The organism is Nitrincola alkalilacustris, assembly GCF_008973755.1.
In the GTDB taxonomy this organism is placed as follows: Bacteria; Pseudomonadota; Gammaproteobacteria; order Pseudomonadales; family Balneatricaceae; genus Nitrincola; species Nitrincola alkalilacustris.
Genome location: NZ_WBOM01000007.1, coordinates 115,343 through 209,628 on the forward strand (window position 1 = coordinate 115,343; position 94,286 = coordinate 209,628).

General features: G+C 54.9%; 82 protein-coding genes and 3 tRNA genes (1 of these 85 cut by a window edge). 39 read left to right on the forward strand and 46 right to left on the reverse strand.

Translation table 11 applies throughout. The features are described 5' to 3' along the window. Both recF and gyrB read left to right on the forward strand, forming a co-directional pair. Positions 1–974: the 3' portion of a DNA replication/repair protein RecF gene (gene recF / locus F7R27_RS13795; RefSeq protein WP_151704851.1), read on the forward strand. 124 nt of this gene lie to the left of the window's left edge; only the last 974 of its 1,098 coding nucleotides appear in the window; its start codon lies beyond the left edge, outside the window; it ends in the stop codon at positions 972–974. Positions 975–983: 9 nt separating this feature from the next. Then, positions 984–3,437: a DNA topoisomerase (ATP-hydrolyzing) subunit B gene (gene gyrB, locus F7R27_RS13800; protein WP_151704852.1), complete on the forward strand. Its 2,454-nt coding sequence runs from the start codon at positions 984–986 to the stop codon at positions 3,435–3,437. Positions 3,438–4,008: 571 nt separating this feature from the next. Here the strand turns inward: gyrB and glyS are convergent. Further along, positions 4,009–6,051: a glycine--tRNA ligase subunit beta gene (gene glyS / locus F7R27_RS13805; protein ID WP_151704853.1), complete on the reverse strand. Its 2,043-nt coding sequence runs from the start codon at positions 6,049–6,051 to the stop codon at positions 4,009–4,011. Next, entirely contained in the window at positions 6,051–7,004 is a 954-nt protein-coding gene (glyQ, locus tag F7R27_RS13810; RefSeq protein ID WP_151704854.1) for a glycine--tRNA ligase subunit alpha, read from the reverse strand. Before glyQ ends, glyS begins: the two co-directional genes overlap by 1 nt. Before the next feature lie 211 nt (positions 7,005–7,215). On the opposite strand from glyQ, the gene F7R27_RS13815 reads away from it, so the two are divergent. Beyond that, on the forward strand, positions 7,216–8,109 hold the full coding sequence (locus tag F7R27_RS13815) for a lysophospholipid acyltransferase family protein (RefSeq protein ID WP_151704855.1): 894 nt from the start codon (positions 7,216–7,218) through the stop codon (positions 8,107–8,109). A gap of 90 nt (positions 8,110–8,199) precedes the next feature. Here the strand turns inward: F7R27_RS13815 and F7R27_RS13820 are convergent, their stop codons facing one another. The 5 genes from F7R27_RS13820 to def form a co-directional block, all read right to left on the reverse strand. Further along, complete coding sequence (locus tag F7R27_RS13820) at positions 8,200–9,657, reverse strand: TrkH family potassium uptake protein (protein WP_151704856.1); 1,458 nt, start codon at positions 9,655–9,657, stop codon at positions 8,200–8,202. An 88-nt stretch (positions 9,658–9,745) separates the two neighbouring features. Then, positions 9,746–11,122 (reverse strand): Trk system potassium transporter TrkA, encoded by a 1,377-nt coding sequence (trkA, locus tag F7R27_RS13825; protein WP_151704857.1) that lies wholly within the window; start codon positions 11,120–11,122, stop codon positions 9,746–9,748. Then, positions 11,119–12,459: a 16S rRNA (cytosine(967)-C(5))-methyltransferase RsmB gene (gene rsmB / locus F7R27_RS13830; RefSeq protein WP_151704858.1), complete on the reverse strand. Its 1,341-nt coding sequence runs from the start codon at positions 12,457–12,459 to the stop codon at positions 11,119–11,121. The genes trkA and rsmB overlap by 4 nt, the downstream gene beginning before the upstream one ends. Next, complete coding sequence (gene fmt, locus F7R27_RS13835; protein WP_151704859.1) at positions 12,456–13,406, reverse strand: methionyl-tRNA formyltransferase; 951 nt, start codon at positions 13,404–13,406, stop codon at positions 12,456–12,458. The genes rsmB and fmt overlap by 4 nt, the downstream gene beginning before the upstream one ends. A 51-nt stretch (positions 13,407–13,457) precedes the next feature. Next, positions 13,458–13,976 (reverse strand): peptide deformylase, encoded by a 519-nt coding sequence (def, locus tag F7R27_RS13840; protein ID WP_151704860.1) that lies wholly within the window; start codon positions 13,974–13,976, stop codon positions 13,458–13,460. Positions 13,977–14,186: 210 nt separating this feature from the next. On the opposite strand from def, the gene F7R27_RS13845 reads away from it, so the two are divergent. The 8 genes from F7R27_RS13845 to F7R27_RS13880 all read left to right on the forward strand — a co-directional run bounded on the left by F7R27_RS13845 (position 14,187) and on the right by F7R27_RS13880 (position 23,074). After that, positions 14,187–15,233: a LysM peptidoglycan-binding domain-containing protein gene (locus F7R27_RS13845; RefSeq protein WP_151704861.1), complete on the forward strand. Its 1,047-nt coding sequence runs from the start codon at positions 14,187–14,189 to the stop codon at positions 15,231–15,233. Between the two features lie 58 nt (positions 15,234–15,291). Then, complete coding sequence (gene dprA, locus F7R27_RS13850) at positions 15,292–16,434, forward strand: DNA-processing protein DprA (protein ID WP_151704862.1); 1,143 nt, start codon at positions 15,292–15,294, stop codon at positions 16,432–16,434. A 109-nt stretch (positions 16,435–16,543) separates the two neighbouring features. Continuing rightward, positions 16,544–17,041 (forward strand): 5-(carboxyamino)imidazole ribonucleotide mutase, encoded by a 498-nt coding sequence (gene purE, locus F7R27_RS13855; protein ID WP_151704863.1) that lies wholly within the window; start codon positions 16,544–16,546, stop codon positions 17,039–17,041. 57 nt (positions 17,042–17,098) lie between these two features. Further along, positions 17,099–18,223, forward strand: coding sequence for a 5-(carboxyamino)imidazole ribonucleotide synthase (locus F7R27_RS13860; protein ID WP_151704864.1), 1,125 nt, complete (start codon positions 17,099–17,101; stop codon positions 18,221–18,223). A 54-nt stretch (positions 18,224–18,277) separates the two neighbouring features. After that, positions 18,278–18,835 carry an L-threonylcarbamoyladenylate synthase type 1 TsaC gene (gene tsaC / locus F7R27_RS13865; RefSeq protein ID WP_151704865.1) on the forward strand — a complete coding sequence of 186 codons (558 nt, stop codon included), beginning with the start codon at positions 18,278–18,280 and terminating at the stop codon, positions 18,833–18,835. 26 nt (positions 18,836–18,861) lie between these two features. Beyond that, a complete protein-coding gene (hemF, locus tag F7R27_RS13870; protein ID WP_151704866.1) occupies positions 18,862–19,779 on the forward strand; it encodes an oxygen-dependent coproporphyrinogen oxidase in 918 nt (305 codons plus the stop codon). Then, entirely contained in the window at positions 19,776–20,630 is an 855-nt protein-coding gene (gene aroE, locus F7R27_RS13875) for a shikimate dehydrogenase (protein WP_151704867.1), read from the forward strand. The genes hemF and aroE overlap by 4 nt, the downstream gene beginning before the upstream one ends. Before the next feature lie 71 nt (positions 20,631–20,701). Next, positions 20,702–23,074: a Lon protease family protein gene (locus F7R27_RS13880; RefSeq protein ID WP_151704868.1), complete on the forward strand. Its 2,373-nt coding sequence runs from the start codon at positions 20,702–20,704 to the stop codon at positions 23,072–23,074. A gap of 30 nt (positions 23,075–23,104) precedes the next feature. Here the strand turns inward: F7R27_RS13880 and F7R27_RS13885 are convergent, their stop codons facing one another. Continuing rightward, on the reverse strand, positions 23,105–23,647 hold the full coding sequence (locus F7R27_RS13885) for a gamma carbonic anhydrase family protein (protein ID WP_151704869.1): 543 nt from the start codon (positions 23,645–23,647) through the stop codon (positions 23,105–23,107). Positions 23,648–23,833: 186 nt separating this feature from the next. Here F7R27_RS13885 and prlC point away from each other — a divergent pair, with 186 nt between their 5' ends. From prlC to F7R27_RS13900, 3 genes are read left to right on the forward strand one after another with little or no spacing between them, the layout of a single operon-like run. Next, on the forward strand, positions 23,834–25,876 hold the full coding sequence (prlC, locus tag F7R27_RS13890) for an oligopeptidase A (protein ID WP_151704870.1): 2,043 nt from the start codon (positions 23,834–23,836) through the stop codon (positions 25,874–25,876). 4 nt (positions 25,877–25,880) lie between these two features. Then, positions 25,881–26,138, forward strand: a complete 258-nt coding sequence (locus tag F7R27_RS13895) for a YheV family putative zinc ribbon protein (protein ID WP_151704871.1) — start codon at positions 25,881–25,883, stop codon at positions 26,136–26,138. A gap of 1 nt (position 26,139) precedes the next feature. Further along, a complete protein-coding gene (locus F7R27_RS13900; RefSeq protein WP_151704872.1) occupies positions 26,140–26,745 on the forward strand; it encodes a DNA-3-methyladenine glycosylase I in 606 nt (201 codons plus the stop codon). 28 nt (positions 26,746–26,773) lie between these two features. Here F7R27_RS13900 and F7R27_RS13905 read toward each other — a convergent pair whose 3' ends face one another. Genes F7R27_RS13905 through F7R27_RS13920 form a run of 4 tightly spaced genes read right to left on the reverse strand, consistent with a single transcriptional unit; the run spans position 26,774 to position 30,243 of the window. Further along, positions 26,774–28,120 carry an MATE family efflux transporter gene (locus F7R27_RS13905; protein WP_240776379.1) on the reverse strand — a complete coding sequence of 449 codons (1,347 nt, stop codon included), beginning with the start codon at positions 28,118–28,120 and terminating at the stop codon, positions 26,774–26,776. Between the two features lie 10 nt (positions 28,121–28,130). Then, positions 28,131–28,925, reverse strand: coding sequence for a zinc ABC transporter permease subunit ZnuB (gene znuB, locus F7R27_RS13910; protein ID WP_151704873.1), 795 nt, complete (start codon positions 28,923–28,925; stop codon positions 28,131–28,133). Between the two features lie 15 nt (positions 28,926–28,940). After that, positions 28,941–29,753: a zinc ABC transporter ATP-binding protein ZnuC gene (gene znuC, locus F7R27_RS13915; RefSeq protein ID WP_151704874.1), complete on the reverse strand. Its 813-nt coding sequence runs from the start codon at positions 29,751–29,753 to the stop codon at positions 28,941–28,943. After that, the gene (locus F7R27_RS13920) at positions 29,746–30,243 is read right to left on the reverse strand and encodes a Fur family transcriptional regulator (RefSeq protein WP_151704875.1); all 498 of its coding nucleotides are present in this window, start codon (positions 30,241–30,243) and stop codon (positions 29,746–29,748) included. Before F7R27_RS13920 ends, znuC begins: the two co-directional genes overlap by 8 nt. A gap of 72 nt (positions 30,244–30,315) precedes the next feature. Here F7R27_RS13920 and F7R27_RS13925 point away from each other — a divergent pair, with 72 nt between their 5' ends. The 3 genes from F7R27_RS13925 (at position 30,316) to F7R27_RS13935 (ending at position 31,826) form a co-directional block, all read left to right on the forward strand. Next, complete coding sequence (locus F7R27_RS13925) at positions 30,316–31,464, forward strand: zinc ABC transporter substrate-binding protein (protein WP_151704876.1); 1,149 nt, start codon at positions 30,316–30,318, stop codon at positions 31,462–31,464. A gap of 111 nt (positions 31,465–31,575) precedes the next feature. Beyond that, positions 31,576–31,662 (forward strand) — tRNA-Leu (locus F7R27_RS13930). Positions 31,663–31,739: 77 nt separating this feature from the next. Then, positions 31,740–31,826, forward strand: a tRNA-Leu gene (locus F7R27_RS13935). A 189-nt stretch (positions 31,827–32,015) separates the two neighbouring features. On the opposite strand, the gene F7R27_RS13940 is transcribed toward F7R27_RS13935, so the two are convergent. Next, positions 32,016–33,692, reverse strand: a complete 1,677-nt coding sequence (locus tag F7R27_RS13940; protein WP_151704877.1) for a multicopper oxidase family protein — start codon at positions 33,690–33,692, stop codon at positions 32,016–32,018. A gap of 48 nt (positions 33,693–33,740) precedes the next feature. Then, on the reverse strand, positions 33,741–34,178 hold the full coding sequence (locus F7R27_RS13945) for a hypothetical protein (RefSeq protein ID WP_151704878.1): 438 nt from the start codon (positions 34,176–34,178) through the stop codon (positions 33,741–33,743). A gap of 180 nt (positions 34,179–34,358) precedes the next feature. Here F7R27_RS13945 and F7R27_RS13950 point away from each other — a divergent pair, with 180 nt between their 5' ends. Next, on the forward strand, positions 34,359–35,321 hold the full coding sequence (locus F7R27_RS13950) for a Bug family tripartite tricarboxylate transporter substrate binding protein (protein ID WP_151704879.1): 963 nt from the start codon (positions 34,359–34,361) through the stop codon (positions 35,319–35,321). 88 nt (positions 35,322–35,409) lie between these two features. Here F7R27_RS13950 and F7R27_RS13955 read toward each other — a convergent pair. The 5 genes from F7R27_RS13955 to F7R27_RS13975 all read right to left on the reverse strand — a co-directional run bounded on the left by F7R27_RS13955 (position 35,410) and on the right by F7R27_RS13975 (position 40,252). After that, positions 35,410–35,485, reverse strand: a tRNA-Phe gene (locus tag F7R27_RS13955). 104 nt (positions 35,486–35,589) lie between these two features. Then, positions 35,590–36,798, reverse strand: coding sequence for an iron-containing alcohol dehydrogenase (locus F7R27_RS13960; protein ID WP_151704880.1), 1,209 nt, complete (start codon positions 36,796–36,798; stop codon positions 35,590–35,592). Between the two features lie 131 nt (positions 36,799–36,929). Beyond that, positions 36,930–38,051, reverse strand: a complete 1,122-nt coding sequence (gene aguA / locus F7R27_RS13965; protein ID WP_151704881.1) for an agmatine deiminase — start codon at positions 38,049–38,051, stop codon at positions 36,930–36,932. Then, positions 38,048–38,926: an N-carbamoylputrescine amidase gene (aguB, locus tag F7R27_RS13970; protein WP_151704882.1), complete on the reverse strand. Its 879-nt coding sequence runs from the start codon at positions 38,924–38,926 to the stop codon at positions 38,048–38,050. The genes aguA and aguB overlap by 4 nt, the downstream gene beginning before the upstream one ends. Before the next feature lie 42 nt (positions 38,927–38,968). Beyond that, positions 38,969–40,252, reverse strand: a complete 1,284-nt coding sequence (locus F7R27_RS13975; protein ID WP_151704883.1) for an NAD(P)/FAD-dependent oxidoreductase — start codon at positions 40,250–40,252, stop codon at positions 38,969–38,971. A gap of 139 nt (positions 40,253–40,391) precedes the next feature. Between F7R27_RS13975 and F7R27_RS13980 the strand changes: the two genes are divergently transcribed. Both F7R27_RS13980 and F7R27_RS13985 read left to right on the forward strand, forming a co-directional pair. Beyond that, entirely contained in the window at positions 40,392–41,891 is a 1,500-nt protein-coding gene (locus tag F7R27_RS13980) for an aldehyde dehydrogenase (RefSeq protein ID WP_151704884.1), read from the forward strand. Positions 41,892–41,939: 48 nt separating this feature from the next. Further along, the gene (locus F7R27_RS13985; protein ID WP_151704885.1) at positions 41,940–42,236 is read left to right on the forward strand and encodes an MGMT family protein; all 297 of its coding nucleotides are present in this window, start codon (positions 41,940–41,942) and stop codon (positions 42,234–42,236) included. A gap of 73 nt (positions 42,237–42,309) precedes the next feature. On the opposite strand, the gene F7R27_RS13990 is transcribed toward F7R27_RS13985, so the two are convergent. From F7R27_RS13990 to hutI, 7 genes are all read right to left on the reverse strand, one after another. Further along, the gene (locus F7R27_RS13990; protein ID WP_168927514.1) at positions 42,310–42,789 is read right to left on the reverse strand and encodes a tripartite tricarboxylate transporter TctB family protein; all 480 of its coding nucleotides are present in this window, start codon (positions 42,787–42,789) and stop codon (positions 42,310–42,312) included. 26 nt (positions 42,790–42,815) lie between these two features. Further along, complete coding sequence (locus F7R27_RS13995) at positions 42,816–44,333, reverse strand: tripartite tricarboxylate transporter permease (RefSeq protein WP_151704887.1); 1,518 nt, start codon at positions 44,331–44,333, stop codon at positions 42,816–42,818. Positions 44,334–44,440: 107 nt separating this feature from the next. After that, entirely contained in the window at positions 44,441–45,415 is a 975-nt protein-coding gene (locus F7R27_RS14000) for a Bug family tripartite tricarboxylate transporter substrate binding protein (RefSeq protein ID WP_151704888.1), read from the reverse strand. 349 nt (positions 45,416–45,764) lie between these two features. Further along, entirely contained in the window at positions 45,765–47,303 is a 1,539-nt protein-coding gene (gene hutH, locus F7R27_RS14005) for a histidine ammonia-lyase (RefSeq protein ID WP_151704889.1), read from the reverse strand. Next, positions 47,300–49,006, reverse strand: a complete 1,707-nt coding sequence (gene hutU / locus F7R27_RS14010; protein WP_151704890.1) for a urocanate hydratase — start codon at positions 49,004–49,006, stop codon at positions 47,300–47,302. The genes hutH and hutU overlap by 4 nt, the downstream gene beginning before the upstream one ends. 100 nt (positions 49,007–49,106) lie before the next feature. Continuing rightward, positions 49,107–50,138, reverse strand: a complete 1,032-nt coding sequence (hutG, locus tag F7R27_RS14015; RefSeq protein ID WP_206060520.1) for a formimidoylglutamase — start codon at positions 50,136–50,138, stop codon at positions 49,107–49,109. Next, positions 50,138–51,349: an imidazolonepropionase gene (gene hutI / locus F7R27_RS14020; RefSeq protein ID WP_151704891.1), complete on the reverse strand. Its 1,212-nt coding sequence runs from the start codon at positions 51,347–51,349 to the stop codon at positions 50,138–50,140. Before hutI ends, hutG begins: the two co-directional genes overlap by 1 nt. A gap of 318 nt (positions 51,350–51,667) precedes the next feature. Between hutI and F7R27_RS14025 the strand changes: the two genes are divergently transcribed. Further along, entirely contained in the window at positions 51,668–53,005 is a 1,338-nt protein-coding gene (locus tag F7R27_RS14025; protein ID WP_151704892.1) for a YjiH family protein, read from the forward strand. 33 nt (positions 53,006–53,038) lie between these two features. Here F7R27_RS14025 and hutC read toward each other — a convergent pair whose 3' ends face one another. After that, positions 53,039–53,770 carry a histidine utilization repressor gene (gene hutC, locus F7R27_RS14030; protein ID WP_151704893.1) on the reverse strand — a complete coding sequence of 244 codons (732 nt, stop codon included), beginning with the start codon at positions 53,768–53,770 and terminating at the stop codon, positions 53,039–53,041. A 231-nt stretch (positions 53,771–54,001) separates the two neighbouring features. On the opposite strand from hutC, the gene F7R27_RS14035 reads away from it, so the two are divergent. After that, on the forward strand, positions 54,002–54,739 hold the full coding sequence (locus tag F7R27_RS14035; RefSeq protein WP_151704894.1) for a substrate-binding periplasmic protein: 738 nt from the start codon (positions 54,002–54,004) through the stop codon (positions 54,737–54,739). A gap of 14 nt (positions 54,740–54,753) precedes the next feature. On the opposite strand, the gene F7R27_RS14040 is transcribed toward F7R27_RS14035, so the two are convergent. Further along, positions 54,754–56,052: an NAD(P)/FAD-dependent oxidoreductase gene (locus tag F7R27_RS14040; protein ID WP_151704895.1), complete on the reverse strand. Its 1,299-nt coding sequence runs from the start codon at positions 56,050–56,052 to the stop codon at positions 54,754–54,756. Positions 56,053–56,072: 20 nt separating this feature from the next. Further along, positions 56,073–57,437 (reverse strand): glutamine synthetase family protein, encoded by a 1,365-nt coding sequence (locus F7R27_RS14045; RefSeq protein WP_151704896.1) that lies wholly within the window; start codon positions 57,435–57,437, stop codon positions 56,073–56,075. Between the two features lie 259 nt (positions 57,438–57,696). Here F7R27_RS14045 and F7R27_RS14050 point away from each other — a divergent pair, with 259 nt between their 5' ends. The 7 genes from F7R27_RS14050 to F7R27_RS14080 all read left to right on the forward strand — a co-directional run bounded on the left by F7R27_RS14050 (position 57,697) and on the right by F7R27_RS14080 (position 66,556). Continuing rightward, positions 57,697–58,506: a gamma-glutamyl-gamma-aminobutyrate hydrolase family protein gene (locus F7R27_RS14050; RefSeq protein ID WP_206060521.1), complete on the forward strand. Its 810-nt coding sequence runs from the start codon at positions 57,697–57,699 to the stop codon at positions 58,504–58,506. A 32-nt stretch (positions 58,507–58,538) separates the two neighbouring features. Then, the gene (locus tag F7R27_RS14055; protein WP_151704897.1) at positions 58,539–59,885 is read left to right on the forward strand and encodes a glutamine synthetase family protein; all 1,347 of its coding nucleotides are present in this window, start codon (positions 58,539–58,541) and stop codon (positions 59,883–59,885) included. A gap of 113 nt (positions 59,886–59,998) precedes the next feature. Further along, a complete protein-coding gene (locus F7R27_RS14060) occupies positions 59,999–61,102 on the forward strand; it encodes a polyamine ABC transporter substrate-binding protein (RefSeq protein WP_151704898.1) in 1,104 nt (367 codons plus the stop codon). A gap of 121 nt (positions 61,103–61,223) precedes the next feature. Continuing rightward, positions 61,224–62,363, forward strand: a complete 1,140-nt coding sequence (potA, locus tag F7R27_RS14065; protein ID WP_151704899.1) for a polyamine ABC transporter ATP-binding protein — start codon at positions 61,224–61,226, stop codon at positions 62,361–62,363. 16 nt (positions 62,364–62,379) lie between these two features. Then, the gene (locus tag F7R27_RS14070) at positions 62,380–63,294 is read left to right on the forward strand and encodes an ABC transporter permease subunit (RefSeq protein ID WP_151704900.1); all 915 of its coding nucleotides are present in this window, start codon (positions 62,380–62,382) and stop codon (positions 63,292–63,294) included. A gap of 1 nt (position 63,295) precedes the next feature. After that, a complete protein-coding gene (locus F7R27_RS14075) occupies positions 63,296–64,120 on the forward strand; it encodes an ABC transporter permease subunit (protein ID WP_151704901.1) in 825 nt (274 codons plus the stop codon). A gap of 261 nt (positions 64,121–64,381) precedes the next feature. Then, on the forward strand, positions 64,382–66,556 hold the full coding sequence (locus F7R27_RS14080; RefSeq protein ID WP_168927515.1) for a methyl-accepting chemotaxis protein: 2,175 nt from the start codon (positions 64,382–64,384) through the stop codon (positions 66,554–66,556). A gap of 6 nt (positions 66,557–66,562) precedes the next feature. Here F7R27_RS14080 and F7R27_RS14085 read toward each other — a convergent pair whose 3' ends face one another. The 15 genes from F7R27_RS14085 to paaF all read right to left on the reverse strand — a co-directional run bounded on the left by F7R27_RS14085 (position 66,563) and on the right by paaF (position 80,758). Next, positions 66,563–66,877, reverse strand: a complete 315-nt coding sequence (locus tag F7R27_RS14085) for an AzlD family protein (protein ID WP_338088404.1) — start codon at positions 66,875–66,877, stop codon at positions 66,563–66,565. Next, complete coding sequence (locus F7R27_RS14090; RefSeq protein WP_420846635.1) at positions 66,864–67,652, reverse strand: AzlC family ABC transporter permease; 789 nt, start codon at positions 67,650–67,652, stop codon at positions 66,864–66,866. Before F7R27_RS14090 ends, F7R27_RS14085 begins: the two co-directional genes overlap by 14 nt. A gap of 124 nt (positions 67,653–67,776) precedes the next feature. Next, positions 67,777–68,853, reverse strand: a complete 1,077-nt coding sequence (gene paaE / locus F7R27_RS14095) for a 1,2-phenylacetyl-CoA epoxidase subunit PaaE (protein WP_151704903.1) — start codon at positions 68,851–68,853, stop codon at positions 67,777–67,779. 73 nt (positions 68,854–68,926) lie between these two features. Continuing rightward, on the reverse strand, positions 68,927–69,481 hold the full coding sequence (gene paaD, locus F7R27_RS14100; RefSeq protein WP_151704904.1) for a 1,2-phenylacetyl-CoA epoxidase subunit PaaD: 555 nt from the start codon (positions 69,479–69,481) through the stop codon (positions 68,927–68,929). After that, positions 69,468–70,229 (reverse strand): 1,2-phenylacetyl-CoA epoxidase subunit PaaC, encoded by a 762-nt coding sequence (gene paaC / locus F7R27_RS14105; protein ID WP_151704905.1) that lies wholly within the window; start codon positions 70,227–70,229, stop codon positions 69,468–69,470. The genes paaD and paaC overlap by 14 nt, the downstream gene beginning before the upstream one ends. 11 nt (positions 70,230–70,240) lie before the next feature. Then, on the reverse strand, positions 70,241–70,522 hold the full coding sequence (paaB, locus tag F7R27_RS14110; RefSeq protein WP_151704906.1) for a 1,2-phenylacetyl-CoA epoxidase subunit PaaB: 282 nt from the start codon (positions 70,520–70,522) through the stop codon (positions 70,241–70,243). 18 nt (positions 70,523–70,540) lie between these two features. Continuing rightward, on the reverse strand, positions 70,541–71,533 hold the full coding sequence (paaA, locus tag F7R27_RS14115) for a 1,2-phenylacetyl-CoA epoxidase subunit PaaA (protein ID WP_151704907.1): 993 nt from the start codon (positions 71,531–71,533) through the stop codon (positions 70,541–70,543). A 484-nt stretch (positions 71,534–72,017) separates the two neighbouring features. Next, positions 72,018–73,064, reverse strand: coding sequence for a 2Fe-2S iron-sulfur cluster-binding protein (locus tag F7R27_RS14120; protein ID WP_151704908.1), 1,047 nt, complete (start codon positions 73,062–73,064; stop codon positions 72,018–72,020). A 93-nt stretch (positions 73,065–73,157) separates the two neighbouring features. Further along, positions 73,158–74,183 carry a hypothetical protein gene (locus F7R27_RS14125; RefSeq protein ID WP_151704909.1) on the reverse strand — a complete coding sequence of 342 codons (1,026 nt, stop codon included), beginning with the start codon at positions 74,181–74,183 and terminating at the stop codon, positions 73,158–73,160. 281 nt (positions 74,184–74,464) lie between these two features. Further along, entirely contained in the window at positions 74,465–75,781 is a 1,317-nt protein-coding gene (gene paaK, locus F7R27_RS14130; protein ID WP_151704910.1) for a phenylacetate--CoA ligase PaaK, read from the reverse strand. 78 nt (positions 75,782–75,859) lie between these two features. Next, positions 75,860–77,074 carry a 3-oxoadipyl-CoA thiolase gene (gene pcaF, locus F7R27_RS14135; protein WP_151704911.1) on the reverse strand — a complete coding sequence of 405 codons (1,215 nt, stop codon included), beginning with the start codon at positions 77,072–77,074 and terminating at the stop codon, positions 75,860–75,862. Then, on the reverse strand, positions 77,071–77,517 hold the full coding sequence (gene paaI, locus F7R27_RS14140) for a hydroxyphenylacetyl-CoA thioesterase PaaI (RefSeq protein ID WP_151704912.1): 447 nt from the start codon (positions 77,515–77,517) through the stop codon (positions 77,071–77,073). Before paaI ends, pcaF begins: the two co-directional genes overlap by 4 nt. 48 nt (positions 77,518–77,565) lie before the next feature. Beyond that, positions 77,566–79,086, reverse strand: a complete 1,521-nt coding sequence (paaH, locus tag F7R27_RS14145; protein WP_151704913.1) for a 3-hydroxyacyl-CoA dehydrogenase PaaH — start codon at positions 79,084–79,086, stop codon at positions 77,566–77,568. Position 79,087: 1 nt separating this feature from the next. Further along, complete coding sequence (gene paaG / locus F7R27_RS14150) at positions 79,088–79,879, reverse strand: 2-(1,2-epoxy-1,2-dihydrophenyl)acetyl-CoA isomerase PaaG (protein ID WP_151704914.1); 792 nt, start codon at positions 79,877–79,879, stop codon at positions 79,088–79,090. A gap of 105 nt (positions 79,880–79,984) precedes the next feature. Further along, positions 79,985–80,758 (reverse strand): 2,3-dehydroadipyl-CoA hydratase PaaF, encoded by a 774-nt coding sequence (paaF, locus tag F7R27_RS14155; RefSeq protein ID WP_151704915.1) that lies wholly within the window; start codon positions 80,756–80,758, stop codon positions 79,985–79,987. Between the two features lie 570 nt (positions 80,759–81,328). Between paaF and F7R27_RS14160 the strand changes: the two genes are divergently transcribed. The 6 genes from F7R27_RS14160 (at position 81,329) to F7R27_RS14185 (ending at position 87,007) form a co-directional block, all read left to right on the forward strand. Further along, a complete protein-coding gene (locus F7R27_RS14160; RefSeq protein WP_151704916.1) occupies positions 81,329–82,483 on the forward strand; it encodes an ABC transporter substrate-binding protein in 1,155 nt (384 codons plus the stop codon). A 79-nt stretch (positions 82,484–82,562) separates the two neighbouring features. Next, complete coding sequence (locus tag F7R27_RS14165; protein ID WP_151704917.1) at positions 82,563–83,438, forward strand: branched-chain amino acid ABC transporter permease; 876 nt, start codon at positions 82,563–82,565, stop codon at positions 83,436–83,438. Further along, positions 83,438–84,445, forward strand: a complete 1,008-nt coding sequence (locus F7R27_RS14170) for a branched-chain amino acid ABC transporter permease (RefSeq protein ID WP_151704918.1) — start codon at positions 83,438–83,440, stop codon at positions 84,443–84,445. Before F7R27_RS14165 ends, F7R27_RS14170 begins: the two co-directional genes overlap by 1 nt. Beyond that, a complete protein-coding gene (locus tag F7R27_RS14175) occupies positions 84,442–85,200 on the forward strand; it encodes an ABC transporter ATP-binding protein (RefSeq protein ID WP_151704919.1) in 759 nt (252 codons plus the stop codon). The genes F7R27_RS14170 and F7R27_RS14175 overlap by 4 nt, the downstream gene beginning before the upstream one ends. 15 nt (positions 85,201–85,215) lie before the next feature. Further along, positions 85,216–86,583 (forward strand): ATP-binding cassette domain-containing protein, encoded by a 1,368-nt coding sequence (locus F7R27_RS19035; RefSeq protein ID WP_151704920.1) that lies wholly within the window; start codon positions 85,216–85,218, stop codon positions 86,581–86,583. Between the two features lie 157 nt (positions 86,584–86,740). Then, complete coding sequence (locus tag F7R27_RS14185) at positions 86,741–87,007, forward strand: DksA/TraR family C4-type zinc finger protein (RefSeq protein WP_151704921.1); 267 nt, start codon at positions 86,741–86,743, stop codon at positions 87,005–87,007. Positions 87,008–87,894: 887 nt separating this feature from the next. Here the strand turns inward: F7R27_RS14185 and F7R27_RS14190 are convergent. After that, a complete protein-coding gene (locus F7R27_RS14190; RefSeq protein WP_151704922.1) occupies positions 87,895–89,469 on the reverse strand; it encodes a cryptochrome/photolyase family protein in 1,575 nt (524 codons plus the stop codon). A 230-nt stretch (positions 89,470–89,699) separates the two neighbouring features. On the opposite strand from F7R27_RS14190, the gene F7R27_RS14195 reads away from it, so the two are divergent. After that, positions 89,700–90,509: a phytanoyl-CoA dioxygenase family protein gene (locus F7R27_RS14195; protein ID WP_151704923.1), complete on the forward strand. Its 810-nt coding sequence runs from the start codon at positions 89,700–89,702 to the stop codon at positions 90,507–90,509. Positions 90,510–90,655: 146 nt separating this feature from the next. Here the strand turns inward: F7R27_RS14195 and F7R27_RS14200 are convergent, their stop codons facing one another. Beyond that, entirely contained in the window at positions 90,656–90,889 is a 234-nt protein-coding gene (locus tag F7R27_RS14200; RefSeq protein ID WP_151704924.1) for an addiction module protein, read from the reverse strand. A 330-nt stretch (positions 90,890–91,219) separates the two neighbouring features. On the opposite strand from F7R27_RS14200, the gene F7R27_RS14205 reads away from it, so the two are divergent. The 3 genes from F7R27_RS14205 (at position 91,220) to F7R27_RS14215 (ending at position 94,052) form a co-directional block, all read left to right on the forward strand. Beyond that, a complete protein-coding gene (locus F7R27_RS14205; protein ID WP_168927516.1) occupies positions 91,220–92,152 on the forward strand; it encodes a sensor domain-containing diguanylate cyclase in 933 nt (310 codons plus the stop codon). 78 nt (positions 92,153–92,230) lie between these two features. Next, entirely contained in the window at positions 92,231–92,686 is a 456-nt protein-coding gene (locus tag F7R27_RS14210; protein ID WP_151704926.1) for a CopD family protein, read from the forward strand. A 535-nt stretch (positions 92,687–93,221) separates the two neighbouring features. Then, positions 93,222–94,052: an abortive infection family protein gene (locus F7R27_RS14215; RefSeq protein WP_151704927.1), complete on the forward strand. Its 831-nt coding sequence runs from the start codon at positions 93,222–93,224 to the stop codon at positions 94,050–94,052. Positions 94,053–94,286 lie beyond the last annotated feature (234 nt).

Below are 94,286 nucleotides of genomic sequence, written 5' to 3' on the forward strand. Positions count from 1 at the left end.
CGATCCATTTTCTTGGGGTGACCCGTTCCTTCAGGACACTGCAGTTTCGCCACCTGCTGACACATGGGTGCGACTCTGCCCTCGTATTTGCCCGTCTGGCGCCTTTTGTTGATCACGAGCAGCTTTTCCCGCTGGGTGTGGAAAGGTCGCTTGAAGGGGCTGTAAAGGCCCGTTTCGACGGAAAGGATCTCGATTCCGCTGAGCTGGCTCAGTTATTGCCGTTGCAGGTGATACATGCCGATACTTTTCAACTGCTTGATGGCAGTCCATCTATCCGCCGTCAGTTTGTCGACTGGGGCTGCTTTCATGGTGAGCGCCAGTTTATCGGCCTTTGGCGTCGCTTTAGGCGTGCGCTCAAACAGAGAAATTCCCTGCTGAAATGTGGTAAAATCGACCCTGAACAGATACAGGTATGGAATCAGGAGTTCGTACAGTCGGGTGAGCTGCTGACGCAGCTGCGAAGCGACTATCTTGAGCAGCTGATTCCTGAGTTTGAACGCATCCTGTCCGGCCTGCTTGAGGGCTATGTTGTGTCGCTGCACTTCTCTTCAGGCTGGGACAGCAAGCGCTCACTTGAGCAGGTCCTGATTGAAAGCCTGGAGCGCGACAGTCGACTTGGCTTTACCCAGAGTGGACCGCAGCGTGCGGATATCCGCTTCAGGGTTGAGGGGCAGAATGCAGCAGACCTTCTGTCTCGCGGACAGAAAAAACTGGTTGTCAGCGCTTTGAAACTGGCTCAGGGAGCGCTGTTTCATCGTCTGACCAGTCGTCCCTGTATCTATCTGATCGATGATCTTCCGTCAGAACTTGATGAAAAGCATTGCAGGCTTTTCTGTCGCTTTCTTGAGGAGAGCAGCGATCAGTGCTTTATCACTTGTGTCGATCCAGACACCTTAATTACATGCTGGGCTCCGGATACAGATCTGGCGCTGTTTCAGATCGAATCAGGTACGTTATCGCACAGGATGCGCTAGGAGAAAAAAATGAGTGGTGAAACTCCGGTTAGTGAAACCCCGGTTGGTGAAGTTCCGGTTTATGATTCAACCAATATCAAGGTCCTCAAGGGCCTGGACGCTGTTCGCAAGCGTCCCGGTATGTATATCGGCGATACTGATGACGGCAGTGGTTTGCACCATATGGTGTTCGAGCTGGTCGATAACTGCGTGGATGAGGCGCTGGCCGGCTACTGCAGTGAGGTTGGCGTCATTATCCATCCTGATGAGAGCGTTACCGTATCTGATAACGGTCGTGGTATTCCCACCGATATACATAAGGAAGAGGGTGTTTCTGCTGCCGAAGTTATCATGACGGTACTGCATGCCGGTGGTAAATTCGATGACAACTCCTACAAGGTTTCTGGCGGCTTGCACGGTGTCGGTGTATCGGTTGTAAATGCGCTGTCTGCTGAGCTGTATCTGACCATTCGCCGTGAAGGCAAGGTGCATGAGCAGGTGTATCGTCATGGTGTGCCTCAGACACCGCTGACGGTAGTGGGTGAGACTCAGTCCACAGGCACCATTGTTCGCTTTAAAGCCTCTGAAGAGACTTTTTCCAATATCTCTTTCCAGTACGATATTCTGGCCAAGCGTCTGCGTGAGCTCTCCTTCCTCAACTCCGGTGTGCGTATTCGTCTTAAAGATGAGCGCAGCGGCCGTGAAGAGGTGTTTGAGTATGAGGGCGGTCTGGCATCATTTGTTGAGTATGTGAATCAGAAGAAGACCACCATCAACTCGATTTTTCACTTTACGGCAACGCATGAGAATGAAGTCACCGTAGAGGTGGCGATGCAGTGGAATGATGGTTATCAGGAAAGCATCCACTGCTTTACCAATAACATTCCACAGCGTGATGGCGGTACCCATCTGTCAGGGTTCCGTTCTGCCCTCACGCGCTGCCTGAATAACTATATCGATAACGAGCAGTTGAACAAGAATGGCAAGGTTGCCACCACCGGTGATGACAGTCGTGAAGGCTTGAATGCGATCATTTCCGTCAAGGTACCTGATCCCAAGTTCTCGTCTCAGACCAAGGATAAGCTCGTATCATCCGAAGTAAAAACTGCGGTTGAACAGCTTATGGCCCAGCATCTGCTGGACTATCTGCTTGAGCGTCCTCAGGATGCCAAAGCGATAGTGTCCAAGATGATTGATGCAGCACGTGCACGAGAAGCAGCGCGTAAGGCGCGCGAAATGACGCGCCGTAAAGGTGTGCTGGACGTTGCTGGTTTGCCGGGTAAACTTGCTGATTGCCAGGAGAAGGACCCTGCGCTGTCTGAACTCTACCTCGTCGAGGGTGATTCTGCGGGTGGCTCTGCCAAGCAGGGGCGTGATCGCAGAACTCAGGCAATACTGCCGTTGAAGGGTAAAATCCTTAACGTCGAGAAGGCGCGCTTTGACAAGATGCTGACCTCGGTTGAAGTTGGCACCCTGATTACCGCTCTGGGCTGTGGTATCGGCCGTGATGAGTTTAATCCGGATAAGCTGCGTTATCATCGCATCATCATCATGACGGATGCTGACGTCGACGGTTCGCATATTCGTACGCTGCTGTTGACCTTCTTCTTCCGCCAGATGCCGGTATTGATTGAGCGTGGTTATATCTACATTGCTCAGCCGCCTCTGTACAAGGTCAAGAAGGGTAAGCAGGAGCAGTATCTGAAGGATGAGGATGCACTGGAACAGTACCTGTTACAGGGTGCGCTGGACGGCACAAGTCTTTATCCTGGCCCAGATGCTCCCGCGATTTCGGGAGAGGCTCTGGAGGGCCTTATCGGGCGCTACAGACATGCTCAGGCTCTGATACAGCGTATCAGTCGTGTCTATCCTGCATCAGTCCTTTACCAGCTGTTCCATTTGCCGCAGCTGAGCCTGACTGATCTGAAATCACGCGAAACAGTGCAAGCCTGGACGACCCAGTTGTCTGAGTATCTGGCGCTGAATGTTGCGTCCAACTCTGCCTGGTATGAGTGTCTGCTGATCGAAGACCGCGAGCATAGTCAGTATCTGCCGCAGATCAAATTCACCCAGCATGGGATCGATACCTTCTATACCTTCGATCAGGAGTTTATTCGCTCTAAAGACTATGCGGCGATCTCGCTGCTTGGCGAAGAGTTGCAGTCACTGTTTGATGACGGTGCCTATCTGCAGCGGGGTGAGCGCAAATTCATGCTGACGAACCTTGGTGAAGGGATCGCCTGGTTGCTGGATCAGTCACGTCGGGGTAATACTGTTCAGCGCTACAAAGGGCTGGGTGAGATGAACCCGGATCAGTTGTGGGAAACTACGATGGACCCTGATGCGCGCCGCATGCTTCAGGTGACTATTGATGACGCCATTGCTGCCGATCAACTCTTCAGTACGCTGATGGGGGATGATGTCGAACCGCGTCGCGCCTTTATTGAGTTGAATGCGTTGAATGTGTCCAATCTCGATGTCTGATATCTGACAGCTCTCTCATAAAGCGCGATATCGTTAGCACGTATCGCGCTTTTTTTTGTCTCTCGGTTAGGATTTTGGTTTTCTGTTTTCAGTGTTGGCTGATAGCGCTATTTTGCTTGCATCTGCATTTGTATCCTACTTTTACATCCCCTCCATGCTACTGAAGTTATGTTCCACGTGGAACATCTTACCTTTCTGCTCGTATATTTTGATTTATAGACTGGATTTCTAGTCTCGAAATATAGCTTAGTGAATGTATAACACACACTGTGTTCTCAGGTTCTCAGGTTCTCAGGTTCTCAGGTTCTCAGGTTATCAGGTTCTCAGGTGTCAGCTTAGCTAGTTGGCTTGCAGTTAGGTCTTGGCAATTAGTAGTTAACACCTGGCTGAGTTGTCAGGTTGTATGTGTATCCGTTGTGACAGTGGTTTGGTGTGGAACTTATCTTGAGAAATGGAATTAGAGAAGTCAGGAAGGATGTTCCACGTGGAACATAAAAAACCCCGCCGAAGCGGGGTTGGAATGTCGATTGCTGAAGCTGCGTCAGTGGTACTAGACAGTCCAGGCTATGGATTAGAGAAGTGAGATGTCCGCAGTGCCCAGGAATAGCTGGCGCAGATTACCAAGAAGAGCAATGCGGTTGTTACGCACGGCTTCATCCTCAGCCATGACCATCACATCATCAAAGAATTGGTTGACTGGTGTTTCCAGCTCAGCCAGAAGAGTCAATGCCTGTTCATAGTCACCAGCCTCAAACAGAGGAGCCAGCTTGCTCTGCAGTGACAGAACCAGTGCAGCAAGCTCCTGCTCTGCAGCTTCAGTCAATAGTGCTGCATCGACATTACCTGCGCCAGAGACTTGTTTGGCCAGGATGTTGGATACACGCTTATTGGCAGCAGCCAGAGCAGATGCCTGAGGCAGTGACTGGAACTGAGACACTGCACGGATACGCTTGTCAAAATCGAGAGGATTGGTCGGGCGCAAAGCATGGACCGCCAGGTAGATTTCAGGGGATATGCCTTTCTCGTCATACCAGGCACGGAAGCGATCCAGCATGAAATCAACGACACGAACAACCACTTCATTCTGCGCTGGAAGCGAGCCGTAGTTGTTAGCGGCAATCTGTGTAAGCTCCTGCAGGTCGAGGTTGAGATTGCTCTCAATAATGATGCGCAGAATACCCAATGACTGACGACGCAATGCGAAGGGGTCCTTCGAGCCGGTTGGTGGCTGATTGATGCCGAAAAGACCAACCAGGGTGTCAAGCCTGTCTGCAATAGCCAGAGCTTTACCGGTGGCAGTAACAGGTAGCTCGTCACCTGAATAGCGTGGCATGTATTGCTCATTCAATGCCTGAGCAACTTCTTCAGCTTCTCCATCATGGCGGGCATAGTAAAGACCCATTAACCCCTGAAGTTCGGTAAACTCGAATACCATGTCTGTCATAAGGTCGCACTTTGACAGGTTGGCAGCACGCGCAGCAAACTCGGGGTTGCCATCAATGCGTCTGGCAATTTCTACTGTGAGGCGAGCGACACGCTCGGACTTGTCAAACAGGGTGCCCAGCTCATTCTGGAAAATGATATTCTTGAGGTTGTCGATGCGACTGGCGAGCGGGGTCTTGCGATCCTTTTCATAAAAGAAGGCGGCATCGGCAAGGCGTGGACGAATGACCTTTTCGTTACCGCTGATTACCTGTGCAGGATCTCGTGATTCTATGTTGGCAACCGTGATGAAGTAAGGAAGAAGCTTGCCCTGGCTGTCCAGCAGGTGGAAGTACTTCTGGTTGGCTTTCATGGATGAGATCAGGGCCTCAGGTGGGACTTCCAGGAAGCGTTCCTCAAAACGTCCGGTCAGCGCTACAGGCCACTCATTCAGTGCGGCAACTTCTTCGAGCAGTTCCTCATCTATTTCTACCTGGCCAGAAAGTTTGTCACTCTCTGCAAGAATCAGTTCGCGAATACGCTCGCAGCGCTTGCTGAAATCTGCGATTACCTTACCGGTATTCAGAAGCTGCAGCTCGTAATCACCTGGGCTGATTAACTCAATGTCATGGTTGTAGTGGTAGCGATGGCCACGTGTTTTACGACCCGCTTTGAGTCCCAGCAGGGAGCAATCAACCACCTCATCACCGAAGAGCATGACCAGCCAGTGGGCAGGACGAACAAATTCAGTTCGGCTCGCTCCCCAGCGCATGCGCTTGGGAATCGGCAGCTGGTGCAGCGACTGGCTGACAATCTCCGGCAGCAGTTCTGGTGTCTGCTTGCCCTGTTCTGTACCGCGATAAACGAAGTAGCTGCCCTTGTCTGTTTCTATCTGCTCAAGGTCAGAAAGCTCAACACCACAGGAGCGGGCAAATCCAGCGACCGCCTGTTCAGGTGCCTTCAGTGCAGGACCGCGCTTCTCGAAGCTGCGATCAGCCTGGCAAGAGTCAAGGCCGGTTACGGAAACGGCCAGGCGGCGTGGAGACGCAAAGTATCTGATCGATGAAAAGCCTAGGCCGGCATTCTGAAGCCCCTGTTCAATACCATCACGGAAAGATTCGGCAAGGGATTTCAGCGCGGTTGGTGGTAGCTCTTCTGTGCCAAGCTCTACCAGAAAATCATGTTTGGACATTATTTGACCTCTTCAGAAGCAGAGAGAACTTCGTTGCGCAGTGCCTCGGGTGCGAGGGGGAAGCCCAGGCTGCGGCGGGCATTGAAATAGGCGTGAGCAACATTGCGAGCGAGGGTGCGTACGCGCAGAATATAGCGCTGTCGTTCGGTCACAGAGATTGCCTTGCGGGCATCCAGCAGGTTGAAGGTATGGGATGCCTTGAGCACCATCTCATAGGCCGGCAGTGGCAAGGAGGCTTCCAGCAGCTTGCTGCACTCGGATTCGTAGTGATCAAAGTTGCTGAAGAGCGTGGGGATGTCTGCATGCTCGAAATTGTAGGCTGACATCTCTACTTCGTTCTGATGGTAAACATCGCCATAGGTGACAACGCTGCCGTCGGGTTGTCTGGCCCATACCAGGTCATAGACACTGTCGACGTTCTGGATATACATTGCCATGCGCTCCAGGCCGTAAGTCAGCTCTCCAGTGACTGGGTAGCACTCAAGTCCACCTGCCTGCTGGAAGTAGGTAAACTGAGTCACCTCCATGCCGTTCAACCATATCTCCCAGCCAAGACCCCAGGCACCGAGTGTCGGTGACTCCCAGTTGTCTTCAACAAAGCGGATATCATGGATCAGCGGGTCGAGTCCAATATGTGCAAGAGAACCCAGGAAAAGCTCCTGCAGGTTATCTGGCGACGGCTTGAGCACAACCTGGAACTGGTAGTAGTGCTGCAGGCGGTTGGGGTTTTCGCCGTAGCGGCCATCGGTTGGCCGTCTGCTGGGTTGAACATAGGCTGAACGCCAGTATTCAGGGCCTATAGCGCGCAGAAAAGTAGCGGGATGAAAGGTGCCGGCGCCTACTTCAAGATCAAGCGGTTGGACCAGAACGCAGCCCTGCTCAGCCCAGTACTGTTGTAATGCGAGGATCAGCCCCTGAAATGTGCTAACGTCTGGAGATGCCTTGTCAGTCACTTAAATCACCATAGCTGTTGAAATGTTCAAAATAAACGCTGGATTATACATGATCAGGCAGGATAATGATCAGGGTTGCGGCTAACTCCTGATAACAGAAGCCGGGATAAATGAGATAAGGTACGGATGTGTCACCATATTACCCTGAACAGCACATGGCGTTATAATAGCGAACCCTCATATAGCCTCTTCAAAGGATGGTAAGTTTCCAGTGAAAAAGTTCAAAGCGCTCCTGGTTATCATGCTGCTAGGCTTGTTGTCACTGCTTCCTCTTGATACTGCACGCAATCTCGGCCGCAAGTTGGGGCGTTATCTTTATCGGAGTGGTGATAAGCATAAGGTTTGCCGCACGACACGTCAGAATATCGAAGCCTGTTTTCCTGAGATGCCCGAGGCAGCCAGAGAGCGTCTGGTGGAAGCCAGCCTTGTGGAAACGGGTGCTGTAGGAGCAGAGATGGGTATGGCCTTGATGTGGTCGGCCAGGCGAACATTGTCCCGAGTTCAGTATATCGAAAATGAAGGGTTGCTGAAAAAGGGGTTGGAACGCGGTAAAGGTATTATCGTGCTGGGACCGCATCTGGGAAATTGGGAGGTGCTGGGGTTGTATCTGTCGGCACACTACCCGCTTACGGCAATGTATAAACCCCCAAGGCTTGAGTTGCTTGAACGGATGGTCAGGCGCAAAAGGGAGCGACTCGGGGCCAATCTGGTGCCAGCCAATCTCAAGGGTGTGCGTGCGTTATTGAAGGCCCTGAAGCGTGGCGAAGTGGTCGGTATCTTGCCTGATCAAGAGCCGGAACCTGAGGGTGGTGTGTTTGCTCCCTTCTTTGGTAAGCAGGCCCTTACCATGAAGTTACTGCCACAGCTTGCAGCACAATCCGGGGCGATGGTGGTGTGTGGTTTTGCACTGCGCTTGTCAAATGGAGATGGCTTTTCGATACACTTCTCGGAGGTGGGTGGCAATATCCACAGTCGGGATGTTGAACTGGCTGCAACAGAGATGAATCAGGCAATAGAGAGTTGTGTGGCGCTGGCGCCCGAGCAGTACCAATGGGAGTACAAGCGCTTTTATACCCGGCCTGAGGGCGAACCTCCAATATATTGAAGCTCCGATATTACTGATAGAGAGTCTTCTGATAGAGAGAATCCTGGTTAGAGAGTCTCCTGATGAGAGCCCGCCAAAGACAGACGCTCTTCATCGGCGCCAGAATACCGGTGTGAACAAGACCAGTAATGTGAACACCTCCAGGCGTCCCAGCAGCATCGCAAAGCACAGTACCCATTTGGCAGTGGAGTTGATATCGCCATAATGGCTGGCGACACCACCAAGCCCTGGACCCAGGTTGTTAAGTGTGGCAGCCACTGCAGACCAGGCCGTTACCTGGTCTAATCCTGTGCCGAGCAGAATCACCATCATGATGACAAACATCAGCAGGTACACCGAGAAAAACCCCCACACAGCTTCCATGACTCTGTCGGAGATAGGTCTGCGTCCCAGCTTGATCGGTATCACGGCATTGGGATGAACCAGTCGCTTGAGCTCACGATGCCCCTGTTTGAATATCAGCAGCAGCCTTACCACTTTCATACCGCCACCCGTTGATGCAGCACAACCACCGGCAAAGGACGCAACCATCAGCATGAATGGCAGCATGACCGGCCAGCTTGCGAAATCAGCCGTGGCAAAGCCTGCGGTAGTAGCGATGGATACGACCATGAAACTCGCTTTACGCAGGGCATCAACCGGTGCGTAGGTCTGGCTTATCAGCAGTGCGAACAGTGTGACCAGTACAGTGAGTGCAAGAATGCCGAAATAAAAGCGCACTTCGCTGTCGGTGAAGTAGTGAATGATTGAGCGTTGGCGCCAGGCAAAGAAATGCAGCGCAAAGCTGATGCCGGACAGGATCAAAAATACCATGCAGATCATCTCGATCACAGGGCTGTTGAAGTGGCCGATGCTGGCATCGTAGGTGGAAAAGCCGCCGATGGCGACGGTGGAAAAACTGTGCCCTATGGCATCAAACACGGACATGCCAGCGAGCCAGTATGCGGTTGCACAGGCGATGGTCAGGGACAGGTAGATATACCAGAGCGCTTTGGCCGTTTCGGTGATGCGCGGTGTGAGTTTGGCATCCTTTACCGGGCCGGGAGTTTCGGCACGGAACAGCTGCATACCCCCGATACCGAGCATTGGCAGTATGGCGACGGCCAGAACGATGATCCCCATGCCACCAAGCCACTGCAGCTGCTGACGGTAATAGAGAATCGACTTTGGCAGATGATCAAGCCCTGTAATGACTGTCGCCCCTGTCGTGGTCAACCCCGACATGGACTCAAAAACGGCATCAACAAGAGATAGATCCGGCTCGCTGGACAGCCATAAGGGAATGGCACCGAAAAGCCCCAGAATCGTCCAGAAGAGCACTGTAATCAGGAAGCCATCACGGGTACGCAGCTCCTCTTTGACCCGATAGACAGGCACCCAGATGATGAAGCCGGCAATAAGGGTGATGAAAAAGGCCGAGATGAACGCGACACTTGCGCCATCGTCATAGTAGTTGGAAATAAATACGGGAGGAAGCTGGGTCAGGCTGAATATCATCAGCAGTATGCCCAGTATGCCCAGTATGCGCAGAATCACCTTGAAGTGCATGTGCTGTCCTCAGTGCCTATGAAATCAGAGCCTATGAATCAGAACTTATTTAATTGCGCGTGTCAGGTTGAGCGTATTGAATCAGAGGTTAGAAGAATGCCAACCCCACCTGGAACAGCCGCTCTACCTCAACAATACGTTTCTTGTCGACCAGGAACAGAATGACATGGTCGTCATTCTCGATGACAGTGTCATCATGTGCGATCAGTACTTTATTGTTACGCACTATGGCACCGATGGTGGTGCCGGGTGGCAGATCTATCTCTTCAATGGTTCTGCCGACCACTTTGGATGATTTCTTGTCGCCATGTGCTATCGCCTCAAGCGCTTCTGCAGCCCCTCTTCTGAGAGAGTGAACGGCTACTATGTCGCCTCGGCGAACGTGTGTGAGAAGCGAGCTGATTGTGGTCTGCTGAGGTGAAATGGCGATATCTATCACGCCTCCCTGCACAAGATCGACATAAGCCGGGTTATTGATCAGGGTCATGACAGTTCTGGCACCGAGGCGCTTGGCCAGCATCGAGGCCATTATATTGGCTTCGTCATCGTTGGTCAGTGCACAGAAAACATCAGTATCTTCAATGTTTTCTTCCAGCAACAGGTCGCGATCGGAGGCGCTGCCATGCAGGACGATAGTCCTGTTCAGGCGTTGTGCAAGCAGATTGGCGCGGCGCAGATCGCGCTCAATGATCTTGACCTGAACCTCGTTTTCAAGGCTTTCGGCCAGGCGTGCACCGATATTACCACCGCCGGCGATGATGATTCGCTTATAAGGGTTATCCAGCCGGCGCAGTTCGCTCATTACAGAACGGATATCATGTTTGGCCGCGATGAAGAAGACCTCATCATCCGCCTCTATGATCGTATCCCCCTTGGGAATGATCGGGCGATCCTGTCTGAATATGGCAGCAACACGGGTATCCACGTTCGGCATATGGGAGCGCAGGAAGGATATTTCACGGCCAACCAGAGGACCGCCGTAGTAGGCACGTACAGCAACCAGCTGTGCTCTGCCTTCGGCAAAGTCCAGTACCTGGAGTGCTCCCGGGTGCTGGATCATTTTCCGGATATGCTTTGTCACCAGCTCTTCAGGGCTGATCAGAACGTCGACCGGCATGGATTTGTCGGCAAACAGCAGTTTGTCCTGATAGAGGTAGTCGTGCTCACGCACACGTGCAATCTTGGTGGGTATCTTGAACAGTGTATGTGCCACCTGGCAGGCGATCATGTTGACTTCATCGCTGTTGGTGACGGCAACCAGCATATCGGCATCCTTGGCACCGGCCTGAGCCAGCATGGAGGGGTGCGAGGCCGGGCCATCCAGCGTGCGAATGTCCAGCCTGTCCTGCAGCTCGCGCAGGCGGGCAGAGTTTGTGTCGATGACAGTGATATCATTGGCTTCATTGGCAAGGTTCTCTGCCAGTGTGCCACCTACCTGCCCTGCGCCGAGGATTATGATTTTCATGCTTCTGCACTTTCCTCTTGATCAGATTCTGACACTGGCAGGACAGCCTTGCTGAGGCATGCATAATAGAAACCATCATGACCATCAGGCTGTGGGAAGAGCTGTCTGCCATAAGGCCGCTCCATCCCCCAGGAGGCCTCTATGGGCTGATGCAGGGCGTCGGTTGTCATATTCAGGAAGCGTTCCATGACGCGCTCGTTCTCCTGAGTGAAGACTGAGCAGGTGGCGTACACCAGTCTGCCGCCAGGCTTCAGCATAGGCCATAAATTGTTCAGTATCCTCAGTTGCAGGTCTGCCAGCAGCTTAAGATCCTCATTGCGACGCAGCAGCTTGATATCGGGATGGCGGCGGATAACACCGGTGCCGCTGCAGGGCGCGTCAATCAGGATGCGGTCGTAGAGCTGGCCATTCCACCAGTCGGTGTCGCTGGCATCGGCTACGAGCAGGTTACAGGCATCTTCAAAACCCAGCCTATGCAGGTTGTCGTGGATGCGTTCAGCACGTGATTCGCTGATCTCTATCGCTGTAATGCTGGCCGGGTCCTCGGCCTGCTCAATCAGGTGGCAGAGCTTGCCGCCGGGAGCTGCGCAGGCATCAAGCAGATGCTGGCCGGGTTCGAGCTCAAGCAGCTCTGCTGCGAGCTGGGCCGCCTCATCCTGAACACTGAACCAGCCCTCGTCAAAACCGGGCAGTTCCTGAACATCCTGTGCTTGTTGCAGATAGATGGCTTGACTGCTGATCAGGCCAGGAGTCGCGTCAATATCAAATATACGAAATTCATTGATCAGCTCATCTCTTGTAAGTGAGCGCTTATTAACTCTGAGGCAGAGAGGGCCTTTTACATCATTGCCACTGAGTATCGACTGCCAATGATCGGGCCAGTTATTGCGCAGCTTTGCCAGCATCCAGTCTGGATGGTTCCAGAGATACTGCTCATCATCACTCAGGCTGGCATCTATCTCTTCTCGTTCGCGTTGATAACGCCGAAGCACGGCATTGATCAGGCCTTTTGCCCAGGGTTTAGACAGATCATCCGCCACTGCAACTGTTTCGCCGATGGCGGCATGGGCGGGAATACGGGTATCGCGCAGTTGATAGATGCCAAGCAGAATGACTGCCAGCAGATCCTGATCCTTATCCTGCATCGGGCGTTTCAATAGTGTGTTAGCAATCGTCTGCAGCCTGAAAAAATCTCGTGTGACGCCGTAGCAGAGCTGCATCAGCAAGCCTTTGTCGCGTGCTGACAGGCGGCTGGCGGCTGGCGGCACCAGTGTGCTCAGAGAGCCATGATGCGTCAGGAGTGATGTGAGGATGGAAACCGCGAGATAGCGTGTCAATGGAACCTCTGACCGACTGTGAAACGTTGTGGATTACCGTTGAGCAGTGACGCCAGAGGTTGTGCCTTGCCGCCCGGTAACTGCAGTTGTTCGAGTAGCAATGTGCCTGCACCGGTAGCGACCTCGAGGCCTTTTTTACTCACGGAGCAGATTGTTCCGGGCGGTTGCGTCTGTTGCTGGTCGGTTGTGCGGGCCTGCCATACGCGCAGAGTATCCTCACCGAGCCGGGTATAGGCGATAGGTCTGGGGTTGAGTCCGCGAATTCTGATGGCCAGTTCGGCAGCGCTCAGGTTCCAGTCAATAAGCCCCTCTTCCTTGGTCAGCTTGCTGGCATAGCAGGCCAGCGCGTCATCCTGAGGCTGAGGGTCTACCTTGCCATCGGCAAGTAAGGGCAGTATCTCAAGCAGAGCTGAAGCACCCAGACCGGCCAGGCGGTCATGCAGGGTGGCGCTGGTGTCATCTGCGAGAATCGGGCAGCGGCTGATACTCAGCATATCGCCGGTATCCAGTCCTTTATCCATCTGCATGATGGTGATACCGGTTTCGGTATCTCCGGCCAGCAGGGCTCTCTCGATCGGAGCAGCACCACGCCAGCGAGGCAGAATGGAAGCGTGAACATTGATGCAGCCAAGGCGCGGGATGTCGAGCACTTCCTGAGGCAGCAGCAGGCCGTAAGCAACAACGATCATCAGGTCGGGTCTGAGTGCCGCCAGTTCAGCCTGAGCCTCTGCCGTACGCAGGCTCAGTGGCTGGTAAACAGGCAGCTGATGCTGGATCGCCAACTGTTTGACCGGGCCAGGTACGAGTTTGCGGCCTCGTCCCGCCGGGCGGTCTGGCTGGGTATATACAGCGCTGATCGGATAGCCATGACTCAGCAGCTTGTCCAGACAGGTGGCGGCAAAATCGGGGGTGCCAGCGAAGACAATGCGAAGTGGAGCCGTGTTCATCACTCTATCCAGTCAGGTATTAAGGATTATAGTGCTCAATCGCGCCCTGCCTCAGACCGCGGACTGCTGCTCGAGCTTGTGCTTTTTTTCCAGCTTGCTTCTGATCCGGCTGCGCTTGAGGTTGGACAGATAATCCACAAACAGCTTGCCGTTCAGGTGATCCAGTTCGTGCTGAATGCATACCGCGAGCAGTCCTTCTGCTTCGAATTCGGTTGGCTCGCCTTCCCTGTTCAGGCACTTGACGCGAATCTTGCGTGGACGCTTTACACTCTCGTAGTAGCCCGGCACAGACAGGCAGCCTTCCTGACCCTCTTCCAGCTCAGGCTCAATCACCTCGAAGCTCGGATTGATCAGCACCAGAGGTTGATCGCCCTCATCCGAGACATCCATCACAACAACCTGCTTATGCACATTGACCTGCGTGGCAGCCAGGCCGATGCCAGAGGCGTCGTTCATGGTCTCGAACATGTCATCAACAAGGGTGCGAATAGAGTCATCGACAACATCCACCGGCTCTGCGATAGTACGCAGGCGAGGATCTGGAAATTCTAGAATAGTCAGTATAGCCATGGGTATAGGTCTTTCGGCAGTTAGATTTTGAACGCTTGAAGGCGACATCTCAGTTTCAGCCTATTATACTGAATATGATTTGCAATGCATTGTTAAGCCGGATGTTTCATGAATATGTGAGCAGTTCATGAAATGCGCGGGTTAAGAACATTATGAATGGCACAAGCAGGCCCCGCTGGCCTGAGGTGTCCGGATCACAGGGAACTGAATATGAAACATCTGCTTTGCGGACTGCTGGTGGCAGGCTTGTTGAGTGTTGGCGTTGCTACCGCGGATGTCAGACAGGATCAGATTAAACTGCGCGACGGACACCCTACCGAATATGTAGTGGTGTCGGGCGATACCCTCTGGGATATTTCGGCAAGGTTCCTTGACAGCCCATGGCTGTGGCCGGAGGTCTGGGGAGTCAATCCGCAGATAGATAATCCCCACCTGATCTATCCGGGCGATGTGGTATATCTGACCTGGGTGGACGGACGCCCCAGGCTGGGGTTACGTGGGGGTGACAGCGATGGCGTACGCAGGTTAAGCCCTCAGGTGCGAGTCCAGCCGCTGGAGCGGGCGGTTCCGGCGATTCCCCTGCGTGACATCATGAGTTTCCTCAATGATAACCGGGTACTTGAGTATGACGCGCTGCAAAATGCGCCCTATGTCGTAGGTGCTGAAAACAAGCGTATCATTTCCGGCGCAGGTGATCGTATCTATGCCCGTGGTGAGTTGCTGGGTCCTGATCGTCTGCAGGGTATTTACAGACCCGTACGGGAGTATGTACACCCCGAAACCGGCGAGTTTCTGGGTTATGAGCTGTTCAAGGTCGCCGATACGGCGATTGCAGCGCAGCAGGATGATATCGTAACGCTCGAGTTGCGCCGTACCCGCGAGGAGGTTCGATCCGAGTACCGAGTCCTGCCCGGTGGCGAGAGTCGCATTCAGTCCATGTTTTATCCCAAGCCGGCTCCCTATACCGAAGGTGGCCTGGTGATCGACATTCTAAAGGATGGTGTTGATAAAATCGGCCAGTATGACCCGGTTGTGCTGAGTGTCGGTAGACGTGATCGTGTCGAACCCGGTGACGTTTTTGCCATTTATTCTCAGGGTGAGGTGCTGCGGGACCCACTGACAGGCGAATCGATACAGTTACCGGCTGAAGAAGCCGGCGTGCTGATGGTGTTCCGTTCATTTGATCGTGTCAGCTATGGCCTGGTGATGCGTGCAACCAATGTGATTTCGATCGGGGATGAGATCAGAACTCCCTGAATACCTGATACCTGATACCTGATATCTGCGATACCTGATAGCGACAAGGAGTCTATCAATGCCGAGCGATCCAAGGGAATGGATCGCAGTCAGCCTGCTACCGGGCATGGGTCCGGTAACGCTTGGCAGACTGTTCCAGCAAAACTGTAAACCTTCCGATCTGTTCAGTCGTTCACCACCTTTGGGTGTCACGTTGCGAAGTGATACCCGAGCTGCACTGGCCTGCCTGGAAACCCGCCGCAGGTTGAGGCTGAAGGCCTGTGAGCTGTATGACTGGGCCGAGAGCGAAGGGATCACAATACTGACCCTGGATGCGGACGACTATCCTCCGCTGCTGGCGTCGATCTATGACCCGCCTCCACTGCTGTGGGTAAAGGGGGATGCTTCAGTACTTACGCAGCCTCAGATTGCGATGGTTGGCAGTCGGCATGCCTCAAGAGGTGGTCTGCGCAGTGCCTATGACTTTTCATCCTATCTGTCGCGCTGTGGCCTGGTTGTTACCAGCGGGCTGGCGCTGGGGATCGACAGCGAGGCGCACCGCGGGGCTGTTGAGCAGAAGCTTCCAACGATAGCCGTGATGGGGACCAGTATCGAGCATGTCTACCCCAGGCGTAACCGCGGACTGGCCGAGCAGATAGTGGCTCAGGGAGGGTGCCTGATATCGGAGCTGCCGCCCGGTTCTCCACCCCTTGCCGCACATTTTCCCCGCCGCAACAGAATCATCAGCGGCTTGTCGGTGGGGACGCTGGTGGTTGAGGCTGCGCTAAAGAGTGGCTCGCTGATTACTGCCAGAGAGGCGCTCGAGCAGGGCCGTGAAGTGTTCGCCATACCCGGCGCTATCGCCAATCCGTTAAGTAGAGGTTGTCATGCACTGATTCGCGAAGGTGCGGTGCTGGTTGAAAATGCCCGGCATATCATTGAGCAGTTGGGCGCCTTGCTGGGATCACTGTTGCCTCCGGAGGAAAGGGAGCGTGATGGTCTGATCTCCTCAGACTCGGCTTCTCAGGGTCTGGCTGCTTCTGACACACTCCCCTCCTCGCAGGCGAAACTGTTGCAGCAGATCCCCTATGAGCTGATAGATATGGATCAGTTGTCTGCTTTGGCAGGTGGCGATTTCAGCCAGTTGCAGCAGGGGGTGATGCAGCTTCAGCTATCCGGCTGGATAGAGGCTGTCGGCAGCGGTGTCAGGCGTTGCCGATAGTGCGCCGCTCTATTCGGTGCTTACTCTTTTCCCCGCTGGCGTTTAAGGGTATCCTGCACGGTTTTCTGTAAACTGTTGGTCATGATTTGCAGGCCTGAATCAAAATGGGATGTATACTATGCAACCAAAAGTAGGCGTTATAATGGGTTCCAAGTCGGACTGGCCGACCATGGAACATGCGGTGCAGATGCTTGAGCAACTCGGTGTCACTTACGAAACACGCGTAGTGTCTGCTCACCGCACTCCTGATCTGCTGGTTGAGTATGCCAAGACCGCAGTCGATCGTGGTCTGCAGGTGATCATTGCCGGGGCCGGTGGCGCCGCGCATCTGCCGGGTATGGTGGCCGCACAGACCACGCTGCCGGTACTGGGAGTTCCTGTGGAATCCAAGGCTCTCAGTGGAATGGACTCTCTGTTGTCAATCGTTCAGATGCCGGGTGGTATTCCTGTGGCGACACTGGCGATCGGCAAGGCCGGCGCAACCAATGCAGGCATCCTGGCAGCACAGATACTGGGGCTGCAGGATGCAGAGATCAGGCAGGCACTGGAAAGGTTCCGTGCTGAGCAGACGCAGAAAGTGCTGGATAATCCTGATCCGCGAGATTGAACGCTCGCATGGTCGGACGCTTGATGTACAAAGCTTAAGTAGAGGCAAGGTCGAAAGATGCGTATAGGCATACTTGGAGCGGGTCAGTTGGGGCAGATGATGGCGCTTGCCGGTTATCCGCTGGGCAACCGATTCGTCTTCCTGGATACCAGTGGCAGCCCCAGTGCTGATATTGGTACGGTTGTGATGGATCAGGCGGAGCAATCGCTGGATCAGTTTCTGCAGCAGGTTGATTGCGTCACCTATGAATTCGAGCACCTGCCCCTTGCGCTGGTAAAGGCTGTCGAGGAGCGTAAGCCCCTCTATCCGGGCAGTGAAGCGATACGCGTGTGTCAGAATCGTGCCGAGGAGAAGGCTCTCTTTACACGTCTTGGTATTCCGGTTGCTGACTATCGACTGGTGTCGTCAGCACAAGAGCTGGCGGCGGCAACAACTGAGCTCGGCGGAGTACAGAAGATTCCTGTTGTTGCCAAGTCTCTGACCGAAGGGTATGACGGCAAGGGGCAGGCGGTATTGCGCAACCCTGCCGAGGCAGGTGATGCCTGGCAGAAGATCGGACACCCGCAACTGATTGTAGAGTCCTTTGTCGACTTTGTACGAGAGGTGTCGATCATTGCAGTCCGCGGGCGCGATGCGCAGGTGGTTTTCTATCCAATCGCTGAGAATTATCACAGCGAAGGTATCCTGCGCTACTCGATGGCACCCCTGCCGGATGTATCTGAGCAGTTACAAGCACAGGCTGAGGGGTATATTCACCAGTTGCTGGATGCATTGGACTATGTCGGTGTGCTGACGCTGGAGCTGTTTCAGACGCGTGACGGCAGGCTGCTGGCCAATGAGATGGCCCCCAGAGTGCATAATTCCGGGCACTGGACGCAAAATGGCGCGATCACCAGCCAGTTTGAAAACCATCTGCGTGCGGTGCAGGGCGTTCCACTGGGATCGACAGTGGCGCGTGGTCTGACCTGCATGATCAATATCATCGGCGAACATGGTGATCTTTCAGGCTTACTTGAAATCGAAGGGGCGCATCTCCACCTCTATGGTAAAGAGGAGCGTGTCGGGCGAAAGCTTGGTCATGTCAATCTGGTGGCAGACAGTTATGAGGATCTGCTCAAGCTGGTGGATCGTGCCAGAGGCTTATTGCCTGGTGCTCCCGAAGCATGTTTTAGCTTTATCTAGTGTAATCAAGAGTTTTTCCTGGTATGTAACCACTGACTTTTGTGGAGAGCTGATGTGAGCGCCTGGCATTTGAATCGAGCAGTCAGAGTCCTGCGGCAGGGCGGCGTCATGGCCTATCCTACTGAAGCTGTCTGGGGATTGGGTTGTGACCCCTGGAATGAGGCTGCAGTGATGAAACTGTTGCGGCTGAAACGCAGACCCGTCGACAAGGGGCTTATATTGGTGGCCTCCTCGGTTGAGCAGGTGCAGCCACTGCTTGCGCCCTTGACGCCGGAACAGCGTCAGAGTGTTTCTGATACCTGGCCCGGGCCTGTCACCTGGCTGATCCCTGACCCGGCGAATTTGATCCCTGAATGGGTCAAGGGACGCCATGACAGTGTTGCCATCCGGGTCAGTGCCCATCCTCTGGTGAAGCAGTTATGTGAGGCCTGGGGAGGCCCGTTGGTATCGACATCTGCCAACCCATCTGCAGCTCCTCCTGCCAAAACCAATCTGCGAGTTAAGACTTACTTCGGCTCTGGACTCGATTTTATATTGGATGGAGCCTTGGGTGGTAGAGATCGTCCAAGTGAGATAAGGTCAATCACCGATTTTTCAATTATCAGAACGTAAGTAAGTATTTACTACTGGAGTTTTACATGTCTGTGCCTGATATCAACGCTGTTAAGAATTACCTGCTCGGACTTCAGGATAGTATTTGCGAAAAACTCCAACAGATTGATAATAAACAATTTATTGAAGATAGCTGGGTGCGTGAGGCAGGTGGTGGTGGCAGAACTCGCGTGTTGAGTCAGGGCTCTGTCATCGAAAAGGGAGGAGTTAATTTTTCACACGTGCATGGCGATAAACTTCCTGCATCTGCTACGGCTCACCGGCCGGAATTGGCGGGCCGTCATTTTCAGGCGATGGGCGTATCCCTGGTGATTCATCCTCATAATCCGCATGTTCCGACTTCTCATGCGAATGTCCGATGCTTCGTTGCCGAGAAGGAAAATGAAGCACCTGTCTGGTGGTTTGGTGGTGGTTTCGATCTGACACCCTATTACGGTGTGGATGAGGATTGCATCCATTGGCATCAGGTGGCGCATGATGCCTGTGAGCCCTTTGGTGAGGATATTTATCCGCGCTTCAAAAAGTGGTGTGATGATTACTTCTATCTTAAACACCGTAATGAGCCGCGCGGAATCGGCGGCCTATTCTTCGATGACCTGAACGAGCCGGACTTCGATACCAGTTTTGCACTGATGCGGGCGATCGGGGATGCCTATATCAAGGCATACCTCCCTATTGTACAGAAGCGTCGAGACGTGCCCTACGGTGAGCGTGAGCGAAACTTCCAGTTGCATCGCCGTGGCCGCTATGTCGAGTTTAACCTGGTGTACGACCGGGGCACTCTTTTTGGTCTGCAGTCGGGTGGACGCACCGAGTCGATTTTAATGTCCCTGCCGCCTGAAGTGCGCTGGAGTTATGACTGGCAGGTTGAGCCTGGCTCGGCAGAAGCGCGTCTATATGAGCATTATCTTCAGCCAAAAGACTGGTTGGGTGAAATTAAATGATTGATAAATATGCTGTCTTTGGTCATCCAATCAGCCATAGTAAATCTCCGCTGATACATGGCATGTTTGCCGCGCAATTGGATCAAAAACTGGAATACATGGCGGTTGATGTTGCCGAAGCAGAGTTTGAGCAGCAGGTTGATTCATTTCTGCAAGGTTCCGGCAAAGGGCTGAATATCACTGTTCCCTTCAAGGAGCGTGCCTGGGCATTGGCTGGGCTGCGAACAGAGCGTGCAGAACTTGCTGGGGCGGTTAACACCCTCTGGCGTGATGAGTCAGGTCTGATCTGTGGCGATAATACCGATGGTGCCGGGCTGGTTGTTGATCTTACCTGTAATCACCGGATTCGGCTCGTCAATTGTCGTGTTTTGCTTTTGGGTGCGGGAGGTGCTGCACGTGGTGTTATAAAACCACTTCTTGATGCGGGCATTTCGGAGTTAGTAATTGCTAACAGGACCCTGTCTAAAGCACAGTTGCTGGTATCAGTTTTCTCTTTCACTGATGAGTCCAGCCAGCAGGATACTCAGACAATCAGCGCTTGCGATTTTCAGGGACTCCCGAATGGCAGCTTTGATCTGATTATCAACGCAACCTCCGCAGGCCTGGGTGGCGAAACCCCGGATCTGCCGGCACACCTCATGGCTGAGCACACTATCTGCTATGACATGTTATATGGGGCAAGCGAAACCCCTTTCTGCCGCTGGGCTCGTCAGCATCAAGCCAGCAAGTCTCTTGACGGGCTGGGTATGCTGGTGGAGCAGGCAGCAGAGTCTTTCCTGATCTGGCGTGGTATCAAGCCGGATACGGCCCCTGTTATTGATGCTTTGCGCCAGAGCCTGGGTCAGCAATAAAGCCTCAAGGCTTGTCAAACGCATCAGTGAAACGCTATAACTGAATAGAACCCACCTTCTGGATCAATAACATGCCTGAACATGTTTCACTGAGCGCCGAGCAACTATACAAGCGTTGCGATCATCAGGATCTGCCTTTCCTGACAACTGAAACACTGGAGCCCTTCAACGGCTTCTTTGGCCAGGAGCGTGCGGTTGAGGCTATGAGCTTCGGCGTAGGCATGCAGCGTCCAGGCTATAATATGTTTGTTATGGGGAACCCCCATACCGGGCGCTTCTCCTTCTCCATGGAAAGCCTCAAAAGCGGGGCGAAGAAAGAAGCTAAACCCAGCGACTGGTGCTATCTGAACAACCTGTCAGACTCGCGATATCCCGTCGTACTTGAGCTGCCCTCCGGCAAGGCGGGGCCGCTCAAGCGTGATATCGGTGGGTTGCTTGAAAGCATCATGACGGAGCTGCCAGCCGCATTTGAAAGCCCTGGTTATCAGCGCATGAACAGCCGTATCGAGCGTGATTTCAACCGCCGTTATGACCAGGCGATTGATCAGGTTGAGCGCAAGGCGCGTGAATGCAGTATTGCCGTGTACCGCGATGCCGGCACGATTGGGTTCACACCGGTTGCAGCGGGTCAGGCGATGGATGAAGCGGTGTTCTCACAGCTGCCTGAAGAGGAGCGTGATGCGTTCCAGAAGAACATCTCAATGCTGGAAGAGCAGTTGAATGAGGCGCTGGCCGAGTTGCCGAAGTGGCGCCGTGAAGCGGCTCAGCAGATGAAAGCGCTGGATCGTGAAACCGCACAGCGTGCGCTGGCGCCACTGTTCAATGCATTGCGCGAGCGCTATATCAATCTGCCCAGCGTGGTCAGTTACCTGGCACATATAGAGCGTGATCTGATCAAGAATGCTGCAGAGATAGTGAATGACGACAGGCCGCTGGAAAGCAAGAGTGACCAGCAGCGCAGCAATTATCTGGAAGAGAACTACGGCATCAATTTGTTGGTGGATAACCATAAAACCAAGGGTGCCCCGGTGGTCTATGAGGCACATCCCAGTTATGAAAATCTATTTGGCAAGATAGAGTATCTCAGCGAAATGGGCTCGCTGCAGACCAACTATACGCTGATTCGCCCGGGTGCCCTGCATCGCGCCAACGGCGGTTATCTGGTGATGGAGGCCGAAAAACTGCTTGAGCAGCCTTTCGTTTACAACGCTCTGAAGCGTGCCCTCAAGGCTCACGAGATACGTATTGAAAACCCGGTCAATGAATATACCGGCATCAGTACCATCTCGCTTAATCCGCAGCCGGTAAAGCTGAAGGTCAAGGTGGTGCTGGTAGGTGAACGGGATACCTATTATCTGCTGCAGGAGCTGGATCACGACTTCGAAAAGATGTTCCGAGTCGTGGTGGACTTTGATGAGGATGTGAGCAGAGAGCCATCTTCTATCCGAAACTATGCCCGTCTGATGAAAACCCTTTCCGTTGAAGAGGGGTTGGCAGCACTCAAGCGCGAAGCGGTTGCTCGCCTTGTAGAGCACAGCTCACGCATGGCTGAGGATCAGGAGCTGCTGTCTGCCCACATAGGTGAGCTGGTGGATCTGCTGTGTGAAGCGGACTACCATCGCCGGCAGCGAGGGGAAACGCTGATCACCGCGGATCATGTCGAGCGCGCGCTGCAGGCAAAGGAAAAGCGCACGGGACGCCTGGCGCAGAAAATTCTGGATGGCATACTCAACCGCACAGTGCTCATTGATACCGAGGGTGAGGCCGTTGGTCGCTCAAATGGTCTTACGGTGTTGCAGGTCGGGGATGTCGCTTTTGGTACACCGGCCAGGATCACAGCCACGGTGAATCCGGGTAATCGCGGAATAGTGGATATCGAGCGTGAGGTGACTCTGGGACAGCCGATCCACTCCAAAGGCGTTCTGATCCTGACCGGCTATCTCGGGCATAAGTATGCGCGGGACTTCCCGCTTACCCTGTCGGCCAGTATTGCGCTGGAGCAATCCTATGGTTATATCGATGGCGACAGTGCCTCGCTGGCGGAGGTCTGTACGTTGGTATCAGCACTGACCGGTATCCCGATCAGTCAGCAATACGCGATCACCGGGTCAATCAACCAGTATGGTGAGGTGCAGGCGATCGGAGGCGTGAATGAAAAGATAGAAGGCTTCTTCAAACTCTGTAAAACACGCGGTCTGAGTGGGTCTCAGGGGGTTGTGATTCCGCGGGCCAATGTGCGTAACCTGATGCTCAAGCGTGAAGTGGTTGATGCGGTCAGCAATGGTCAGTTCAAGGTCTATGCAGTCAGTACGGTGGATGAGTGTATGGAGATCCTGATGGGGCGCAACGCTGGAGCGCTGAAGGCGGATGGCCACTTCACTCAGCGCAGTATCAATGCGGAAGTGGTGAAACGTTTGCGCGAAGTTGCCAAAGCCAAACCATGATCAGGCTGGATAAGCCGTATGACGGGCCTCTCAGGAGGCCCAGTCCTCTGCCAGATGCTTGTCCTTGAGGCGCGCATAGTTCTCTGCGGTATACACAAAAAATGAGCGCTCCTTGTCCGTCAGTTCTCGCATCTGCTTGACTGGCCTTCCTACATAGAGATACCCGCTCTTCAGCGTTTTGCCTGGCGGCACCAGACTTCCGGCACCGATAATCACCTCGTCCTCCACCACTGCACCATCCATCACCATGGCGCCCATGCCGACCAGAATACGACTGCCAAGTGTGCAGCCATGCAGCATCGCCTGATGTCCGACCGTGACATGATCACCGATAATCAGCGGAAAGCCATCCGGGTTGTAGGGCCCTGCATGTGTGATATGCAGCACCGAGCCATCCTGGATGCTGGTATACTGACCTATACGGATGCGGTGCATGTCGCCACGGATCACGACCAGCGGCCAGACTGAGCTATCATCGCCTATCTCGACATCACCCAGTACGATGGCGCTTGGGTCGATGAATACTTTTTTTCCCAGTCGAGGGGTCTGGCCCTGATACTGACGCAGCGTCATACTGATTATCCTGTAGTTTAGGTGTGACGTGGTTTGGCTGTTAGTTTGGCTGTTAGTTTGGCTGTTAGTTTGGCTGTTAGTTTGGCAGTTTATTTGAAAAACACACTCTCTGCCCACATTGTATAACAAAGCGCGGCCCTATCTGCAGGCCGCAGATCAGATTCCCGCATCATCGGAGGCTATATCATGACCAACCCGCTGCTAGAACAGCACCTTCTGCCAGAGTTCAGTCGTATCAAGGCAGAGCATATCGAGCCTGCGATCGATCAACTGCTGGCGCGTAATCGCAGCAGGATTGAGCAACTGACGGCGGACCCGTCTGTGCTGAGCTGGGAGACGCTGGTATTGCAACTGGATGAGTTGAATGATGAGCTCTCCAGGGCCTGGTCACCCGCTTCGCACCTGAATGCGGTGATGAATTCCGATGAGCTGCGCGAGGCTTATAATCGCTGTCTGCCTAAGCTGTCGGAGTACTGGACTGAGCTGGGGCAGAATCAGGCGCTGTTCAAGGCTTACCAGGCGCTCTCTGAAGGTGAAGGTTATCAGCGGATGTCGCCGGAGCAGCGCAAGGTTATCGATAATGCCCTGCGCGATTTCAAGCTGTCGGGCATCAATCTGCCGGTAGAGCAGCAACAGCGCTATGCCGAGCTGAGAAAGAAACTCTCGGCACTGACCACAGGCTTCTCTGAAAACGTCCTGGATGCCACACAGGGCTGGTTCCATCACACGCAGAATGAAGCCGATCTGCAGGGGATGCCGGAGCATGCGATCGCAGCTGCCGCTCAGGCAGCCAGCACTCGGGAGCTGCAGGGCTGGGTGATCACCCTGGATTTCCCCGCCTACTACGCGGTCCTGACCTACGCGGATAATCGTGGGCTGCGTGAACAGTTGTATCGTGCCTACAGTACACGGGCGTCTGATCAGGGACCGAATGCCGGTAAATGGGACAATAGTGGTGTGATGCAAGAGATTCTTGAATTACGCCATGAACTGGCTGCCCTGCTGGGTTTCAGCAGTTATGCCGACTACTCGCTGGCGACCAAAATGGCTGAATCGCCGGAACAGGTGCTGGGTTTCCTGCGTGATCTGGCCGAGAAGAGCAAGCCGGTGGCGCAGCAGGAACTGCAAGAGCTGAGTGATTTTGCCGCAGAGCTTGATGGCACTGCTGAGCTGATGCCCTGGGATGTCAGCTACTATGCCGAAAAACTGAAGCAGCAGCGCTATGAGGTGTCGCAGCAGATGTTGCGCCCCTATTTCCCTCTGCCTAAGGTACTGGATGGCCTTATTGCGCTGGTGGATAAGCTGTTCGGTGTGCAGATTCGTGAGATGGACAGCTTCGACAGCTGGCATGACGATGTGCGCATGTTTGAGCTGAGCAGAGACGGTGAAACACTGGCTTACTGCTACCTGGACCCCTTTGCGCGCAGTAACAAGCGTGGTGGCGCCTGGATGGATGGCTGTCGGGTGCGTCGTCGCTGTGTGGATGGCAAGCTGCAACTGCCGGTGGCTTATCTGGTGTGTAACTTCACGCCGCCACTGAATGGCAAACCGGCGCTGCTGACCCATGACGAAGTAACCACCCTGTTTCATGAATTCGGTCATGGTCTGCACCATATGCTGACGCGTATCGAGTATGCCGATATCAGCGGGATAAACGGTGTGGCGTGGGATGCGGTCGAATTGCCCAGTCAATTTCTGGAAAACTGGTGCTGGGAACCTGAGGGTCTGGCGTTGATGTCGGCCCATCATGAAACGGGTGAGCCACTGCCGCAGGCGCTGCTCGACAAAATGCTGGCCGCCAAGCACTTTCAGGCAGGCATGATGATGGTGCGACAGATAGAGTTTTCGTTGTTCGATTTTCGCCTGCACCATGAATTTCAGCCGGGTGTGACCGATATCCAGGCGCTGTTGAATCAGGTACGTGACGAGGTATCGGTTATCCAGCCTCCAGCCGAGAATCGCTTCCAGCACAGCTTCAGTCATATTTTTGCAGGTGGCTACGCCGCTGGCTACTACAGCTACAAATGGGCTGAGGTACTGTCGGCAGATGCTTTCTCGCGATTTGAGGAGGAGGGTGTGCTGAACCCGACAACTGGCCGTGATTTTCGCGAAAACATTCTGGAAAAAGGCGGCTCAGCGGAGCCGATGGAGTTGTTTGTTGCCTTCAGGGGGCGGGAGCCCAGTGTTGAGCCACTGCTGCGCCATTCAGGCATTACTGGAAGAGCATGAGAACATGACAGTCACAAAACGTTTTGTTGCCGGCGCGGTCTGTCCGCGCTGTGCCGCCATGGATGCGATACGCATGTATCGGGATGAGGTTCGGGAGTACCGCGAGTGCGTAAAATGCGGCTTCGAGGACTCCCTCAGGCTGGATGGCAGGCCTGAGCCTAAAGAGGTTGAAACCCGCGTGACACGGCCTGCCCAGCCAGTTGAGACAGAGCAGGCTCAGCCGATAAAATTTGTTATGCCAGCAAAGCGCAAGGATAAATAACATGCATCTGCCCGACTCCGTCAGCCAGCCCTGTGGCTGGGCCATGCACAGCCCGTTGGAACTTCATTACCATGATACCGAATGGGGCATGCCGCAGACGGATGATCAGGTGCTGTTTGAGTTTCTTGTGCTGGAGGCCGCGCAAGCGGGTCTGAGCTGGAATACCGTGCTGCAGAAGCGGGATGCCTACAGGGCTCATTATCGGAACTTTGACTTGCAGCAAGTCGCCGCGTTCGACGAGTCCGATATCAGTCGAATGCTGGCAGACCCCGGGTTGATCCGTCATCGCGGCAAGCTTGAGTCCTCAATTGGTACCGCCCGCATCGTACTGGATATGCAGGCTAAACATGGCAGCTTTGCGCGATGGCTCTGGCAGTTTGTTGATGGACGTCCTCTGGTCGGCAACTGGGAGCAGATGAAGGAAGTTCCGGCTGAAACCGAGCTTTCGATACAGCTATCCAAGGCTTTGAAGAAGGAGGGGGTGAAGTTCTTTGGTCCGACCATCGCATACGCATTCATGCAGGCTATCGGGTTAGTAAATGATCACGTGGTGACCTGTCCAAGGCATCAGATCTGTGTTGATGCAGGTGCTGGAATAGCGTTTTAGCCGTGTCGCTGTGTTACATCCACCCGCTTTACCACCATCTGTCGTGCTGGCATAGTCGCCAGTAAACGTATGCTCCTGTAGCACCGCGGGCAAAGAACAGTGAGCAGAACGCGAGCCAGAGGCCATGATTGCCCAGAGACTGGCTCAGCCACCAGGCAGGCAGAAAAACGGCAAATACCGAGAGCAGCATGGTGTTTTGCATCGCCTTGACCTGTGTCGTACCGATAAATATGCCATCCAGCAGAAAGCTCCACACGCCGATTAACGGCAGAGCAATCAGCCAGGGTAAGTAAGTGCTTGCTTCATATCTGATCTGTGGTATGTCAGTGAGCATGGAGATGATCAGATTGCCGCCGCTCCAGAAAAACAGCGTCATCAGCAGCGCGCTGACCAGTGACCAGATAGCGGCCGATGTAATCACCTGATAAAAATGCCGCCGATCCTTTTTACCCAGGCTGCGTCCGGTCAATGCCTCTATCGCGTGAGCAAACCCATCCAGCGCGTTTGAGATCAGCACCAGAAAGTTCAGCAGTACGGCATTGGCCGACAGTATATCTGTCCCCTGCCGTGCACCCTGTGCGGTGAAGAAAGCGAATGCCATCAACAGCACAACGGTGCGTACAAACAGATAACGATTCACCTGAAACAGCGCGGCATAGTCCTTAAAGCGCAGTAACTGGCGCATCATGAACTCGCCCGAGGTTTGCAGCAGTATGCGTCTGCAGAACCATATGCCGATCGCCAGGGAAAAATATTCGGCGCAGACGGTTCCCAGCGCTACACCATCGGCCCGCATGCCGAAGCCGAACACAAACAGAAGATTAAGCAGAATATTGACCAGATTGGTCACTGTCAGCAGCAGCAAAGGGATGCGGGTGTTCTGATTTCCGACAAACCAGCCCAGCAGCGCAAAGTTGCATAACACGGCTGGCGCGCTCCAGGCGCGGATTTCGGCATACAGGCGAGCCTGCGAGGTGACATCCTCTGCTGCACCGGCCAGATGCAGAGCTGCCTCCGTCAGTGGGCTGCGCAGGAGAATGATCATGCCGCCGATGACTAATCCAATCACCAGCGACTGCCCCAGGTAAGTGCGTATTGCGCTGCCATCATCACGGCCATGTGCCTGAGCCACCAGGCCGGTGGTGCCCATGCGCAGAAAACCGAAGGTCCAGTACAATATGGAAAAGAGCATGCCGCCGATAGCGATGGCGCCCAGGTAGTGAGGCTCTGGCAGGTGTCCCATTACCGCGGTATCCACCAGACCGAGCAGAGGGACCGTGATGTTCGATAGCATCATCGGCCAGGCCAGTGCCCAGACTCGTCGGTGTGTCTGCCGCTCGGGCCAGTAGGCGTATCGGGCGATCATGCCGGGCATACCGAGGGCCTCATGCCGCGCGTCGGCGCTGTGGCAGGCTGTAAAGCAGCAGGAACTCCATCAAGGCCACGACGACAACAGAGGGGCCGGCAGGTGTGTCAAAGGTCCAGGAAAGCCAGATGCCGCCGACTACCGCGAACATGCCGAGCAGAGAGGCAAAAACTGCCATCTGCTCCGGCGTGCTGGATAGCCTTCGAGCCGCAGCGGCAGGAATGATCAGTAACGAGGTGATCAGCAGTATACCAACCAGTTTCATCGCCACCGCAATAACGATGGCGATCATCACCATCAGTGCCAGCCGGACGCGCGTGACAGGCACACCTTCAACCTGCGCCAGCTCCTCGTTGATTGTGATGGCGAGCAGTGAGTCCCATAAGCGCCAAAGCAGTGCCAGCACCAGTAGTCCGCCGCCATAAACCCAGTAGAGGTCCTGTGGGGAGATGGCCAGCAGATCACCGAACAGATACTCCATCAGGTCGATACGAATATTATCGAGAAAGGAGACCGCAACCAGGCCGATCGACAGCGTACTATGGGCCATGATACCGAGCAGCGTATCGGTGGCGACAAACTTCTGCCGTTGCATTGCGACGAGCATGACAGCCAGCAGAATACAGCAGACAACAACCGCCAGATTGAGGTTGATACTGAACAGGAACCCCAGGGCCACGCCCATCAGCGCTGAGTGCGCCAGCGTGTCGCCAAAGTAGGCCATACGCCGCCAGACGACAAAGGCACCCAGAGGGCCTGCAATGGCAGCAACTCCGATACCTCCCAGCAAGGCAAATAACAGAAAATCCGGCACTGATAATCTCCCTGACTACTGGCTGACCTGATGAGGTTTGTGGTGGCTGCATGTATCCGCGTCGCCGGGTGGCTCGGGATGATCAATGATCACCTCACCATGAATATCATGATGGTGATCGTGCTGATGATTATACAGAGCAAAGGCATCAGCCTGCGATCGCCCGAACAGCTCGATGAAGGAGGGATCGTTGCTGACCAGCTCCGGATGGCCTGAACAGCAGATGTGCTGGTTTATGCAGATCACATGATCAGTGGCCGACATGACCAGATGCAGGTCATGTGAGATCATCAGGATACCGCATTTACGCTGTTCGCGAATGCTGGAGATGAGCTTGTACAGCTCCACCTGTCCGTTTACATCCACACCCTGGACCGGCTCGTCCAGTACCAGTAGCCTGGGATTACGCAGCAAGGCTCGGGCCAGCATGACGCGCTGTGACTCACCTCCTGACAGGTCATGAAAGCTGTGCTTGAGCAGATGGACTGCTCCGACATCATCCAGGGCTCTGGACAGGGCCGCAGGGTCAGATTTGATCCCTATTCTGAGAAAACGCTCGACACTGAGCGGCATGGTGCGGTCTATCTGGAGCTTTTGCGGCATATAGCCGAGCTGCAGCCCAGGTTGTCGCCAGACTGAACCGCTGGTGGGTGCGATCAGGCCCAGCACTACTCTGACCAGGGTTGTCTTGCCTGCCCCGTTAGGGCCTATCAGGGTGGTGATGCAGTTGTCATGCAGAGCAATGGATACTGACTTCAGCGCCTGTTGCCGCCCGAAATCGACATTAATCTGATCCAGTCGTACCAGATCCTGGTGTTGTTCATGCATGCTGGTCTGGATTCCGTTTGCAGCTGGGGCAGGTGCCAAGCACCTCAACCGTCTCCTGGTCGATACTGAAGCCCATATTGTTTGCCTGGCGGTTGAGGGCGCTGTGGACAGGGTCCGACTTGACCTCAAGTGTCTGATGGCACTCGCGGCAGATGAAAAAATAGCCGGTATGCTCGGCATCAGGCTGTGAGCAGCCGATAAAGGCGTTCAGTGATGCCAGGCGATGCACCAGCCCCTGCTCCTGCAGAAACTCCAGTGCGCGATATACAGTGGGGGGCGCAGAGTTGAAGCCGGCTTCTGCGAGCGCGGGCAGCAGATCATAGGCTCCCAGTGGCTTGTGGCTCTGCCAGATCAGGCGCAACACCAGCTCTCTGATCGGTGTGAAACGCAGCTGTTTCTTCCGGCACAGGGCTTTGGCACGTGCCAGAGCCTCGTCTATACAGGTCTGATGGTTGTGTTTTTCAGTGAAAACTGTGTCGTGTCTGAGCATGGTAACCGCACATCAAAACATTTATGTTATATTATAACTTACTATTTCAGAAATCGTCAGGATTAAACCGTGATGCCAAAGCTTGCTTCTCTTACCCGCGTACTGCCGCTTGCGGCCAGTGTTCTTTTTGCCGGCTCAGTCAACGCCACTCAGGTAGTGACCAGTATAAAGCCTCTGCAGTTGATAGCCAGTGCGATAGGTGATGGCGTGACGGAACCGGAGCTGTTATTGCCGGAAAACGCATCGCCTCACAGCTTTACTCTGCGTCCTTCCGATATGCAGAGATTGACCGAGGCTGAGTTGATCTTCTGGGTCGGTCCGGATCTGGAGCAGTCACTGTCACGGCCTTTGCAGCGCACCAATGCCCGAGTCGTGCAGCTCTATATGGCTGATGCAGGACATGACGACCATAAACACGAAAGTGAAGGTCATGGTCATAAGCATGATGAGCACAAGCACGATGACCATGACCACAAGCATGATGAGCACAAGCACGATGACCATGACCACAAGCACGATGATCATGGTCATAAGCATGATGAGCACAAGCATGATGATCATGGCCATAAGCATGACGAGCACAAGCACGATGATCATGGTCATAAGCATGATGAGCACAAGCACGATGATCATGGCCACAAGCATGATGAGCATAAGCACGATGATCATGGTCATAAGCATGATGGACACGAACACGACGGCCATGACCATGATGCCCATATCTGGCTCGATCCGATAAATGGGATTCGTATTGCCGAGACAATGGCCGCAGCGATGACTGAATTGAAGCCGGAGCATGCGGGTCGTATCGCTGAAAACCTGCAGCGGTTCAAGGAAGAAACTCAGAACCTGGACAGTACATTGAAAACTCAGCTGTCTGAACTCTCAGATAAAGGGTTTTTCGTATTTCATGATGCCTATGGTCACTTTGTTGAGCATTACGGACTGAATCAACTGGGATATTTCACTCTGGATCCATCACGCCAGCCAGGTGCGCGCCATCTTGCTGATATTCGCAGCGCCCTTGAGGCAGGAGAGGCGGTCTGTGTATTCAGTGAACCTCAGTTTACGCCTGCAGTAGTTGAGTCCGTGGTGCGTGGGATAGAGATCCGACATGGTGTGTTGGACCCCTTGGCCAGTGATATTGCTGTCGCTCCAGGCGCCTATCAGGTTTATCTGCAGCAGCTGGCAGATAGCTTCAGCGACTGCCTGGGTAGCTGAACAGGTTACCTGAACCAGGAAAAAAACAGTGATCCCCTGTATTCCTTGAAAAAAAGTGCAATCGGGGCTTCACAAGAGGTATAGGGGCCGATATAATGCGCCCCACTTTACGCAGATGTGGTGGAATTGGTAGACACGCTAGCTTCAGGTGCTAGTGCCTTCACGGGCGTGGGAGTTCGAGTCTCCCCATCTGCACCACTCTTCCTCAAGGAAGGTGATGCAGCTCAGCGGCGTAACAGTGAAAATCCGGCGCGGATCAAAAGCGCAACCCAAACGCAGATGTGGTGGAATTGGTAGACACGCTAGCTTCAGGTGCTAGTGCCTTCACGGGCGTGGGAGTTCGAGTCTCCCCATCTGCACCAACCTGAAAATCCTTCCAGATACCACAAAACGCCTTTCCCTCTTACAGGGTCATCGGCCGCTCATTACATGGTTTTTTCTCACTTTTTCTCTTACGTTTTTTACTGCAGGCGCCTTTTGCATGGTTTTCGGCTGCGTGCCAGCGACCGACCTCTGTCGGCCGCCAGAACTCCAGCCAATACCTGATATGATCAGGTGATCCTGATGCTTGCCATCATGCCCAGTTCTTCATGCTCAATAATATGGCAATGGAACATCCAGTCGCCCGGATTGTGAAATACCAGCTTAAGCTTCAGGCTCTGGTTAGGTGCAAGGTTAACGGTATCCTGCCAGGCGCGTCTGTGCACTGGCTGCCAGTCACCCTCCCCCTCGCGAGAGGCTTCAACCTGGAAATGTGTGCCATGCACATGAAAAGGGTGATCCATATGTGAGAGGTTATGCACGACCCACTCTTCCACCTCGCCTCGCTTGCCTTCAAACATCGGTGGCGAGTCCATGGAGAACTGCTGCCCATTGATCAGAAAGAGGATTGGAGGCTTCTCCATGGCTGTAGCCATGCCAGAGCTGTCAGTTGCATGCTGATCATGACCGGCGTGTCGATCATGACCCTGATGACCCTGATGACCCTGATGACCCTGATGACCCTGATGACCCTGGTGCCCCTGGTGCCCCTGGTGCTCCTGATGACCTTCATGTCCCATATGGCCCTGATGCTTCTCATTTGCACCATGAGCCATACCGGCCATGCCGGGCATCTCTTCGCTCAGCTCGATCAGTCGCACCACACTGGCTTCGCCCAGCACGGGCAGGCTTCGCAGGGTGGAAGGAAGCTGGATGGCCGGGCGCACGGCGCTCTGGCGGGTCTGCAGGCTCAGTAGCTGTCCCGGTTGTCGATAATGGGCGGGTTCGGGTCCCATCCAGTCACGATCATACGGCTGGCTGGTCAATTCAAAGCGGGTGCCGGGGTTTTCGCTGATGCGTACGATGAGGTCGCAGCGCTGACCCGGAACCAGTAGATAGTTATCCACAACCTCCGGTTGCTCAATCAGGCCGCCATCCGTGCCGATCAGCATCAACTGATGTCCCTCAAGGTTCAGCTTGAGATAGCGCCCGGAACAGGCGTTGATCAGACGCAGGCGCAGCGTGCTGCCCGGATCGACCTCCAGCACAGGCTGATACTGCCCGTTCACCAGCAGCAACTCGCCTTCGCGTCCGTTCATCCAGTCTGCCGGGGTATGCGGTGCCACCTGTGCCTGATCATCCAGACGCAGGTCGGTCACCATCAGGAGGTGTTCCTCAATCCCATCCGGCAGCTCCGGTGTTTTGGGTCTGACCATAAAAGCGCCCGCCAGGGAGTGGGCTATCTGTTCAGCGGTATGGTCATGCGGGTGCGGATGGAACCAGTGCATGCCGGCATTACCTTCGGGAACGGTAAAGCGATAGTGCAGCGTCGAGTCGGGAAGAATCGCGTGATGCGGTCCACCATCCTGATCACCCGGAACCATCAGGCCGTGCCAGTGAACGGTGGTGGGCTGGCGAAGCTGATTGCTGACCGGAATGCTGACCTCCTCGCCTTCGGTCACCTCAATCAGGGGTGTCAGCAGATTATTATATAGCCATAGCTCGGTCTGCTTGCCTGGAATCAGCTCAACACCGTGAGGAGCCGTTGTGAGGGCGTGATGGAAGCCTGCGCCGTTGGCCTGATTGATCAGTCGTGGCAAGGGGCGCAGTGGCTGGCCTATGGCTGGCATCAGTGTTGAAGCGCTTGCTGTGGCGGTGTTGACCCCCCGGCTGTGCAGCAGCCATCCGGCAACCGGGACTGTAAGCAGGCCAAGCGCACCCAGGCGCAAGAATTGACGACGTTGCATGATGTAATCCTTCTTCAGATAGATAGAGGCTGCAAAGCAGCGAACAGATCAGGTTATCTGAAACAGGTTCCGTGGCGGTCGCTCCAGGCGCTCCTTCATGCGTTCAGATACTACTCGAGTGATGGAGGCCGGAGTTGGCGGGTGTGCATGCAGGATCAGAGTGGCCTGTGTACTCAGCGCAGGCCAGATGCAGCAGGCGATGCAGCTGGCCTGAGGCCACTGTGGGCAATCATCGCTGTGGTTCTGTATGTCAGCAACCATGGCAGCAGTTGCCTGCTGATGGGTGTGTTCTGAATGAGCAGTGGTTGTCTGCAATGCTGAATGTGATCTGCTGTGATGTGACAGGCTCTGATGGGACTTGTGGTGTGCCTTATCCTGAAACGAGCTGATTTGATAGGTGTTGGCGAGCGCATGAGATGGCAACAGCATCAGCAGCAGACTGAATGTCAGCAGAAGGCTGGTCAAGCGGCGAAGCCTGTTTCTCATGGTGCTATCCAAGAATCTCATAAACACTATTGAGCCAGCTTGGGGCCGAAAGTTCAAGGCGCTGCCTGTCTGGAGGTGCTGGTTTTGGCTATGGCGCGCAATCTGGGTGAGTAGTCTAAGGTATATGGAAGATACCTAATAAAACTGAACCAGGGTGGTTTAACTGCACAGGAGTTCAATATGCTCTCTCGTCATTACACGTTTTTGCGCAGATTTTTCGTGTATGCACTTGTACTGTTCAGTCCGCTGCTGTCTGCTGCTCCTCTTCATCTGCTGATACCCAGTGGGCCGGGTGGTGGCTGGGATACAACCGCACGTGAAGTTGCACGGGTGCTGCAGGGTGAGGGTTTGGTCGAAGAGGTGGTGCTGACTAATCTGGCGGGTGCTGGTGGCGGGCAAGCGCTTCTCAGCCTTATAGAGGGTGAGCAACCGGAATCAACGCTGATGGTGCAATCTCTTCCTCTGCTGCTGCGAAATCTGACTGGTGTTTTTGATGTTGGCTTTCGAGATATTCAGCCGATTGCACTGATGATTGGTGCCCATCAGGTTGTGGTGGTCCGGGAAGAGGATGGTCATTCAACAACGGCTGAGTGGCTCGCAGCGGTGCAATCAGACCCTGTGGCTCATGCTGTGGTGGGCGGTTCAGCTCCGGGTAGCCTGGACCATATCACGGCGGTGCTGTTGCTCACCCAGGCAGGCTTGACGGCGGGAGATGTCCGCTATGCACCCAGTGATGCGGGTGCAGATGCCTTGCGCCGATTCAGGCAGGGGCTCGGCTCGGCACTCGTTACTGGTTATGATCAGGTTGCCAATGAGTTGGCCTCGGGAGAGTTGCGGGTGCTTGGTATTGCCAGCCCTGAGCCGGTGGCTGATATTCCGGTTCCGACGTTTCGTGAGCAGGGCTATGATGTGGTGCTGGTGAATTGGCGAGGCTTTTTTGCGCGGGCAGGTCATTCAGATGATGTGTATGCTGCCTATCGTGAGCTGCTGGGTCAGTTGGCCATGACGAATGCCTGGAAAGAGGTTCTGGCACGCTATGGCTGGAGTGATTTTGTGTTGATGGGTGATGATCTGGATAGTTTTCTTGAGGCGCAGGAAGAGATGCTCAGGGATGTTTTGCGGGCTCTGGAGATTATTCAGTGAGATGAGCGTTACGCCGATTACGCCAGGCAGCCATAACGCAAAAAGCCCTGCATCACTGCAAGGCTTTGAAATATCTTTCAAATATAAGTGGTGCCCGGAGGCGGAATCGAACCACCGACACGAGGATTTTCAATCCTCTGCTCTACCGACTGAGCTATCCGGGCAACCTGAGGCGCGTATTTAAAAGGAAAGCCTTGTTGATGTCAAACACTTTTTCAAAACTTCCGGAAAATTGCTTTTCAGTATCTCAAGTTTGGGCGTTCTCGTATCAGAGCCTTGCCGATAAAATTGCTTGCAGCTCTCTATCCGTAAGCAGGATAGGGTTTGTTTTCATACTGCCGCCTCGTGCATTGGCCACTACACGTGCGAAATCCCCTTCTGTCATTCCAAACGCGTGCAAACGAGGCAGGTTCAGCCGGTCAACCCAGTCTCTCAATTGAGTTACCAGTCCTTCAAGGGCCTGGTTGTCACTGAGGGTTTCGTTATCTGCCAGCAGCCTGCCGACCCGGGCGTATTTTGTCAGTGCAGCGCTGTCAGCTGTGCGTGCCTGCAGGGCGGCGATATTGATCGCCGTAGCTTCCGCCAGCAGTGTTCCACAAACCACGCCGTGTGGGATAGGAAAGAATGCACCAAGTGGAGAAGCCAGGCCATGAACAGAGCCCAGGCCCGCCTGAGCCAGAGTGATGCCCGACATCATTGAGGCATAGGCAAGCTGACTGAAGCCGCTCTCTGCCTGAGGGTGACCTGCCTGAGGGTGTTCTGTCTCCCATGCCGACCAGAAGCCCGCGCAGAACGCTTGCATACCGGACCATGCCAGTGCGTCGGTCAGTACGCTGGCATTGCTAGACACATAGGATTCCAGCAGTTGTGTGAAAGCATCCATACCATTCGCCGCGATCAGCGATTTGGGGCAATCGCGCAGCAGGTCAGGATCGACAATCGCTGTATGCGGCACGAGCGCATCATGGCGAAAGGATTTCTTGAAACCTTCGGCGCCCTGAATACTCAGGACGGCATTTTTGGTCGCCTCGCTGCCTGTGCCTGCGGTGGTCGGGACCGCAATCAGAGGTGTTGCCGGTCCTGTATATTCAAGCCCCTTGCCGACGCCTTCAAGATAATCCATCACCGAGTGACCGCTCGGCAGCAGCCCTGCCACGGCTTTGGCCGCATCCAGAGCACTGCCTCCACCAATACCCACGACTATATCTATCTGTGAGTCTCGATAGTCAGCGACTGCCTGATCCACCCACTGTGGTGACGGCTCACCGCTCACGTGCAGCAGATGCCATGTCATGCCTGCCGCTGCCCACTCCTGCTGCAGGGTTTGCCAGAGAGGAGTCTGAATAAATGACTGACGACCGGTGATCACCAGTGCTGTGCGACCATGCTGCAGCATGCATGGCGTCAGTCTGGACAGGCTGCCTGCACCGAAATGTATCTGTGGCAGACGGCTGAGTGAAAAAGGGGTGATCAGCATGCACAAGACTCCTTTTGAGCTAAGCGGCGGTTGTGGGCCTGCCGTGGACTGCAGCGGCCTGTAACGGACAGTAGTGAAATAGTTAGCATGAGATTCTGTGGTCAGGTCTGAAGCCTAATCAAAGCGATCACTCAGCGGCTAAGCGGCTGCTGCTGAGTGATGCAGTGAATATTGCCACCACCGAGCAGTATCTCCCGCCCCGGTACCTGAACCACTTCGTGGTCGGGCATCAGTCTGGCAATCATCTCGGCGGCAACGTTATCCATCGGGTCATCAAATGCCGGCATCACAATGCCACCGTTGCAGATCAGGAAGTTGATATAGCTGGCCGCCATGCGCTGACCGGCAAGACGTGGCTGTGCGCCCTCTGAGGGATCTACGGCCGCAGCCTCCTCTTCAGTGATATACATAGGTGCGGGCAGTGGCAGTTTGTGTATGGTCAGAGGCCGCCCACGGGCATCCGTCTGTTGGCTCAGATAATCAAAGGCAGCGCTGGATAACGCATACTGCGGGTCTTCGCGGTCATCGGTCCAGGCCAGCAACACTTCACCGGGACGAATAAAGCAGGCCACGTTATCGATATGCTCGTCGGTTTCATCTTCATGGATGCCTCGCGGCAGCCAGAGTACCTTGTCGATGCCCAGATACTCACCGAGGCGCGCCTCTATCTCCTGCCGCGACAGGTGCGGGTTTCGATTCGGGTTGAGCAGGCAGGCCTCGGTGGTAAGCAGGGTGCCTTCACCATCCACATGAATGGCGCCGCCCTCAAGGATGAAGTCGGCACGATAGCGGTCCTTGCGCTCAATCTGCAGCACTTTACGAGCCACCAGTTCATCCTGATCCCAAGGGAAGTAAAGACCGCCATTCAACCCACCCCAGGCGTTGAAGATCCAGTCGATACCACGCACTTCACCCAGACCATTGATGACAAAGGTCGGGCCGGTATCGCGCATCCAGGCATCATTGCTGGACAGCTCGATAACCCGTATATCGTGGCTTTTGCTGCCATCGCGGCTGTGGGCGAGTCGGGTAGCGGCGTGCTCATACTGGGCGGCAGAAACGCCGACGGTCACCGGTTCAAAGCGGGCGATGGCTCTGGCGACATCTACGAATGCCTGCTGTGCCGGTTTAGCCCCGAGTCGCCAGTTATCGCAGCGCTCAGGCCAGACCATCCATGTCTGTTGGTGCGTCAGCCACTCGGCAGGCATATGAAAGCCATCAGCACGTGGCGTGCTCTGCAGCAGGAGGCTCATGCGCCATACTCCTTGCCGTCTTTTGTCAGCAGTACATCATAGAGTTCGGTGCGACGGTCGCGGAACACCCCCCAGCTGTGGCGCTTGTTGGCCAGGGCATCGAGATCGAAGGTATGGACCAGAATGCCCTCTTCATCACGGCCCAGTTCTGCAACACGCTTGCCTGTTTCATCCGCAATAAAGGAGGAGCCATAGAAAGTGATGCTGGAATCTCCCTCGGTTTCAACCCCGGTGCGGTTGCTGGCAATCAAGGGCACCAGGTTGGCGGCTGCGTGGCCACATTGCGCATTGTGCCAGTGATCACGCGAGTCGAGTCCGCTATCCTGCGGCTCGCTGCCGATCGCAGTTGGATAAAAGAGCAACTCAGCCCCCATCAGTGCCATGGCACGGGCACACTCAGGGAACCACTGATCCCAGCAGATACCGACACCGATACGGCCATAGGCGGTATCCCAGACGCGAAAACCTGTATCCCCCGGAGTGAAGTAGAATTTCTCTGAATAACCCGGTCCATCAGGTATGTGGGCTTTTCGATACACCCCGAGCAGGCTGCCATCGGCATCGATGATCGCGATGCTGTTGTAGTAAGCGTTGTTGGCCCGCTCATAGAAACTCACAGGCAATACCACCTGCAGCTCTGCTGCCAGCGCACTGAAGTGAGCCACGGCCGGGTTCTCCTCCAGCGGTGTGGCGAAGGAGAGGTAGTCATAGCGCTGCTTCTGACAGAAGTAACAGCGCTCAAACAGCTCCTGGATCAGGATGATCTGAGCACCGGCTGCATGAGCTTCACGCACCTTCTGTTCTGCTTTTTGGATATTTTCATCAACATCCCAGCCACAGCTGATCTGGGTGGCAGCAACCGTTACCTGGCGCATCTTACAGTTTCCTCACGCTCGTTATGTTGTGTTGGCTCGGGACTAAACACCCAGCTTATCTCGCATATTATAGTACCAGGCCCCCATGGCCGTCAGCGGAACACGGAACAGACGTCCGCCCGGGAAGGGGTAGTGGCGCAGGCTGGCAAAGGCGTCGAAGCGCTCGGCCTGACCCTGGATTGCCATTGCGAGCGCCTTGCCGGCAACATGGGTAAAAGTGACACCATGGCCTGAACAACCCTGAGAGTAATAGACATTATCTTCCAGTCGGCCCATCTGTGGCAGTCGTGACAGGGTCAGCAGGAAGTTGCCGGTCCAGGCATAGTCGATCTTCACGCCGGCGAGCTGAGGAAAAGTCTTCAGCAGGTTGGGCTGGATCATGTTGATGATGTTGGCCGGGTCACGTGCTCCGTAGATCACTCCCCCACCATAGATCAGGCGCCGATCACCGGACAGGCGATAGTAATCGAGCAGGAAGTTGCAGTCTTCAACGCAATAGTCCTGTGGCAGTAGCTTTGCGGCCTGTTCTTCTGATAGAGGCTCGGTGGCAATAACCTGAGTCCCGCAGGGCATCGACTTGGCCGCCAGTTCCGGGATCAGAGTGCCCAGATAGGCGTTGCCTGCAATCACCACAAAGCGAGCCAGTACAGAGCCATCATCGGTGACCACCTCGGGCCGTGCGCCATGATGAATCGCGGTGACGGCTGAATTCTCATAGATGGTACCCCCCAGAGACTCCAGCGCCGCAGCTTCACCCAGAGCCAGGTTCAGGGGGTGAATATGTCCACCGGTCGGGTCCAGCATGCCGCCGATATAGCGTTTACTGTCGACGACGCCCTGTATGGCGTCTTTATCCAGCATCTCAAGGCCTGGGTGGCCATAGCGCTCCCAGAGCTGCTTCTGGCTCTCCAGATGCTCCATCTGCCCGGGTGCCAGCGCGGCAAAGACGCCGCCCTCTTTCAGATCGCAGGCTATATCGTATTCTTTCACGCGCTGGCGGATGATACGGCCACCCTCAAATGCCATCTCGCCCAGCAAGCGCGCATTGTCGGCACTGGTCTGCTTTTCGATCACATCCAGGTCACGGCTGTAGCTGTTGACGATCTGGCCGCCATTTCGGCCAGAAGCACCCCAGCCGACGGTAGCGGCTTCCAGCACAACGACCTTGAAGCCTGCTTCCGCGAGGAACAAGGCGGTGGAAAGGCCGGTATAGCCTGCCCCGACGACGCAGACATCCGCCTCGATCCTTTCTTTCAGAAAGGGCCGCGGGGGTGCCGGATTGGCTGATGCGGCGTAGTAGGAGGGTACAGGTGGATAATCGGTCATAAGCACCTCATTTCTTAGACGAAAGTATGTCTTGATGATGCATCAGTCTATGCCACAGAAAAGAAACTGCAAAGCAGGATTTTTTGCAGTGAGACCGATATGATTAACTGAACACACAATAACAGAACTTGAGGTTGTTATGTCTGCACCAGCCACATATGAAGATTGGGAAGCTCGGGCTGCGGGTCTGAGTATCAATGGTAAGGCTTTTATAAATGGCCAGTATGTCTCGGCGCACAAGGGCGAAACCTTTACCTGCATCAGCCCTGTGGATGGACGCCAGCTCGGCGAGGTGGCGAGCTGTGACGAAGATGATGCTGAAATCGCGGTTCAGGCGGCGCGTGAGTCTTTCGAATCTGGTGTCTGGTCCAGAATGGCACCTGCGAAGCGCAAACAGATTCTGCTGAAGTTTGCGGATCTGATCCGTGACAATCGCGAGGAGCTGGCGTTGCTGGAAACCCTGGATATGGGCAAACCGATACGTTTTGCGTTGCGCGGCGATATTCCGGCTGCCGAACGGGCGATTCGCTGGACCGCAGAAGCGATCGACAAGCACTATGATGAGCTGGCGCCAACTGCGCATAACGAGATCGGCATGATCACGCGTGAGCCGATCGGCGTGGTCGCCGCGATAGTGCCTTGGAACTTTCCGCTGATCATGGCTGCCTGGAAAATTGCACCGGCTCTGGCAACCGGCAACTCGGTTATTCTGAAGCCCTCCGAAAAATCACCTCTGACGGCCATCCGTATCGCCATTCTGGCAAAAGAGGCCGGAATACCGGACGGCGTATTCAATGTGCTGCCGGGTTACGGACATACAGTGGGTAAGGCGCTGGCCCTGCATATGGATGTTGATTGCCTGGTATTCACCGGCTCAACCGGCATTGCCAAGCAACTGATGATCTATGCCGGGCAGTCCAATATGAAACGCGTCTGGCTTGAAGCAGGTGGCAAGAGCCCAAATATCGTTTTTGCCGATGCGCCGGATCTCAAGGTTGCTGCAAAGGCCGCAGCATCAGCCCTGGCGTTCAATCAGGGTGAAGTGTGCACGGCGGGCACTCGCTTGTTGGTAGAGGCAGGTATCAAGGATCAGTTTGTAGAGCTGGTCAAGCAGGAGATGCTGGCCTGGGAGCCGGGCCATCCGCTGGACCCGAATACCGTAAGTGGCGCGATAGTCGATCAGCAGCAACTGGAGCGAGTGATCGGCTATATCGAAGCGGGACAGCAGGAGGGGGCTAAGCTGGTGCAGGGCGGCAAGCGTGTGATGCAGGAGACAGGTGGCATGTTTGTTGAGCCGACCATCTTCGATCAGGTGCAGAACCAGATGCGGATCGCCAGCGAAGAGATCTTCGGACCTGTTCTCTCTGTCATCACCTTCAATACACCTGAAGAGGCGATCGAAATCGCCAACGATACCATCTATGGTCTTGCTGCGGCTGTCTGGAGTGCGGATATCAACAAGGCGCACAAGGTGGCCAAGGCGCTGCGTGCCGGAAGTGTCTGGATCAACCACTATGACGGTGGTGATATGACAGCACCCTTTGGTGGCTTCAAGCAATCGGGCAATGGGCGTGACAAGTCACTGCATGCTTTCGACAAATATACCGAGTTAAAGGCCACCTGGCTGCTGCTTGAGTAAAGAAGTATCAGGTATGCAAGCGCTTACCATCTCTGGACGCCATGAAGCATGAGTGATGCATTAGTCGACTGGAAGGTACAATTGTACACCTTGTTGGCTGCCCTGCCGCGTGACAGGGTGGTCAGCTATGGTGGGCTGGCGAAGCAGTTGGATGGTGTGAGTGCCCGTATGGTGGCGCGTGCAATGTCCAATCTGCCTGCGGGTTCCGCTTTACCCTGGCACAGAGTGATTCGCAGTGATGGACAGCTTGCTGATCATGATGGAGCGGTTGAGCAGCGCAAACGTTTGTTAGCAGATGGCATACTGCTCAAGGGTAACCGCGTACCTGAGAACTATTTTCTCTAGACAGCTACTCAGGCAAAGATGGGGATCATTCAGGTTCAGCTGTGCCCATCACCCTGTGATGCATTAAATTGTGTCAGAATAAAAGCCCTTGTGGCAGGGGTATGTTGATAAAGTAGACAAATAACAGCCAGATTACCGCTGTGGTAATGATGGGCACTACAATCGTGCTGGGCCAGTGCCGCAACGGGTCTCGTGTCAGCAGGAAGCTTGCTCCGATGAGGGTGGTGGCTACCGTCACGGCGAGACCGAGCTTGCCGATCAGCCAGAACATACCTATGCCGATCACAACCAACCCGACCCCTGTGGTTAAAATCGCGCGCAGGCTCTGGGGGCGTTCGTCGGATTTGCCGCGAAGAACATCGACCCAGATCGCTAATCCCGCACAGATCAGCGTGATATATGCAATCTGGGGAAATGCATGCGGCCCCAGACCTGGCCCCGGTCGCCAGTTGCCGAAGGCTATGTCCAGCAGGCCGACAGTACCTAGCAGTATGGAGATCAGCCCAGTGTAGAAATCCTGACGGGTAAAGGCAGTTGAAAAGATGTTCCTCATATTCGGTACCTTTTGTGGACTGGTGGTCATTTGCGTTCACGCATGATGACGGTGAAGGTCAAGATCATGATCGCGGCGGTCGCGTATAGTCCGATGGCGATGGGGCTTGACAGTAAATGACTCCACTCACCGCGCCCGATCAGCAGTGACTGGCGCAGCGCCCGTTCTGCCCCGGGTGCAACGATGAAGCCAAGGATCAATGGAGCCAAGGGGAAGTGATAGATGCGCAGCACAACGCCCAACAGCCCTGCAAACAGCAGTACCCAGACATCAATCACAGAATTGCCGGCAGCAAAGGTGCCGAGAATTGCCAGCACACAGACGATGGGTAGCAATATGCGCGACTGGATCATTGCGATCTTGGAATAGAGAGGGAGCAGGAAATATGACAGTGCAAGGTTGATCACATTGGCATAGATCAGGATCAGAAACAGCGCATAGATGACCTCTGTATGGTCATATATCAGTCGCGGGCCGGGTGTCATGCCCATCAGGATGAAGGCTGCACCAAATAGCGCAGCAGTAGCGCTGCCTGGAATGCCAAAGGCAAAGAGCGGAATGAGTGTAGATCCTGAGGTCGCACTGTTACCTGCTTCTGCCGCAGCGACACCTTCAAGCGAGCCTTTGCCGAACGCATCGCGATTGCGTGAAAAGCGCTGTGCCAGACCATAGCTGATAAAGGCCGCCAGTGACGACCCTGCACCTGGCAAGGCGCCGATCAGTGTACCCATCGTTGTGCCGATCCAGGTGGCTTTCATCGTGGCGCGAAACTCTCTGAAGGTCAGCTTGTCCTGGCTGGCATCGTAATCACCTAGTAGTGACTGCGCCTGCATTCTGGCAGCATCCATGATGCGCTGCGTCCGCTCCATCCAGGCCTTGGCAAGCTGAATGATCAGCTCCGACACGGCAAAAATGCCTACCAGTACCGGGATCAGTGCCAAGCCGCCTGCCAGTTCGGGGATGCCGAATGTCAGCCGGATTGATCCACCGATCGGGTCGCGGCCGATCATCGCCAGCAGAATGCCAAGCGCGGCCATGGCGACCCCCTTGGCCACCCGCCCCTTGGTCAGAGCAGATATCAGCAGGAGTGAAAACGCATAGAGCGCAAAAAACTCGACCGGTCCGAATGTAAGCGCCAAAATAGCCAGTGGCAGTGCCAAAAAGATCAGGACAAAATCGCTTGAGGTATCGCCGATGACAGAAGAATACAGCGCCGTGTTCAGGGCTTTGTTGGGATAGCCCTTGAGCTTGGCCTGATAACCGTCGATCGCTGTTGCAGCGGAACCGGGTGTGCCCGGTACCCCGAATGAGATTGCCGATATCGAGCCGCCGAACATCCCTCCTTTGTAGATGCCCGTCAGTAGCCCGAGAGCCGCAGCAGGCTCAAGAAAGAAAACGATAGGCAGAAGTATGGCGATCGCCATGTCACCGCTCAGGCCGGGGATTGCACCGAGTGTGATCCCCATGAGAACACCGATGGCGACATACAGGATTACTTCGGGGCTGAAGGCGAGGTAGAGTGCGTTGATAAAGGCGTCCAGCATCTTGCAGGGCCTCCTGAGTGTTTAAATATGTGTTGATGGGGCTGGTTGCTGCTGCACAGATGAGTAAAGGCCCCTGCATCAGCACACGGCAGGGGCCTGAGTCGAGATCAGTTGATCTCACCGATACTGCGGAGGATCGTTCCGATTGACTCGACGGTTGCCTGATAGAGCACAGTGGAGTCGGCCGAATTCAGTGGCGTGATACCGGCATTGATACGGTTACTCATGGCGATTGCCGTGGGTGAGGCCAGCGCTTCCATGAAGCAGTCCTGCAGGTGCTCGATGGTCTCTTTAGGCACATCTCTGGTTGCGAAAACCATCAGCCAGGCAGGCAGGGATACCTCATATCCGGCTTCACGAAAGGTCGGTGTATCAGGCAGAACGGATGAACGCTCATCCGAGAAAACGCCGATGGCGGTCAGCTGGCCGGAAGCCACTTCAGCGGCGATGCTGGCCGGCAGTGTCATGCCGAGATCGAGGTGTCCGCCCATGATCAAGCTGCGGGTTTCACCGCCACCTGATGTCGGCACATGAATATTTTCTAGGCCGGTTTCAGCCTCAAACAGGATCAGCGGGAGGTGAACCAGTCCGAGCGGTGCAGCATGGCCAAAAGTGACGGTGCCAGGGTTGGCACGGGCTGCAGCCACCCAGTCCTCGATGCTCTGGATCGGATGATCGGGGCGCGTGTAGACAGTCGGCAGCCACTCAGTGAAGTTCATGACCGGTTGCCAGTCATCGTGGTTCCAGCTGACGCTGTCAACAAAACCAGATGTGACTACTGGACCGTAATCCGAGACCAGCAGAGTGTGACCATTGGCGGGTGCATTGCGGACGAAGTTGACTGCCTCAAGACCTGCCGCACCGGACATGCTGACGACGTCGATCCTTGGGCCGCAGAATTCAGGTGCGGTCGCTGACAGGACGCGGGCGGTGATATCGCTGCCGCCGCCCGGGCCGAAAGGAATGACCAGACGGATAGGATCATTGCCCAGTGGGCTGGCGCTGCCAATTGGTGACAGTGCCATCAGGGTCATTGCAATGGCGGCAGCCGGACCCTTGAGTTTGGATGTATTCAGTATCATGTTTGTCTCCCCTGTTATTGTTATTTTCTGCTGCCTGGCGGCAGTCTCGGCGAAAACGCAAGGTTGTAACCAAGATAGAGTATTCATCTTTCATACAATCAATGTATATTGTATAAAATATACAAAACAAAATAGTGCGTCAAGAAGATGGTGCAGAATGTCCTGAATGCATGATTGATGTGACTGCAGAATCCCAACTACATGGGTGCGGGAGGAGCGCTTGCTGGCAGCGGAGACTGGCTTGGGTGATAGTAGGAAGACATATGCAGACTGACATCTGCATATGCGCAGATATCAGTCGTGACAGAATGTAATCGCTGATCAGCTGTTCCGGATCAGCGGCATGGGATCAACTGTTGATGCTCGGCAACAGCGGCTTTTGCACCAGCTCGCTGAGGCGGCGGCTTTCCAGCAGTTCTATCGCGGCCTGGATATCCGGTGCGAAGAAGCGATCCTTATCGTAGTAGTCCACCTTCTCACGCAGCCACTGGCGCGCCTGTTCCAGCGGGGCTGTGGTTTTCATTCCATTGCGGAAGTCCAGACCCTGGCAGGCGGCGAGCCATTCGATCGCCAGCACGGCGCGCGTATTGTCGGCCATCTCCCACAGGCGCTTGCCCGCGGCAGGGGCCATGGAAACATGGTCTTCCTGGTTGGCAGACGTGGGCAGACTGTCGACGCTGTGCGGATGCGCGAGTGCCTTGTTTTCGCTGGCAAGGGCGGCTGCCGTGACCTGCGCGATCATGAAGCCGGAGTTGACCCCGCCATTTTCGACCAGAAAAGGTGGCAACTGCGACATGTGCTTGTCCATCATCAGCGAAATGCGACGCTCGGTCAGCGAGCCTATCTCGGCGATCGCCAGAGCGAGGTTATCCGCAGCCATGGCAACCGGTTCGGCATGGAAGTTACCGCCGGAGATGATGTCTCCCTCTTCCGCAAACACCAGTGGGTTGTCGGACACTGCGTTGGATTCCACCAGCAGCACCTCGGCAGCCTGGCGTATCTGCGTCAGACAGGCGCCCATCACCTGAGGCTGGCAGCGCAGTGAGTAGGGGTCCTGTACCTTGTCGCAGTGACTGTGTGAGTCGCTGATCTCGCTGCGCTCCTGTAGCAGGTGGCGATAGCCTGCAGCGGCATCTATCTGGCCCTGCTGTCCACGGATAGCGTGGATACGGGCATCAAAGGGGCTGCGCGAGCTGAGTGTGGCTTCGACGGTCAGTGAGCCGCACACGGTTGCTGCGGCGTACAGATCTTCAGCCTCAAACAGGCCACGCAGGGCATAGGCGGTGGACACCTGGGTGCCGTTCAGCAGTGCCAGACCCTCTTTCGGAGCCAGAGCCAGCGGCTCCAGACCTGCCACCAGCAGCGCTTCGCTGGCGCTGAGCCACTCACCACGATAGCGAGCCTTGCCTTCGCCGAGCAGTACGGCGCTCATATGTGCGAGCGGCGCCAGGTCGCCGGATGCACCGACAGAACCCTTCACCGGAATGCAGGGGTAGATCTCGGCATTGATCAGGGTGATCAGTGCATCGATCACCTTACGGCGAATGCCAGAGAAGCCACGTGCCAGGCTGTTGACCTTGAGCACCATGATCAGGCGCACCAGATCATCGGAGATGGCTGCACCGATACCGGTCGCGTGTGACAGCACCAGTGAGCGCTGCAGGCTTTCCAGATCCTCATGCTTGATCCGGGTCTGTGCCAGCAGGCCAAAGCCCGTGTTGATGCCGTATACGGTGCGATCTTCAGCAACCACCTGATTCACGCAGCTTACCGATGCCTCGATAGCCGTATTGGCGCTCGTTGGTATTTCAATGCTGACAGGGCTGCTGTACACCTGGCGCAGCTGCGCCAGGGTCATCTGTCCTGGTTGGATAACCAGCTTACTCATTTTGTTTCTCCTGTAGCGATCATCGGCAGATCCAGTCCATTCTCTCTGGCACAATCGATCGCGATATCATAACCCGCGTCGGCATGACGCATCACTCCTGTGCCGGGGTCATTGCGCAGTACGCGTCCCAGACGCGCATGAGCAGCATCGGTACCATCAGCCACGATCACGACACCTGAGTGCTGTGAGAAGCCCATGCCGACACCGCCGCCATGGTGCAGCGAAACCCAGGTGGCGCCGCCTGCAGTGTTCAGCAGGGCGTTCAGCAGCGGCCAGTCGGAGACAGCATCGGAGCCATCACGCATGCTTTCGGTTTCACGGTTGGGGCTGGCGACGGAGCCAGAATCCAGATGGTCACGACCGATTACAACCGGCGCTTTCAGCTCGCCGTTCTTCACCATCTCGTTGAACGCCTGACCCAGACGCACGCGATCCTTCAGACCGACCCAGCAGATACGCGCCGGCAGTCCCTGAAAGCTGATGCGCTCACGTGCCATATCCAGCCAGTTGTGCAGGTGTGGGTTGTCGGGGATCAGCTCCTTGACCTTGGCATCTGTCTTGTAGATATCTTCCGGATCACCCGACAGCGCCGCCCAGCGGAAGGGACCGATCCCCTGGCAGAAGAGCGGACGGATATAGGCCGGTACAAAGCCGGGGAAATCGAAGGCATTGCTGACACCCTCCTCCTTGGCCATCTGACGGATGTTGTTGCCATAGTCGAAGGTAGGAATGCCCTGCTGCTGGAACGCCAGCATCGCCTGCACATGCACAGCCATGGACTGTTTGGCCGCTTTGACCACGACTTCTGGCTCGGTTTTGCCGCGCGCCACATATTCGTCCCAGGTCCAGCCGGATGGCAGGTAGCCGTGCAGCGGATCGTGTGCGCTGGTCTGGTCGGTCACCATATCCGGGCGAATACCGCGGCGGACCAGCTCCGGCAGGATATCGGCAGCGTTACCGCACAGACCGATCGACACAGCCTTACACTCTTCGGTGTAACGCTTGATGCGTGCCAGGGCATCGTCGAGATCAGTGGCCTGCTCGTCCAGATAGCGGGTACGCAGGCGGAAATCGATGCTGGTCTGCTGGCATTCGATATTCAGTGAACAGGCACCGGCCAGTGTGGCGGCCAGAGGCTGTGCGCCGCCCATGCCACCCAAGCCAGCGGTCAGAATCCAGCGGCCTTTCAGGCTGCCGTCATAGTGCTGACGACCCGCTTCAACGAAGGTTTCGTAGGTACCCTGCACGATGCCCTGTGAGCCGATATAGATCCAGGAACCGGCCGTCATCTGGCCGTACATCATCAGACCCTTGCGATCCAGCTCGTTGAAATGCTCCCAGTTGGCCCAGTGCGGGACCAGGTTGGAGTTGGCGATCAGTACGCGTGGTGAGTCTGGATGGGTCTTGAACACGCCGACCGGCTTACCGGACTGCACCAGCAGGGTTTCATCGTTTTCCAGACGCTTGAGCACCTCAACGATCTTGTCAAAACACTGCCAGTCACGTGCGGCACGGCCGATACCACCATAGACCACGAGATCTTCCGGGCGCTCGGCGACATCCGGGTGCAGGTTGTTCATCAGCATGCGCATGGCCGCTTCTGTCAGCCAGTTCTTGCAGCTCAGCTCGCTGCCAGTGGGCGCTTTGATGACACGGCTTGGATCGTGGCGGTTACCGGTATGGATGGGGCTTGTTGCGGTCATGTCGTTATCCTCGTCTTTCTTATGTTCAGTCTTGTCCGGCAAGGGTTGTGGCCGGATAGGCAGTTGTTGCCAGAATAGCTAATGCCAGATAGTTGGCTGTTCAGGTTGCGTTTGAGTGGTGCTGTAGTCCGTTGAGCGAGTAGCCCTGGGTGATCTGATGAATCAGACGGGCACCCAGTCGGGCTGTATGTGAATCGGTATCGTAGGCCGGGTTGAGCTCGGCGAGATCGACCAGGCGCAGCTTGCCGCTGTTACGGATCATGATCAGCAGCGGCTCGATCACTTCAAGCGATACGCCTCGCGCGGCCGGAGCGCTGACACCGGGGGCTGTGGCCGCCGGGAATACATCCATATCGATCGTCAGATAGATCAGATCGCAGCTGCTGATAAAGTCATGCAGTGCCTGACGCAGGTCCGGCAGGTCGTTCTGTGTCATCTGCAGATCTTCACGCACCATCACTCGCAGCGATTCGGCACGCTGAAATAGCGCAGGCGTGTTGCTCATGCGGCTGACGCCCAGGCAGGCATAGATGAACGGCCATCCCAGGTCTTGGCTGCGTTGTGCAATCTGGCTGAAAGGCGTGCCGGAAGACGGGCGTTGGCTGTTATGGTCGCGCAGATCAAAATGGGCATCGAAATTGATGATGCCGACGCGCGGAGCATGTGCCATGGGCTGTCTGGCAAGATGCAGGGCCAGCCCGGACCAGCTACCGAACGCGATCTCATGACCACCTCCCAGTACCACCGGCAGGTGGCCCTGATCCAGCAGCTTGCCGACCGTTTCAGCCAGCTGTTGCTGCGCTGCTTCCAGCGCATCATCCAGGCAGACCACGGTACCGCACTCATACAGCGGTGCATCATGATGTACCGGCAGACTGGCCAGTGCACGACGCAGTGCAAGAGGGCCTTCGGCAGCTCCGGTGCGACCCTGATTGCGCCGCACGCCGGCATCGCTGGCAAATCCGAGCAGGGCAATGCCGGGAGAGTTGTCATGAGAGCTGTTGGAAGGAGCGCCGAGAGAGATCGGCTGAATCAGCTGATGCCAGCGCCGACTGTTGGCTTCGGGATCGACCCGACCGGTCCAGCTTGCCATCTGGGATTCTGCTCCCAGCCAATTGATCTGATCGGTCATCAGCTGATCTCCCCTTGAAATATACGTTGCTTGAGGCGGCCTGGCTGAATCGCATAGGCCAGTTCAGACGGGCTGTGGATATCCCAGACGCAGAAGTCAGCCTGGCGTCCGATGGCTAGTGTCCCGGCCTGTCCAGACAATCCAAGGGCGCGTGCCGCATGGCTGGTGACACCCTGAAGGGCCTCGGTAGGAGTCAGGCGAAACAGTGTGCAGGCCATATTCAACATCAGGCTGAGCTGAAAAATTGGCGACGAGCCAGGGTTGCCATCAGTGGCAAGCGCCATGGGCACCTGATATTGGCGCAGCAGATCGATCGGCGGCACACGCGTATCGCGCAGCGTATAAAAAGCGCCGGGAAGTAATGTGGCAACGGTACCGGAAGCGGCCATCGCCTTGATGCCGTCCTCATCCAGCCATTCGATATGATCCGCCGAAAGCGCCTGATAGCGCGCTGCCAGTGCAGAGCCGCCCAGATTGGAGAGCTGCTCGGCATGGGCTTTCACGCGCAGATCATGCTCCTGAGCTGCCTGAAAGACGCGTTCACACTGCGCGACACTGAAGCCGATCCCTTCGCAGAAGACATCCACCGCATCGGCCAGTTTTTCTGCTGCTGCCGCCGGGATGATCTCGTTGCAGATCAGATCGATATAGCCGTCTGCGTTGTCCTTGAACTCGGGCGGCAGCGCATGTGCCGCGAGCAGGGTTGTGACCACGTTGACAGGCTGCTCATCGCCCAGACGGCGGGCTACGCGCAGCATTTTCAACTCATCCTTAAGAGTCAGGCCATAGCCGGATTTGATCTCAACAGTTGTCACGCCATCCTGGATCAGCGCCTGCAGTCGGGGCAGTGCGGCCTGGTACAGCTCCTCTTCGCTGGACGCGCGGGTTGCACGCACGGTGCTGATGATGCCACCGTCACGACGGGCGATCTCTTCGTAGCTGACCCCTTCGAGTCGCTGTTCGAACTCATCGGCACGTGAGCCACCGAATATCAGATGGGTATGGCAATCGATCAGGCCTGGCGTAATCACCCCGCCACTATGGGTCGTTTCTGCATTCTCTATCAGTTCATCAGACAGCTCACTCATTGGGCAGAGCTGGACTATCTCATTGCCGACGACAAGCAGTGCCATCTTCTCGTCACTGGTTTGCCGACCATCAAACAGGATGGCATCACGCCACAGGCGGGTGGTGTCTTGTCTGTTGATCATGGCGTGCTCCGTTATGTTTGTATTTGTATATACATTTAACAATTTCAGGATCAATGTCAAGCCCTGCCCTGAAAAAAATTCGACCACTCAACATGTGATATTGCTTTTGGTCATGTGGTCATGAAGCGTAATTATAGTCCTGATCCCTTATCTATGCTAAGACTCACCGAATTCTTCATCTGTAGCTTGTGTGTGTTTTTTGTACAGGAAAGGTTGACAGGATTTTGTCTGTTAATGTATATACATTTATGAAGCCTGTAATCCGAAGCCTTTACCTGAAAACCTTAGCCCAACAAAAACAAACATGAGGTAACCGCCATGTCCGATCAGAATCATCTTTCCGAATCTGCTGTACCCGCGTCAGGGTCAGACTGGAAGCTGATCATGAAAATGCTGCTTCCCAGCCTGCTGGGTATCTTTATCTTTTTCGTACCTCTGACCATTAACGGTCGAACCACGATTCCGCTGGATCATATGGTCACGGGGCTGCGAACTCTGCTGGGGTCGGGCACGGCCTGGTATGCACTGGCGATGATTGTGGCTGGCGCCCTCTATCCGCTGATCACCGGTAAATGGAAAGAGAGCCTGACAGAGAAGATCTTCACCCTGCTCAAGCTGTTCGGTGTGCTGGCGGCAATCCTGGCGATCAGTGGTTGGGGGCCTGCCGTATTGCAGGCACCGAACATGCTGCCCTTCCTGTTCAATACGCTGGTGGTGTCGGTCGGGTTGATCGTTCCGCTGGGGGCGATATTTCTCGCTCTTCTGATCAGTTATGGTTTGCTGGAATTTGTCGGTGTGATGTGTCAGCCCTTCATGCGCCCGCTGTTCAGAACACCTGGCCGCTCGGCTATCGATGCCGTGGCATCCTTTGTCGGCAGCTACTCGATCGGCCTGCTGATCACCAACCGCGTTTATACCGCTCGGCAGTACTCCGCCAAGGAGGCCGCCATCATCGCGACCGGTTTCTCGACCGTTTCCGCCACCTTCATGCTGGTGGTGGCGCGCACGCTGGATCTGATGAGTATGTGGAACCTCTACTTCTGGCTGACGCTGCTGATCACCTTTATCGTCACGGCTATCACGGTACGCCTGCCACCACTGCGAGGTATGGATGATCAGTGTGAACGGGTTGACGATACTATCCCGGCGCGTGAGCGTATTCCGGCTGCCTGGAAGGCAGGGCTTGAGGCAGCGTCACGTGCGCCCTCATTGGCGCAGGGAGTGTTGTTGAATGTGCGTGAGGGTCTGATCATGGCGATCAGCATACTGCCCTCCATCATGTCGGTCGGCCTGATCGGTCTGCTGGTGGCGAATCACACCCCCTTCTTCGACTGGCTGGGGTTGATCTTCTATCCCTTTGTTGCGGTATGGGGCCTGCCTGAGGCGCTGGAGCTGTCGCGTGCAGCGGCTGCAGGACTGGCCGAGATGTTCCTGCCGGCGTTGCTGATGCGTGAGGCTGAGCTGGTGGCGCGCTTTGCAGCAGCGATCGTATCGGTATCGTCGATCCTGTTTTTCTCTGCGTCGATTCCCTGCATTCTGTCTACCAGCATCCCCCTGTCGGTACCCAGAATCCTGGCTGTCTGGTTTATCCGTGTGGCGCTGAGCCTGTTTCTGGCAGTGCCGGCAGCCTGGTTTGCCGTCTGGATGGCTGGCTGAGTCTTTAAACCACCATTATCATGACCACCGGCGTCAGTTCTGATTCCGGTGGTTTTGCTGGCGCCTGACGGAGGAGCGAAGCTTGTAGCGGTTACCCGGATGCAGCAGGCGTGCGTAGCTGATCAGGTGATCGCCGGACCAGGTGCGCCGGATCATGCTCAGGCAGGGCTGATTGATCTCGGTTTCGAGCCAGGAGGCCGACTGTGCATCCGGCAGCATCGCTTCCACGACATGCTCAAGGTCGGTGATCGGGCAGGCGGCTACCAGCACTTCGTTAGGTGTCTGGCGTGAAAAGTCCGTGTCCAGATAGTTTGGCACCCAGCGTGGATTGACATAGCGGTTCTCGAGCTGGATCGCGATGTCATTTTCGCGGTGCACGATGATGCTGTGAAACACCTTGCTGCCGACCCGAACACCCAACCTCAGGGCTATCTCATCATCGGCATTGAGCTCTTCGCACAACAGCACACGATTGCTGTAGAGGTGTCCGCGACTGCGAACCTCCTCAGCGATGTTGTTGATCTCGGACAGTGGCGACTCCGATTTCTGGTCGGTGACAAAAGTACCGAGCCCGGGCTGTCGCACCAGATAGCCCTCCTGTACCAGATCGCGTATCGCCTTGTTGGCGGTCATGCGGCTGACACCGAAGTCTCGGGCCAGCTGCTCCTCCGGCGGGATCTTGTGATGCACGGCAAAACGACCGGAGTGTATCTCCTCAAGCAGATATTGCTTGATCTGCAGAAAGCGTGGTTTCGGATTGTTCACATCGAGTCCAGAAAGTCATGAATGCACTGGTTGGGAGCCTGTCTGGCTTTCCCGCAGTAGATCAGTGCCAAGTCAGGCAGGCTACTAGAGTAAAGCCTGATGCAGGGTTTGTCATCCTGCATTGCAAGGGCAGTAAATTCTGTCTGCGGGAGTTGACGTCAGCCAGCTGTGCTAAACTCATCTGAGGGTAACCAATGACGCTGGACTCAGGGTTCATCAAGAGACCTTAATATGCTCAAACCAGCCGTAAAATCGTTTCTGTACATTCTGTGGATGCTGCTGATCCCACTGCCGCTCGTTGCTGATCATGATGAAGCGCTGCGCTTCCATGTTCCCGCTGCCGACTACCCACCCTATGTGATTATCGAAGGTGACAGTATCACCGGTCTGATGGTGGACCCCTTGCGCATCGCTGCCGAGCGTCTGGGGCTTGAGCTGTTGCTGATACCCTTGCCGACCAAGCGTGCTGATCTGATGCTGCAACAGCATGAGATTGATGTTCGCTTCAAATCACCAGACTGGGTTGCCGATCCGGAAAACTATCTGTGGAGTGATCCAATTCTGATCGCCGACGATATTCTGATTTACCGCCGCGATGCGGGTTTACAGATCAAGAGGGTTGAAGATCTCAGGGGTATGGTGGTTCTGGTCGGGCTGGGCTACCACTACCCGACTCTGCACGAGCTGTTTGATCAGGAGCAGGCCAGGCGAGTGGATTTTGCCTTTACGCGTGATATCCTGCCAGCCCTGCTTCGAGAGGATACTGAGGAGCCGCGCGTTGCGGTGCTGAATGCCGAAGTGGTGCGCTGGCTGATCAATGAAGACCCGCAGCTGGCGGATAAAGTCGAGTTGTCAGACTGGGTGGTTCACTCTTCTCCCCTTAAGTATCAGTTTGTTCTCTCTGCCCGCATGCAGGAGCTGGTACCGAAACTGAATGCCGAGCTGGCCAGGGTGTTGGCCGGGCAGTAGGTGCACACCTTTTCTCAGAACAGATCCTTGAACTTGTACCAGAGCATACCGGTGGCCAGCAGTGGTGAGCGCAGTCTGTCGCCGCCCGGAAAGGTCATATGTGGAACACGGGCAAACAGATTGAAGCGATCACGTTCGCCGCTGATCGCTTCGCCCACAACCTTCGCCGCCAGGTGGCTTGCATTCAGGCCGTGTCCGGCATATGCCTGGGCAAAATAGATTGATGGGCAATCCGGCAACTGGCCTATCTGTGGCAGTCGGTTCGCACCTATGCCAAGCATGCCGCCCCATTGGTAATCGATGCGCACATCGCCGAGTTGCGGAAACACCTTGCGGATATTCGGCTGCAGAGCAGAGGCAATATTCTTCGGGTCCTTACCCGTGTAGGTGCACAGCCCGCCGAACAGTAAGCGCTTGTCGGCAGTGATACGATAATAATCCAACTCGATGCGCAGATCTGCCACAGCCATATTGCGTGGCATCAGATTACGGCATACCTCGTCACCCAGCGGTTCTGTAACCACTATATAGCTGCCTGCCGGCAGTATCTTGCCACCCAGCCAGGGCTCAAGGCGTGAAGGCAGGTATCCATTTGCGGCCATCACCAACTGGTCACAGGTCACGCGACCAGAGGCAGTCATTACCTGAGGCCGATCACCCTTGATAACCTGGGTGACAGCTGAGTTTTCATACAGACGCGCACCGAGTGACTGGGCAACTGCCGCTTCACCCAGTACCAGATTAAGGGGGTGCAGATGACCACTGCCCTCGTCAATCATGCCGCCGAGATAAAAGTCAGAGTTGACCACCTCCTCCTTCAGGCCCGCCTTATCCACAAACTTCAGCGCATGCGGATAGTGCAGAGATTGCAGTTCCTCAAAATCCTCCTCCAGCGCTTTCATATGCCGCGGTCGCGTAGCCAGATCACTGTAGCCCAGCGTGAGGTCACAGGCGATATCATGATCGGCAATCCGCTGCTTGACGATCTCAAGCGCTTCAATGCCCATCAGCTTCAGTTGGTGGACACCTTCGTCACCGATCTGATGGCGAAACTGGTCCAGACCATGACCGATACCGCGGATCAGCTCGCCACCGTTTCTGCCGGATGCCCCCCAGCCGATCCGGTTGGCTTCCAGCAGAATAACGGAGTAGCCGCGTTGCGACAGCTCGATGGCGGTGTTGACGCCGGTGAATCCGCCGCCCAGTACACAGATATCGGCCTGGTGCTCACCCTTCAGTTCAGGAAACTCAAGGGCGCTGTTGCAGGTGGCGGCATACCAGGAGGGGGCATGCCGGTTGTTTGAAGGTGACATAAAGACTCTGTGCTTGTCAGTTAAACCGTGTGCAGGTACCAGAGGTACTCCAGATCGGAGATGGTATGCTCAAACTCATGTAACTCATTCTCCTTACAGGCGACGAAGATATTCAGAAAGTTCTCGCCCAGATATTCACGCATGACTTCAGAGCTTTCCAGATTACGCAAGGCATCGCGCAGGTTATTGACCAGCGATGGCTCATGCTGCTCATGCGCATTGCCCTCAGTAATGGGAGGCGGCTCAATCTTATGCGTGATGCCATAATGGATACCGGCAAGCAGAGCGGCCATCAGCAGATAGGGGTTGGCATCGGCACCTGCCACGCGATGCTCGATACGGACCGCTTCCGGGTCGCCACCCGGGATGCGCAGCGCAGTGGTACGGTTATCCAGTCCCCAGGTGGGTGCGCTGGATACGTAAAAGTCCGGGCTGAAACGGCGGTAGGAGTTGATGTTCGGGCACAGCAGGGCCATCGCGTCATTCATCGTGGCCAGCAGGCCGCCGACTGCCCAGCGCAGCATATCATTCGGCTGTTCGGGATCACCGGCAAAGATATTGTGACCCTTTTCATCCACCAGACTGATATGCAGGTGCATACCGCTACCTGACTGGTCGTGATAGGGCTTGGCCATGAAGGTGGTGTCCATCTCATGGTCATAGGCCATGTTCTTGATCAGGCGCTTGAGCAGTGTGGCGTGATCACAGGAGTACATCGGGTTGTCGACATGGTGCAGGTTGACCTCGAACTGGCCCGGTGCCGATTCTGCCACCAGTGCATCGGCCGGCAGGGACTGCTCATGCGCGGCATCGAGCACATCAGCCAGAAACTCGGCATATTCATCCAGATCATCAATCGAGTAGACCTGCACGCTTGCCGGACGCTTGCCTGAAATGGGTGATTTCGGCGGTTGTGGTCGGCCGCTGAGGTTCTCCTGATCGATCAGGTAAAACTCCAGCTCAAAAGCGGTGACAGGCGTCAGCCCCAGCTCATCGAAGCGACTGATCACACGCTGCAATACCACGCGTGGGTCGGCAAAGAAGGGCGTCTCTCGGTCCAGCTCGAACATGGTCATCAGCAGTTGGGCGGTAGGCCGTTTCTGCCAGGGTTCCATGGACAGCGTATCGGGTACGGGCATGCAGATGCGGTCTGCCTCACCGATATCCAGACCCAGTCCTGTCTCCTCTACCGTAGTGCCCTGAATATTAAGGGCAAAGATGGAGGCCGGCAGGGCTATGCCCTTTTCAAATACCTTGGTGAGAGCGGAGGGATCGACGCGCTTGCCACGTACGATACCGTTCATATCGGCGATCAACAGATCAACAAACTGAAGTTCGGGGTGTTCGCGAAGGAAAGCCTCTGCTTGTGATAAACCAGAGCTCATAGGGTAACCTTTTCGTTGTTTATATCAGGATGAGTAGATTCTATTACTCGTTAGCTGTCAATAAGGCTGAGATTACATCATAGGGTGTGTCAGCCTGCTTTATGTTTGAACAGTTTACAACTGAATGTTAAGTATTCCATAACAGAGATGGAAAATAAAAGCTTGCCATGTCCTGTGTGGCAGGCTAAAAATTGATGGCATGTCTCTTGAGTTTGCCGAGACGTTATATACCTTCCACCTATTAACAGAGTTATTAACCATGAACAGTCAGATGGCTGCTCAGCCACAACGCCCGATCATCGGCGTTAATGCCTGCAGTCAGCAGTTACCAGGTCAGCACCCTTTCTTCATAGTCGGTGAAAAATATGTCAGATCCGTTCTTCAGGGCGCAGGCGGGTTGCCCTGGGTGATCCCTGCACTGGGCGATGATCTGCCGATCGAGCAGTTGCTGGCGAACATCGACGGCTTACTGCTGACCGGCTCACCGTCGAATATTGAGCCTCACCATTATGCCGGTTCTCCCAGCGATCCGGGTACCGCTCATGACCCCAAACGTGATGCCACCAACCTGCCGCTGATCCGGGCGGCGCTGGATGCCGGAGTGCCTTTGCTGGGTATCTGTCGCGGCTTCCAGGAGATGAACGTTGCTCTGGGTGGAAGCCTTCACCAGAAACTGCATGAGGTTGGTCATTATATTGAACACCGTGAGAACAAGGATGACCCGATCGCGCGCCAGTATGGCCATCTGGCACATCGAGTTGAGATAGCGCCGGGAGGCCTGCTTTCCACTATCTGGCCGGAAGCGGATGCCGGGGTCAACTCAATCCATACGCAGGGTGTCGATCAACTGGCGCCGGGCCTGCGGGTCGAAGCCAGGGCGCCTGATGGGCTGGTGGAGGCCTTTTCCGTAACTGAGGCCAGTGCCTTCGCCCTGGCGGTTCAATGGCACCCGGAGTGGCAATGGCACCCGGGCGAAGGCGTGGATGACTTTCCTTTTTATCGTGCCATACTGGCCGCCTTTGGCGAAGCGTGTCGCGCCCGTCGTCAGCAGCGCTGCGTTAGTCTATGATAATGTTACAATAATTACCCTGTGAGTTGATTATGAAAGATCTTGAGAGTTGGTTGACCGAGAACAAGATCACTGAAATCGAGTGTGTTGTCAGTGACATCACCGGTATAGCCCGGGGCAAGATAAGCCCTGTGTCCAAATTCATCGCCGAGAAAGGGATGCGCCTGCCCGAAAGCATACTGCTGCAGACCGTTACCGGCGATTATGTTGAAGATGATATCTACTACTCCCTGCTTGATCCGGCCGATATCGACATGATCTGCCACCCGGACCCCTCCGCTATTTTCCTGATTCCCTGGGCGCTGGAGCCGACGGCACAGATCATCCATGAGTGCTATGACAAGATGGGTAACCCTATCGAACTCTCGGCACGTAATGTGTTGAAGCGGGTACTCAAGCTTTATGATGACAAGGGCTGGAAGCCGATCGTATCGCCGGAGATGGAGTTCTATCTGACCAAGCGTTGCGCTGATCCCGATCTACCTCTGCAACCGCCGATCGGCCGTTCAGGGCTGCAGGAAACAGGCCGTCAGTCTTTTTCCATTGATGCCGCCAACGAGTTTGATCCGCTGTTTGAGGATATGTACGACTGGTGCGAGCTGCAGGGTCTGGATATCGATACCCTGATCCATGAGGAAGGCACAGCCCAGATGGAGATCAACTTCCGTCATGGTGATCCACTGGAGCTGGCTGACCAGGTCTTTGTATTCAAGCGCACATTGCGCGAAGCGGCCCTGAAGCATGATGTCGCTGCGACCTTCATGGCCAAGCCGATCACCAATGAACCGGGCAGTGCAATGCATCTGCATCAGAGTGTTGTCGACAAAAAGACCGGCAAGACTATTTTCTCCAATGCTGATGGCACCATGAGCCAGCTCTTCCTGCACCACATTGGTGGCCTGCAGAAGTATATTCCGGAAGTGCTGCCACTGATGGCGCCGAATGTGAACTCTTTCCGCCGTTTCCTGCCCGATACCTCGGCGCCGGTGAATGTGGAGTGGGGCCTGGAGAACCGTACCTGCGGTCTGCGCGTACCGGATTCCGATCCGCAGAACCGCCGTATCGAGAACCGTCTGCCGGGCGCGGATGCCAACGCCTATATTGCGATAGCCGCCAGCCTGTTGTGTGGTTATATCGGCATGACACAGCAGATCAACCCATCGGCTCCGGTGCAGGGGCGTGCTTATCAGCGTCGTAATCTGCGTCTGCCTTTCACTCTGGAGAGTGCGCTGGAGAGGATGGAAAACTGCAAGGTGCTGGAAGAGTACCTGGGCAGCAAGTTCGTGCAGGGCTTTATCGCCGTGAAACGAGTGGAAAATGAGAATTTCAAGCAGGTGATCAGCTCTTGGGAGCGTGAATTCCTCCTGCTGTCGGTATAGGTATGAAAGGAAAGGGCGACCTTTCCTTTTTTTGTATTCCGGCTATTTTAAAAACAACAAAAAATGTTGAAAATGCCCCGCCGTTTTTGACCCTTATGCTGAGAGGTAGCAATATGATCCGACATTTCAAGAAGGCTTTACTGACCACCTCCATGGCACTGGCACTGGGTGCCGGAGCTGCTCATGCCAACGAAGTCAGGATGTACAACTGGTCTGACTACATTGCCGAGGACACACTGGAGAAATTCACTGCCGCAACCGGTATTCGTGTCACCTACGATGTGTTTGACAGCAATGAGGTGCTGGAAGCAGCCCTGCTGTCGGGTCGCTCAGGCTATGATCTGGTGGTGCCATCCAATCACTATCTGACCAAGCAGATCAGTGCTGGCGCTTTTGCCAAGCTGGATCACGCCTTGTTGCCGAATATGGTCAACCTGGATCCGGACCTGATGGCGCAGCTGGTATCTGTCGATCCAGGTAGCCAGTATTCAGTACCTTATCTGTGGGGTACCAATGGCTTTGGTTATAATGAGGGGCGGGTGCTGGAAATTCTGGGCGATGATGCACCAGTCGATTCCTGGGCACTGATGTTCGACCCGGAGATCACTGCCAAGCTGGCCGCTGCAGGTTGCGGTATCTCCATGCTTGATTCCGGCGATGAGATGCTGCCGGCGGCGATGGCTTATCTGGGACTGGACCCGAACAGCAACGAGGCCGATGACTTTGCCAAGGCAGCAGAGGTGATCACAGCAGTCAGACCACATATTACCTACTTCCACTCCTCACGCTATATCTCTGATCTGGCCAATGGAGATATCTGTGTCGGTGCCGGTTATTCCGGTGATGTCTTCCAGGCGGCTGATCGTGCGGAAGAGGCAGAAAACGGCAATGTGATCATCTACACCATTCCAAAAGAGGGTGCTGCACTGTGGTTTGATATGCTGGCGATCCCGAATGATGCACCGAATAAGGAAAATGCGCATAAGCTGATCAACTTCCTGCTGCAGCCGGAGATCATCGCCGATATCACCAACTATGTGATGTACGCCAACCCCAACAGTGCAGCTGACTCACTGGTTGATCCGGGCGTGCTGTCTGATCCCTCTATCTATCCGACTGAGGAAGTGATCGCCAAGCTGTATATCGCCAAGGAGCGTCCTCTGGACACCCAGCGCGTGATTACACGTACCTGGAACCGAGTCAAATCCGGACGTTGATTAGCCATAAGGGCCCGGCGGCAACCATGGGTTGTCGGCCGGGTCGGGTTACCTTTTTTTCATGTCGTGTGTTCATGTCGAGATGTTCAAGTCGGTGTCTCCATGACGGGAGTTTTTGCTGATGGCAGAAGCAGTTAGTGAGATTAAAAAGCCAACGGCCAAGGCAGCAACTGCTGAAGTGCTGTTGAGAATCGAGGGTGTCAGCAAGCAGTTTGATGAAACGCTGGCGGTCGATAATGTCAGCCTGGATATCCCGCGCGGTGAGATCTTTGCGCTGCTCGGCGGTTCCGGTTCGGGCAAGTCGACACTGCTCAGGATGCTGGCAGGCTTCGAAAAACCCACTCAGGGCCGTATTCTGCTGGATGGCAAGGATATCACCGACCTGCCTCCCTACGAGCGCCCGATCAATATGATGTTTCAGTCCTATGCTCTGTTTCCGCATATGACGGTGGAGCAGAACATCGCTTTCGGCCTGAAACAGGATCGCATGAGCAAAGGTGAGATCAGTGAGCGTGTCGCGGAAATGCTCAGGCTGGTCAAGATGGAAAAGTTTGCCAAGCGTAAACCCATGCAGTTGTCCGGTGGTCAGCGTCAGCGTGTGGCACTGGCTCGTTCTCTGGCCAAACGTCCCAAACTGCTGTTGCTGGATGAGCCGATGGGGGCGCTGGACAAGAAGCTGAAGACACAGATGCAGCTGGAGGTGGTCGATATTCTGGAAAAGGTCGGCGTTACCTGTGTGCTGGTCACGCATGATCAGGAAGAGGCGATGACCATGGCAGGGCGTATCGCGATCATGTCTGATGGCTGGATTGCGCAGGTCGGTTCGCCCATGGATATCTATGAAAGCCCGAACAGCCGCATGATTGCAGAATTCATAGGATCGGTGAATGTGTTTGAGGCGCGGATCACCGAGGATGAGGCCGACAGCTGCACACTGATGAGTGATGAGCTCAGCACACCGGTCTATATCAGTCACGGCATCAGTACGGCTGCGCAGGATCGTGAGGTGTGGCTCGCAATCCGACCTGAAAAAACCATGATCACGCGCCATCAGCCGAAGGAGCCACATAACTGGTCATCCGGTGTCGTGCATGATATCGCCTATCTTGGCGGCGTCTCTGTTTACTATGTGCGGCTCGACAGTGGCATGGTCGTGCAGGCCAGCATGGCGAATATTGCGCGCCGCGGAGATCGGCCCACCTGGGAAGACAAGGTGTTCATCAGTTGGGAATCAACCAGTCCAGTTGTACTCTGGCAATAAAAAGGGACGGTCTCTGATGAGTAAACTGGCACATAAACTCACTAAGCTCGTACCGAAGGGGCGAACGCTGGTATTTGCCATTCCCTTTGTCTGGTTGCTGCTCTTTTTCCTGCTGCCTTTCGCGCTGGTGCTGAAGATCAGTTTTTCATCTGCGGCAATATCCATCCCGCCCTATCAACCGGTGATTCAGTACGCCAGTGATACGCTGACGCTGGTGATGAACTTCGGCAACTTCCTGTTTCTGGCAACCGACTCACTCTATGTATCGGCTTACTGGGGCTCACTGAAGATCGCCTTCATCTCGACCCTGGTGTGTCTGCTGATCGGCTATCCCATGGCCTATGCCATCGCCCGTATGCCGGTACAGACACAGGTAGTGCTGCTGTTGCTGGTGATGTTGCCCTCCTGGACCTCCTTCCTGATCAGGGTTTATGCCTGGATGGGGATACTGAGTAATCAGGGGTTGCTGAATAACTTTCTGCTCTGGCTGGGGGTGATCAAAGAGCCGCTCAGAATCATGAACACCAATATAGCGGTGATAATCGGCATCGTTTATGCCTATCTGCCCTTCATGATACTGCCACTCTATGCCAACCTGGTGAAACTGGATAGAAGTCTGCTGGAAGCAGCGTCCGATCTGGGTTCGCGTTCAATCAACACCTTCTGGAAGGTGACTCTGCCGCTGTCCAAGGGTGGGGTGATTGCAGGCTCCATGCTGGTGTTTATTCCAGCAGTGGGTGAATTCGTGATACCCGAACTGCTGGGTGGGCCGGATACCCTGATGATCGGTAAGGTGCTGTGGGAGGAGTTCTTCAACAATCGTGACTGGCCTGTCGCATCGGCACTGGCGATCGTGATGCTCGGGATTCTGATCATTCCGATCACCCTGTTCCATCGTTATCAGTCGCGTGAACTGGAGAAGAGTGAATAATATGAAAAAACCACATTTCTCTACCGTGATGCTGGTGCTGGGGCTGCTGTTTCTCTATGTGCCCATGTTCATTCTGGTGTTCTACTCCTTCAATGCCTCGCGTCTGGTTACGGTCTGGGCCGGTTTCTCGACGCGCTGGTATTTCGAGTTGTTCCGCGATCAGCAGCTGTTGTCGGCTATCTGGACCAGTCTCAAGATCGCCTTCTACTCTGCAAGCATGGCGGTCTGTATCGGTACTCTGGCGGCATTTGTGATGACACGGTTCCGGCGGTTCCGTGGGCGTACAGCGTTGTCCAGCATGATCACGGCGCCGCTGGTAATGCCCGAGGTGATCACCGGTCTGTCGCTTCTGTTGCTGTTCGTGCATATGGCACAGATCATCGGCTGGCCGGCCGATCGTGGCATAGCGACCATCTGGATAGCGCATACCACCTTCTGCAGCGCCTATGTTGCCGTGGTGGTCTCATCGAGGTTGCGTGAAGTGGATCTGTCGATCGAGGAAGCGGCGATGGATCTGGGTGCCACGCCTTTCAAGACCTTCTTCCTGATCACTCTGCCGATGATTGCACCGGCACTGGTGTCCGGCTGGTTACTGGCCTTCACTCTGTCGCTGGATGATCTGGTTATCGCCAGCTTCGTATCGGGCCCGGGGGCGACCACCTTGCCCATGCTGGTGTTCTCGTCCGTCAGGCTGGGGGTGTCGCCCAAGATCAATGCGCTGGCGACCCTGATCATACTGGCGGTCTCTCTGGCGGCTTTCATCGCCTGGTATCTGATGCGGCGTTCGGAAGAGAAACGCAGACGCCAGTTGCCGGATCTGGAGTGACTTGGCTGTCATGATCGGTCATTAAGACCTGTCAGCAGCCGACAATCAGAGGAAAAGTAAAGAAAGGCATAGGATACTGCAAGACTGGCTGTGCCGATTCTCCTTAGAGTGAAGGTGAGGTCGGCAGTCAGGCTTGCAGCGCTGATCTCAACATGCGCTATAGTGTTAACAGGAAGTACTGCAATCAGATGTGTCGTATTCAGAAATAGTACAACTCACTGATTATGCTATAGTCAGATGAACCATAGCATCAGAGATCTCATGCCTATGTTATCCAGCCTGTCGATTCGTTTTGTTATAAACGCCCTGTTTGGCGCAGTGCTTTTTTTGCTGCTGGTCACCGGCATCTTTGCCCTGTTCAGCACCAATCAGCTCAGTGACGATCTGACCTTTCTCAGGAGCGAAACCGAAAGTGTCGCCGAGAATATGCGGCAATCGATCACGGTGCTCGGTGATATCGAACAGCAGATCGGGCAGCTATCCGAGGCGCAGTCCTCACTGCAACGGCTGAATCAGCTGGAGAGCCGACTTGCTGAGGGCAGTCAGGCCAGCGAGCAGATCGATGCAGGGCTGCAGGAGCTGCAGGCGGTGGCTGAGAAGCAGAATGAGAGTGTTGCAGCCATCAGCCAGGTTACCGGACAGATCGCGTCCAATCTGGAACTGGTTTCAGGGCCGATGCACTCAATGATCACCTCGTCGCAACTGATCAACCAGCGCGCACTGATGACTCTGATCGACTTTTACAAGCTTGGTCAGGGTGATGCCGATGCCTTCGAAGCGATTGAAGAGCATGTCCAGTATATCAATCGCGGGCTGGCGTCGATCACCAGTGCGTTGTTCAATGTCGATGCCACGGATGATACTCGCCAGCATCTGGTCACGATGCGGCGTATGTTGCGTCCCTTCCGTGGGCAGGTCAGAAACTATTCACAGATGGAGCCCTCATTTGCGCGTGATCGGCTCGGACGCGATATTATCCAGTCACTGGAAGAGATCATAGCGCTGGCAGATCAGATTCAGACCGGCAGCCTGGAACTCGCTAACCGCACGGCGGAAGAAGCCAATCAGCTGGCAATTCAGACCCAGGCCGCCGCCCATGCACAGCAGGAGGCAAGTGTGGAGTCTGCCCGTGTACTGGCATCGGCACTGGAGCTGGTGAACAGCTCCACCGAGGCATCTGTCACCATGACTTCTGAGCTGTCTGCCACGGTGATGGAGCTGACCACCTCTTTGGAAGTGATCCCCCGCGTTGAGCAGCGTATCGAACAATCGGTCAGTACCATGCAGCGCGCGGTTTCGGGTGATCAGATCGAGCGCCTGGGTGAGGCCGACAGCCGTGCCGAGGCGGCCAGACGTAATGCCGAAATCATACCGGTGGTGCTGCTGACGCTCTGCATCATCGCACTGCTTGCGAGTCTGCTGGCGGGCCTGCTTCTGCAGCGACTGATCGTCAAGCCCCTGTCCCACTTCGTATCGGGTGTGCGTCGCGTGACTCAGAATGATCTGCGCACCTCGGTGGATCAGACCGGCGCCGTCGGCGAGCTGCGCGATGTGATCCAGTCGGTTAATGAGTTGATCGACAGTCTGCGCCAGAATGTGATGGATATGACCCGTGCCGGCCGTCAGATCACCGACAGTGCGCAGGTGATGAAGGAAACCTCGGTCAAGACCCGACAAGCCTTGATGGAGCAGCAGCGAAGTGAGCATGCGATAGAGGAATCGACCTCTTCGCTGGCCGAGATGGTGCAGTCAGTGGCCGACAGTGGCTCCTTTGCAGCAGACACGGCGAAAACGGCAGATGAGTCGATCAAGCTCAGTCAGCAGGGAGTTGCCTTTGCCAAGACAGAGATGGGCCACCTGTCTGAAACCGTCACCAAGGCCAACTCCGCGATCCTGTCGTTGAAGAAGGACAGTGACAATATCGGCACAGTGTTGGAGGTGATTCGCAGTATCTCCGAGCAGACCAACCTGCTGGCGCTCAATGCCGCGATTGAGGCAGCCAGGGCGGGTGATCATGGTCGTGGCTTTGCTGTGGTGGCTGATGAGGTTCGTCAGCTGGCACAACGCACAGGTGAGGCTACTGTCGAGATTCAGGGGCTGATCGAACAGTTGCAGAACAGTGCCGATCGTGGGGCTGATGCGATCAAGAGCGGTCTGTCGCAGGTAGACAAGAATGTGGAAGCAACCCAGACAGTTGCGACGGCACTGGATTCAGTGATCGAAAGTGTTGCCACCATCAGCCGACTGAATCTGGAGATAGGTGCCGTGACCCAGACGCAGCTGGAGCAATTACAGGCGATCAATCAGGGGATCATCAGTGTGCGTGAGCAATCCAACCAGGCGAATGTTGCCGTCGATGCCAACGTGTCGGCCAGTGAAAACCTGAACCAGACCGCCAGTCAGCTCGAGCAACTGGTGAAACGCTTCACCATCTGACACACGTCAGAAGAAAAAGCGCCACGCAGCAGCCGTTGCTATGCCCGCCGTAATCGCTGGCAGCGGCTTTTTGATCAGAAACATCATCACACAGGTTACCAGCAGCGCCATGCGTGCGCCGGTATCCCCCTGCCAAGCCATCGGTACCAGTATGGCGATCAGCACCGATCCGGACATGCCGTTGATGAAGCCTTCGACACGCTGGTTGATCGGTACAAAAGACATGACCAGCACACCACCGACACGGGTCAGCAGTGTCACCAGCCCCATGATAACGATCAGCAGCAGGGTACCGGTTGCAGTGGTTTCAATGGTCAGCATCTGCGGCTCCTGTGGCATCATTGCGATCCAGCCAGAAAGCGCCGACCAGCCCGCCACACAGGGCGCCGACGATGACATGTGAGTTGGGTGGCAGCCAGATGAATGCCGCCAGAGAGGTGAGGGCAGCCACACACCAGATCACCAGTGTTCTGGGGTTCTTGTTGCCGCCCAGCGCCATCGACAGCAGAAAGCAGCCCAGGACCATATCCAGACCCAGACTGTAGGGGTCAGTGATACCGGTACTGAACAGCATGCCGATCAGTGTGCCGATCATCCAGGTTGACCAGAGCGCCAGGCCTCCTCCCAGAAGGATGCCCAGGTTGCGCTCACCGCGTTGATAATCCTGCGCAGCCATCGCCCAGTTGGCATCACTGATCACGGTCAGAATGGCGTAGCGGCGGCCGGTCGGCAGTTCACGCAGCCAGGGGTAGAGCGACGCGCCCATCAGCAGGTGTCTGGCGTTGATCGCAAAGGTCGTGATCATCAGCGCCACCACAGGCACCTGAGGGCCCCAGAGATCCAATGCGCCGAACTGTGAGGCACCGGCAAACACCAGTGCGCTCATCAGCATCGCTTCGAAGGTGCTCAGGCCGTTCTGCGTGGCGGCCATACCGAAGGCCAGGCCAAAGGCGATCACAAACAGTGACAGAGGCAACAGACGTTTGAAGCCCAGCCAGGTACCCTTGAGGTCGAGGCGGGTCTGAGTCGAAACAGGAGTCATATTGGAACCGGATGAAATGGGAAAAATAACAGCATAGTCGTACTTCAGAGCCATTGTATAACGGCACTTGCTGCTTGAGTGGAATCTGATGTAAGAGTTTTGCCACCATGACAATTATGCTGGCAAAGAAAAGGGGCGGGTAGGGCGCTGAAAATGGCGTCCCACCCGCACAGGGGGATCAGTGATCGTAGTCGAGCACGACCTTGTCGGTCACCGGGTAGCACTGGCATGACAGAACATAGCCAGCGGCCACTTCATAGTCTTCCAGCGCGAAGTTGGCATCCATCTCCACTTCACCTTCCACGACCTTGGCGCGGCAGGTTGAGCAGACACCAGCCTTGCAGGAATAGGGCAGATCAGCGCCAGACTCATTACCGGCATCGAGAATGCTCTTGGTGTTGCGGGTCAGTTCAAAGCTGATCTGACGACCATCGGCAATGACGGTGATCTCACTGACAGCGGCCGGATCTATCTGGATATCAGCACGTTCCTGACGGGATTTTGGTGCACCACCAGCCGGTGTGAAGAGCTCAAAATGTACCTTTTCCTTCGCCAGACCGTGGCGGATCAGGGAGTCGCTGACCACTTCGGTCATCTCCTGAGGGCCACAGATGAACGCGCCAGTCAGGTTATCCACCTTGACCCAGCGATCAAACAGCGCGTCACACTTCTCAGCCGTGATGCGACCGTTATACAGATCGATATCCTGCTGCTCGCGGCTGAAGACGAATACCAGGTTGAAGCGGCCCATATAGCGGTTCTTCAGGTCTTCGAGCTTTTCACGGAACAGCGTACTGTTGGTGGAGCGGTTGCCATAAAACAGGGTCACCTTGCTTTGCGGCTCTGTTTTCAGGGTGGTAGCGATGATCGACAGAATCGGTGTGATCCCGCTGCCTGCCGCAACGGCAAGATAATCACCTGCGCGTGCAGTGTCCAGATCAACATAGAAGTGGCCGGTCGGCGGCATCACATCCAGTGTTTGTCCAGCCTTCAGATCATCATTGGCATAGTTGGAAAACAATCCGCCAGCCACGCGCTTGACGGCCACACGCAGCTCACCTTCATCAACGGCGGCGCAGATGGAGTAGGAGCGGCGGACCTCTTCACCTTCGAGGTGGGTGCGAATCGTCAGATGCTGGCCCTGCGTAAAACGAAAGGCGTCCTGCAGCTCTGCCGGCACATCAAAGGAGATGGAGACAGCGTCGCGGGTTTCGGGTTTGACTTCCCGAATCGTTAAAGCGTGAAATTGGCTCATGCGGATTTCTCTTCTGAATTCTTATTGCTCTGGTTCACTGGAGCATGATCGACAGGTGTCATGCGGCTTCGGCTCAGATGCACTTGAAATAATCAAAGGGTTCGAGGCAGTCTCTGCAACGATACAGAGCCTTGCAGGCGGTGGAGCCGAACTCGCTGACCTGCTCCGTCTGCTGACTGCCACAATGCGGACATTCGATGATCTCGGAATGCCCCATCAGGCTCAGCTTGCTGGCACTGCCCTGCGGGGGAGCGATACCGAACTCGCGCAGCTTTTCACGGCCTGCCGGCGTGATCCAGTCGGTCGTCCAGGCAGGTGCCAGCCGGGTTTCCAGCTGGAACTGTCTGAGTCCTGCCTGCTCCAGCGCAGACTGAATCATCTGCTCGATCAGCTCGGTTGCCGGGCAACCCGAGTAGGTCGGAGTGACGCAGACGTGCAGGGTGTCATCCTGCCATTCGATACTGCGCACCACGCCCAGTTCGACAACGCTGATCGCCGGCACTTCCGGGTCCTTTACCTCATCGAGCAACTGCCAGAGCTGCTCAATGCTGAGGCGCTCGCCCGAGGCGTTAGCTGGGATCCGATCGCTGGCGATCAGACTGTCCATCGGGTGCTTACCAGACAGCATCGGGGTAAGCTCGTGGCAGGAACTGCATTTCGGCAAGCAGGAAGCCCAGGTGCTCGGTATGGATGCCGCGCTTGCCACCCACATGCATCCAGGCATTTTCATCCTGCAGCGTCAGTGTTGCTTCGGTCATCACATCGGTCACCATCTGCTTCCAGGCGCTTTTCACCGCTTCCGGGTCAGCACCGATGCCGGCTTCAGCCATCATCAGATCCACCTCATCCGCTTCGATCAGTTCACCGGTGAAGCGCCACAGCTCTTCGACCGCCACTTCCATACGCTGGTGGCTCTCTTCGGTACCGTTACCCAGACGCTTCATCCATTCGATGGAGCGACGCAGATGATAGGTCACCTCTTTGATCGCCTTGCCGGCCACCTGAGCGATACGCTCATCGGAGGAGTTCACCAGTGCCTGCAGGGTCTGGTAGTGCCAGGCATCAAAGAAAAACTGGCGTGCCATGGTCATGGCATAGTCGCCATTGGGTTGCTCGACGAGCAGCAGGTTACGAAACTCACCGGCATCCCGGCGGAAGGCCAGATAATCGGCATCGTTACCCTTGCCTTCTAGTTCAGCGGCGTATTCGTACCAGTTGCGTGCCTGACCGATCAGATCCAGACCCAGGTTCATCAGGGCCAGCTCCTCTTCGAGGGCCGGTGCATGGCCGCAGAGCTCGCACAGACGCTGGCCAAGGACCATGTCGCTGTCTGCGAGGCGCAGCAGGTACTGTTGCAGTGCTTCTTGCTGTGTCACAGGCTGTCTCCTCACATGTGGCCGACTTCGTCAGGCAGCTTGTAGAAGCTGGCATGACGGTAAACCTTGTCGTCGGATGGGTCGAACAGCGCTTCCTTGTCATCCGGGGATGACGCGGTGATGTTGTTGGAGGGTACAACCCAGATGCTGACGCCTTCACTGCGGCGGGTATACAGCTCGCGAGCATTCTCAAGCGCCATTTCGGCATCTGCTGCATGAACGCTGCCGACATGCTTGTGGTTCAGGCCGTGCTTGCTGCGCACGAAAACTTCATAGAGTGACCAGACTGACATTTCTTATTCTCCTGACAATTATGCGGCTTGATGCTGCTGTTTCTGCTTTTCGGCATAGGCGGCTGCGGCTTCACGCACCCAGGCACCATCATCAATAGCTTTTTTACGTGTGGCGATACGGTCACGGTTGCAGGGGCCATTGCCCTGAATCACGTCGTAGAACTCCTGCCACTCGATATCACCGTGGTCGTAATGACCGGTTTCTTCGTTGAATTTCAGTTCCGGATCAGGTGCGGTGCAGCCGAGCAGTTCAAGCTGTGGCACAGTCTGATCGATGAAGCGCTGACGCAGTTCGTCATTGGTGTGACGTTTGATCTTCCACGCCATCGACTGAGCCGAGTTGGGGGAGTCATCATCACGTGGCCCGAACATCATCAGTGCTGGCCACCAGAGGCGATTGATCGCATCCTGAACCATCGCTTTCTGTGCATCGTTACCCTTCTGCATCATGGTCAGCAGGATCTCGTATCCCTGACGCTGATGGAAGCTTTCCTCTTTGCAGACTCGCACCATGGCACGCGCATAGGGGCCATAAGAGGTGCGCTGCAGGGGTACCTGATTGACAATCGCAGCACCGTCGACCAGCCAGCCAACCACGCCGATATCAGCCCAGTTCAGCGTTGGGTAGTTGAAGATACTGGAGTACTTGGCCTTGCCAGTATGCAGCTTCTCAACCTCTTCATCACGGTCGGCCCCGAGGGTCTCCATGGCGCTGTACAGATAAAGACCATGTCCCGCTTCATCCTGGATCTTGGCCATCAGTTGCAGCTTGCGCTTGAGGCTTGGTGCACGTGTCACCCAGTTGCCCTCGGGCAGCATGCCGACGATTTCGGAATGCGCGTGCTGGGAGATCTGGCGGATCAGTGTTTTGCGATAGCTTTCCGGCATCCAGTTCTTGGGTTCGATCTTGATTTCGGCATCGATCTTTTCCTGAAAAGCGCGCTCTTCAGGTCCCATCTCTTCCAGGGTCTTGAGACGTTTGCTTCCGGTTTCGACAAGTTGGGCGTACATGGTCTGCTCTCCAGTGAAACGTTTGTCGTATTTTTATTTGCAGTTACTTGTATATAGCCCAGTTTTGCGGGGCCATCAATGTGATTAATGTAATATGATACTTAAATAATATCAAGAAATGATTTTATGTATCGCGTTTATGGAGGCTTGATACAGGCCTCAAGAAATGAAGGGATTGCGCCTGAATCAACAGAAAACGGAAATTTATCCATGTAAAACAGATGCTAAACACTTGCTGTTCAGTGAGCGTCATATGGGTATTATAGTAGTTAGTGATACATTAATATGAATATTTGTTATCACTAATGTTTCGTGTTGCCATGCCTCAGAAGCCAGCACTCCGGGATCTGGTTTCGCGGCCTGCGCAGGCAGGCGCGCAGAAGGTCAGATAAAACAGAGGTCAGATAAAACAGGAGGTCTGCTGGTTGCGAGAGATCAGACCCCGATTCAGGCTCGGGGTCTGAGATAGAGGTGTTGGAGTGGTTCAGGAGATCAGATGACTGGCTGGCGCCGTCTGTGGCAATGCCTGATCAAAATAACCCTCGGTATAGATCATATCCTCCTGCGCACCGAGTGCCTTGACCGCCTCGGTACACTGCTGCACGAATTCGGGGCTTCCGGCTATGAACACACTGTGTGCCGACAGGTCATCAAACACTTCCGGCAGCACTTTCGGCAGGCGACCATGCAGGTAGCCATCGACCTGTTCACCGGTCAGGGTGGGCTTGAAGCGGAAATTGCGATGCTTGGTTTGCCAGAAGCGCATCATCCCGACATCGTAAAGATCAGCTTCATGACGGGCAGAGAACATCAGCGTCACCGGCTTGCGGTAATCACGGCGCATGGCGGCCTCTGTCAGTGACAGGATCGGAGCCAGACCGGACCCGGCTGCGAGACACAGTACCGGGGTCTGCAGTGCAAGATCACCGATAAACGTGCCATAGGGGCCTGCAAGCGCGACCATATCGCCGACAGACAGATCGTTGTGTACCCAGTTGCTGGTCTTGCCATCTTCCACCTGAGTGATCTGCAGGGTGATCTCGCCGTCTGGGCGGGGTGCGTTGGCGATCGAATAGCAACGGGTGGGAATACCGGCAGACGGGTTACCCAGCGTGACATACTGGCCGGGCCAGTAACGCATGATCTGACCAAGCGGACGCAGCCGCAACTCCATGATGCGGGGTGTGCGCTGGATCCGATCGGTGATCAGATAGCGCTGGTTTTCACGTGGTGGGAAGAGTTTCGGTTTGGCATCTTCAGTGCCCCACTCGATAGTCAATTCATCAGACAGGGATTTGGCCATGCACATCAGGCCATAGCCCTCGCGGCGCTCCTCCTGGCTGAGTGCCATGTCCAGCACCATGCCCTGATCAAACTGACCGGAGATCACCTTGACCTTGCATTCGCCACAGGCGCCGGCACGGCAGTTATTGGGCAGGGCGTAACCTGCTTTTTCCAGCGCGCCGAGGACGGTATCGCCCTGCTGGTATTCGACCTCCCTGCCGGATGGATGTAGACGGATTTTCTGCATGAACAGCCTCAGCTATCAGGTTGAGGAGGCTATCCGCCGGTTGACGGATAGCGTACCTGTGTTTCAGAGAAAGTGTTTCAGAGAGGATTGGGATCAGAAAACTGGAATGATGTTTTCCAGATCAACATCGTTGACCTCTTCGCCGCTGATACCCACTTCAGGGATAGCAGGGAAGGGGATGTCGTAACGATCCAGAACCCCTTTCAGGTTCAGCATCGCATTACGCCAGTTCTCTTTTTTCGCTTCATAGCTCGGGATACCGAAGCCGGCACCACGTGCTACCTCTTCGCCTTCGCGCTGATTGCTGATGAAATCTTCCGGCAGGTCCCAGAACTCCATGGGTGGTTCGAACAGCACGGCAGACAGGAACAGATAACCGGCACGAATCTGTTTGGTAACCATTGCACGGTTTTCGGTGGTCAGGCCAGGATAGTCGCGCTCCATCAGTGCCATGCAGATCGCCATGTGGCGTCCTTCGTCACGGCCGATATTGCGGAAAGCTTCCTTGAATACCAGTTCGTGGGAGTTGTCGTGCATCTGCTTGAAGATGGTTGCTGCAGCGATCTCGCCCATCAGGAAGGAGCTGAACAGTACTGCCAGAGAGTACTTGGGCACCGCTTCCTTGTAACCATTCCAGTAACGGCCGCCGTTGTAGTAGAGCCACTTGGCATTTTTCTGCAGACGCTTGCCGAGTTCTGTTTTCGGCTCATAAGTCAGAGGATCGGTATGGCCCAGGAATTTGGTGATCGCCAGGCCGCACATCTGCTCATGGTTCTGCTCGTCACGGGTAACGGAGAAGAAGCAGCGACGGACAGGGTCTTCCTCGTGATCTTCATAGGTCTTGATGAAGGCTTCAGCAAACACAGGGGGTGCTGAGGCATCAAAAACAGATAACAGTGTCCACCAGTAGGCGATCGCTTCACGCTCTTCCCAGCTGTAGGACTCGACATCCAGCGTGTCCCAAGGGAGGTCTTTTGGATCCCAGTTTTCGCGCTGTGCGGCATCCCAGATCTCTTCCATTTTGCCGGTTTTGGCGTGCCAGGAGAGTGGGTAGATATTAGGCTGGGGCGTTTCGGGTGGGAACTCCATGGTTTTGGCAAGCTTTTCATTTTTAGCCATGTCTGGATCCTCTGTTTCTTATTAAGTTGGCCCGAAGGCGTAGGTTGTTCTTATTTATGACACATAAATAATTAAATAAATAATAAAAGATGTATCATAAAATTTTGTTGATCTGGATCAGTTTTGCACCAGAAAAGAGGCTGTATCTACTGATGCTTTTTCAGCCACAAGGCGGGATGGGAAAAGACACTTCTGAGCGACTGTCAGGCATAAAAAAACCCCGCCGGTTGGCGGGGTCGAAAGGGCATCCTTTCCGGATAAAGAAAAGCTACGGCAACCTGTTATTGCTGCTTTCTACGGTCAAATACGCGCTTTGCCTTGCCCTCTGAACGGGCAATGCTGCCAGGATTCAAAACCTCAATCTTGGTGCTGATCCCGATGTAGGACTTGATATGATGGCGCAGTTCAGTGCTGACCTGGTTGCGCAGATCGTCATCGTCAGGAGAGGCTTCAGACTTCAGCTCGACCCGCACGATCACGCTGTCCATATGTCCATCGCGATACACTTCTATCTCATAGTGTGGCGCAAGTTGTGACATTTTAAGGATCTGCTCTTCCACCTGAGTCGGGAAGACATTGACCCCGCGGATAATCAGCATGTCATCGCTGCGGCCGGTAATCTTGTCGATGCGGCGCATCGGACGCGCGGTACCCGGCAGCAGACGGGTCAGGTCGCGTGTACGGTAGCGCAGAATTGGCAGGGCTTCCTTGGTCAGTGAGGTGAACACCAGTTCGCCATACTCGCCGTCGGGCAGTACTTCGCCAGTGTTGGGGTCGATGATTTCAGGATAGAAGTGATCTTCCCAGATGGTCGGGCCATCCTTGGTTTCGATACACTCCTGGCCAACGCCAGGCCCCATCACTTCAGACAGGCCATAAATATCCAGTGCATCGATGCCCAGGCGCTCTTCCAGCTCCTTGCGCATGCTGCCGGTCCAGGGTTCGGCACCGAAGATACCGATACGCAAAGCCAGTTTGTGCGGGTCCAGACCCTGACGATCCATCTCATCAGCGATGTTCAGCATGTAAGAGGGGGTTACCATGATGATATCCGGCTCGAAGTCACGGATCAGTTGCACCTGCTTCTCAGTCTGACCACCTGACATCGGGATAACGGTGCAGCCCAGGCGCTCAGCGCCATAGTGTGCGCCAAGACCACCGGTAAACAGGCCATAGCCATAAGCGACATGCACCTTGTCACCTTTGGAGCCACCGGCAGCACGGATTGAGCGTGCGACAACAGAAGCCCAGGTATCGATATCGTTCTGCGTGTAACCGACCACCGTCGGCTTGCCAGTGGTACCGCTGGACGCATGTACGCGCACCACGTCACTCATCGGCGTGGCAAACATGCCGAACGGGTAGTTGTCGCGCAGATCAGTTTTAGTGGTGAAGGGCACTTTGGCCAGATCTTCCAGTGAGTGGATATCCAGCGGGTGCAGGCCCTTGTCATCAAAAGCCTTGCGGTAGAAAGGCACGTTCTTGTAGGCATGAGCCAGAGTGCGGCGCAGACGCTGCAACTGAACATGGCGCAGTTCATCAAGGCTGGCGGTTTCCAGTGGGTCGAGGGCTCCCTGGAATTTGGATGGCGTAGTCATGCTATGGTTCCTGTCAGTCATGGGGCATCTCAACAGCTGGCCGTTCGTGACCGTTTTGTGAGATGCCACTTATTATTTTCAGACGCGTTCAATGATCAGTGCGATACCCTGACCGACACCGATGCACATGGTGCACAGTGCATATCGTCCCTGACGTTGTTCAAGCTCATGCAGCGCGGTCGTGATCAGTCTTGCGCCGCTCATTCCCAGAGGGTGTCCCAGGGCGATGGCACCACCGTTCGGATTGACGTGCTCGGCATCATCCGGCAAGCCGAGATCGCGCAGTACGGCCAGTGCCTGTGCGGCAAAGGCTTCGTTGAGTTCGATCACATCCATATCAGCCAGGGTCAGACCCGCTTTTTCCAGTACCTTGCGGCTGGCTGGCGCCGGCCCGATACCCATGATGCGAGGCTCCACACCTGCCGTTGCCATGGCCACCACGCGTGCGCGAGGCTTCAGGCCAAAGCGCTTGACGCCTTCGGCGCTGGCCATCAGCAGTGCACAGGCACCGTCATTGACGCCAGAAGCGTTACCCGGAGTGACGCTGCCACCGGCACGGAAAGGTGTCGGCAGTTTTGCCAGCTGCTCCAGTGTGGTTTCACGCGGGTGCTCATCCTTGTCAACTACCAGAGGGTCCTGCTTGCGACGCGGGATGGTGACAGGAGTGATCTCCTGAGCCAGGCGGCCATTCTTCTGTGCAACGGCGGTACGCTGCTGGCTGCGCAAAGCGAAGGCGTCCTGGTCTTCACGCGAAATATTGAAATCTGCGGCGACGTTTTCAGCTGTTTCGGGCATGGAGTCGACGCCATACTGCTGCTTCATCAACGGATTGATGAAACGCCAGCCGATGGTGGTGTCGAAGATCTCGGCCTGGCGGCTGAACGCCTGATCCGCTTTACCCATGACAAACGGCGCACGCGACATGGACTCGACGCCACCGGCAATGATCAGATCGGTTTCACCGCTGCGCAGAGCGCGGGCGGCGGTGCCAACAGCATCCATACCCGAACCGCACAGGCGGTTGATGGTGCCACCTGGTACATCGACCGGCAGTCCCGCCAGCAGGGCGGACATGCGTGCCACGTCACGGTTGTCTTCACCGGCCTGGTTGGCGCAGCCATAGAGCACATCATCCACTTTTGACCAATCCAGATCCGGGTGGCGTGCCATCAGTGCCTTGATCGGAACAGCACCGAGATCGTCGGCACGGACACTCGACAGAGCACCGCCGTAGCGGCCAACCGGTGTACGCACGGCATCGATGATATAGGCATCTTGTAACAGGGTGGTCATGCGGTTTCCTCCAGGCGGCGAACACTGCCGCGCACTTTGTAAGACTTACCACGGAACAGCGCGACGGTCTTGCCGTGCTGATTCTGAACCGTGATGTCATAAACGCCGGTACGGCCACTGCGGCTGCGCTCTTCGCCAATGGCGGTGAGCAGGTCGCCGGATTTGCCGGGAGCCAGATATTCGATACTGCAACCGGATGCAACGGTGGCTTCATCATAGGTGTTGCAGGCAAAGGCGAACGTTGAATCTGCCAGCGTGAAAATATAGCCACCGTGGCAGGAGTCATGCCCCTGAATCATCTCATCGGTGATTTTCATGCTCAGAACGGCACGTCCGGGGCCGACTGATTCAATCTTCATGCCCAGTTTCTGGCTGGCCAGGTCACGTGAATACATCGCTTCGGCACAGGCCTCGGCCAGCTGCTGTGGAGATAGTTCGCTCATAAATTCCTCAAAACAGGTTAGGGGTTGAGCATTCAGCACTGACACGGATTATCCGATCAGGCTGTGCGGGCTGTAGTAGTCACGACGCAGCAGTAACGAGGGACGATAACGATCCTCGGCATAGCTGGCCTGAATATGCTGCAGCACCTGATAGATGCGCCCCTTGCCCAGTCGAGTGGCCCAGCTTAACGGCCCCTCGGGATAGTTAACGCCTGCGCACATTGCCAGATTGACATCGGCAACACTGCACACACCCTGCAGCACGGCATCCGCGGCCTCATTTGCCAGCATCGCAAGGGTGCGCATCACCACCATGCCTGGAGCATCTTCGATCAGGCTGATACTGATACCCGCGCTCTGGAACAGGCGTATGGCATCATCACGCGCGTTGTCGGACGCAGACAGACTGACGCTGAGGGCCAGTCGGCTGGCTGTTGCGTAGTTCAACGCCAGATCGAACAGCACCAGATCACGAATACCGGAGTCTCTGGCGCGCTCGGTAGCCATGCGACCATCGGTCAGGGCCAGCGTCGCTTCGCCGAAGCGCAGCAAGCCGGTGCCTTCACGCTGTGCAACTTGAATACCACAGGCTTGAAGGCGGTCGATCAGTGCACTCGCTGGGCCAATATCACCCTCGACCACCAGTACGGCATCGCCTTCACCGCTGGCGGTTACCGTGGAGGGCTGGGGTTTCTCGGCAGCCTCGGCATAGTTGTAGAAACCACGACCGCTCTTGCGTCCGAGATGACCGGCATCCACAAGACCTTTCTGGATCAGGGATGGTTGAAAGCGTGGGTCGCCATAGTAGGCGTCGAACACGGAGTTGGTGACGGCGTAGTTAACGTCGTGGCCAATCAGGTCCATCAGTTCGAAGGGGCCCATGCGGAAGCCACCGGCTTCGCGTACGATGGCATCGATCGTCGCAGCATCCGCCGCGCCTTCCTGCAGCAGGCGCAAAGCCTCTGCATAGAAGGGGCGAGCAACACGGTTAACGATGAAGCCGGGTGTGGAAGTGGTGTAAACCGGCTTCTTGCCCCAGGCGATAGAGGTGGCATAAATAGTATCGGCAACGGCTTTGCTGGTAGCCAGACCGGATACCACCTCAACCAGAGCCATCAGAGGCGCCGGGTTGAAAAAGTGCATGCCGACCAGTCGCTCAGGCAGGCGCATTTTTGCAGCCAGCGCCGTCACCGAGATGGATGAGGTGTTGGTGGCCAGAATCGTATCGTCTTCACACAGCTCCTCCAGTTGTGCGAGTAACTGCTGCTTGATCGACAGATCTTCAATGATCGCTTCGATCACCAGACCCGCCGAAGCCACTTCGCCCAGGCTGTCAACCGGGTGGATGCGATCCAGCAGTGCCTGGAGTTCGGCGGCGTCCATCTTGCCCTTATCGACGCGCTTTTGCAGTTGAGCGGCAACGCCAGCCTTGCCCTGTTCGGCAGCGCCCGCGCGCTGATCCTGCAGAAATACCTGATGGCCCGACTGAGCGGCTATCTGTGCAATACCCGAGCCCATGGCTCCGGCACCGATCACGGCAACTACAATGTTCTTATCCAGTGCTTTCATCTCAGCGCCCCTTGAATTCCGGTTTGCGTTTCTCAATGAAAGCGGCAACGCCTTCGCGATAATCTTCAGTGCGCCCGGCCAGACGTTGCAGGTCACGCTCCAGATCCAACTGCTCGTCAAAGCTGTTGTTCATGCTGGCATTCAGCGCGCGCTTGATCAGTGCCAGACCAGCAGTGGGCTGGCTGGCCAGATGGCGTGCCAGTTTCAGGGCTTCGTCCATCAGTTGTTCATCATCCACACACTGCCAGATCATGCCCCAGGCTGCGGCCTGTTCGGCGCTGATCTTATCGCCCATCATCGCCAGCGCCTTGGCACGCGCCATGCCGACCAGGCGAGGCAGGCTCCAGGTGCCACCGGAGTCAGGGATCAGACCGATCTTGCAAAACGCCTGAATAAAGCTGGCAGAGCGGGCTGCCAGTGTGATGTCGCAAGCCAGTGCGATATTGGCTCCGGCACCTGCTGCCACACCATTCACGGCGCAGATCACGGGCATCGGCAGATCGCGCAGGCTGCGCAGCAGCGGGTTGTAACGCTTCTCGATTGACTCACCCAGATCAGGCACTTCGGCACCCGGGGCGACATTACGGTCAGACAGATCCTGCCCGGCACAGAAACCACGACCAGCGCCGGTGATCAGCAGTGCGCGGACTTCGGGGTTCTTTCTGATCTGGCTGATCGCACTGCGCATCTCGGCGTGCATATCAGCATTGAAGCTGTTCAGGCTACCGGGGCGGTTAAGAGTGAGCAGTGCAACACCCTGCTCGATCTCCAGAAGAATGGTCTGTTCGCTCATGGCTGAATCCTTGTTATCTTTCTGTTATTCATTGGCCGCATTGGTAAAACTTACGGCGCGTAATCTGTGATGGCAGCTACTACTTACCAGTACTATTTACCGGTGCTACTTGCCAGTAAAGACCGGCTTGCGCTTCTCCTGAAAAGCCGCCAACCCCTCTTTGCGGTCCTCGGTGCCTGCCAGAATGGTGAAGGCGTGGCGCTCAAAGCGCAGGCCTGTCGCAAGATCGGCATCAGCCGCTTTATGGATCGCTTCTTTGGCAAGGCGCACAGCAAGGGGAGCCTTGGCAGCGATGATCTGCGCGATGGCTATGGCTCTTTCCAGGGTCAGCTCGGGGACGCAGATCTCACTGATCAACCCGGCTTCCAGTGCGCGTTTCGCGCTGATCTGCTCGCCGGTCAGTACCATCTGCATCGCCATCGATTGTCCAACGGCGCGCAATAAACGCTGCGTGCCACCAGCCCCGGGCATGATGCCAAGATTGATTTCGGGTTGACCAAAGCGGGCATTTTCGCCGGCAATCAGGATGTCGGCATGCATTGCCAGCTCGCAGCCACCGCCGAGTGCAAAACCATTAATGGCTGCAATCAGTGGTTTGCTGAAACGGGCGATACGGGCCCAATGAGCCTGACGGGGATCTTCCAGAATGCCAACCAGATCACGGCTGGCCATTTCATTGATATCGGCACCGGCCGCAAAGGCACGGTCATCGCCGGTGATCACAACGGCGCCGGTGGCACTGTCGGCTTCTGCCTCGTCCAGTGCCAGAGAGATTTCACCCAGCAGGGCGGTATTCAGCGCATTCAGCGCTTCGGGGCGGTGCAGGGTAAGGATGCGAACACCTTTTACCGGTCCCTGCACGAGAAGGTTCTGCGACATTGGGCAACCCGCTTTATCTTATTAGTTATGAAAGGCCAGCTGCCAACAGGCAGGACCCCTCAATGAAGCAACTCAGCATTCAACTAGTGTAGTTTGAAATAATAGTTTAGTTCCAAACATTTCAGCTTCTAAGTTTGTTGGATCCCGCTGGACAGACTAAGCTTGAGCATTGATTCAAGGCTGATCTCATCTTTATATGCCGGTTGTACAGGCGGCCTGCGGTTGAATCCGGATGTCACGAGTATATCCAATATTTGATACTCATCAACAAAATATTTTTAATTTTTTGTATCGCTTAATGCCGTTATTGATCAAATGGCGTTACAAATCATTGTTTTTCAATGCATAAATCATTGGTCTATATACCGCTAGTGCTGAGTATGCTCCTAAATTACTAGTTGACATGGATGTATTGATACAATAGTTTCTAATATTGTTTATCTGGTGTGTCACTTTATGATCACCTTGAAGCCCTGGACAGGATGTTGAGCAGGCGCAAGAAAGCGAACGAACATTGCATGTAACAATAAACGAGGGCAGACACTGCCCCGATTTTGGAGAACAAAAATAATGTCTAAGAAAATCTTCCGCCGTGCCGGTTTTCTGGCAGCGACCCTGGCTGCCGGAATCTTCGCAACCTCTGTTCAGGCAAGCGATCCGATCAAGATCGGTTCCTTCCTGTCTGCAACTGGACCAGCATCGTTTCTGGGTGATCCTGAGCTGAAAACCCTCGAAATGTACGTTGAAAAAATCAATGCCGATGGTGGTGTTCTGGGCCGTCAGCTGCAGTTGATCCATTATGATGATGCCGGTGATGCCTCTCAGGCGCGTAACTTCGCCAGCCGTCTGGTGCGTAATGACCGTGTGGATATCATTATTGGTGGCAGCACCACCGGTACCACTATGTCGGCCGCGCCACTGATCGAACAGGCACGCACGCCGTTCATCTCTCTGGCTGGTGCCATCGTCATTACCGAGCCGGTCAAGCCCTGGGTCTTCAAAACACCTCAGTCTGACCGTATGGCCGCTGAACGTGTACTCGGTGACATGCAGTCACGCGGTATCACCAAAGTGGGTCTGATCTCCGATACCGGTGGTTTCGGTAGCTCAGGTCGCACCCAGACGCTGGAAGTGGCTGCTAACTATGGTATCGAAATTCTGGCCGATGAAACCTACGGCCCATCCGATACCGATATGACCGCACAGCTGACCCGCATCCGTAATGCCGGTGTCGAAGCCGTATTCAACTTCGGCTTCGGTCAGGGTCCTGCTCTGGTAACGCGTAACTACGCGCAGCTGGGTATCGATCTGCCTTTCTACCAGTCTCATGGTGTCGCATCTGATCGCTTCCTGGAACTGGCCGGTACTGCGGCTGAAGGACTGCGTCTGCCTGCGTCTCCACTGCTGGTTCCGGATTCACTGGATGATGCCGATCCTCAAAAAGCCGTGGTTCAGAACTACAAAGCCGAGTACGAAGCGCGCTGGAACACTCAGGTGTCCACCTTTGGTGCCTACGCGTATGACGGTCTGATGCTGGCTGTCATGGCGATCGAGCAGGCGGGTAGTACCGATCGTGAAGCGGTGCGTTCAGCGCTGGAGAATATCCAGGGCTATGTGGGTGTGACCGGTATCTACAACCTGTCACCGGAAGATCACATGGGTCTGACTGCTGACTCCTTCCGCATCCTTGAAGTCAAAGACGGTCAGTGGAACCTGATCGACTAATCCTTGTAACAAAATAGATCAGACCCCCGGAACACTGATGTTCTGACGGGGTCTGGTTGACCCTGATGGGGCCATTGCCATGCTTGCTGAATTCCTCCAATACCTGTTTACCGGTATCACTATCGGGGCGACCTATGCCCTGGTTGCTCTGGGATTTACCCTGATCTATAACGCCAGCCATGTGATCAACTTCGCACAGGGCGAGTTCCTGATGATCGGTGGCATGGCCACTGTTTCACTGATGGGGATGGGCCTGCCCATGCCAATCGCCATTATTCTGGCCGTCATTCTGGCCGGGATTCTGGGTGTTGCCCTGCAGCGCCTTGCCATTGCGCCTGCACGTCAGGCCAGTGTTGTGACTCTGATCATCATCACTATTGGTGCATCAATCTTTATCCGTGGCGTCGCACAGCTCGTCTGGGGTAAGGAGTATCATGTCATGCCGAGTTTCGGCAGTGACCAGCCGGTGCGTATCGGTGGTGCCGTCATGCACAGCCAGAGTATCTGGGTGTTGCTGATTGCCTCGATTCTGGTAGTGCTGCTGGTGCTCTTCTTTACACGCACGTTGATAGGCAAGGCGATTCTCGCGACCTCCATGAACAAGGACGCAGCACGTCTGGTGGGTATTCGTACTCAACTGGTGCTGATGCTTGCGTTCATGCTGTCGGCACTGATCGGATCAATGGCCGGTATTGCCGTGGCTCCGATCACCTTCACCTCTTACGACATAGGCATCATGCTGGGCCTGAAAGGCTTTGTCGCGGCTGCGATGGGCGGCCTGGGCAGTGGCGTAGGCGCCGTAGTAGGTGGTATCACGCTGGGCATCGTCGAGGCGATGACAGCCGGTTACATCTCTTCTGATTATAAGGACGCTGTTGCCTTCTCGATGATCCTGCTGGTGCTGTTCTTCATGCCCAGAGGGATGTTCGGCAGCCGTGTCGTGGAGCGTGTCTGATGTTGAATTCTCTTTTTCAGTCACGACAGTTCGGTTTGCTGGTGCTGGCACTGATCATCATTGTGCTGCCCTTCGGACTGCAGAACGACTTTCACTATGATATCGCGATCCAGATGGGGCTGATTGCCGCCACCGTCGTGGGTCTTAATCTGCTGGTAGGCTTTGCCGGCCAGATCAGTCTCGGCCACGCCGCCTTCTTTGGTGTTGGCGCTTACATGAGTGCGATCCTGACCGGCACCTATGGCTGGTCACCCATTCCAGTGTTGCTGTTTGCTGCAGTGGTGGTCGGAATCATCGCCTTTGTGGTCGGCCGTCCGATCCTGCGTCTTAAGGGGCATTATCTGTCCATGGCGACGCTGGCGGTGGGTTTTATCATCTACATCATCATCAACAATGAGCGCAGGATCACCGGTGGCCCCGACGGCATCTCCGTGCCCTCGCTGTCGATCTTCGGCGCAGAGCTGAATGTCTTCAATGACTACCAGATACTGGGCATGACCCTGAGCGGCACCTTCCTGTGGTATGTGCTGGCCGGTGTGTTGCTGCTGTTGGCGGTCTGGATTGCGCAGAACATCATCGATTCACCAATCGGCCGTGCTCTGCGTTCTGTACATGGTTCCGAAGTTGCTGCGCGTGTGGTCGGTGTTGATACTGCCCGCTTCAAGAGTCTGGTGTTCGTGATCTCCGCTGTGTATGCCAGCATCATGGGTAGCTTTTATGCCCATTACACCGGCTTTATCACGCCCCAGATCGCCTCCTTCGAGCACTCCATCGTGCTGATCACCATGGTGGTGCTCGGTGGTATGGCTTCCACACTGGGTGTTATTCTCGGTGTGGTTGTGCTGAAGCTGCTGCCTCAGGTACTGGCTGATTTTCAGGAGCTGGAGATGATGATGTTCGGTCTGATCCTGATGCTGACCATGATCTTCATGCCGAAAGGTCTGTTGCCAACCCTGCAGGGACTGGCGCGTAAATATCTGCGCAAGAAGCCGGAGGAGGGAGTATGAGCGCTCTGATCGAAGTCACCGGTCTGGATAAAGCCTTCGGTGGTGTGAATGCGGTTGAAGGCCTGAGCTTCAGCGTTAATGCAGGCCAGGTCTATTCAGTGATCGGCCCGAACGGCGCTGGCAAGACCACTCTGTTCAACCTGATCACCGGTATCTACACGCCGACCAAAGGTGAAATCAAGCTGCGCGGCGAGTCTGTCGTGGGGCTGGAGCCTAACCAGCTCGCCGAGCGTGGCATGTGCAGAACCTTCCAGAACCTGCAGATCTGCATGAATATGACGGCGCTGGAAAACGTCATGCTGGGGCGGCATCTGCAGCTCAAGAGTAACTTCCTGTCGACGCTGTTTCGCCTGCCATCGATGCTGCGCGACGAAGCGGCCTGTCGCGAACGCGCCATCGAGCTGATGGAGTTTGTCGGCTGTGGACAGTATGTGAACACCGAAGCCTCGGCCATGTCTTACGGCGCGCTGAAGCGTCTTGAGATTGCCCGCGCACTGGCGGCAGATCCCAAGGTGATCCTGCTGGATGAGCCCGCGGCTGGCCTTAACGGCACAGAAACCGCAGCGCTGGAGGATCTGATCCGTAAAGTGGCACAGCAGGGTATTACAGTGGTACTGGTGGAGCATGATATGAAGCTGGTGATGGGGATCTCCGATTACCTGCTGGTGCTCAACTATGGCCGTAAACTGGCGGAAGGTACTCCGGAACAGATCCGCAACAACCCTGATGTTATCGCTGCCTATCTGGGCGGTTGAGCGAGGAGAACCGGAATGACAACAACCAATACAACGAGCCCCTCAGCTCAGAATCGCGCCGAACAGGCGGTCAGCATCATCGTTCAGGAGCATCTGGGCCTGTGGCGCATCATCGACCTGCTCGACAGCCTGCAGCAGGATATGAACCTGCGCGGTAACAAGCCGGATGAGCTGCTGCTGACCACGATATTCGACTATATCGAGCATTTCTCGCACCGCGTACACAGCCAGCCCGAAGAGGTGCTGCTGTACAAGCTGCTGCGCGAGAAATCACCTGAATCAGGGCCGCTGATCGACAAGCTGGAAAAGGGCTATGTCGTTGGGCACAAAGCACTGGCCGAACTGCGAGAGCTGCTGACCAGTTGCATGCAGCAATGGCCGGAAGGGCGCGAAGCCTTCAGCCATGCCCTGACCCGCTTCACCCAGGCGCTGCGCAAGCACATCAAGAAAGAGGAAGGGGTCGTAATTCCCCGTGCACGTGAAGTGCTCTCGGCTGATGACTGGGATCAGATCATCGATGCCAAGGATCAGCACAATGATCCGCTGTTCGGTGAGATGGTACGCGATGAGTTCCGCGAACTGCGCCACAAGATCGTCAGCCTGACACCTGAGCGCCTTGGTGGGCTTGGCCTGCTGCACACTGAAAAAACCAGTGCCAGTGCCCAGACCGGCCGTGAGATGCTCAGCATCAAGGGGCTTTACAGCTCCTATGGCCAGATCGAAGTGCTGCACAATGTGGATATCAGCATCAACGCCGGTGAGATCGTCTCACTGGTGGGCGCCAACGGCGCGGGCAAGAGCACGCTGCTGATGACCCTGTCTGGCCTGCAGCCGATTGACCGCGGCGAGATGATGTTTGAAGGCAAGGATATGCGCAAGATGTCTTCCGACAAGCGCGTCTCCAACGGCATCGTACAGGTACCGGAAGGGCGCCAGGTGTTCAAGGACATGACCGTACAGGACAACCTGTTGCTGGGTGCCTATACGCGTGGCAGCGGCCCTGAAGTTAAACAGGATCTGGAGAAGATCTACGACCGCTTCCCGATTCTGCGCCAGAAGCGCCATGATCTGGCTGGAGAGCTCTCGGGCGGTCAGCAGCAGATGCTGGCAATGGGGCGTGCCCTGATGGCCAAACCAAGACTGCTGTTGCTGGATGAGCCCAGCATGGGTCTGGCACCGCTGATTGTTGAAGAGATCTTCAATATCGTGCGCGAACTGAAGAAAGAGGGGATCACCATCTTTCTGGTCGAGCAGAACGCGTCCCAGGCACTGGCACTGGCCGACCGTGGCTATGTGCTGGAAACCGGCGAAGTGGTGCTGCAGGGAACCGGCCGCGAACTGCTGAGCAACGAAAAAGTGCGCGAAGCCTACCTGGGGATGTAAACCCTGATCAGGCCGCTTGACCTCTTTTGAGGCCAGGCGGCTTTTTCACGTTTATCCGAAAGGCCATTTTCCACCCAGTCGGCGGTGTCAGCTACCATTGCTTTGCTCTAAGAGCGGTACTACAGTGGCACTATCAGTCTGACTCAGAGAGAACGTAATGGCAGGTGGTTGGTCACGGGATGGAGCCGTTCAGGATCAAATTGATGCAAGCGTTGAAGATGCTGTGCAGCGCGCTCGAAGTAAATTGGCCAACGGTGAGAGCGCCGTCAATTGTGACGAGTGTGACTGTGTTATTCCAGAAAAGCGCCGCAAAGCGATTCCTGGAGTCAGGCTTTGCATTGCGTGTCAGTCAGCACTGGAAAAGAAGGAAGTTAACTCCAGTGGCATCAATCGCCGTGGCAGCAAAGATAGCCAGCTCAGGTAGCCAGCTGGTCTGCAATAACTCTTGTACCCAGGTTTTGTCAGCAACAGTGCTGTGTCCTTCTATACAGCTGCCATATATGTAGAAGCGATCAGTAACCATAGCACTAGCGAGAGATATGTAAAGCCATGTTTTTTAATCATTTTCATCTCTTGTCGAGCGTTTTTTCATATATCTGTCATCCCCGAAAATTATTGACCAGATAATATTGAGTTCTGGTTTTTTTGAATGCGTTTGTATCTTGGATTTGTTTGTATATAAAAATAAAGTTATTGGTATAGATCCAAGACAAAAAAATATGCTAACGAAAATAGATCTCTCAATTAGAGTCAGCGAATTATCTCGAGTTACAAAAATAATTGTTCCGAGAAAAATCACATAGAATGCAGATGAGAATTGAATGTATTTCATAATATGATCATCATTATTTTATATTTCTAATAAGAAAGTAAATACTGAAAAAATGATAAGCAGAAATCCTAAATGCTCAAGAAAACTTCCTCTACATCCTGTCTCCAGCTCTTCACGAAGCAATAGCCGTGCACTCTTGTTAAATATTTCTGGCTTTTTAATTCCACCCATAAGTGTTAAAGCGAATCCAGCGCATAATAAGCCATATGCGTAGTTGCCCGAAGAAATATTGATTATAGAGGTCGTTAGCATGAAAAAGACCCTAGTGCCAATATGGCAACAATACTGGACTCTTTTGCAATAAATTTACGAACTCTTGAAGAAGGTTTTTTTGTCCCATCCATGGACGATTGACCTCTAGTGATCCCCATTCAGGGGTGACTGACTAAGTGGCACATGTGCTCAAAGCGCTTACATGTTACAAAATAAGAACCATTAGCGTCTACCTTTATATTTGCAATTGATTGATGTAAGGCATTTCAGCTTACTGATTCGATGTCAGCCCCCTCCAGATTCTCAAACAACCACTGCGCTCTCTGCTCTATCGCCTGCTGCTCCTGCGCATCTTTCCTGTCCCAGTTTTTCACCTGCATCCCCAGCCTTGGGTTGTGTTGCAGCCATGAGCGGTGCTTCGCGATGAAGTGCCAGTAGAGGGTGGTAAAAGGGCAGGCGTTGTCGCCATTGGCCTGTTCAGGCTTGTAGGGGCAGTGCCGGCAGTAGTTCGACATCCGTTTGATATAAGCCCCGCTGGCGATATATGGCTTGGAGCCGACAATACCGCCGTCGGCATACTGGCTCATGCCCAGGGTGTTGGGCACCTCGACCCAGGCGACGGCATCCACATACATCGCCAGATACCACTCATGTACCAGCTGCGGCTTGGTTTCCCACAATAGTGCAAACAAACCGGTGACCATCAGGCGCTGGATATGATGACCATAGCCATGCTGCAACACCTGCGAAACCGACTGCTTCAGGCACTGCATATCCGTATCGGCACTCCAGTAGAGATCAGGCAGGCTGCGCTCAGACTGCAGAAAGTTGAAGCTGTCCCACTGATCACGATGATGCCAGTAGATGCCACGGATATATTCCCGCCAACCCAGTATCTGGCGAATAAAACCTTCCACCGCATTCAGGGGGGCTCTGCCGTCAAGCCAGGCTTTCTCTGCCGCTTCTATCACCTCAACCGGGTTGAGCAGCTTCAGATTCAGACTGGATGACAGCAGCGAGTGATACAACCACGGCTGATCTGTCCACATGGCGTCCTGATAATCACCGAAGCGTGGCAAGCGATGAGTGATGAAATCATCAAGCGCCATTAACGCCTGCTCGCGCGTGACTGGCCAGTTAAAGTTATCCACAGCGCCCGGCAGTCCCGGCAGATATTGCTCAACGTCGGCCATCACCGCAAGAGTCATGCTGTCTGGTGAGAAGGAAGGCAGCGGCGGTAAAGGGTCTGGCCCCTGCTTGGTGAAAGTGCCACGGTTATCCTTGTCGTAGTTCCACTGTCCGCCTTGTGGCTTGCCATCGTTATCCATCAACCATTGTCGGGTCTTGCGCAGGTGGCGATACCAGTACTCCATGCGTGGCTGTTTGCGCTGTGCCATCCACTGAGTGAACTCACCCTGTTGTGTGATGAAGTGGCTATCGGGCAGCAGCTCCAGTGAGACTTGATGCTCTTGGCACCACAAACGGATCTGCCGCAACACGCGATGATCCCCCGGTAATACGCAGCGCAGCACTTCGGGCTTGGTGTGAGCCCTATTTAGATCCATAGTCAGAGCCATCTCCAGCGCACTGCTGAAAGAATCACACTGCTGAGCCAGGTCGATATAGGTCAGACGGATGCCGGATGCTCGCAACTCCTGTGCAAAATGGCGCATCGCAGACAAAAAAAGCACCGTGCGTTGCTTGCTGGACAGCGTGGAGCGGGATTCATCCAGCACTTCGGCCATCAGGACCTGATCCTGCTCGGGGTCGAAACCGGCCCATGTCAGATAATCATGACTGAGCTGATCACCCAGTATCAGATAGAGAAATCTCGTTTTCATCGGCCCCTATCAATCCCTGTTTCACCGGTAATCGGCATGTACATAAGATACGGATAAAAGCCGAGGATGGATTGCACACATGGAATTGGCAACTGTTCTGCACAGTCAATACTTGTGGCTTGGGAGGTGACAGCGGACATGGCGGTGGAGACTAATGCTGCCCAGCGAGTTACAGTACTCAACGTTCCTTCTTCGCGCCGATCGCGGTGTGCAGTACTATTGGTATACCCATGAAAAATGATTACGACCAGAACGGGTACCTCGTTCTTAAAAACATCTTTGAAGAGCGTGAGCTCCAGGCGCTGCGGCAGGTGGTTGACCGGTTCCATCAGTCGTGGGTAGAAGAAAACGCCGAGTTCTACGCCGAAAAAGCGATAAACTCCGCTTATCTGACTGCTAAAAAACACCTGAAAGGTTCTGATAGGGAGGTACTGTTCAAGTTCATCGGTTCAGCCAAACTGATGGATGTGGTGACATCTATCATGGGCAGCCACACAGCCTTTATGAATACCCAATTGTTTTTTGATCCCGTGAATGCTGCCCAAAGAAGCTATTGGCACCGAGATCCTCAGTACCATCTGTCTGTTGAAGAGCAGAAGGACGCGCTGGCAGGTCCGGATGTTCTCCATTTTCGAGTTCCCTTGGTTGATGAACCCGGTCTGGAGCTGATACCCGGAACCCACCGGCGCTGGGATAGCAGCGAAGAGCTTGATGTACGCCTGGAGCAGAAGGGGCGTAAGAACCATGAGGATCTGCCTGCTGGTGTAAGAGTTGCCTTAAACGCAGGTGACCTGCTGGTGTTCAGTGCCAATATGATTCATCGAGGACTATACGGCATGAATCGCTTGGCACTGGATATACTGTTTTGTGATCCGGCTCCTGAACTGGCGGCATTCATCACCGACAACTGTTTGCCAGACCCAAGAACACTGGAAATGCTTGAAAATCGAACTGCCTTTGATAGCGCGCTGGAGATTAAACGCAGGTGTGCCGATGTGGAGAAATTGTCGATTTCAGCAACATCCTCCTTGAATAGCTGAAGTGCGATAGTGGCGTTGGCCAGCGCTGGCACAAACAACGTGCCAGCAATTAATGACATCTCAAGGAAGCATGGGATTAACAGGCAATAATAAAAATGTCAGGGTTTGCTGCGTTCCCGCCAGTATCCTTACCGCTCTCGCTGTTGCTAGCCTATCCTCGCTCGCATCTTTGTCCGAAACTCTTCGCGGCTGAGCAGTGTGGCCTTACCGCTTTTGACCTTGGCGACACGACGAATGATTTCATCATTCCAGGCTTGTCCGGCAGCGTCGTCACGAGGGCCGCCCAGGCTCATTATGAGTTCGCGAGCCAACTCTGCACGTTCCGACTCGGAGAGAGCATAAATCTGTGAACGCAGGTGGTTTAATGTTTCGGTAGTCATGGTACCTCCGAGAGTAGCGATATAACTGTACTAGCCCGATTCAAAGACCCTAACAAGACACGGTTCTCGACACTCAATGTGGGTGTTGATTACTGCCAGGCTGGGTTGCTGCTTGCAGGTTGCCCTCACCGCTTCTGTTCTGTTAAAAAAGCGGGTTACTTGTCAGTGAGACTATAATAGAGTGTATTAAAAGCTGGCTGCATGCTTCGCAACAGGCAATCATTAGCCAACAGCACTCGCTGTGCTGGGTGAATAGTTTCTATGACCTATCCTTTATCTAAAGTTTCATTGGAATGTCTGCGACTACTTTGGCATCACTCGCCAGATACGATGTTTATCATTCAGGCCCGATCAGGCCGTTTTTATCTGGATTACTATAATCCAGCTCAGGAAAGGGCATTCCCGGAAGGGCTGGATCTTCGCCAGGCGCTTGATGAGCTCCTGCCACCGGAACTGTATGGTGTCATAAAGACACGCTACGAGCAGTGCATCGCCACTCGCCTGCCCATGAGCTACGAAGAGCCGGGCTTTAACGATGACTACTGGTCCACCTTGCTGGTGCCCTTGGTTGAGGAAGACGGAAGGGTTGAGTACATTGCTGGGGTATCCAGGAGTATCAAAGACCTGAAATGGGCCGAACGGCGGATGCGCGAAGAGAAAGAGCGTGCTGAGTCGCTGAATGCGCAGTATGAGAAACTGAATGCCGAGCTTGAAAACAAGGTGATGGAGCGCACCAGAGAACTGGCGATAAAAAATGAGGAACTGGAGCGCCTCTATATAACCGATAGGCTGACAGGACTTTTTAATCGTCACAAACTCGATAGTTTGCTGGCAGAAGAGGTGCAAAGAACCGAGCGCTACTCGCATCCGTTTGGGGTAATCATGCTTGATATTGATGCATTCAAAAGCGTCAATGATATCTACGGGCATCAGGTTGGTGATGAGGTGCTTGTCGCTATAGCTCAGATACTCCAAGAAAATACACGAGCTACAGACGTGACAGGGCGATGGGGAGGTGAGGAGTTTCTGATTCTTTGTGCAGAAACGGATATGGATGGGCTGCTGCTATTGGCAGAGAAGCTCAGAAAAGCCATTGAGGGCCAGTCCTTCCCCGCGGTAGAACATAAAACCGCCAGTTTTGGCGTTGCGCTACATGAGGCAGGGGACAGTGTAGAGCAACTGATAGCAAAAGCCGATTCAGCACTCTATCGTGCCAAACGCAATGGTCGCAATCGAGTGGAAGAGTATCAAAGCAGCCAATAAAGCGCTTCACTTGTATCAGCCCGACTATTGCAATACCAAGTATTGAACCAACACACATTTCTTTTCGGGAGTCGTTTTATGAGTCTGGCAATCGCACTGCATGTTCTCTCTGCCATGATCTGGGTTGGCGGCATGTTTTTCGCCTATATGGCCATGCGACCGGCGGTGGTGGAGGTGATTGACGCATCGCAGCGAGGCTTACTCTGGTGTCGCACCCTGTCGCGCTTTTTTCAGTGGGTATGGGCGGCCGTGATCCTGTTACCGGTGACCGGTTACTGGATGATCTTCAGTGTGTTCGGTGGCATGTCTGGTGTCGGCTGGCATATTCACTTGATGCAGGGTGTGGGGATTGTGATGATCCTGATCTATTTCCACGTCTTTTTTGTCCCCTTCAGGAGACTGAAGCATGCCGTTGCCAACCAGGACCCTCAGGAAGGCGGTCGCCAGGTGGGGCAGATCCGCAAGCTGGTGGGCATTAACCTGATTCTTGGGCTGATTGTGGTGGTGGTCGGTGCGGGTGGTCGGTATCTGTAAGGAAAGGCCCGCAGCCGTTATTGCTGACCCCGCTCTGTTGCAGGTGGCATATGGACCAAAGGCTATGAGTAAAGTAGAGCGAAAAGTTTGCACACACAAAAAGGATGGATTAGATTCAGATAACAAACAGGATGTAGTCAAGTGTGATGGAGCACCATCGGGGCGGTAGCGTGTTTATCAAAAGCCTGCCCCAACCATCCCATATCCTCGCTTTAGTGTTACCGATAGATGCTGTTATTGCGTGCTGGAAAAATGAGCATGCTTGTTAACTCTGCGAAAGTTGCTCGTTTTGTCGATAGATATAATCTCAACTCATTGAGTTTAAATGAATAATTTTCAAATGCGTCTGAAATACAGCGCATGGACTGGCTGAAAGTTGCGCATGCGCATTTTGACAGATGGATCAAACGTAGTAGAAAGATATTTTATTTTAATATCAGATGCTTAAATAATTATTGTGAACATGGCGGGCTTGACAATTTGAGCATGCTCAGAATAAAAAATGTTAGCATTTCATGAGAGATACGAGTAAGCGATGAGAAAAGAAATTCCAGCTCCGATCATAGCTGTACTGTCAGAGAATATGCCTGTTGTCGAAACACACGCTAGCTTGGATAACCTTTTTTCGTATGCTGAAGCGCCTGGCGAGCCACCCGAAGGTTCGAAGCCCGTTAAGGTTCAAGCATGGCTTCGACGAGTCAACAAAGAATCGGGTCACCCATTGGTTGTTCTAGGGCGGCTTATTGAATGTTATATGGAGTTGCCTGATATAGAAGATGCCACATCTACTTGGTCTGGCGTCCCGACTGTAGATGTAAAAAAAGAGTTCAAAGCCAAGCTTGAAGCAATTCTTTCTCGGTGTAATCTTACATATCTCACGGGGGGGATAATTTCTGATGGTAGTTCCGCGCCGAGTCGATCATTAGCAGAGTTAATTAAAGGTCGAGATATTCCCTCCATTGACGCAGAGTTCAACCGAGCACTTGCCAATGTAAACTCAGAGCCCAGAGAGGCGGTATCGGCTGCGTGCAATATTCTTGAGTCTATTTTCAAGACATATATAACTGATGAAAAACTGGAGATGCCGCAGAAGCAAGATCTCCAAAACGTATGGAAAGTAGTTCGTTCTGACCTAGGGTTTAATCCAGGGGCGCTGGAAGATGACGATCTAAAAAAGATTCTGTCTGGGGTGCTGTCCGTAGTTGACGGTATTGGTGCTTTTAGAACTCATGCAAGCTCTGCCCATGGGCAGGGTCGGAAAATATACAACTTAAAGCCAAGACATGCACGACTGGCTATTCATTCTGCCCATACAATAGCGTTATTCGTATTGGAGACTTGGGATGAAAGAAAGAGCCGAAAGTAATGCTAACAATCGCAGGCACGGCGACGTCTTTTACATTGCGGCTTCGCCTCCATTCCAAAGCCGCGCATGCTGCGGGCGTTGAGGCTGTCGGAAAAGTCCCACAGCCCTTGGCTGACGCGACAGACAAAGGCTAGAATCAGGTAACAGAACTTTACCTCACAGGTGGCAAGGGATGGCGCGGTATAAACACTACGATTACAACCAAACCAAGATGATCCCGCTGCGGTTTGCGGA

Bases quoted from the DNA above. Each gene is read 5' to 3' on its own strand.
- gyrB (WP_151704852.1), top strand. From the start codon at position 984: ATGAGTGGTGAAACTCCGGTTAGTGAAACCCCGGTTGGTGAAGTTCCG.
- glyS (WP_151704853.1), bottom strand. From the start codon at position 6,051: ATGTCCAAACATGATTTTCTGGTAGAGCTTGGCACAGAAGAGCTACCA.
- F7R27_RS13820 (WP_151704856.1), bottom strand. From the start codon at position 9,657: ATGCACTTCAAGGTGATTCTGCGCATACTGGGCATACTGGGCATACTG.
- trkA (WP_151704857.1), bottom strand. From the start codon at position 11,122: ATGAAAATCATAATCCTCGGCGCAGGGCAGGTAGGTGGCACACTGGCA.
- fmt (WP_151704859.1), bottom strand. From the start codon at position 13,406: ATGAACACGGCTCCACTTCGCATTGTCTTCGCTGGCACCCCCGATTTT.
- def (WP_151704860.1), bottom strand. From the start codon at position 13,976: ATGGCTATACTGACTATTCTAGAATTTCCAGATCCTCGCCTGCGTACT.
- F7R27_RS13845 (WP_151704861.1), top strand. From the start codon at position 14,187: ATGAAACATCTGCTTTGCGGACTGCTGGTGGCAGGCTTGTTGAGTGTT.
- dprA (WP_151704862.1), top strand. From the start codon at position 15,292: ATGCCGAGCGATCCAAGGGAATGGATCGCAGTCAGCCTGCTACCGGGC.
- purE (WP_151704863.1), top strand. From the start codon at position 16,544: ATGTATACTATGCAACCAAAAGTAGGCGTTATAATGGGTTCCAAGTCG.
- F7R27_RS13860 (WP_151704864.1), top strand. From the start codon at position 17,099: ATGCGTATAGGCATACTTGGAGCGGGTCAGTTGGGGCAGATGATGGCG.
- hemF (WP_151704866.1), top strand. From the start codon at position 18,862: ATGTCTGTGCCTGATATCAACGCTGTTAAGAATTACCTGCTCGGACTT.
- aroE (WP_151704867.1), top strand. From the start codon at position 19,776: ATGATTGATAAATATGCTGTCTTTGGTCATCCAATCAGCCATAGTAAA.
- F7R27_RS13880 (WP_151704868.1), top strand. From the start codon at position 20,702: ATGCCTGAACATGTTTCACTGAGCGCCGAGCAACTATACAAGCGTTGC.
- F7R27_RS13885 (WP_151704869.1), bottom strand. From the start codon at position 23,647: ATGACGCTGCGTCAGTATCAGGGCCAGACCCCTCGACTGGGAAAAAAA.
- prlC (WP_151704870.1), top strand. From the start codon at position 23,834: ATGACCAACCCGCTGCTAGAACAGCACCTTCTGCCAGAGTTCAGTCGT.
- F7R27_RS13895 (WP_151704871.1), top strand. From the start codon at position 25,881: ATGACAGTCACAAAACGTTTTGTTGCCGGCGCGGTCTGTCCGCGCTGT.
- F7R27_RS13900 (WP_151704872.1), top strand. From the start codon at position 26,140: ATGCATCTGCCCGACTCCGTCAGCCAGCCCTGTGGCTGGGCCATGCAC.
- F7R27_RS13905 (WP_240776379.1), bottom strand. From the start codon at position 28,120: ATGCCCGGCATGATCGCCCGATACGCCTACTGGCCCGAGCGGCAGACA.
- znuC (WP_151704874.1), bottom strand. From the start codon at position 29,753: ATGCATGAACAACACCAGGATCTGGTACGACTGGATCAGATTAATGTC.
- F7R27_RS13920 (WP_151704875.1), bottom strand. From the start codon at position 30,243: ATGCTCAGACACGACACAGTTTTCACTGAAAAACACAACCATCAGACC.
- F7R27_RS13925 (WP_151704876.1), top strand. From the start codon at position 30,316: ATGCCAAAGCTTGCTTCTCTTACCCGCGTACTGCCGCTTGCGGCCAGT.
- F7R27_RS13940 (WP_151704877.1), bottom strand. From the start codon at position 33,692: ATGCAACGTCGTCAATTCTTGCGCCTGGGTGCGCTTGGCCTGCTTACA.
- F7R27_RS13945 (WP_151704878.1), bottom strand. From the start codon at position 34,178: ATGAGAAACAGGCTTCGCCGCTTGACCAGCCTTCTGCTGACATTCAGT.
- F7R27_RS13950 (WP_151704879.1), top strand. From the start codon at position 34,359: ATGCTCTCTCGTCATTACACGTTTTTGCGCAGATTTTTCGTGTATGCA.
- F7R27_RS13960 (WP_151704880.1), bottom strand. From the start codon at position 36,798: ATGCTGATCACCCCTTTTTCACTCAGCCGTCTGCCACAGATACATTTC.
- aguA (WP_151704881.1), bottom strand. From the start codon at position 38,051: ATGAGCCTCCTGCTGCAGAGCACGCCACGTGCTGATGGCTTTCATATG.
- aguB (WP_151704882.1), bottom strand. From the start codon at position 38,926: ATGCGCCAGGTAACGGTTGCTGCCACCCAGATCAGCTGTGGCTGGGAT.
- F7R27_RS13975 (WP_151704883.1), bottom strand. From the start codon at position 40,252: ATGACCGATTATCCACCTGTACCCTCCTACTACGCCGCATCAGCCAAT.
- F7R27_RS13980 (WP_151704884.1), top strand. From the start codon at position 40,392: ATGTCTGCACCAGCCACATATGAAGATTGGGAAGCTCGGGCTGCGGGT.
- F7R27_RS13985 (WP_151704885.1), top strand. From the start codon at position 41,940: ATGAGTGATGCATTAGTCGACTGGAAGGTACAATTGTACACCTTGTTG.
- F7R27_RS13990 (WP_168927514.1), bottom strand. From the start codon at position 42,789: ATGAGGAACATCTTTTCAACTGCCTTTACCCGTCAGGATTTCTACACT.
- F7R27_RS13995 (WP_151704887.1), bottom strand. From the start codon at position 44,333: ATGCTGGACGCCTTTATCAACGCACTCTACCTCGCCTTCAGCCCCGAA.
- F7R27_RS14000 (WP_151704888.1), bottom strand. From the start codon at position 45,415: ATGATACTGAATACATCCAAACTCAAGGGTCCGGCTGCCGCCATTGCA.
- hutH (WP_151704889.1), bottom strand. From the start codon at position 47,303: ATGAGTAAGCTGGTTATCCAACCAGGACAGATGACCCTGGCGCAGCTG.
- hutU (WP_151704890.1), bottom strand. From the start codon at position 49,006: ATGACCGCAACAAGCCCCATCCATACCGGTAACCGCCACGATCCAAGC.
- hutG (WP_206060520.1), bottom strand. From the start codon at position 50,138: ATGACCGATCAGATCAATTGGCTGGGAGCAGAATCCCAGATGGCAAGC.
- hutI (WP_151704891.1), bottom strand. From the start codon at position 51,349: ATGATCAACAGACAAGACACCACCCGCCTGTGGCGTGATGCCATCCTG.
- F7R27_RS14025 (WP_151704892.1), top strand. From the start codon at position 51,668: ATGTCCGATCAGAATCATCTTTCCGAATCTGCTGTACCCGCGTCAGGG.
- F7R27_RS14035 (WP_151704894.1), top strand. From the start codon at position 54,002: ATGCTCAAACCAGCCGTAAAATCGTTTCTGTACATTCTGTGGATGCTG.
- F7R27_RS14040 (WP_151704895.1), bottom strand. From the start codon at position 56,052: ATGTCACCTTCAAACAACCGGCATGCCCCCTCCTGGTATGCCGCCACC.
- F7R27_RS14045 (WP_151704896.1), bottom strand. From the start codon at position 57,437: ATGAGCTCTGGTTTATCACAAGCAGAGGCTTTCCTTCGCGAACACCCC.
- F7R27_RS14050 (WP_206060521.1), top strand. From the start codon at position 57,697: ATGAACAGTCAGATGGCTGCTCAGCCACAACGCCCGATCATCGGCGTT.
- F7R27_RS14055 (WP_151704897.1), top strand. From the start codon at position 58,539: ATGAAAGATCTTGAGAGTTGGTTGACCGAGAACAAGATCACTGAAATC.
- F7R27_RS14060 (WP_151704898.1), top strand. From the start codon at position 59,999: ATGATCCGACATTTCAAGAAGGCTTTACTGACCACCTCCATGGCACTG.
- potA (WP_151704899.1), top strand. From the start codon at position 61,224: ATGGCAGAAGCAGTTAGTGAGATTAAAAAGCCAACGGCCAAGGCAGCA.
- F7R27_RS14070 (WP_151704900.1), top strand. From the start codon at position 62,380: ATGAGTAAACTGGCACATAAACTCACTAAGCTCGTACCGAAGGGGCGA.
- F7R27_RS14075 (WP_151704901.1), top strand. From the start codon at position 63,296: ATGAAAAAACCACATTTCTCTACCGTGATGCTGGTGCTGGGGCTGCTG.
- F7R27_RS14080 (WP_168927515.1), top strand. From the start codon at position 64,382: ATGCCTATGTTATCCAGCCTGTCGATTCGTTTTGTTATAAACGCCCTG.
- F7R27_RS14085 (WP_338088404.1), bottom strand. From the start codon at position 66,877: ATGCTGACCATTGAAACCACTGCAACCGGTACCCTGCTGCTGATCGTT.
- F7R27_RS14090 (WP_420846635.1), bottom strand. From the start codon at position 67,652: ATGGCTCTGAAGTACGACTATGCTGTTATTTTTCCCATTTCATCCGGT.
- paaE (WP_151704903.1), bottom strand. From the start codon at position 68,853: ATGAGCCAATTTCACGCTTTAACGATTCGGGAAGTCAAACCCGAAACC.
- paaD (WP_151704904.1), bottom strand. From the start codon at position 69,481: ATGCTGTCTGGTAAGCACCCGATGGACAGTCTGATCGCCAGCGATCGG.
- paaB (WP_151704906.1), bottom strand. From the start codon at position 70,522: ATGTCAGTCTGGTCACTCTATGAAGTTTTCGTGCGCAGCAAGCACGGC.
- paaA (WP_151704907.1), bottom strand. From the start codon at position 71,533: ATGTACGCCCAACTTGTCGAAACCGGAAGCAAACGTCTCAAGACCCTG.
- F7R27_RS14120 (WP_151704908.1), bottom strand. From the start codon at position 73,064: ATGCAGAAAATCCGTCTACATCCATCCGGCAGGGAGGTCGAATACCAG.
- F7R27_RS14125 (WP_151704909.1), bottom strand. From the start codon at position 74,183: ATGGCTAAAAATGAAAAGCTTGCCAAAACCATGGAGTTCCCACCCGAA.
- paaK (WP_151704910.1), bottom strand. From the start codon at position 75,781: ATGACTACGCCATCCAAATTCCAGGGAGCCCTCGACCCACTGGAAACC.
- pcaF (WP_151704911.1), bottom strand. From the start codon at position 77,074: ATGACCACCCTGTTACAAGATGCCTATATCATCGATGCCGTGCGTACA.
- paaI (WP_151704912.1), bottom strand. From the start codon at position 77,517: ATGAGCGAACTATCTCCACAGCAGCTGGCCGAGGCCTGTGCCGAAGCG.
- paaH (WP_151704913.1), bottom strand. From the start codon at position 79,086: ATGAAAGCACTGGATAAGAACATTGTAGTTGCCGTGATCGGTGCCGGA.
- paaG (WP_151704914.1), bottom strand. From the start codon at position 79,879: ATGAGCGAACAGACCATTCTTCTGGAGATCGAGCAGGGTGTTGCACTG.
- paaF (WP_151704915.1), bottom strand. From the start codon at position 80,758: ATGTCGCAGAACCTTCTCGTGCAGGGACCGGTAAAAGGTGTTCGCATC.
- F7R27_RS14160 (WP_151704916.1), top strand. From the start codon at position 81,329: ATGTCTAAGAAAATCTTCCGCCGTGCCGGTTTTCTGGCAGCGACCCTG.
- F7R27_RS14165 (WP_151704917.1), top strand. From the start codon at position 82,563: ATGCTTGCTGAATTCCTCCAATACCTGTTTACCGGTATCACTATCGGG.
- F7R27_RS14170 (WP_151704918.1), top strand. From the start codon at position 83,438: ATGTTGAATTCTCTTTTTCAGTCACGACAGTTCGGTTTGCTGGTGCTG.
- F7R27_RS14175 (WP_151704919.1), top strand. From the start codon at position 84,442: ATGAGCGCTCTGATCGAAGTCACCGGTCTGGATAAAGCCTTCGGTGGT.
- F7R27_RS19035 (WP_151704920.1), top strand. From the start codon at position 85,216: ATGACAACAACCAATACAACGAGCCCCTCAGCTCAGAATCGCGCCGAA.
- F7R27_RS14185 (WP_151704921.1), top strand. From the start codon at position 86,741: ATGGCAGGTGGTTGGTCACGGGATGGAGCCGTTCAGGATCAAATTGAT.
- F7R27_RS14190 (WP_151704922.1), bottom strand. From the start codon at position 89,469: ATGAAAACGAGATTTCTCTATCTGATACTGGGTGATCAGCTCAGTCAT.
- F7R27_RS14195 (WP_151704923.1), top strand. From the start codon at position 89,700: ATGAAAAATGATTACGACCAGAACGGGTACCTCGTTCTTAAAAACATC.
- F7R27_RS14200 (WP_151704924.1), bottom strand. From the start codon at position 90,889: ATGACTACCGAAACATTAAACCACCTGCGTTCACAGATTTATGCTCTC.
- F7R27_RS14205 (WP_168927516.1), top strand. From the start codon at position 91,220: ATGTTTATCATTCAGGCCCGATCAGGCCGTTTTTATCTGGATTACTAT.
- F7R27_RS14210 (WP_151704926.1), top strand. From the start codon at position 92,231: ATGAGTCTGGCAATCGCACTGCATGTTCTCTCTGCCATGATCTGGGTT.
- F7R27_RS14215 (WP_151704927.1), top strand. From the start codon at position 93,222: ATGAGAAAAGAAATTCCAGCTCCGATCATAGCTGTACTGTCAGAGAAT.